The 102,317-nt window shown below is 64.6% G+C and carries 92 protein-coding genes, 2 tRNA genes and 1 pseudogene (1 of these 95 running past the window's edge); 47 read left to right on the top strand and 48 right to left on the bottom strand.

The genetic code is table 11. The features are described 5' to 3' along the window. Positions 1 to 419: 419 nt before the first annotated feature. The 4 genes from AB4118_RS03105 to AB4118_RS03090 all read right to left on the bottom strand — a co-directional run bounded on the left by AB4118_RS03105 (position 420) and on the right by AB4118_RS03090 (position 3,948). Entirely contained in the window at positions 420 to 611 is a 192-nt protein-coding gene (locus tag AB4118_RS03105) for a hypothetical protein (protein WP_441488325.1), read from the bottom strand. A 702-nt stretch (positions 612 to 1,313) separates the two neighbouring features. Then, the gene (locus AB4118_RS03100; protein WP_441488324.1) at positions 1,314 to 2,555 is read right to left on the bottom strand and encodes an acyltransferase family protein; all 1,242 of its coding nucleotides are present in this window, start codon (positions 2,553 to 2,555) and stop codon (positions 1,314 to 1,316) included. Positions 2,556 to 3,187: 632 nt separating this feature from the next. Beyond that, positions 3,188 to 3,559: a hypothetical protein gene (locus tag AB4118_RS03095; RefSeq protein ID WP_441488323.1), complete on the bottom strand. Its 372-nt coding sequence runs from the start codon at positions 3,557 to 3,559 to the stop codon at positions 3,188 to 3,190. Further along, on the bottom strand, positions 3,553 to 3,948 hold the full coding sequence (locus tag AB4118_RS03090; protein WP_441488322.1) for a hypothetical protein: 396 nt from the start codon (positions 3,946 to 3,948) through the stop codon (positions 3,553 to 3,555). The genes AB4118_RS03095 and AB4118_RS03090 overlap by 7 nt, the downstream gene beginning before the upstream one ends. A gap of 333 nt (positions 3,949 to 4,281) precedes the next feature. Between AB4118_RS03090 and gmd the strand changes: the two genes are divergently transcribed. Genes gmd through AB4118_RS03075 form a run of 3 tightly spaced genes read left to right on the top strand, consistent with a single transcriptional unit; the run spans position 4,282 to position 8,524 of the window. Beyond that, the gene (gene gmd / locus AB4118_RS03085; protein ID WP_441488321.1) at positions 4,282 to 5,361 is read left to right on the top strand and encodes a GDP-mannose 4,6-dehydratase; all 1,080 of its coding nucleotides are present in this window, start codon (positions 4,282 to 4,284) and stop codon (positions 5,359 to 5,361) included. Continuing rightward, positions 5,348 to 6,301: a GDP-L-fucose synthase gene (gene fcl / locus AB4118_RS03080; RefSeq protein ID WP_441488320.1), complete on the top strand. Its 954-nt coding sequence runs from the start codon at positions 5,348 to 5,350 to the stop codon at positions 6,299 to 6,301. The genes gmd and fcl overlap by 14 nt, the downstream gene beginning before the upstream one ends. Before the next feature lie 15 nt (positions 6,302 to 6,316). Beyond that, on the top strand, positions 6,317 to 8,524 hold the full coding sequence (locus tag AB4118_RS03075) for a glycosyltransferase (protein WP_441488319.1): 2,208 nt from the start codon (positions 6,317 to 6,319) through the stop codon (positions 8,522 to 8,524). 21 nt (positions 8,525 to 8,545) lie between these two features. On the opposite strand, the gene AB4118_RS03070 is transcribed toward AB4118_RS03075, so the two are convergent. Both AB4118_RS03070 and AB4118_RS03065 read right to left on the bottom strand, forming a co-directional pair. Next, on the bottom strand, positions 8,546 to 9,655 hold the full coding sequence (locus tag AB4118_RS03070) for a glycosyltransferase family 4 protein (protein ID WP_441488318.1): 1,110 nt from the start codon (positions 9,653 to 9,655) through the stop codon (positions 8,546 to 8,548). An 85-nt stretch (positions 9,656 to 9,740) separates the two neighbouring features. Further along, a pseudogene (locus AB4118_RS03065) lies at positions 9,741 to 10,298 on the bottom strand (transposase); the annotation flags it as partial. A gap of 249 nt (positions 10,299 to 10,547) precedes the next feature. Here AB4118_RS03065 and rfbA point away from each other — a divergent pair. Beyond that, positions 10,548 to 11,423 carry a glucose-1-phosphate thymidylyltransferase RfbA gene (gene rfbA, locus AB4118_RS03060; RefSeq protein ID WP_441488317.1) on the top strand — a complete coding sequence of 292 codons (876 nt, stop codon included), beginning with the start codon at positions 10,548 to 10,550 and terminating at the stop codon, positions 11,421 to 11,423. Positions 11,424 to 11,938: 515 nt separating this feature from the next. Here rfbA and AB4118_RS03055 read toward each other — a convergent pair. Both AB4118_RS03055 and AB4118_RS03050 read right to left on the bottom strand, forming a co-directional pair. Further along, the gene (locus tag AB4118_RS03055) at positions 11,939 to 12,655 is read right to left on the bottom strand and encodes a ribonuclease activity regulator RraA (RefSeq protein ID WP_441488316.1); all 717 of its coding nucleotides are present in this window, start codon (positions 12,653 to 12,655) and stop codon (positions 11,939 to 11,941) included. 121 nt (positions 12,656 to 12,776) lie between these two features. Further along, positions 12,777 to 13,745, bottom strand: coding sequence for a Bug family tripartite tricarboxylate transporter substrate binding protein (locus AB4118_RS03050; RefSeq protein WP_441488315.1), 969 nt, complete (start codon positions 13,743 to 13,745; stop codon positions 12,777 to 12,779). 219 nt (positions 13,746 to 13,964) lie between these two features. Here AB4118_RS03050 and AB4118_RS03045 point away from each other — a divergent pair, with 219 nt between their 5' ends. The 5 genes from AB4118_RS03045 (at position 13,965) to AB4118_RS03025 (ending at position 19,772) form a co-directional block, all read left to right on the top strand. Next, positions 13,965 to 14,669 carry a GntR family transcriptional regulator gene (locus AB4118_RS03045; RefSeq protein ID WP_441477023.1) on the top strand — a complete coding sequence of 235 codons (705 nt, stop codon included), beginning with the start codon at positions 13,965 to 13,967 and terminating at the stop codon, positions 14,667 to 14,669. Further along, positions 14,659 to 15,576 (top strand): dihydrodipicolinate synthase family protein, encoded by a 918-nt coding sequence (locus AB4118_RS03040; RefSeq protein WP_441488314.1) that lies wholly within the window; start codon positions 14,659 to 14,661, stop codon positions 15,574 to 15,576. The genes AB4118_RS03045 and AB4118_RS03040 overlap by 11 nt, the downstream gene beginning before the upstream one ends. Positions 15,577 to 15,688: 112 nt before the next feature. Continuing rightward, positions 15,689 to 17,419, top strand: coding sequence for an L-arabinonate dehydratase (gene araD / locus AB4118_RS03035; RefSeq protein ID WP_441488313.1), 1,731 nt, complete (start codon positions 15,689 to 15,691; stop codon positions 17,417 to 17,419). 134 nt (positions 17,420 to 17,553) lie between these two features. Continuing rightward, a complete protein-coding gene (locus AB4118_RS03030) occupies positions 17,554 to 18,303 on the top strand; it encodes an FkbM family methyltransferase (RefSeq protein WP_441488312.1) in 750 nt (249 codons plus the stop codon). 125 nt (positions 18,304 to 18,428) lie between these two features. Beyond that, a complete protein-coding gene (locus tag AB4118_RS03025) occupies positions 18,429 to 19,772 on the top strand; it encodes a nucleotide sugar dehydrogenase (RefSeq protein WP_441488311.1) in 1,344 nt (447 codons plus the stop codon). Positions 19,773 to 19,981: 209 nt separating this feature from the next. Here AB4118_RS03025 and AB4118_RS03020 read toward each other — a convergent pair whose 3' ends face one another. The 4 genes from AB4118_RS03020 to AB4118_RS03005 all read right to left on the bottom strand — a co-directional run bounded on the left by AB4118_RS03020 (position 19,982) and on the right by AB4118_RS03005 (position 25,677). Continuing rightward, positions 19,982 to 21,832 carry an ABC transporter ATP-binding protein gene (locus AB4118_RS03020; protein WP_441488310.1) on the bottom strand — a complete coding sequence of 617 codons (1,851 nt, stop codon included), beginning with the start codon at positions 21,830 to 21,832 and terminating at the stop codon, positions 19,982 to 19,984. Positions 21,833 to 21,853: 21 nt separating this feature from the next. After that, positions 21,854 to 22,795: an ABC transporter permease gene (locus tag AB4118_RS03015; protein WP_113510930.1), complete on the bottom strand. Its 942-nt coding sequence runs from the start codon at positions 22,793 to 22,795 to the stop codon at positions 21,854 to 21,856. Further along, positions 22,761 to 23,720 carry an ABC transporter permease gene (locus AB4118_RS03010; protein ID WP_113510931.1) on the bottom strand — a complete coding sequence of 320 codons (960 nt, stop codon included), beginning with the start codon at positions 23,718 to 23,720 and terminating at the stop codon, positions 22,761 to 22,763. The genes AB4118_RS03015 and AB4118_RS03010 overlap by 35 nt, the downstream gene beginning before the upstream one ends. 169 nt (positions 23,721 to 23,889) lie before the next feature. After that, positions 23,890 to 25,677 carry a peptide ABC transporter substrate-binding protein gene (locus tag AB4118_RS03005; RefSeq protein ID WP_441488309.1) on the bottom strand — a complete coding sequence of 596 codons (1,788 nt, stop codon included), beginning with the start codon at positions 25,675 to 25,677 and terminating at the stop codon, positions 23,890 to 23,892. Positions 25,678 to 25,878: 201 nt separating this feature from the next. On the opposite strand from AB4118_RS03005, the gene AB4118_RS03000 reads away from it, so the two are divergent. After that, positions 25,879 to 27,297, top strand: a complete 1,419-nt coding sequence (locus AB4118_RS03000) for a M20 family metallopeptidase (protein WP_441488308.1) — start codon at positions 25,879 to 25,881, stop codon at positions 27,295 to 27,297. Between the two features lie 90 nt (positions 27,298 to 27,387). Here the strand turns inward: AB4118_RS03000 and AB4118_RS02995 are convergent, their stop codons facing one another. From AB4118_RS02995 to AB4118_RS02970, 6 genes are read right to left on the bottom strand one after another with little or no spacing between them, the layout of a single operon-like run. Further along, positions 27,388 to 28,263: an alpha/beta hydrolase family protein gene (locus AB4118_RS02995; RefSeq protein ID WP_441488307.1), complete on the bottom strand. Its 876-nt coding sequence runs from the start codon at positions 28,261 to 28,263 to the stop codon at positions 27,388 to 27,390. Continuing rightward, entirely contained in the window at positions 28,260 to 29,267 is a 1,008-nt protein-coding gene (locus tag AB4118_RS02990; RefSeq protein ID WP_441488306.1) for an ABC transporter ATP-binding protein, read from the bottom strand. Before AB4118_RS02990 ends, AB4118_RS02995 begins: the two co-directional genes overlap by 4 nt. Then, positions 29,264 to 30,244, bottom strand: coding sequence for an ABC transporter ATP-binding protein (locus AB4118_RS02985; RefSeq protein WP_069879500.1), 981 nt, complete (start codon positions 30,242 to 30,244; stop codon positions 29,264 to 29,266). The genes AB4118_RS02990 and AB4118_RS02985 overlap by 4 nt, the downstream gene beginning before the upstream one ends. Continuing rightward, positions 30,241 to 31,149, bottom strand: a complete 909-nt coding sequence (locus AB4118_RS02980) for an ABC transporter permease (protein ID WP_069879499.1) — start codon at positions 31,147 to 31,149, stop codon at positions 30,241 to 30,243. The genes AB4118_RS02985 and AB4118_RS02980 overlap by 4 nt, the downstream gene beginning before the upstream one ends. Beyond that, positions 31,146 to 32,123 carry an ABC transporter permease gene (locus AB4118_RS02975; protein WP_441488305.1) on the bottom strand — a complete coding sequence of 326 codons (978 nt, stop codon included), beginning with the start codon at positions 32,121 to 32,123 and terminating at the stop codon, positions 31,146 to 31,148. Before AB4118_RS02975 ends, AB4118_RS02980 begins: the two co-directional genes overlap by 4 nt. 41 nt (positions 32,124 to 32,164) lie before the next feature. Next, the gene (locus tag AB4118_RS02970; protein WP_441488304.1) at positions 32,165 to 33,778 is read right to left on the bottom strand and encodes an ABC transporter substrate-binding protein; all 1,614 of its coding nucleotides are present in this window, start codon (positions 33,776 to 33,778) and stop codon (positions 32,165 to 32,167) included. Between the two features lie 95 nt (positions 33,779 to 33,873). Here AB4118_RS02970 and AB4118_RS02965 point away from each other — a divergent pair, with 95 nt between their 5' ends. Both AB4118_RS02965 and AB4118_RS02960 read left to right on the top strand, forming a co-directional pair. Next, complete coding sequence (locus AB4118_RS02965) at positions 33,874 to 34,746, top strand: MurR/RpiR family transcriptional regulator (protein ID WP_441488303.1); 873 nt, start codon at positions 33,874 to 33,876, stop codon at positions 34,744 to 34,746. Positions 34,747 to 35,192: 446 nt separating this feature from the next. After that, the gene (locus tag AB4118_RS02960) at positions 35,193 to 36,692 is read left to right on the top strand and encodes a sensor histidine kinase (RefSeq protein WP_441488302.1); all 1,500 of its coding nucleotides are present in this window, start codon (positions 35,193 to 35,195) and stop codon (positions 36,690 to 36,692) included. A 16-nt stretch (positions 36,693 to 36,708) separates the two neighbouring features. On the opposite strand, the gene AB4118_RS02955 is transcribed toward AB4118_RS02960, so the two are convergent. Continuing rightward, positions 36,709 to 37,383, bottom strand: a complete 675-nt coding sequence (locus tag AB4118_RS02955) for a response regulator (protein WP_441488301.1) — start codon at positions 37,381 to 37,383, stop codon at positions 36,709 to 36,711. A gap of 321 nt (positions 37,384 to 37,704) precedes the next feature. Between AB4118_RS02955 and AB4118_RS02950 the strand changes: the two genes are divergently transcribed. After that, complete coding sequence (locus tag AB4118_RS02950; RefSeq protein WP_441488300.1) at positions 37,705 to 39,087, top strand: aminotransferase-like domain-containing protein; 1,383 nt, start codon at positions 37,705 to 37,707, stop codon at positions 39,085 to 39,087. Between the two features lie 53 nt (positions 39,088 to 39,140). Here AB4118_RS02950 and AB4118_RS02945 read toward each other — a convergent pair whose 3' ends face one another. The 3 genes from AB4118_RS02945 to AB4118_RS02935 all read right to left on the bottom strand — a co-directional run bounded on the left by AB4118_RS02945 (position 39,141) and on the right by AB4118_RS02935 (position 43,479). Further along, entirely contained in the window at positions 39,141 to 39,539 is a 399-nt protein-coding gene (locus AB4118_RS02945) for a DUF983 domain-containing protein (protein ID WP_043238048.1), read from the bottom strand. Positions 39,540 to 39,856: 317 nt separating this feature from the next. Next, complete coding sequence (locus tag AB4118_RS02940; protein WP_441488299.1) at positions 39,857 to 42,547, bottom strand: bifunctional acetate--CoA ligase family protein/GNAT family N-acetyltransferase; 2,691 nt, start codon at positions 42,545 to 42,547, stop codon at positions 39,857 to 39,859. Between the two features lie 89 nt (positions 42,548 to 42,636). Beyond that, positions 42,637 to 43,479 carry a universal stress protein gene (locus AB4118_RS02935; protein ID WP_441488298.1) on the bottom strand — a complete coding sequence of 281 codons (843 nt, stop codon included), beginning with the start codon at positions 43,477 to 43,479 and terminating at the stop codon, positions 42,637 to 42,639. A gap of 138 nt (positions 43,480 to 43,617) precedes the next feature. On the opposite strand from AB4118_RS02935, the gene AB4118_RS02930 reads away from it, so the two are divergent. From AB4118_RS02930 to AB4118_RS02900, 7 genes are all read left to right on the top strand, one after another. Continuing rightward, positions 43,618 to 44,019 carry a hypothetical protein gene (locus AB4118_RS02930; RefSeq protein ID WP_441488297.1) on the top strand — a complete coding sequence of 134 codons (402 nt, stop codon included), beginning with the start codon at positions 43,618 to 43,620 and terminating at the stop codon, positions 44,017 to 44,019. A gap of 124 nt (positions 44,020 to 44,143) precedes the next feature. Then, the gene (locus AB4118_RS02925) at positions 44,144 to 44,986 is read left to right on the top strand and encodes a universal stress protein (RefSeq protein WP_441488296.1); all 843 of its coding nucleotides are present in this window, start codon (positions 44,144 to 44,146) and stop codon (positions 44,984 to 44,986) included. A 77-nt stretch (positions 44,987 to 45,063) separates the two neighbouring features. Beyond that, positions 45,064 to 46,956 (top strand): heavy metal translocating P-type ATPase, encoded by a 1,893-nt coding sequence (locus AB4118_RS02920; protein WP_441488295.1) that lies wholly within the window; start codon positions 45,064 to 45,066, stop codon positions 46,954 to 46,956. A 434-nt stretch (positions 46,957 to 47,390) separates the two neighbouring features. Further along, on the top strand, positions 47,391 to 47,651 hold the full coding sequence (locus tag AB4118_RS02915) for a DUF3302 domain-containing protein (protein ID WP_441488294.1): 261 nt from the start codon (positions 47,391 to 47,393) through the stop codon (positions 47,649 to 47,651). Continuing rightward, positions 47,648 to 48,589: an HlyD family secretion protein gene (locus AB4118_RS02910; RefSeq protein WP_441488293.1), complete on the top strand. Its 942-nt coding sequence runs from the start codon at positions 47,648 to 47,650 to the stop codon at positions 48,587 to 48,589. The genes AB4118_RS02915 and AB4118_RS02910 overlap by 4 nt, the downstream gene beginning before the upstream one ends. 261 nt (positions 48,590 to 48,850) lie before the next feature. Continuing rightward, the gene (locus AB4118_RS02905; protein ID WP_441488292.1) at positions 48,851 to 49,141 is read left to right on the top strand and encodes a hypothetical protein; all 291 of its coding nucleotides are present in this window, start codon (positions 48,851 to 48,853) and stop codon (positions 49,139 to 49,141) included. A gap of 78 nt (positions 49,142 to 49,219) precedes the next feature. Further along, a complete protein-coding gene (locus AB4118_RS02900) occupies positions 49,220 to 50,500 on the top strand; it encodes an alpha/beta hydrolase (protein WP_441488291.1) in 1,281 nt (426 codons plus the stop codon). Positions 50,501 to 50,592: 92 nt separating this feature from the next. Here AB4118_RS02900 and AB4118_RS02895 read toward each other — a convergent pair whose 3' ends face one another. Next, complete coding sequence (locus AB4118_RS02895; RefSeq protein ID WP_441488290.1) at positions 50,593 to 52,011, bottom strand: ATP-binding protein; 1,419 nt, start codon at positions 52,009 to 52,011, stop codon at positions 50,593 to 50,595. A 20-nt stretch (positions 52,012 to 52,031) separates the two neighbouring features. Next, positions 52,032 to 52,775 carry a response regulator gene (locus AB4118_RS02890; protein ID WP_441488289.1) on the bottom strand — a complete coding sequence of 248 codons (744 nt, stop codon included), beginning with the start codon at positions 52,773 to 52,775 and terminating at the stop codon, positions 52,032 to 52,034. 293 nt (positions 52,776 to 53,068) lie between these two features. Between AB4118_RS02890 and AB4118_RS02885 the strand changes: the two genes are divergently transcribed. Beyond that, on the top strand, positions 53,069 to 53,803 hold the full coding sequence (locus AB4118_RS02885) for a MipA/OmpV family protein (protein ID WP_441488288.1): 735 nt from the start codon (positions 53,069 to 53,071) through the stop codon (positions 53,801 to 53,803). 320 nt (positions 53,804 to 54,123) lie between these two features. Further along, positions 54,124 to 55,416, top strand: coding sequence for a TAXI family TRAP transporter solute-binding subunit (locus AB4118_RS02880; protein WP_441488287.1), 1,293 nt, complete (start codon positions 54,124 to 54,126; stop codon positions 55,414 to 55,416). Positions 55,417 to 55,594: 178 nt separating this feature from the next. Here AB4118_RS02880 and AB4118_RS02875 read toward each other — a convergent pair whose 3' ends face one another. Both AB4118_RS02875 and AB4118_RS02870 read right to left on the bottom strand, forming a co-directional pair. Next, positions 55,595 to 55,810: a DUF1059 domain-containing protein gene (locus AB4118_RS02875; protein WP_441488286.1), complete on the bottom strand. Its 216-nt coding sequence runs from the start codon at positions 55,808 to 55,810 to the stop codon at positions 55,595 to 55,597. Positions 55,811 to 56,110: 300 nt separating this feature from the next. Next, positions 56,111 to 56,185, bottom strand: a tRNA-Gln gene (locus AB4118_RS02870). Positions 56,186 to 56,366: 181 nt separating this feature from the next. Between AB4118_RS02870 and AB4118_RS02865 the strand changes: the two genes are divergently transcribed. Further along, positions 56,367 to 56,443, top strand: a tRNA-Pro gene (locus AB4118_RS02865). 539 nt (positions 56,444 to 56,982) lie between these two features. Here AB4118_RS02865 and AB4118_RS02860 read toward each other — a convergent pair. After that, a complete protein-coding gene (locus AB4118_RS02860; RefSeq protein ID WP_441488285.1) occupies positions 56,983 to 57,609 on the bottom strand; it encodes a biotin transporter BioY in 627 nt (208 codons plus the stop codon). A 158-nt stretch (positions 57,610 to 57,767) separates the two neighbouring features. Here AB4118_RS02860 and AB4118_RS02855 point away from each other — a divergent pair, with 158 nt between their 5' ends. Beyond that, entirely contained in the window at positions 57,768 to 58,688 is a 921-nt protein-coding gene (locus AB4118_RS02855; protein WP_441488284.1) for an MBL fold metallo-hydrolase, read from the top strand. Positions 58,689 to 58,736: 48 nt separating this feature from the next. Here the strand turns inward: AB4118_RS02855 and AB4118_RS02850 are convergent, their stop codons facing one another. Then, the gene (locus tag AB4118_RS02850; RefSeq protein ID WP_441488283.1) at positions 58,737 to 59,513 is read right to left on the bottom strand and encodes a DUF1499 domain-containing protein; all 777 of its coding nucleotides are present in this window, start codon (positions 59,511 to 59,513) and stop codon (positions 58,737 to 58,739) included. A gap of 45 nt (positions 59,514 to 59,558) precedes the next feature. Further along, a complete protein-coding gene (locus AB4118_RS02845; protein WP_441488282.1) occupies positions 59,559 to 61,190 on the bottom strand; it encodes a long-chain-fatty-acid--CoA ligase in 1,632 nt (543 codons plus the stop codon). A gap of 214 nt (positions 61,191 to 61,404) precedes the next feature. Between AB4118_RS02845 and AB4118_RS02840 the strand changes: the two genes are divergently transcribed. The 5 genes from AB4118_RS02840 (at position 61,405) to AB4118_RS02820 (ending at position 66,999) form a co-directional block, all read left to right on the top strand. Further along, on the top strand, positions 61,405 to 61,806 hold the full coding sequence (locus tag AB4118_RS02840; RefSeq protein WP_084652251.1) for a MarR family winged helix-turn-helix transcriptional regulator: 402 nt from the start codon (positions 61,405 to 61,407) through the stop codon (positions 61,804 to 61,806). Positions 61,807 to 61,813: 7 nt separating this feature from the next. After that, positions 61,814 to 62,665 (top strand): patatin-like phospholipase family protein, encoded by an 852-nt coding sequence (locus AB4118_RS02835; protein WP_441488281.1) that lies wholly within the window; start codon positions 61,814 to 61,816, stop codon positions 62,663 to 62,665. A 52-nt stretch (positions 62,666 to 62,717) separates the two neighbouring features. Beyond that, positions 62,718 to 64,187 (top strand): amidase family protein, encoded by a 1,470-nt coding sequence (locus tag AB4118_RS02830; RefSeq protein ID WP_441488280.1) that lies wholly within the window; start codon positions 62,718 to 62,720, stop codon positions 64,185 to 64,187. A 119-nt stretch (positions 64,188 to 64,306) separates the two neighbouring features. Next, a complete protein-coding gene (locus AB4118_RS02825; protein ID WP_441488279.1) occupies positions 64,307 to 65,686 on the top strand; it encodes an aspartate aminotransferase family protein in 1,380 nt (459 codons plus the stop codon). Positions 65,687 to 66,105: 419 nt separating this feature from the next. Beyond that, entirely contained in the window at positions 66,106 to 66,999 is an 894-nt protein-coding gene (locus AB4118_RS02820; RefSeq protein WP_441488278.1) for a metallophosphoesterase, read from the top strand. Positions 67,000 to 67,207: 208 nt separating this feature from the next. Here the strand turns inward: AB4118_RS02820 and AB4118_RS02815 are convergent, their stop codons facing one another. Then, entirely contained in the window at positions 67,208 to 67,804 is a 597-nt protein-coding gene (locus AB4118_RS02815) for a L,D-transpeptidase (protein ID WP_441488277.1), read from the bottom strand. Positions 67,805 to 68,047: 243 nt separating this feature from the next. On the opposite strand from AB4118_RS02815, the gene AB4118_RS02810 reads away from it, so the two are divergent. Beyond that, positions 68,048 to 68,977 (top strand): histone deacetylase family protein, encoded by a 930-nt coding sequence (locus AB4118_RS02810; RefSeq protein ID WP_441488276.1) that lies wholly within the window; start codon positions 68,048 to 68,050, stop codon positions 68,975 to 68,977. Positions 68,978 to 69,167: 190 nt separating this feature from the next. Here the strand turns inward: AB4118_RS02810 and ribB are convergent, their stop codons facing one another. Together ribB and aroC are read right to left on the bottom strand one after the other, a co-directional pair. Continuing rightward, positions 69,168 to 70,445, bottom strand: a complete 1,278-nt coding sequence (ribB, locus tag AB4118_RS02805; protein WP_441488275.1) for a 3,4-dihydroxy-2-butanone-4-phosphate synthase — start codon at positions 70,443 to 70,445, stop codon at positions 69,168 to 69,170. Between the two features lie 69 nt (positions 70,446 to 70,514). Beyond that, entirely contained in the window at positions 70,515 to 71,633 is a 1,119-nt protein-coding gene (aroC, locus tag AB4118_RS02800; protein WP_069879474.1) for a chorismate synthase, read from the bottom strand. A gap of 474 nt (positions 71,634 to 72,107) precedes the next feature. Between aroC and AB4118_RS02795 the strand changes: the two genes are divergently transcribed. Further along, positions 72,108 to 72,899, top strand: coding sequence for a pseudouridine synthase (locus AB4118_RS02795; protein WP_441488274.1), 792 nt, complete (start codon positions 72,108 to 72,110; stop codon positions 72,897 to 72,899). Between the two features lie 21 nt (positions 72,900 to 72,920). Here AB4118_RS02795 and AB4118_RS02790 read toward each other — a convergent pair whose 3' ends face one another. Together AB4118_RS02790 and AB4118_RS02785 are read right to left on the bottom strand one after the other, a co-directional pair. Continuing rightward, a complete protein-coding gene (locus AB4118_RS02790; RefSeq protein ID WP_441488273.1) occupies positions 72,921 to 76,931 on the bottom strand; it encodes a Pls/PosA family non-ribosomal peptide synthetase in 4,011 nt (1,336 codons plus the stop codon). Between the two features lie 227 nt (positions 76,932 to 77,158). Then, a complete protein-coding gene (locus AB4118_RS02785) occupies positions 77,159 to 77,767 on the bottom strand; it encodes a histidine phosphatase family protein (RefSeq protein WP_441488272.1) in 609 nt (202 codons plus the stop codon). A 137-nt stretch (positions 77,768 to 77,904) separates the two neighbouring features. On the opposite strand from AB4118_RS02785, the gene folP reads away from it, so the two are divergent. The 3 genes from folP to folK are packed head-to-tail and all read left to right on the top strand — an operon-like array spanning position 77,905 to position 79,611. Then, positions 77,905 to 78,735, top strand: coding sequence for a dihydropteroate synthase (folP, locus tag AB4118_RS02780; RefSeq protein WP_441488271.1), 831 nt, complete (start codon positions 77,905 to 77,907; stop codon positions 78,733 to 78,735). Continuing rightward, the gene (gene folB, locus AB4118_RS02775) at positions 78,732 to 79,106 is read left to right on the top strand and encodes a dihydroneopterin aldolase (protein ID WP_069879469.1); all 375 of its coding nucleotides are present in this window, start codon (positions 78,732 to 78,734) and stop codon (positions 79,104 to 79,106) included. Before folP ends, folB begins: the two co-directional genes overlap by 4 nt. Beyond that, on the top strand, positions 79,096 to 79,611 hold the full coding sequence (gene folK, locus AB4118_RS02770) for a 2-amino-4-hydroxy-6-hydroxymethyldihydropteridine diphosphokinase (protein ID WP_441488270.1): 516 nt from the start codon (positions 79,096 to 79,098) through the stop codon (positions 79,609 to 79,611). The genes folB and folK overlap by 11 nt, the downstream gene beginning before the upstream one ends. A 15-nt stretch (positions 79,612 to 79,626) precedes the next feature. Here the strand turns inward: folK and fabI are convergent, their stop codons facing one another. The 3 genes from fabI to AB4118_RS02755 all read right to left on the bottom strand — a co-directional run bounded on the left by fabI (position 79,627) and on the right by AB4118_RS02755 (position 82,072). Next, positions 79,627 to 80,466, bottom strand: a complete 840-nt coding sequence (fabI, locus tag AB4118_RS02765; RefSeq protein ID WP_441488269.1) for an enoyl-ACP reductase FabI — start codon at positions 80,464 to 80,466, stop codon at positions 79,627 to 79,629. Positions 80,467 to 80,542: 76 nt separating this feature from the next. Continuing rightward, positions 80,543 to 81,460: a DnaJ C-terminal domain-containing protein gene (locus tag AB4118_RS02760; RefSeq protein WP_069879466.1), complete on the bottom strand. Its 918-nt coding sequence runs from the start codon at positions 81,458 to 81,460 to the stop codon at positions 80,543 to 80,545. A gap of 147 nt (positions 81,461 to 81,607) precedes the next feature. Beyond that, on the bottom strand, positions 81,608 to 82,072 hold the full coding sequence (locus AB4118_RS02755; RefSeq protein ID WP_441488268.1) for an RT0821/Lpp0805 family surface protein: 465 nt from the start codon (positions 82,070 to 82,072) through the stop codon (positions 81,608 to 81,610). A 127-nt stretch (positions 82,073 to 82,199) separates the two neighbouring features. Between AB4118_RS02755 and pdxH the strand changes: the two genes are divergently transcribed. From pdxH to AB4118_RS02730, 5 genes are all read left to right on the top strand, one after another. Continuing rightward, a complete protein-coding gene (gene pdxH / locus AB4118_RS02750) occupies positions 82,200 to 82,814 on the top strand; it encodes a pyridoxamine 5'-phosphate oxidase (protein ID WP_441488267.1) in 615 nt (204 codons plus the stop codon). A 12-nt stretch (positions 82,815 to 82,826) separates the two neighbouring features. Then, positions 82,827 to 83,603, top strand: a complete 777-nt coding sequence (locus tag AB4118_RS02745; RefSeq protein ID WP_052514014.1) for an SDR family NAD(P)-dependent oxidoreductase — start codon at positions 82,827 to 82,829, stop codon at positions 83,601 to 83,603. Beyond that, on the top strand, positions 83,600 to 84,079 hold the full coding sequence (locus AB4118_RS02740) for an NUDIX hydrolase (protein ID WP_441488266.1): 480 nt from the start codon (positions 83,600 to 83,602) through the stop codon (positions 84,077 to 84,079). The genes AB4118_RS02745 and AB4118_RS02740 overlap by 4 nt, the downstream gene beginning before the upstream one ends. Further along, positions 84,076 to 84,516 carry a TIGR02301 family protein gene (locus AB4118_RS02735; protein WP_441488265.1) on the top strand — a complete coding sequence of 147 codons (441 nt, stop codon included), beginning with the start codon at positions 84,076 to 84,078 and terminating at the stop codon, positions 84,514 to 84,516. The genes AB4118_RS02740 and AB4118_RS02735 overlap by 4 nt, the downstream gene beginning before the upstream one ends. Positions 84,517 to 84,701: 185 nt before the next feature. Next, positions 84,702 to 84,971 (top strand): hypothetical protein, encoded by a 270-nt coding sequence (locus AB4118_RS02730; protein WP_441488264.1) that lies wholly within the window; start codon positions 84,702 to 84,704, stop codon positions 84,969 to 84,971. A 107-nt stretch (positions 84,972 to 85,078) separates the two neighbouring features. On the opposite strand, the gene AB4118_RS02725 is transcribed toward AB4118_RS02730, so the two are convergent. From AB4118_RS02725 to AB4118_RS02700, 6 genes are all read right to left on the bottom strand, one after another. After that, positions 85,079 to 86,347 carry an RNA polymerase sigma factor gene (locus tag AB4118_RS02725; RefSeq protein ID WP_441488263.1) on the bottom strand — a complete coding sequence of 423 codons (1,269 nt, stop codon included), beginning with the start codon at positions 86,345 to 86,347 and terminating at the stop codon, positions 85,079 to 85,081. A 54-nt stretch (positions 86,348 to 86,401) separates the two neighbouring features. Beyond that, positions 86,402 to 87,190 (bottom strand): alpha/beta fold hydrolase, encoded by a 789-nt coding sequence (locus AB4118_RS02720; protein ID WP_441488262.1) that lies wholly within the window; start codon positions 87,188 to 87,190, stop codon positions 86,402 to 86,404. A gap of 54 nt (positions 87,191 to 87,244) precedes the next feature. Continuing rightward, positions 87,245 to 87,664 carry a YciI family protein gene (locus AB4118_RS02715; protein ID WP_441488261.1) on the bottom strand — a complete coding sequence of 140 codons (420 nt, stop codon included), beginning with the start codon at positions 87,662 to 87,664 and terminating at the stop codon, positions 87,245 to 87,247. 97 nt (positions 87,665 to 87,761) lie between these two features. Then, positions 87,762 to 88,190: a YciI family protein gene (locus tag AB4118_RS02710; protein WP_441488260.1), complete on the bottom strand. Its 429-nt coding sequence runs from the start codon at positions 88,188 to 88,190 to the stop codon at positions 87,762 to 87,764. A 119-nt stretch (positions 88,191 to 88,309) separates the two neighbouring features. After that, positions 88,310 to 88,972 carry a dihydrofolate reductase family protein gene (locus AB4118_RS02705; protein ID WP_441488259.1) on the bottom strand — a complete coding sequence of 221 codons (663 nt, stop codon included), beginning with the start codon at positions 88,970 to 88,972 and terminating at the stop codon, positions 88,310 to 88,312. Between the two features lie 146 nt (positions 88,973 to 89,118). Next, positions 89,119 to 90,456, bottom strand: a complete 1,338-nt coding sequence (locus AB4118_RS02700) for a dihydroorotase (RefSeq protein WP_441488258.1) — start codon at positions 90,454 to 90,456, stop codon at positions 89,119 to 89,121. A gap of 97 nt (positions 90,457 to 90,553) precedes the next feature. On the opposite strand from AB4118_RS02700, the gene ygfZ reads away from it, so the two are divergent. The 3 genes from ygfZ to AB4118_RS02685 are packed head-to-tail and all read left to right on the top strand — an operon-like array spanning position 90,554 to position 92,657. Next, complete coding sequence (gene ygfZ, locus AB4118_RS02695; RefSeq protein ID WP_441488257.1) at positions 90,554 to 91,438, top strand: CAF17-like 4Fe-4S cluster assembly/insertion protein YgfZ; 885 nt, start codon at positions 90,554 to 90,556, stop codon at positions 91,436 to 91,438. After that, complete coding sequence (locus AB4118_RS02690; RefSeq protein ID WP_441488256.1) at positions 91,435 to 92,058, top strand: DNA-3-methyladenine glycosylase I; 624 nt, start codon at positions 91,435 to 91,437, stop codon at positions 92,056 to 92,058. Before ygfZ ends, AB4118_RS02690 begins: the two co-directional genes overlap by 4 nt. Before the next feature lie 2 nt (positions 92,059 to 92,060). Then, positions 92,061 to 92,657: a YfbR-like 5'-deoxynucleotidase gene (locus AB4118_RS02685; RefSeq protein ID WP_441488255.1), complete on the top strand. Its 597-nt coding sequence runs from the start codon at positions 92,061 to 92,063 to the stop codon at positions 92,655 to 92,657. A gap of 10 nt (positions 92,658 to 92,667) precedes the next feature. Here AB4118_RS02685 and AB4118_RS02680 read toward each other — a convergent pair whose 3' ends face one another. Beyond that, entirely contained in the window at positions 92,668 to 93,186 is a 519-nt protein-coding gene (locus AB4118_RS02680) for a GNAT family N-acetyltransferase (protein ID WP_441488254.1), read from the bottom strand. Between the two features lie 175 nt (positions 93,187 to 93,361). Between AB4118_RS02680 and aceB the strand changes: the two genes are divergently transcribed. Beyond that, positions 93,362 to 94,963: a malate synthase A gene (aceB, locus tag AB4118_RS02675; RefSeq protein WP_441488253.1), complete on the top strand. Its 1,602-nt coding sequence runs from the start codon at positions 93,362 to 93,364 to the stop codon at positions 94,961 to 94,963. A 60-nt stretch (positions 94,964 to 95,023) separates the two neighbouring features. Here aceB and AB4118_RS02670 read toward each other — a convergent pair whose 3' ends face one another. After that, a complete protein-coding gene (locus AB4118_RS02670) occupies positions 95,024 to 95,458 on the bottom strand; it encodes a DUF2721 domain-containing protein (protein WP_441488252.1) in 435 nt (144 codons plus the stop codon). A 242-nt stretch (positions 95,459 to 95,700) separates the two neighbouring features. Next, complete coding sequence (locus AB4118_RS02665; RefSeq protein ID WP_441488251.1) at positions 95,701 to 97,119, bottom strand: MFS transporter; 1,419 nt, start codon at positions 97,117 to 97,119, stop codon at positions 95,701 to 95,703. 142 nt (positions 97,120 to 97,261) lie between these two features. Between AB4118_RS02665 and AB4118_RS02660 the strand changes: the two genes are divergently transcribed. Beyond that, positions 97,262 to 98,242: a LysR family transcriptional regulator gene (locus AB4118_RS02660; protein WP_441488250.1), complete on the top strand. Its 981-nt coding sequence runs from the start codon at positions 97,262 to 97,264 to the stop codon at positions 98,240 to 98,242. A 28-nt stretch (positions 98,243 to 98,270) separates the two neighbouring features. On the opposite strand, the gene AB4118_RS02655 is transcribed toward AB4118_RS02660, so the two are convergent. Then, positions 98,271 to 98,930, bottom strand: coding sequence for a TetR/AcrR family transcriptional regulator (locus AB4118_RS02655; protein WP_441488351.1), 660 nt, complete (start codon positions 98,928 to 98,930; stop codon positions 98,271 to 98,273). 63 nt (positions 98,931 to 98,993) lie between these two features. Between AB4118_RS02655 and AB4118_RS02650 the strand changes: the two genes are divergently transcribed. Then, positions 98,994 to 99,377, top strand: a complete 384-nt coding sequence (locus AB4118_RS02650) for a hypothetical protein (protein WP_441488249.1) — start codon at positions 98,994 to 98,996, stop codon at positions 99,375 to 99,377. A gap of 13 nt (positions 99,378 to 99,390) precedes the next feature. Continuing rightward, entirely contained in the window at positions 99,391 to 100,164 is a 774-nt protein-coding gene (locus AB4118_RS02645; RefSeq protein WP_441488248.1) for an SDR family NAD(P)-dependent oxidoreductase, read from the top strand. Between the two features lie 137 nt (positions 100,165 to 100,301). On the opposite strand, the gene AB4118_RS02640 is transcribed toward AB4118_RS02645, so the two are convergent. Next, positions 100,302 to 101,543, bottom strand: coding sequence for a carboxylate-amine ligase (locus AB4118_RS02640; protein ID WP_441488247.1), 1,242 nt, complete (start codon positions 101,541 to 101,543; stop codon positions 100,302 to 100,304). Between the two features lie 449 nt (positions 101,544 to 101,992). On the opposite strand from AB4118_RS02640, the gene AB4118_RS02635 reads away from it, so the two are divergent. Next, a protein-coding gene (locus tag AB4118_RS02635; RefSeq protein ID WP_441488246.1) for a glutathione S-transferase family protein crosses the window boundary here: on the top strand, positions 101,993 to 102,317 show its 5' end (the start). Its footprint extends 404 nt past the window's final position; only the first 325 of its 729 coding nucleotides appear in the window; the start codon lies at positions 101,993 to 101,995; its stop codon lies off the right edge, out of view.

The following is a 102,317-nucleotide window of genomic DNA, read 5'->3' as shown; positions in this document are numbered from 1 at the left end:
CCCGCCTGTCATCGCGCCAATCGCGCTGAGCCTTGCCGCATCCGCCGTCTTGCGAACGAACCCGGTCACGTCGTGGCTCTGTTTCGGGCAATGGAAACGCTCGATGAGCCTCCTGCCCACCGCGGCTAGATCCTCGCGAACGCCTGCGGCGACGACTGGATAAGGGCCTTCACATCCGGGTTGGAATTCAGGAAGGCAACCAGCTTGTCGACCGGATCGGCCTGGGGGAGCGGGGCCGGGGGGGGGGGACATAGGCGGCCGGGGCGCCCCACACCAGCATCTCTGCCCAAAGTTCAGGGGTGTCGGCCTCGGAGATAAGAACCGCGGCGGCCTCCTCTGTCATGAGGATAGCCGCCGAATTATCCGTGTTGGCGTACGCCGCTGAAATGATCGTGTACGTCATCCCTTGATCTCCTCGATCACAAGCGTCGCGCGCTGAGCCCACCGAGAAGACGCTGAGCCGGCTGCCTGTTGAAAGCGATATTTCCGGAGTTCGCTCCGACCCGGATCGTGATGGTCTGCGCGGAGGTGGAACCGGGCGTGAACTCGTACTCAAGGGTCGCAGCATAGCCGAGCGCGACCAGCGCCCGCTGTATGGCGGTCGTGTCCATGACGTCTCCGGGAATGAAAAGCCGCCGGTCAGGGCGACCCTGGGGGTTGTCGATCTGGGCAAGCCGCGCGGGGGCTCCAGAGACTTTGACAGCAGCGACGCGACGGCGCCGCAGGACACATGCCGATGCCCAATCCGCTGACGAAAATTCTTCGCGATATCTGGGAGCTGCCCCTTTTAGCGCTTCAGTATTTCCGCTCGCCCAGGCCGCATCATGCGCAGTGGCATGAGTACGATCCCCTGCCCTTCAAAAAGATCGGGGACGCCAACGGCAAGGTCATGCGCGCCCATGAGACGGAACGCCGGTATCGGGACGGGAAATGGGAATACCGAGAGATAGTCGAGACCGATGAAGAAGCGGGCCAGCGCTGGACAGACCGCTGGTGGGCTAGACGACCACTAGACGGTCCTCAGCGCCTGCGGAGACAACTGAAGAAGCGCCCGTTCCTGGAGCGCAGGCAGAGAGCATCCGGCCTAGCGCTCGGACCTGTAAATCGCGCCATTGGCGAGCCATCTGCCCCCCGCAGTGCGTTATTGAGCCACCAATGTCCGATACCCCCAACAGACCATGAACACCGCCTCCTCGCCGCCGGAAGCCCAAAGACTAGCGAGTGAGTAGCTGAAAATGTCGACGCCAGTATTGTTGTAAATCCTTCTACCGACTGAGCGTGAGATTTCCAGTTCTCCAACTATGCGCGACGTTCTAGCTATCGACATGCTCTCGATCTACTCTTTCACTGGCAGGACGCCATTTTAGAGATGCATATACGCGTGATTCTAGCGGGCCCATTGTCCTTCCAATGTAATACGAAGCGCTTATCGCTCGTTGATCAATTTTATTAGTCAGCAGAATGGATGATAGATAAACAACAGAACCAGAGACGCCAACTGAAATGACAACGCAAAGCCAATAAGGGAATCCCAGAGAGTAACAATATATGCACGTCGCACTGCCAACTGTAAGAATGATTGGCAGATGCACAAGATAGAGTGCGAATGAGACGTGCCCCAGGAATTGTGGCACATCCGTACTCAGCAGACGCATGATATATTGGCTCTTTAACACACCCGCCAATATTAATACGGCTCCAATGCCGTGATAGAAAGAACCTACATTGTGTGGATAGGACGAGAAAGGTAAATTTTGCACCGGCGGTACAGGCCAATTTTGAACCCATGCCCCCGGCATGGTGCCAATAAAAAGCCCAAGCATTAACACCGCCGCACCAGTAAGCTGCTGTCCAACAATAAGCCGTGAGCGGGTTGCGTAATAGAGCAAGGCGCCAGCAGAGAACAATGACACGTACATTCTGGCAAAAATCGTTAAGAAAGCGAAGTGGAGGCCGATTTCGATCACCTTTCGCCGAGTATGATTTTTAGTGATAAGCTGGGACGCGAAGCAAACAACTATTATTAGCAACGAGCCCTGAAACTCTATCGGCATGGTCCATAGAACGCCGTTAATAGTGCTAGCATAGGAAAAGCCCCCTAATATTGCGCCAACGGTTCCCTCAAAAATGACAGCAGCAAGGCTCGGCACGCCGTTCGGGAGATTCAAGGTGGCACCGTACGATCGTGTAATCTTGGCTGCTTCCTGATGCACCTCACCGAAAATTATAAAAAGCGTGAATGCCAGCAAGCTAGTAATTAGGATCAGCGGCATAAGTCGAACGTAGCGCTTCGCCGATCCGGCCAATAACGATATGCGATTGTTGCTAAATGAGGCTGTTAGCACGAACCCGCTGAGGGAAAAGAAAAGGCAAACAGGGAGATCTGCCATTATATGCAACATGAATGGCAGTTTGGGGATCAACTGGTCAATCGCCAGGTGTGAAAAGCGCGGATCCCCTGTAATCATCCCAAAATCAAAGAACGCTACTAGGTGCACAACGACCACTTGGAAGGCCGCTACCCCCCGCAGACCGTCGAGAGCAGGGTACCGCATGTTTGCATTCTGCGTGGGCGATAAGGTTGGCGTCACCGTCACCTCTCCCAGCCGACGCACAAAGTCGGCTGCGTCACTGTACGATCACGCTAAACTATCGATCAAGGAGGAGGGAGTGCCGATCCGTGCTGTGTCATGTTCTAACGGTCTGACTCGTTCGTTCTGGCAACTTAAAGCGTCAATCCGACAACGCTTAAGATGCAACGTGGAAACGAGGGTAGACTTTCCTGCAACGCCCAAATACCGACCCACGCCACTAATGCCACCCAGCGCAAAGTCAGACGAGCCCGCCCCAATCTGAATTGCTACGGAACCAGTAGCACCAGCAACAACCTCAGCTTGCAGGCTGCAGTGGGTAAAGGAACTCCCGCCGGCAGTTGACGTCACTGTCGCAGCGACGGCGTTGGACGCGCCACCGACAAACGCGGCCAAGATAAGGTTATTCGCACCGGCTTGGGCAACCTAGCTTTCGCCGGCTTGAGCGCGGTCTTTATCGTCTTCGTTTATGGCCTTGCGTATGTCTTCACGGTCTATGTTGATGAACCGGCCACTCGCTTAGCGAGGTGGGTCAAGGCCAGAAAGCTGCGGCCTATCCAGCCTGGGGCCAACCCCGCTTGACCTAAGCGCCCGGTCTACTCGCCCGCATCATCCACTCCCGGCCAGTCCGGCTCAACTTTTCGAGCGGCATCAGCAGTCTTGGCCGCATCGATCGCCTGCTTGGCGCTGAGCCGCGCCGCTTCAATTAGGGCGCCGATCTGGATCCATTGCTGGTAGGCAGCCATGACCGCCTCGCCGACGTCCGCCAGTGTCGACGCCGTGATCCCGACTTCGGCGGAAAGCAGCGGATACCCCGCCGGATCGGGCGCCTGATCGTCCGCGAGGCGCCGCGCCTCATCGGCCTTGGGCTGATAGGTCATCGCCTGTCCGGCGCCGGGGGTGATGTATTTCAGCCGCTCGGCCTCGGCAGCGGCGTCGATGGCTGATTTCAGGCGGCGCTTCAGCACCGCCAAATCGACGATGATGCGGGTCGTCGCCTTGAGCGTCCCAGTGACGGCAAGCCAACGCAGGTTCGTGATGCGACCGGCCGCGGTCGAAACTGAATTGGCACAAAGCCGACGCCGGCTTTGTGCCCGTAACAGTTGCCGAAGGATTGGCCCCGCAGCCCGGCCGAGCCGCGAAAGAGCGCTTGCACAACCGTTGCGAAACCATCGCTATTCACATCGAACCCGTCGCTGAATGTCATCGTGTCCGAGTCGTAATAGACGTTGCCGTAGGGCGCCGGCGTCGCGTTAAAGGAAACGTAGCCCGACTTGTAGTCCGCGACACCAGCCCTGAACGTGGCGCCATTGTCGGTGGAAATCCGTATATTCGTGCCGCCGTGGATCGCCTTCATGAACGCAGTGATGCGCAGGACGTCTGATCGGGATTGGCGAGCGCAAGAGCGGGCAGCCGATGGCGCTGCGCCACGAAGCGATCGGCGACAAGCCACCGATCTCGTTGCAGAACTCCGGCGGCGCGGCCCGACAGCCGCGTGAAACACTCCGGAAACTCCCCCTCAGGCGACCCGACAAATGGGAACAGACCAGCGTCGATTGACCAACCCCACCATTGGCACGAATTCAAAGCAGCGCGGTGGAAGGCGGGATTTGCGAAACGGCGCCTATTCCGCTAGGCAGCGGAGGTTATCGCGGCGCTGGCTGCGGCGTGCGCTTTCGGGAATGAATTGATGACGACTGCAAGGGATGGGCGCAAGGTTGCCCTCGTTACCGGCGTGACCGGACAGGACGGCGCCTATCTGTCAGAGCTGTTGTTGGCGAAGGGCTACGAGGTCCATGGCGTCAAGCGCCGTTCGTCGTCGTTCAACACCCAGCGCATCGATCATCTCTACCAGGATCCACACAGCGGCGGCGTACGCTTCAACCTGCACTATGGCGACATGACGGATTCAACCAATCTGATCCGCCTGATGCAGGAGGTTCGGCCCACCGAGGTCTACAACCTCGCTGCCCAGAGCCATGTGGCGGTGAGCTTTGAAAGCCCGGAATACACGGCCAATGCAGACGGCATCGGGGTGCTGCGCCTGCTGGAAGCCATCCGCATCCTCGGCATGGAGAAAGAGACCCGCTTCTACCAGGCGTCCACCTCCGAGCTCTACGGTCTCGTGCAGGAGGTTCCGCAGCGCGAGAAGACACCGTTCTATCCCCGCTCCCCCTATGCGGTGGCGAAGCTCTACGGCTACTGGATCACGGTGAACTACCGCGAGGCCTACGGCATGTTTGCCTCCAACGGCATCCTGTTCAACCACGAAAGCCCGATCCGCGGCGAAACCTTCGTGACGCGCAAGATCACGCGTAGCGTGGCGCGGATCGAGGCTGGCATCGACGAGTGCCTCTATCTCGGCAATCTTGACGCCCAGCGTGACTGGGGTCATGCCAAGGACTATGTGCGCGGCATGTGGATGATCGTGCAGGCCGACGAGCCGGATGACTACGTGCTGGCGACGGGCGAAACCCGCACCGTGCGTGAGTTCGTCGAGCTTGCCTTTGCCGAACTCGGGCGCAAGATCGAGTGGCGCGGCAAGGGCGTCGACGAGCAGGGCGTTGACCGCCAGTCCGGCAAGACCGTCGTGCGGATCGACCCGCGCTACTTCCGGCCGACCGAGGTTGACCTGCTGATCGGCGACCCGTCAAAGGCGCGCCAGCAGCTTGGCTGGCAGCCGGAGATCAGCTTTGCCCAGATGGTGAGCGACATGGTGAAATCAGACCTAGCCGCCGCGCTAAAGGAGAGGGCCGATGCCCGAACCTGAATTCGAACTGGCTGGCAAGCGGGTCTATGTTCCCGGACATCGTGGCATGGTTGGCGGCGCGCTGGTGCGCCGCCTCGCCGGCGAACATTGCGATGTGTTGACGAGCAGCCGTTCGAATGTCGATCTGCGCAACCAGGCGCAGGTGGAGGCGTGGTTTGCAGCGAACCGCCCGCAGGCTGTGTTCCTCGCCGCCGCGAAGGTCGGCGGCATCCATGCCAACAACGTCTATCGGGCCGAGTTCATCTACGACAACCTCGCCATCGCGATGAACATCATCCACGCCGCGCACAAATACGACGTCGAGAAGCTGATGTTCCTCGGCTCCACCTGCATCTATCCGAAGCTCGCGCCGCAGCCGATGAACGAAGATCAACTGCTGCAAGGGCCGCTGGAGCAGACCAACGAGCCCTACGCCATCGCCAAGATCGCCGGCATCAAGCTGGCGGAAAGCTACCGCCGGCAGTATGGCGCGGACTTCATCAGTGTGATGCCGACCAACCTCTACGGTCCGGGCGACAACTACCACCCCGAAAACAGCCATGTCGCCGCCGCGCTGATCCGGCGATTCCATGAGGCGAAGGAGACCCGCGCGCCGTCCGTGACGGTCTGGGGCACAGGTACGCCGAGGCGCGAGTTCCTCTATGTCGACGATCTTGCCGACGCCTGCATCCATTTGATGAGGACCTATTCGGCCGAAGGCCTGATCAACATCGGATGTGGCGCCGACGTGACGATCCGCGAACTCGCGGAGACCATTGCGGCGACCGTCGGCTATACGGGCAAGCTTGAATTCGACTCGTCCCGACCGGACGGCACGCCGCGCAAGCTGGTCGATGTAGGGCGTCTGGGTGCGCTGGGCTGGCGCGCCAGTACGAGCCTGCATGATGGCCTGAAGCTGGCTTATGCCGACTTTCTGTCGCGACCGCGTCGCGCCGCGTAACCCGGAGAGCGATGCTTGGCCGGCCCCGACATTCCTTGGGCCAAGCGCCTGCAGCACCGGCTTCTTGCCGGGATCCTGCGCATCGTTGACGTCGCAGCGGGCCCGTTCAGCCCGCGCCTGCGTGGCGTGACCCGCTATCTTGCTGGGCTGGTTGACCAGGGGCGGCATGCCGAGGTCGACGTCCTGATGGCGCAGGGCGCGCGCAAGATCATGTCGCGCGTCCTGCCTGGGCGCGGTGACTGCCGTGCCCGCCGGCGCGACCGGATTGTTATTGATGCACGCTCGCAACGCTTCGACGCGGCAGGTGCGGTGATCGCCAAACCCGCACCCGCTGTGCAGCCCGCGCTGCTCGCCAGCATCGTCATTCCCTGCTTCAACTATGGCCGCTTTGTCGTGGAGGCCGTGCGCTCGGCACAGGCGCAGACGGTGGCGAGCATCGAGGTCATCGTGGTCGATGACGGTTCGACTGATCCATCGACCGTCGCCGTGCTCGACCGGCTCGCCGCCGATGGCGAGATTACGCTGATCCGCACCGTGAACCAGGGCCTGCCCGCGGCACGCAACAGCGGCATCGCCGCCGCGCGCGGCGAATACATCTGCTGCCTCGACGCCGATGACCTGATCGAGCCGGTCTATCTGGAGGCAACTATTGCGTTGATGCGGACCGACAGCTCAGTCGGGTTTGCTTTTTCGCATGTCCGCTTCTTCGGCGATGTCGAGGAGACATGGGAAACGCGCGATTTCGACATCGACGAGGCGCTGGTCAGCAACTTCACTGCCGTCAGCGCGGTCTTCCGGCGTGATGACTGGGAGGCGGCGGGGGGCTATGCGCCCATCATGCGCGGTGGCTTCGAGGATTGGGAGTTCTGGATCCGCCTCAGCGCGCTCGGCCGGCGCGGACGTGTCATCCGCCATCCCCTCTTCCTGCACAGGCGCCATGGCCGCACCATGACCCATGACGCCAAGGACATGCAGGAGGAGCTGCAGTCGCGTATCCGCACGCTGAACCCGGTGGTGTTTGGCGATGCCCGGCTGAGGGCACGCATCCGCGCAGTCGCCGGCCAGCCCGGCCCGGTTGAGGACAGGCTGGCGGATCTGACGCACGCCATCCGGCGGATGGACAAGCCCGGCCTGCTGGTGGTCGCGCCTTGGCTCCGGCGCGGCGGAGCCGAGGGCGTGTTGCTCTCCGCTCTGGCAGGGCTCGCCGCCAGCTGGCATGTGGTGCTCATCACGACCGAAGCCGACGATCATCTGATGACAGGGGCATTTCGGGCGGTCAGCCCCGAGATCTTCCATCTTGATGGCATACTCGACGAGGAGCACCGCGCCGCCTTCGTTGCCCATCTCGTCGCGAGCCGACGCGTGACGCATGTCCTGTCGTCTGGCTCGGCCTGGTTTCTTAAGAACCTGCCCGCGCTCGCGGCTCAAACACCGGGGGGCCTCAAGGCGGCGAACATCATCCACAACGAGGTCCCGGACTCGGTCTATCGCGCGGCGATCGCGGCTGGGTCGGCGCTTGGCATTCACATTGCCGTGTCCGGACCTGTCAAGCGTTCCCTGCGCGCAGCCGGCGTGGCGCCCGACAGGATCGTGCATATCGCCAACGGGATCGACGCCGTGCCCTTCGTCAGGGCGGCCAGTCGCCGCGCCACCTTGCGCGAAGCGATGGGCCTGTCGCCGGCCACGCGGCTGCTCGTCTGGATCGGCCGCATGGGGGTCGAGAAGCGCCCCGAAGCCTTTGTCGGCATCGTCGCGCGGCTTGCCCCGGACGGCGCGCTCCGCGCCGTGATGGCGGGTGACGGGCCGCTGGGGCCGGAGGTCGACCGGGCCATCCAGCGCCATGGCCTCGGCGACGTGATTGTCCGCCGCGGACATGTGAACCCCGCAGAGGTCGCCGAACTGCTGGCTGCTGCGGACATGCTGGTGCTGACCTCGGCTGTCGAAGGCGCGCCGCTGGTCGTTCTGGAAGCGTTGGCGACGGGTTGTCCCGTCGCGGTGACGCGGGTTGGCGATGTGCCGACGATCATCACCGACAACGAGAACGGGGTTCTCTGTGATCCGGTCGAGCCATTGGCGCTGGCGGATGCGATCGTTCGCGCGTTCACTCAGGGGCTTCATGCGGACCCATCGCGCGACCGCATCCAGATGCGTTTCATGGCTGGTGACCGCACGCAAGCGGCGATGGCTGCGCGCTACGAGGCCGTGTTGCGGGGTCTCACATAAGCGCTCAGTGAGGCTTGCCGTTCATTCGTGCCGCGGACGCTCCAGCGCAGCTAGAAGCGCCGCGACGAAGGCGTCGGGCGACCTGGCCTGTCGCTCGGCGACCACGTTCGACGCCAGCCGCCCGTGCAGGCCCGGCGTGTCCATCAGGGCGCGCAAGGCGGAGGCCAGCGCTGTGGCGGAGACGCTGGCGGCCACAAGGCCCGTAACGCCGTCGCGCACTTGCTCTGCCAGTCCGCCTACCGGCGTACTGACCACCGGTACACCGGCGCCCAGCGCCGAGGCGACCACGCCGGACTGGCTGGCCTCGACATGGGAGAGCACAACGGCATGATGTGAAGACAGGGCAGTTGCGATCTCGTCATCCCGCAGCCAGCGGTTGGTGACCTCCACCTTCAGCGCCGTGATTCTGTCGGCCACATCGTCCAGCGGACCCTCACCCATCACTGACAGCGTGACGTTGCGTCCTTCCGCCTTAAGCTGTCGAAGCGCCTCCAGCAGCAGCGGCAAACCCTTGTATGGCATGATCCGCCCGAGGAAGAGCAGCCGCCAGGGCTGGCCGCTTGAAGGGGCCGCCTGCACGGCAGTCGACTTGCTCCCCGTCAGCGGATGAAACAGCCGCGCGACCTGGGACGGGCGGATGAGGCTCCGGCGCAGGGCCATCTCGGCAACGGCATCGCTCAGCGTGAACACGGTTGTCGCCGCGTGCATGTCCTTGAGCAGCAAGGGCAGCATCCGTGCTGTGCCGTCGCCCGGATGCGGTTCGGCATCATGCAAGATGGTGTGATAGCCCGCGCCGGCGGCAGTGACGGCCCCGGATGCCAGGAAGGACCAGACATGCGGCATGAGCGTGATCACGTCACTGACGCCAGCCTCCTGGATAACCTGCGCCAACCGTGCGCGCAGGACCGGAATGCGCCACAGGCAGGCCGCACCGAGGCCGCTCGAGAAGGTATCGACGAGGACGAGCCGCTCGCCCAACGACGCGAAGATCGGCAGATCGGCATTGGCGCGCGACAGCGACAATAGGCATGGTGGACCGGAGTGCCTGTCAAGCGCTGCGACGATCTCCCCAACCAGCGTGTTGATGCCCCGCCTGCCCCAGTACAGGAGCATGATCTTCCGGCCAGTCATCCGTATGTTCCAGCAGATCGAACAGCAAATGGTTGACCTTGCTTACCTCGATAGCAACGGGGCGCCGAGGCGTCAACGTGGTGTGGTTGCCGCGCCAGGCTCCCTTAACGTCCATGCTGATCCTGATGCCGGCACCGATCAGCAGGCCGGCGCACCCGCGGCTGGTGAACTGCGAGCCCTGGTCCGTATTGAAGATCTCCGGCTTGCCGAAGCGAGCCAAGGCGCCCTCGACGGGCTCGATGCAGAAGGCGGTGTCCATCGTGATCAAGAGCCGCCAGGCCCAAACCTTGCGGCTGAACCCGTCGACGACAGTGGCCAGATAGACGAAGCCTCGCGCCATCGGGATATAGGCGACATCCATCGCCCAGACTTGGTTGGGATGCGTCACCGGCAGCTTGCGCAGCAGATAGGGGAAGATCGCATGCCCCGACGCTCGCTTCGAGGTGTTTGGCCGACGATAGAGCGCTTCGATCCCCATCCGCCTCATCAGCGTGGCGACGTGCAGTCGCCCTGCGACATGGCACTCGGCGTTGAGAAGACCCTGCAACATCCGGCTGCCGGCGAAGGGGTATTCCAGATGCAGGGCGTCGATCCGGCGCATCAGGGCCAGATCGGCGGCCGGGACCGTGCGCGGCAGATAATACCAACGGGCGCTGAGGCTGGCTCCCTAGGTCCTTTCGGCGGTCCGGTTCACTGATTCCATGGACGCGAATCCTCCTCGGGCACGTGGAATCAGGGAAACAAACCGCCGAGAAGCCCCCATGCGTCAAGCTCAGAGACCGTTGATCTGATATGCAGCGGCCTATCGGAGCGTCACGATCTCCGCTTGCCGCACTGGCGCAGCGCGTTGGCCGCCTGTACACCACGCCTTCAGCAGACTGGAGACTAGATCATGAAGGGCATTATCCTGGCTGGCGGCTCCGGAACGCGCCTGCACCCCATGACCCTTGCGATGTCGAAGCAGCTCCTGCCTGTCTACGACAAGCCCATGATCTACTATCCGCTGTCGACGTTGATGCTGGCGGGCATCCGCGAGATCCTCGTGATCTCGACGCCCCACGACCTTCCGCATTTCAAGCGCCTGCTCGGCGATGGTTCGATCTGGGGGATGTCGCTCAGCTACATCGAGCAACCGCACCCCGGCGGCCTCGCCCAAGCCTATCAGATCGGGGCCAGCTTCGTCGGCGATGGACCGTCGGCGCTCATCCTGGGCGACAATCTCTTCTACGGCCACTCGCTGCCTGAGATGATGTTGCGGGCCTGGGACCGCAAGACCGGCGCTACGGTCTTCGCATACCACGTTCGCGATCCGGAACGGTACGGCGTGGTCGAGTTCGATGCCAATGCCCGCGCGGTCTCGATCGAGGAAAAGCCGAAGCAGCCAAAGTCGAACTGGGCCGTCACCGGCCTCTACTTTTATGACGCGCAGGTTGTTGAGATTGCCCGCACCCTGAAACCGTCTCCCCGCGGCGAGCTCGAGATCACGGATGTGAACCGGATTTACCTCGAGCGTGGCGAGCTCTCGGTCGAGAGCATGGGCCGCGGTTTCGCCTGGCTCGACACCGGAACGCCGGACAGCCTCCTGGAAGCCGGCGAGTTCATCCGCACCCTCGAGGCGCGTCAGGGCCTGCGCGTGGCCTGCCCGGATGAGATCGCCGCCCGACAGGGCTGGATCAGCCCCGCGGAACTGGCAGCGCTCGGCGAGAAGCTCGCCAAGAGCGACTATGGCCAGTATCTCCTGCAAGTGGCGCGCAGCCTGAAGAGCTGACAGACCAGTGCGGGTCTCGCGTGACCAGGTCAGGGACTGATCTGGAGCGTTTTCGGCTCAGTCCGTCTCATATCCTGCGGCGGCGAAGAAGTTGTCGGCTTCCTGCGGCGTAACGTAAGCGGTGTCCTGGCCCCACCTTTCGAGACTGGGCGTGAACGATGATTTTCCGAGCCGAAGGGGCTTGGACGCATGACGATTTCAGAGCTGACGAGACCTGTGCGCGGGTGGGCGTAAACAATGACGATCTGCCTGTTTCGGGCGCGCAGATTGCTGTCTTCGGCAGCTGCGCGCTGATCCGGAATTTGCGCGATCAGACGTTTGCCCTGACGATCGATCGGGTGCGTTTGAGGTTGTAGGCGATAGCGGTGAGGTGAACCTGGGCGGTGGCTTTAGCGAGGCTCAGCCAGCTTCACATCGGACTAATAGCGGCACGATTAGGCCATCTCGCCCCGACTTCGCCTCTGCCTGTTCGACCCGCTTCTAGCATGCCCTGCGTTGGGCCGCGCGCCCCTGCCTCAGGCCCACCCCGTCCTCCAGACCGCGAACTTCGCCTTGGTCTCCGCATTGGCCGGATAAAGTCCGAAAATGGTCTCGCCCGCTCGGACACGCTCTTCGACGAAATCCTCATAGGCCGTCTGCTCATAGGCCTCCTCAGCGATCTCATTGGCGAGATGCGCCGGGATCACGCAGACTCCCTCACCGTCCCCGACCACAATGTCACCGGGGAATACCGGTACATCGCCACAGCCGATCGGGACATTGATATCGGCCGCGTGGTGGCGGATCAGATTGGTCGGAGCGCTCGGCCGGCTGTGAAAGGCCGGAAACGGCATCTGGGCGATGTCGGGCGAATCGCGGAAGCCGCCATCGGTGACGACGCCGGCAACGCCCCGCTGCATCAACCGCGAGACCAGGATGCCGCCTGCCGATGCCGCGCGCGCGTCCTTGCGGCTGTCGATCACCATGACATGGCCTGGCGGGCAGGCCTCGACCGCCTTGCGCTGCGGATGCTCGATATCGGCGAAGACGCCGAGATGGTCGAGATCCTCACGCGCCGGGATGTAGCGCAGCGTATAGGCCTCGCCGACCATCCGCGGCGCCGCGGTTCCCAGCGGCCGCACGTCCTGAATGAAGACATTGCGGAAGCCGCACTTAAACAGTGCGGTCGTCAATGTGGCGCTGGAGACGCGCTTCAGCTTTTCGCGATTTTCGGGGGTCAGCACGGACGTCATCGGAAGGTGATCCTCATTCGCTCAAAGGAGGCGGCATACGACGCTGATAGTCGCCGCCCCGGGGCTGCACCGCCGCGCAGCCTCGGAGTGACGCTTTTGCTCAGGACACGGCCATCGCGTTTCACTCGATCTTTACATTCGCCTTCTGCGCCACCTCGGCCCAACGCTTGGTTTCGGCGGCGATATGGGCGGTGAAATCGGCCTGGTTCGAGCCAACCGGGTCGACCCCAAGCTTCCTGAGCTGCTCGACGGTTGCCGGCTCGCGCATGATCGCCTGCACCTCGGCAGAAAGCTTGTCGACGATCGGTTTCGGCGTCGCGGCAGGCGCAAAGAAGCCGTGCCAGGAGGTCGCGGCATAGCCCGGAATGAACTCGGCCAGCGCCGGAAGGTCCTTGGCCACGGCGAGCCGTTCCGGCGTTGCGGTCGCGAGTGCCCTGATTTTGCCGGCTTCCACATGCGGCCAGGCAATGGTGATGTTGTCGAAGGAAAGCTGGATCTGCCCGGAAAGCAGATCCTGGGTCACCTGCCCGCTCGATCGGTAGGGAACATGGGCCATATCCGTGCCGGTCGCGACCTTGAACAACTCGGCAGCCATATGCGTCGAGGTGCCGGCGCCGGACGAGCCGAACGAGTATTTGCCCGGGTTCTTCTTCAGCAGTTCGATGAGTTCCGGTACCGACTTCGCCGGCAGGTCGAGATTGACCATCAGGATATTCGGCACGCTCGCCACCTGCGAGATCGGCGCAAAATCCTTGATGTGGTCAAAGGGCATCTTGCTGTAGACGGCCGGGTTGATCGCATGGGTCGAAACCGTGCCCATGGTCAGCGTGTAGCCGTCGGCCGGCGCCCTCGCGACGGCAGCGACACCGGTGTTGCCGCCCGCGCCCGCCCGATTCTCGACGATGAACTTGCCATTGAGCCGCACGGCCAGCCGCTCGGCCAGAATTCTGCCGAGAAGGTCGGTCGTGCCGCCGGCCGCGAAGGGCACCACGATGGTCACGACCTTCGAGGGATAATCCGACTGCGCCAGGGCAGCCGGGGCGATCATCAGGCAGGCGGCAGCCATCGCCGCGCGTCGCGTCAAACTCATCAGGTCTTCCTCCCTTGTTGCAGCGCCCGCGCAATTCGCGCCGGCTCGGCCCTTCCCGGGCTCCTTGCCGCAGGGCATAGCACAGCATTTCAGATTTGAAATCTGAAATTTCAGACTTGTTCGGACTTGATGTTTGTGATGTTTGATGCGGCGATGCAGGGCGGAACGCCGGAGCCCGATCGGGATTTCGGTGCCTCCCCCGCACATGCTGGGACTATGATGACCGAGACCACCACGATCGAACCCGTCGCCCCTCACCTGCTGCGCTCCTTGCGCGAGCATGTGCATGAGCGTCTGCGTCGCGCGATCGTGGCCGGCAGCTTCCAGAACGGGGAGAGGCTGAACGAGCGTCAGCTCGCCGAAATGCTCGGCGTCAGTACAACCCCGGTGAAGGACGCGATCCGTAAGCTCGAAAGCGAAGGGCTTGTCCGCACAGAGGCACGACGCGGCGTCTTCGTGCTCTTCTCCGCGCGCCAGGCTCTGGAGATGGCGCTTGGCCGCGCCGCAATCGAAAGCGTGATGGCCCATATCGCCGCCAATCGCATCAGCGACGCCGAGATCCGCGACATGTCGCGGCTGATCGACGACATGGCGCACGCGACCGAGCACAGTGCACTCGAGGACCTCGTCAATCTGAACGAGGCCTACCACGGCGCGATCCACCGGATCTCGGGCTGCGCCTATCTGGAGCGCCGGCTGGACGGACAGCGCATGTATGATCACGCCCAGCGCATCGCACTGCTCGGCGAGCAGGACGAACGCCGCCAGGGTTTTGTCGAACACCAGGGAATCTTCGAGGCGCTGGCTGGGCGCAAGCCGCAGCTCGCCGAGCAGCGAATGAGGAGCCACATCGTGCGCTCGGCCAAGAGCCATGTGCGCCAGGTGTTCGGCTCGGATGCGGAGGGATTGGCCTATGACGAATGACCGCTTGCGGACCGCATTACGCGGGATTTCCGGTGTGCATGTCACAGCCTGGAAGGGCGACGGCGAGGCCGATTGGGCCCTGACCGGCCAGATCGTCCGGCGCATTGCCGAGGCCGGCATCCACAATATCGTCTCGGCCGGAAATACCGGCGAATTCTACCCGATGACCACCGACGAGGTCGTCCGCAGCCATGCTGTCGCCGCCGAAGCTGCGGCCGGCAAGTCGCTGGTCACGGCCGGCATCGGCCGCTCCCTTCGCGAAGCGATTGCGACCGGCAAACTCGCAGTTGCGGCCGGTTGCGATGCGGTGATGGTGCATCACCCGCTCGATCCCTTTGCCGCGCCGCAATCGCAAGCCGATTACATTCTCGCCATTGCCGAGGCCCTGCCGATTCCGGTCGTCGCCTATATCCGCTCCGACGCGATCGGCGTGAAGGACCTCGCCCGCGTCGCGACCCACGCCAATGTCGCCGGCGTGAAGTTCGCGTCAAACAACATGATGCTGCTGGCCGAATGCGTGCGCGCGACCCAGGGCACCAGTGCGAACTGGATCTGTGGACTGGCCGAAGGCTGGGCCGCACCGTTCCACGCGCTCGGCGCCCGCGGCTTCACCTCCGGACTGGTCAACGTCGTGCCCGAACGCTCGCTGGCGATCTGGCGGGCGCTGGAAGGCAACGATTATGAACTCGCCCGACACCTCGTCGACGAGATCGCCGGTTTCGAGACGCTGCGTACCAAGTATGGCAACGGCGCCAATGTGACCGTGGTCAAGGAGGCGCTCGGCCTGCTGGGCACGCCGGTCGGCCCCGTCCGCCTGCCCGGCCTTCCCGAACTGAACGACAGCGAACGCGCCGAGCTGCGCCGTGTCGTCAGTGGCTGGGGCGCACGGCAAGCAGCAGCGGAATAGCCGCGAACGTCATCGCAGAGCACTGCGACAAGGCATGCAGCCCGCATCCCCGCCGGCGCACTGCGCGCAATGGCGGTCAGGACCACAAGCAAGAAACATCCGAGGAAACACCATGCCCCACCCCCGCAAGACGCCCGAGACGCTGCGCAGCAGGCGCTGGTTCGGCGCCAGCGACCTGCGTTCCTTCGGTCATCGCTCGCGGGCGCTGCAGATGGGCCTCAATCACGAGGAGTTCATGGGCAAGCCGGTCATCGGTATCCTCAACACCTGGTCCGAGATCAACCCCTGTCACACCCATCTGCGCGACCGGGCCGAGGCGGTGAAGCGCGCGGTCTGGGCCGCGGGCGGTTTCCCGGTCGAAATCCCGGTGATGTCGGCCTCCGAGCAGTATCAGAAGCCGACGACGATGCTCTACCGCAACTTCCTGGCGATGGAGGCGGAGGAATCGATCCGTTCCCATCCACTCGACGGCGCGGTGCTGCTTGGCGGCTGCGACAAGTCCACGCCCGCCCTCGTGATGGGCGCATGCAGCGCGGGCCTGCCCTTCATCTTCGTGCCGGCCGGCCCGATGCTGCGCGGCAACTGGGCCGGCAAGGTGCTGGGTTCCGGGGCCGATGTCTGGAAATACTGGGCCGAGAAGGAAGCCGGTAACATCACCGACGGCCAATGGCGCGAGATGGAAAGCGGTATCGCCCGCTCGCACGGCACCTGCATGGTGATGGGTACCGCGGCGACCATGATGAGCCATGCCGAGGTGCTCGGCCTCACCTTGCCCGGCGCCTCCGCGATTCCCGCCGCCGATGCCGCCCACCCCCGCATGGCCGCGGCTGCGGGAAAGCGCATCGTCGAAATGGTCTGGGAGGACCTGACCCCCGACCGCATCCTGACCCGCAAGAGCTTTGAGAACGCGCTCACTGTCCATATGGCGGTGGCGGGCTCGACCAATGCGATCATCCACCTGATCGCGATGGCGGGTCGGGCTGGCGTGCCGCTGACGCCGGAGGATTTCGATACCTTCTCGCGCACGGTGCCGGTGATCGCTAACCTGCGGCCGTCCGGCGATTTCCTGATGGAGGATTTCTTCTATGCCGGCGGTCTCCCCGCTCTGTTGAAACAGCTTGAGAGCAAGCTGCATACCGACGCCATGACAGTGACAGGAAAACCCCTTGCCGAGACGATCGCGCTCGCACAGGTCTATGATGACAACGTCATTCGTCCACTCGACAGGGCCGTCTCGACCGCCAACGGGCTTGCCGTCCTGAAGGGCAACCTTGCGCCCGATGGCTGTGTCATTAAGCCTTCCGCGGCCGAGCCTCGGCTGCTCCAACATCGCGGCCCGGCTCTGGTTTTCGAGGATTACGACGCGATGATGCGCGCTGTGAACGACGAGGACCTCGATGTCACCGCCGATCACGTCATGGTCCTGAAGAACTGCGGCCCGGTCGGCGGCCCGGGCATGCCGGAATGGGGCATGCTGCCCATTCCCAAAAAACTGCTGAAGCAGGGCGTGCGCGACATGCTGCGCATCTCGGACGCACGCATGTCCGGCACCAGCTACGGCGCCTGCGTGCTCCATGTCGCGCCGGAGGCTTATATCAAGGGGCCTCTCGCCGCGGTTCAGACCGGCGACATCATCGTTGTCGATGTCGAGGCTCGCAGTATCTCCGTCGAGCTTAGCGACGACGAAATCACCGGTCGCCTCGCCACTTGGTCACCACCCGACCGCAATTATGCTCGCGGCTATGGCCGCATGTCCGCCGCTCATATCCGCCAGGCCGACAAGGGCTGCGATTTCGACTACCTGGAGGGCACGGCCAAGGTGGCGGAACCGGAGATTCACTGAGCGACCTCAGAATGACCACGGCCGTGGAAGCAGCGAGCCTCACGACAGACCAAACCTGCCTTGGACTGGCCGAGAGCCCAGGGCATTATCGATGCGAGCGCCGAATTGGCGTGGCTAAGGCGATGGGGCAGTTGATGACGATGGGGTATAACGACACGCTCTCCTTCGACCCACGCCTTGCCTACGAGATGCCGACCAATTCACAGATCGAGCAGGAGCGCTGGGTCTTCGCCATGTGCAATGGCAGGCGTGGCGGCCGCTTCGCCGAGATCGGCGCCTTCGATGGCGTCCTCCACAGCAACAGCTACTTCCTCGAAACCGAACATGGCTGGACGGGTGTGGCGGTCGAGCCCAACCCCGAACTTTTTGCGAAGCTCCGGCAGAACCGCACGGCGATCTGCCTGGAAAAGGCTGTCTATCGCGAGTCCGGCAGGGTCCTTGACTTCGTTGCCTCCCAGGAGATCGGCACCCTCGAGGAGTTCGCCGACAGCGACGGTTATGCCAGGCATCGTCGCCAGGTCGTCGCGGAGAAGGGCCTGATCCAGGTCGAGACCATCACCTTCAACGAGATCGCTGCGATGGGTGATTTCGCGCTAAACGGCTTCGACTATGTCTCGCTCGATACGGAAGGTTCCGAACTCGACATTCTGCGCAGCATCGACTTGGCTCGCCACCGGATCCCGCTCTTCACCATCGAGCACAATTTCGTCGAGCCGCGCCGGGAGGAGATCAGGCTCCTTCTAGCCGAGGCCGGCTATGATCGGCTCAATGTCGGCTTCGACGACTGGTATTTTCACCAGCAGCTCCTCTGCGAACGAAATCACGGCGCCGCGGTCGATCTCGATGGCATCAACCGGTATTTCAAGAGCCTCTACAAGGATTAGCTGGCGTTCCGACAGGCCCATGGCGTGCCTCCTCCCAGCTTATGTTGACGCGTTTTCGCAAGTCTGGAACAAGCTCACGCACGAAACAGCCGCCCCACGGGTTCGGCGTAAAGCGCGAGTGCAATGTGAATTCGGAAGCCGCGCAGCGCTTCATCGAGCGCACCCATGATCGCTCCTTGACCATCGGCATCATTGGCCTGGGCTATGTGGGCCTTCCACTCGTATTGGCGGCGCTACGCAAGGGCTTCAGCGTCATCGGCTTCGACATCGATCGCGACCGCGTCGCGCTGATCAATTCCGGCCAGAGTGACATCAAGCACATCCCGTCCGAACCGATCGCAGAGGGCATCAGCAGCGGCCGGTTCGCCGCCACGACCGACTTCGATCGGCTGTCCGAGCCGAACGCCCTGCTCATCGCCGTGCCGACGCCGCTGACGCGGCACCGCGAGCCGGACATGTCCTATGTGGTCAAGACTGCAGAGGCGATCGCGCCCCGGTTGCAGCGCGGCCAACTGATCGTGCTGGAATCGACGACCTATCCCGGAACCACAGACCAGGTGATGCGTCCGATCCTGGAAGGCGTATCCGGGCTGGCAAGCGGCCAGGATTTCTTCCTGGCTTACTCGCCTGAACGCGAGGATCCGGGCAACCCCAGCTTCGGCACATCGGATATCCCCAAAGTGGTCGGGGGCGACGGGCCAGATGCCTTGGCAATGGCCGACGCGCTCTACAGCGCACTTGTGGTCAGAACGGTGCCTGTTTCATCAACCGCAACCGCGGAAGCCGTCAAGCTGACCGAAAATATCTTCCGAGCAGTCAATATCGCGCTCGTCAATGAGCTGAAGCAGGTCTACAGCGCGATGGACATCGACATCTGGGAGGTCATCGAGGCGGCGAAGACCAAGCCCTTCGGCTTCATGCCCTTCTATCCGGGCCCCGGCCTCGGTGGCCACTGCATCCCGATCGACCCCTTCTACCTGACGTGGAAGGCGCGCGAATACGACATCACGACGCGCTTCATCGAGCTCGCAGGCCAAGTCAACACCCATATGCCCTATCTGGTGGTCAACCGCCTGGCGGAGCTGGTCGATACGCAGCTCCGCAAGAATTTCAGCGATGCCCGTATCCTCGTCCTCGGCATCGCCTACAAGAAGAATATCGACGACATGCGGGAAAGCCCCGCGCTCAAACTGATCGAGCTGATCGAAAAGCGGGGCGCCCATGTCGCGTTCCACGACCCCCATGTGCCAGTGATCCGGCCGACGCGCGAATACCCGGAGCTGACCGGAAAGAAAGGGATCCCGGCGCTCGATGTGGAAGCTCTGGCTAGCTTCGATGCCGTTCTGATCGCGACGGATCACGACATCGTCGACTACCGGCTTGTGGTCGAGCACGCCCATCTGATCGTGGACACGCGCAACGCCTGTGCGCGACACGGACTAAGTGGCGCAAACGTATTCAAGGCGTAACAAGCCAGGCGGATCGGCGGCCGGTCGATCCGGCTCAACGACCCCGAGCAGTTCACAACTGCTTCCGCCAAATCGTGTGAGCGAAGGCCGGCTTCATATCAGCAGGGGGCCGGCACCCGGGACATAAAAAACCGCCGGGCCAGCGTCTGGCCCGGCGGTTATAAGCTATGTCTGGGAAGCAAAGGGCAAGGCCCTTCGCTTCGACGGCCTCACGCCACCTTCGCCACGACCGCTGGCTTCTCCCACTCCTCGCCCCAGATCATCACGGCATGGCCGGGTGAGACCTCGCGGAACTGGCGGACCGGCGGGACGTAGTCGGGCGCACGCACCGGGCTCTTGATCTCGTCGTTCGAGACCGGGCGCTTCTCGAGGCGCCGTGCCGGATCCGGCACCGGCACCGCCGCAAGCAGCCGCTTCGTATAGGGGTGCTGCGGATTGCCGAAGATCGCCTCGCGCGGGCCGATCTCGACGATTTCGCCGAGATACATCACCGCCACCCGGTGGCTGACGCGCTCGACCACCGCCATGTCATGCGAGATGAAGAGATAGCCGAGCTTCATGCGCTCCTGCAGCTCGAGCATCAGGTTGATCACCTGCGCCTTGACCGAGACGTCGAGCGCCGAAACCGATTCATCCGCCACGATCAGCCGCGGCTCGACCGCGAGTGCGCGTGCAATGCAGATGCGCTGGCGCTGGCCGCCTGAGAACTCATGCGGGAAGCGGCTCGCCATATCGGGCTGAAGCCCGACGCGGCGCAGCAGCTCGGCGACCTTGTCGCGGGCCTCCGAGCGGGTCGCGAGCTTGTTGATCAGCAGCGGCTCGGCAATCGCCGCGCCGACATTCATGCGCGGATCGAGGCTGGCGAAGGGGTCTTGGAAGATCATCTGCATGCGCTTGCGCCGGTCGCGCAGGGTCCGCTGGTCGAGCTTCAGAACATCCTCGCCGTCAAGCAGCACCGAGCCGGAGAGCGGCTCGATCAGCCGCATCACCGAACGCCCCGTCGTCGACTTGCCGCAACCGGATTCGCCGACCAGCGCCAGCGTCTCGCCCGCCTGCAGGCTGAAGGAGACGTTCTCGACCGCATGGACCCGGCCCTTGACGCCGCCGAGCAGCCCCGCGCGGATCTCGAAACGGGTGGTGAGCCCGCTGACCTCGAGCACCGGACGCTCGGCATGCGCCACAGTATCGGATGTCTCGGTCGGGACGTCCGACAGCCCCGTTGCGCGGTCGACCACCGGGAAGCGCATCGGCCGCTTGTGGCCAATCATCGAGCCCAGCTTCGGCACCGCTGAAAGCAACGACCGGGTATAGGGGTGCGTGGCGCGGGCGAAGATATCCTCGGTGGCGCCAGTCTCCACCGCCTGGCCGTTATACATCACCACCGTGCGGTCGGCGATTTCGGCGACCACGCCCATGTCGTGGGTGATGAAGAGGACGGACATGCCCTCCTCGTCCTGCAGGCTCTTGATGAGCTCGAGGATCTGCGCCTGGATCGTCACGTCGAGCGCTGTCGTCGGCTCGTCCGCGATCAGGAGCTTCGGCTTGCAGGCCAAGGCCATCGCGATCATCACGCGCTGGCGCATGCCGCCGGAGAAGCGGTGCGGGTACTCGTTGAAGCGCGACTTCGCCGCCGGGATACGGACCTTCTCGAGCAGCCGGATCGTCTCGGCCTCGGCCGCACTGCGCGACAGGCCGCGGTGCAGGATCAGCGCCTCGGCGATCTGGAAGCCGATGGTCAGCACCGGATTCAGGCTCGTCATCGGCTCCTGGAAGATCATCGCGACTTCGTTGCCGCGGATATGGCGCATATCGGCATCGGGCAAGGTCAGCAGTTCCTTGCCGCCGAGCTTGATCGAGCCTTCGATCTTGCTCGAGCCGGGCGGTGTCAGCCGCATGATCGAGAGCGCCGTCACGCTCTTGCCGGAGCCTGATTCACCAACGACGGCCACCGTTTCCTTCGGTCCGATATCGAAGGATACGTCGCGGACCACGGAGCGCCACTGCCCCTCGACACGGAACGAGGTGGTCAGATGCGAAACGGAGAGAATGGGAGAGGTCATGCTGAAGCTTTCCAGTCTTTCCTAGATCACGCGGCGCGGGTCGAGCGCGTCGCGCAAGCCATCGCCAATGAAGTTGATCGAGAGAACGGTGAGGAAGATCGCGGCACCGGGGAACAAGGCCCAGTGCGGGGCGACATCGAGATGATCCTTGGCGTCGAACAGGATCCGACCCCAGGTCGGGATGTCCGGCGGGAAGCCGAGACCAAGGAAGGACAGGGTCGATTCGGCGATGATCGCGGACGACACCTCGATGGTGCCGGCAACGATGACCGGTCCCATCGCGTTGGGCAGGATGTGGCTGACGACCTGCCGCCATTTCGTCGCGCCCGACGCACGCGCCGCCTCCACGAACTCCTTCTCGCGCAGCGAGAAGAACTGGGCCCGGACCAGGCGGGCGACAGGCATCCAGCGCAACCCACCGATGACGACGACGATCAGGACGAAGACGCCGCCCTCAAGCCCGAAAACGGCCTTGAGCTGTTCGCGGAACAGATAGATCACCAGCAGCAGCAGCGGCAGCTGCGGCAGCGACAGGAAGAGGTCGGTGACCCACATCAGGAAGGAGTCGACATAGCCGCGCGACATGCCGGCGATCGCCCCGACGACGACGCCGACGAACGTGGCGACCACCATGGCGGCAAGACCGACTGCGAGCGAGATGCGCCCGCCATAGATCATCCGCGCCAGAATATCCTGGCCGAGATCGTCGGTGCCGAACGGATGGCTCCAGGACGGCGTCTGCAGCTGTGCCGCGAAGTCGATATCGTTGATCGCCACAGGCCAGAGCCATGGGCCAATGACGACGCCGAGCACAAGCAGGCCGAGCACGATCGTGCTGATCATTGCCAGGCGGTGTCGGCGGAAGCGGCGCCAGGTCTCGCGCGCAGGCGAGACCGACACGCTCCGCGCCGGCGAGCCGGAAGTCGGCTCAGCGGAAGGAGATACGAGGGTCGAGCCAGCCATAAAGGAGATCCGCAATGAGGTTGAAGAAAACGACGAGGCAGGCGAAGACGAAGGTCACCGCCATGACGACAGGGGTGTCGTTGGCGAGAATCGCCGTGATCAGCAGCGAGCCGATGCCGGGCACACGGAAAATCTGTTCCGTGACGATAGCACCGCCGAAGACCGCCGGCATCTGCAGCGCGACCAGCGTGACGACCGGGATCAGCGCGTTGCGCGCCACATGCCGGATCGTCACCTTCGTCTCGCTGAGGCCCTTTGCCCGGGCGGTGGTGACGTAGTCGAGCCTGACGACGTCGAGCACGGCGGAGCGCACATAGCGCGTATAGGAGGCTGCCTGAAAGAGACCGAGCACCAGGATCGGCATCAGCGCCTGCCGCATCATCTCCCAGTACCAGCGCCAGCCTGTCGCCGCGATATCGGAGCGATAGACGAAGGGCAGCCAGTCCAGCTTGATCGAGAACAGCAGGATGAAGAGCAGGCCGGTGAAGAAGGTCGGCAGCGAGAAACCGACGAAGGCGAGCGTGTTGGCGATCTGGTCGAAGACCGAATAAGGCCGCGTCGCAGCATAGATGCCGACCGGCAGCGCGATCGCAAGCGCCAGCAGCTGCGAGCTGCCAACGACGAAGAGCGTCGTCGGGACCCGCTGCAGGATGAGATCGTCGACATTGATTCGGCTGGCGAAGGAAAAGCCCCAGTCGCCCTGCACCATGGCCGTCAGCCAGCGCACATAGCGCACCATGACCGGATCATCGATCCCGAACTTCGCGCGCAACGCCATTCGGACTTCGGGAGGCACATTGGGATTGGTCGCGAGCTCCTCGAACGGGTCGCCAGGCGCCAGCGCAAGAACCGTAAACAGGATCAGGCTGATGCCTAGAAGGCTCGGAATGGCGATGAGCAATCGCCTTATGAGGTAACTCGCCATGTACAGGTCTCTGTCAGCGTGCGGATCGGGACCGTAAACCGGAACCGAAGGATGCAGGGAGCGACGAAGACGCCCCTGCGATGATCCGGCTCCGGCCGGTCAATGAACGGTCGGTACTCACCCTTAGCGAGAGCGCATTGCGCTTTCGCTAAGGGATTGGCCGCTTCTACTAGCTGCGATACCAGCTCGCCAGTCGCCAGACGTCACTGTCCCAGCCGCTGTATTTCGGCACCAGGTTGTTGGCCGCCGCGGCGACGCGCGTACGCGACAGAAGCGGCAGGATGACGTTGGCCTCGCAGAAGGCCTCATCGACCTTGATCAGCAGCGCGGCGCGCTTGGCTGGGTCGAGCTCTTTCTGCGCAGCCTTGTAGGCGTCGTCCGCTTCCTTGCTGGCGTAGCGCGAGACGTTGCGACCGAGCCACTTGTTCTCCTTGTTGGCGATCTCCCAGGAGGTGAACTGGTTGAGGAAGCGCTCCGGATCAGGCTGCGGCTGCGTCGTGGTGTACATCTCCATGTCGCAGTAGAGCTTGGTGTAGGTGTCGGGGTTGGCGACGTCCGAGGAGAAGAACACGGACGCGGTCACCGACTTCAGCTCGAGATCGATGCCGGCGCGTTGGCAGGCCTGCTTGATGATCGCCTGGGTCTTCTGGCGCGGCGCGTTGATCGAGGTCTGGAAGACGTATTTCAGCTTCTTGCCATCCTTCTCGCGGATGCCGTCGGCGCCCTTCTTCCAGCCGGCGTCGTCGAGGATCTTGTTCGCCTTCTCGACGCTGAACTCATATTTCAGCTTCTTCGACTTGAACATCTTCGGCTCGTTGACGAAGCTCGCCGTCGCCGTGCCGCCGCGGCCATAGATGAATTTCTGGATCGAATCGCGGTCGATCAGCAGGTTGATCGCCTGGCGCACGGCCGGATCGCTGAGCGTCGGATGCTTGGTCTTGACGCTCGAACGCTCGCCATCGACCTCTGTCCACGGATCCGTCGTGTTGAGGATGATGAACTCGATATTGCCGCTAGGAACCGCCAGCACGCGCCCGCGCCCGCCGGTCTCCATGCGCTTGAGGATCTCGTCCTCGACCAGCATGTTCCAGGCATAGTCGAACTCGCCGGTCTGCAGCACGGCGCGCGCCGCCGAGACTGCGTCGCCGCCGCCCTTGACCTCGATCGTGTCGAAATGCGGCTGGTTCTTGACGTGATAATCGGGGTTGCGCTCGCCGGTGACGATGTCACCCGGCTTGAAGTCGACGAACTTGTAGGGACCGGTGCCAACGGGCTTCAGATTGGCCGGAGCCTCGCGCGACTTGGCCCCCTTGTACTCGCCGAAATGGTGCTTCGGGATGATCATGCCGGCGACGCCCACGAAGGCATCGGCCCAGAACGGCGTTGCCTCGGCGAAGATGACCTTGACGGTGTGGGAGTCGACCTTCTCGACCTTGATGTCCTTGTAGGAGCCGGTGGTGTAGGCGGCGGTGGCCGGATCGGCAGCATATTCCCAGTTGAAGACGACGTCATCGGCCGTGAACGGCTTGCCGTCATGCCATTTGACGCCCTGCTTCAGTTTCCACGTCACCGACTTGCCGTCGGCCGAGAGACCGCCATTCTCCTTGGAAGGGACTTCGGCAGCGAGGCACGGAATGAGATTGCCTTCGGCATCCCAGCCGGCGAGCGGTTCATAGAAGACGCGCGAGGCCTCCTGGTCCTTGGTGCCAGAGGCGAAATGCGGGTTCAGCAGGGTCGGCGCCTGCCAGAGCAGGATCTTCAGCGGCCCGCCGCCACCGGCCTTGGTCGGCTTGTAATCGTCGACCGGCTGCGCCATCGCGACGCCGTTCCAGGCCAGCATCTGGGTTGCGATCGGTGCGCTCAGTCCCAGCGCCACCATCTTCTGCACGAAGGAGCGCCGCGACAGGCCACCTTCCTTCACATCCGCGATCAAACCTCGCAGGCCGTGTTCGTTCATACATACCCTCCGCCAATCGGCAACCGACAAAACTCCGGAGGTCTTGCGCCCCCTGCTTTTCCCTCAAGCTGCTCCCAGCAAGGCATGTGCCAAAGAGCGCGTCAACCATGCAGCGCAGCGCCTTGCAGTCCCGCTTGGAACTGACTGGACGAGACTCTCCTGGCTTGCTCAAATGCGGAAACACTTAGAAGCGAGATAAAAATGGACAATCGAAACGACCTCTGGCGCCAGGTTGACGCAAGCAAGGAGCGCTTCATCGCGCTGAGCGAACGGGTCTGGGGCATGCCCGAGGTCTGCTATACCGAACAGCGCTCCGTGGCCGAACATGTCGCCGAGCTCCGCCACCAGGGCTTTCGAATCACCGAGAACGTCGCCGACATCCCGACGGCCGTCATCGGCGAGGCCGGAGAAGGCGGCCCGGTCATCGCCTTCCTCGGCGAATATGACGCACTCCCCGGCCTCAGCCAGGAGGCGGGTGTTGCCACGCACCAGCCGCTCGAGGATGGCGGCCATGGTCATGGCTGTGGGCATAACCTGCTCGGCTCCGCCGCACTGCTCGCCGCCACCGCGATGAAGAACTGGCTGGCCGAGAACAAGATCCCGGGGCGCGTACGCTACTATGGCTGCCCTGCTGAGGAAGGCGGCGCAGCCAAGGCCTTCATGGTCCGCTCGGGTGCCTTCGACGACGCCGATGTTGCGATTTCCTGGCACCCGTCGAGCTTCTGGGAGGTCACCCCTCCCCTCTCGCTCGCCAATACGCGTGCCGATTTCATCTTCACCGGCCGCGCCGCCCATGCTGCGGCCTCGCCGCATCTCGGCCGCAGCGCGCTCGACGCCGTCGAGTTGATGAGTGTCGGCGTCAACTATATGCGCGAGCACATGCCAAGCGACGCGCGCGTGCACTACGCGCTGCTGGATACGGGCGGCATCGCCCCCAACGTCGTGCAGGCGCATGCGCGCGTCCGCTACTCGATTCGCGCGCGCGATTTGCCCGGCATGCTCGAGCTCGTCGAACGCGTCCGCAAGATCGCCGAGGGCGCGGCATTGATGACCGAAACCAAGATGGAGATGCGCATCATCAGCGCCGTCTCGAACGTCGTCGGCAACACCCCGCTCGAGAAGGCGATGCACGACATTCTGGAGGAGCTCGGCGCTCCGCATTTCGACGAGACCGACCGCGCCTTCGCCCGCGATATCCGCTCGACGCTCTCGCCTCAGGAGATCGCTTCCTCCTGGCGCTCGATCGGCCTGCCTGAAACCGAGGCTCCGCTTGCCGATTTCGTTGTCCCGCTCGACGCGCCGCGCAATCCGATGATCGGCTCGACGGATGTCGGCGACGTCAGCTGGGTCGTGCCGACGGTTCAGGCTCACGCGCCAACCGTCGCGATCGGCACGCCTTTCCACACCTGGCAGGTGGTGGCGCAGGGCAAAAGCCCGGCCGCGCACAAGGCCATGGTCCAGGTTGCCAAGGCGATGGCAGCGACCGGAGCCGCCGTGCTCTCGGACCCTGCCCTGATGGCTGCGGCAAAGGCCGACCTGAAGACCCGCGTCGGCAAGGATGGCTATGTCTCGCCACTGCCGGGGGAAGTGCAGCCGCCGCTGAACATGTCGCGCGGCTGAGACATAAAACAATCCCCAGCCGCCACTGGCGGCTGGGGACAGCTTTCGGTTTCAAGTCGCCGCGGCAGCACGCCGCGACGAACGATGACCTCAGAGGACCGGAGCGGCCTGCTGGCCCAGTTCCTCGGCTGAGGGAATACGGCCGCCCTCGAACCAGTAGGCCGCTGCGGCACGCGACATCGCCGCGCCGTCATGGCCGATTCCGTTCACCGTGATCAGCTGCCAGTTGCAGGGCAGCCCGAGCCGGGCCGCCTCGCGCTTGGCGAAGTCGAGCATGAAGTGGGCCCGGCCGTAGCGATGCGGCCCCTGAGCCAGCGCCTCGGCCTGCGATGGCAGGTTCGGATCGGCGGTGGCGATGTCCTGGTCACCGGCGAAAATGATCATCGGATAGGCAAGCCAACGCGCCAGCGCCGCTTGATCCAGCCCGAGCTCACCGAGGCCTTCCGGGAAACTCCTGTCAAGGCAAGGCAATGTGTACCAGCCCGGATTGGAGGCCATCGCCGCCTCGAAGGGTTCCGAGCCTTGCGTCGCCAGCATCCGATGGACGAACTGACCGCCGGCCGAATGGCCGAAGATGCGGATCACCGGACGGTCGATGACGCCACCGGCACGCAGCGCCTCGAGCACACGCTGCGGCACGGAATAGAGCCAGGTGTCGCGTGCAGCGATCGCGCCGCCGGCCCCGAGAACGAGCCCGTTATTATAGCCTTCGGCCTGCGGATAATGCTCGTTGGAGAAGGTCGGGGCGACGATCAGGAGGCCGTGCTTCTCCGCAGCATCGATCCAGAAATCGCGGTACTCGTCGCCATTGCGCAGCATGCCGTGCTGCACGACCACTACCGGGTCGTTCGGCTTGTGGCCGGCGGGACGATAGATATTGACCTCGAGCGGCCTGTCGGGATGAAAGCGATCGACGAAAGGCAGAGTGCTGCGGCCGATGGCGGGCGTAAGCGAAGCGGTGGTCATGCGGTCTCCGGGGCCTTGTGCAAATGGCAGGCGGCGCTGCGGCCGGGCGCGATCTCGGTCAGTTTTGGCCGGACCTCACGGCAAACGGGCATCGCGAGCTCGCAGCGCGGGTGGAACGGGCAGCCTGGCGGCGGTGCGAGTGGCGACGGCAACTCGCCCTTCAATGGCTGGAAATCACGCTTGCGCCCGGCCGCCGACGGGATCGCCTTGATCAGGGCCGCGCTATAGGGATGCGCCGGCTCGGCGAAGATGGCAGTGGCAGATCCGATCTCGACGATCCGGCCGAGATACATGATCGCGACCCGGTCGCTGATATGGCGCACCAGCCCAAGATCATGGCTGACGAAGAGATAAGTCAGCCCGTGCCGCTCCCGCACATCCATGAACAGGTTGATGACCTGGGCCTGGATGGACACGTCGAGCGCCGACACCGGTTCGTCGCAGACCAGGAAATCCGGCTTCACCGCGAGCGCGCGGGCAATGCCGATACGCTGGCGCTGGCCGCCCGAGAACTGGTGCGGATAACGCTCCCGATAGGCGAGATCGAGCCCGACTTCGGTCAGCGCCTGATCGACAGCGGCCTCGATCTCAGCCTTCGGCAGCAGCTTATGGACGCTCAGCGCCTCGCCGACGATCCGGCTGACCTTCATGCGTGGATCGAGCGAGGCGTAGGGGTCCTGGAAGATCATCTGGACCTTGAGCAGGAACTCGAGCCGGTCCTTGCCCTTGAGCCCGGCCACCGGCTTCTGTTCGTAGATGACCTCGCCCGTGCTCGGCTTGAGGATGCCGGTGGCGACACGCGCCAGGGTCGACTTGCCGCAGCCGGACTCACCGACGAGCCCGAGGACTTCACCGCGCTTGACGCTGAGATCGACGCCGTCGACGGCTCGCAGCGCCGGCGGCGCCTTGCCGCGACCGGTCGCCATCAGGATGCGTTCCGCCAGGGTGGGGCTGCGGCGGAAGTGCTTGGTCACACCCTTCAGTTCGAAGACGGGCGCACTCATGCTGCCTCTCCCTGCGGAACCGGGTTATGGCAACGGAAGCTGCGTTCGGCGGTCCCGGTCGGCGTCGGATCCTGCTCCGCGCAGATCGGCTGGACCCGGTTGCAGCGGGGGCGGAATGGGCAGCCGCTCGGGCGCCCATCGATCCGCGGCGCGACGCCGTCGATCTGGTTCAGGCGCTCACCCGGCTCGACCATCGCGGCCGAGGAATTCAGCAGACCAAGCGTATAGGGATGCCGTGGCTGGTCGAGCACGGAGTCGACCGGACCGATCTCGACAACCCGGCCGGCATACATCACGGCGACCCGGTCCGCGAGCTCGGCGACGACCGCGAGATCATGGGTGATCCACAGCACCGCCGTACCGGTTTCACGGCTGAGCTTCTGGACCTCGAACAGGATCTGGCTCTGGATCGTGACGTCGAGCGCGGTGGTCGGCTCGTCGGCGATGATCAGGTCGGGTGCATTCAGCAGCGCGGTCGCGATCGCGACACGCTGGCGCATGCCGCCCGAGAACTCATGCGGGAATTGCTTGAGGCGTGCCTCCGGCGAGGAGATGCCGACACGTGCCAGTGCCTTGGCCGCCTCGCTCAGCGCTTCCGCGCGGCTGCACTGGCGATGCTCCAGGATCGCCTCGCTCATCTGCTCGCCGATGCTGAGCACCGGGTTCAGCGTCATCAGCGGATCCTGGAAGATCATGGCGATGCGATCGCCGCGCAGCTTGCGCAGCCGCTCTTCGGACGCCTCGCGAAGGTTCTCGCCGGCGAAGGTGATCTCGCCCGCAACGATCTCGCCCGGCGGATCGATGAGCTGGACCAGCGAGAAACCGGTCACCGACTTGCCGGAACCGGATTCTCCGACCAGCCCGAGCACCTCGCCGCGCGCGACGCTGAGATCGACGCCATCGACGGCCGGCCAGGCGCCATCGAGCGCGTGGAAGACGGTCCTGAGTCCCCGGACCTCGAGAAGCGGAGCACTCATGAGCGCACGTTGAAGCTGCGGCGCAGGCGGTCGCCGACAAGATTGAGCGACATGATGAGCAGCACCAGCGCGATGCCGGGGAATACCGCGATCCAGTATTCGCCGGAGAGGAGGAATTCGAAGCCGTTGGCGATCAGCAGTCCGAGCGAAGGCTGCGTCACGGGCACGCCGACGCCGAGGAAGGACAGGGTCGCCTCCAGCGTAATTGCGCTCGCAATGCTGATCGAGGCCACCACGAGCACCGAGCCGACCGAGTTCGGCAGGAGATGGGCCAGCATGATATGTCGGGTCGGCAGACCGAAATTCAGCGCCGCCTCGATATATTCCTTGCGACGCTCGACCAGGGCGGCGGCACGCATCAATCGTGCATATTGCGCCCATTGCACCAGCACGATCGCAAAGATCACCTTGTCGACGCCACGGCCGATCGAGGCGAGCAGCACGAGCGCGATCAGGATCGAGGGAAAGCCGAGCATGAAGTCGACGACGCGCATGATCACGGCATCGACCGCGCCGCCGAACTGAGCTGCGAGCAGGCCGGCGGTAATGCCGATGACGAGCGCGCCCGCGGTCGCCGTGAGACCAACCATCAGGCTGGTCCGAAGCCCGTAGAGGATCGCGCTCAGCATGTCGCGACCCTGGGCATCGCTACCAAGCCAGTAGGTGATGCCGGTCATGCCGCTGTCTCCCGGAGCCAGCCGGTTGTCCATCACGCTCAACGAGGCGAGGTCGTGCGGGTTCTGCGGCGCGATGACGGGAGCAAGTACGGCGAGCAGGACAAGGATACCGAGCAGGATCGCGGCGCCGCGCGTCGTCGGCCGGTTCCGGATCCGGCGCAACACCTTCTCGCGCAGGGGCGTATCGGCATAGGCCGGCACGACTGGAGCTTTCGCCGGCGCGCTCATGCCATGTCTCCGGTCAGCTTCACGCGCGGATCGAGCGCGGCATAGAGAATATCGACGAGGAAGTTCACCGTGACGAAGAGCAGCGTTGCCAGCAGCACATAGGCGACGACCACCGGCCGATCGAGCTGGTAGATCGAATCGATCAGGAGCTTGCCCATGCCGGGCCAGGCGAAGACCGTCTCAGTGATGGTGGAGAAGGCGACGAGGCTGCCGAACTCGATGCCGACCACCGTCACGACCGGGATCAGGATGTTGCGCAGCACGTGCCGACCGACGATCCGCTTGCGGCGCACGCCCTTGGCACGGGCATATTTCACATAGTCCTGCGTCATCGTCTCGGTCGTGCCGGCCGCGACGAGGCGGATCATCAGTGCCGTATTGGGGATGGCGAGGTTGAGCGCCGGCAGGATCAGATGCTGCAGCCCGTCCAGCGTGAGCAGGCTGGTCTGTACGCCGAGCACGGAGACGGTCTCGCCGCGGCCGGCCGTCGGCAGCCAGCCAAGCACGACCGCAAAGAGCAGGATCAGCATCATCCCCTTCCAGAAATTCGGAAGGGAATAGCCGAGCACGGTACTCGCCATGATGATCCGTGACGGCCGGCTGTCAGGATCGAGTCCCGCGAACAGCCCGAGTGGCACACCGACCGTGACGGCCAGCGTCATCGCCAGCAGCACCAGTTCGAAGGTCGCGGGCAGACGGGCGAGGATCAGTTCGATCGCGGGCACGCCATGTACGAAGGAGCGCCCGAGATCGCCCTTCAGGGCATTGCCCATGAAGGTGAAATATTGCTGCCAGACTGGCAGGTCGAGGCCGAGCCGCTTGATCAGGGCCGCGCGCTCGGCGGCACTGACCTGTGGCGAGACCAGGAGCTCGATCGGGTCTCCGATGCCATAGACGGCGAAGAAAACCACGACCGAGACCGCGAGCAGAACGATGACGCTCTGGATCAGCCGCTGCAAAACATAGGCGGTCATTGCGTTTGATCGACTCTGCTACGCTTACTGGATGACTGGACTTACTTGGCGACCGGCTTCACCGACATCGCCAGCATGAACTGGTCAGCGCGGCCGGTGACGTTCAGGTCGGACTTGAACGCCCAGATGCCGCTTTCGAAGTGCAGCGGGATGAACGCACCGTCTGCGAGCACCAGCTTGCCGGCTTCCTGCAGCAATTCGGCCCGCTTGGCATCGTCGAGCGTCGTCACGGCAGTGCGGATCACCTTGTCGAACGCGTCGTTCTTGTAACCGCCATAGTTCGAGCCGCCGAGGGTCTTCTCGTCGTTCGGGGTCGGCGGCCACTGACGCAGGAAGGACGCAGCCTCACCGGTGCCGGAACCCCAGCCGCCGAGCGCAACGCTGAATTCCTTCTTGGCGCGGCGCGGGAAATAGATCGCGCGCGTCATCGCATCGACCTCGGTCTTGATGCCGATCTGGGTCAGGTACTGCGCGACAGCCTGGGTGATCTGGCTGTCATTGATATAGCGGTCATTGGTCGAGGACAGCGTCAGCTGGAAGCCCTTGGCATAGCCTGCCTCGGCCATCAGCTTCTTGGCGGCAGCCGGGTCATAGGCCAGCTTCGGCGGGTTCGGCAGCGTGCCGAACATACCGGTCGGCAGGAACTGGTAGGCCGGCTCTGCCGCACCGTCCATGATCCGCTTGACGATCGCGTCACGATCGATGGCGAGCGACATCGCCTTCCGGACGCGGGGGTCCTTGAGCGGGTTCTTGCCGTCTTCGGACTTGACGAAGGGGCTCTGGTCGCGGGCCACGTCGAGCTGGAAATACATCACGCGGGTCGAGGGCGTGACGACATGGCCAAAGCGCTTGTCACCCTTGATGCGGCCAAGGTCGCGCGCCGCGGGATTCTCGATGACGTCGTAGTCACCGGCAAGCAGCCCGGCCAGGCGCGGACCGGCATTGGTCACCGGCAGCAGGCGCACGGTCGCCCAAGGCTCGGCCTTGCCCCAGTAGCTCGGGTTGCGCTCGAGCTCGATCGACGAACCGCGAACATAGGACTTCAGCTTGTAGGGGCCCGTGCCGATGGCGAGGCTGCCGTCATTGAAACCGCTCACGGCCGGCCAGGCGCCGGTCACGCCGCAGTTCTTGGGAACGTCATAGCTGATGGGGCCATGCTCGACGATCGAAGCCGAGAGAATGCTGAGGCTCGAAAGCAGGTTCGGCATCAGCGGTTCGGGGTTGATCGTGTTGATGATCAGCGTGTGGGCGTCGGGCGCCTCGACCGAGGCGAAGTTCCCGGTGATATCGGCGAAGGAATCGGAGACCTTGGTCTCGTTCTTCAGCGTGCGGCAGAACGTGAAGACCACGTCTTCCGCAGTGAAGGGCTTGCCGTTCGAGAAGGTGACGCCCTGGCGCAGCTTGAAGGTCCAGCGGTTCTTGCCGTCATTCTCCCAGGAATTGGCGAGGCTGGGATGGAGCTTCTGCTTCTCGTCCTGACGCACGAGCGAGTCGAAGATGTGCTGGGCCAGCGCATTGTTCGGCGTGAGATCATGGTAATGCGGATCGACAGCTGTCGGTTCCGAAGCCAGCGCGATGCGCAGGGTCTGGGCCCAGGCCGGCGCGGCGGCAAGGCAGGTTCCGGCCAAAGCCGCAACCATTAAGGATTTACGCATGGTCATCTCCGCTCCCAATGTGAACCATTTTGACAGCTTCATTTTCGTTGGGTAGCAAACATGAAAATATTCGAACGTCAATCGGGTGGAGACGCATGTCCCAAGGCTTGAAGCCGACGACCGATCTCTCGAACCGGATCGCCCGGGTCTACCCGTCCTTGAGCAACGGGCATCGGCGTGCGGCCGATTTCGTGCTGCAGCACCCACTCGACGTCGCCACCATGACGATCGAAGGACTGGCTGAAGGCAGCGGGACCTCCAACGCCACCGTCACGCGCTTCGTCCGCGCTCTTGGCTATGGAAACTATGCCGAATTCCGTGCAGCCCTCTCCTCGGCCCTGAAATTCGCGCTCGATCCGGTCGACAGTTTTGCAGGCGCACGCTCGGCCGCGGGCTCGACCTTCGCCACCTTCGTTGACGCCCTTTCCGACCAGTCGGCCAATCTGCAGGCCGCGCGGGACGCCCTCGACGAGGCGACCACGACACGGGCGATCGAGGCGCTGCTCAAGGCGCGCCGCGTCTTCATCGCCGCGTCGGGGGCGAGCCATCATGTCGCATCTTTCCTTGAGGACGGGCTCGCGCTCTATCTCGACGCCGACGTGACCTTCGCGTCCTCACGCGCTGGCCCTGAACGAGCCATTCGCCACATGCTCTCGGCCAGGCCGGACGACCTCGTCGTCGCGATCTCGGTGCCGCGCTATTCGCGCACGACGCTCGACCTCGCCTCCTTCGCGAAGAAGCGGGGGTCGACTTTGCTTGCGCTGACGGACGGCCCCACCTCCCCACTCGCCAACATCGCCGACATCACGCTCTTCGCCCCGGCCCGGAATCGGCTTCTGCCGAATTCGCCGACTGCGATCTTCGCGCTGGCGGACGCCCTGATTACGGCGATCGCCCGCGAGCGACCTGACGCAGTCGAAGCACTGAAGGGCTTGAGCGAAAGCCTGCTCTGGACATTTCACCACTGAGGTGAGCTTGCCATGCCCCCCGTCAACAGACGGGGTGTAGCAACAAACCCGTGTACCGGCGCCGATCATGGCGCTTCGCGCTACTGAAGGAGCATCGCAAGACGAATTCAACTGAAGCGAGAGCGATTCAGGCTCTTGCACAGCAGCGCGATGACAGTGCCCCCGCTCTATCGGGTTACGTCACGGCGTATCCGCCGACTTGTCGACAGGTAACCAAGGCAAGTGTCGAACCCGAAGAGGTCGTTCATGGCCCAGGATTTCTGCGCTATTTTGAAAACTATCTGATTCAAAATCTTAAAATTTACGAAGAATTCTCGTCTATCGGCAGAACATTGGCCTTGGCGCAAGAGTGCACAAATTGCTATTCTTCTAATCTGGAATACGCGGAAGACACGGCCTAGCACCGAGACGATCGCGCACTGGATCGATGCCACGATGGATTGTGGATGAACGACCGGGTGAATGACAAGTACGCAGGCGCTTCCCAGGCGCAGGGCGGAGGAACTGACACGACGGTTGGGGACGGAAAGAAGTGGCGCTGGCCCACCGCATTCCGCAACGCAATCCTGCAACGCTGGAACGCCCTGACCCTCGAACGCCAGTTCCTCCTCACCGCCGCCTTGGCCGTCGGCCTGTCCATGGCTGCTCTCGGCTATTGGGTCGAGAGCCGGATTCGCTCCGGCTGGATTCAAGGCATGGCGGAAACGGGAGCGCTCTATCTCGAGGGATTTCTGGCACCCCATGTGCAGGGGCTGGATGCCTCGAACACATTACCGCAGGAAAGCCGTGAGAAGATCGAGGCCCTGCTGGTTAATACCAGCCTCGGCCGCCACGTCGCGATCATCAAGTTATGGGACCTCAACGGGAACCTGATCTTCAGCACGAGCAAGGTCGAGTCTCACGGGAAGCTGCCGGCAGGCGACATCAAGCGGATCATGGCAGGCAACGTCGTCGTCGACACCGATCTCGACGATGACGGCGATGAGCTCAGGGCTCTGAAGTTAAAGCCAAAGCTGATCGAGATCTATGCGCCGATCTACAGGGAGAAGACCAGGGACATCATCGCGATCGGAGAATTCTACGAGTTCAGCCAGTTCATGAACCGAGAGATCTCCAGCGTCCGATACGCGACATGGTTCCTCATCGCGAATGTCGCCATCGTCATCGTCATCCTGCTACATGTCATCGTCAAACGCGCGAGCCGGATCATCAGTAGCCAGCAGGCTCTTCTCGAGCAGAACCTGGCGCGGGCTGAAGCCCTGGCGAAGCGGAACAATGCGCTCAGGCGGGCAGCGGACCGGGCCAGGCTCAACGCCACCGTTCTCAACGAGACCTATCTTGCCAGCATTGGCGCCGACATCCACGACGGGCCCATCCAACTCCTAAGCCTGATGATGCTGAAGCTGCCCTCTGCAGCAGATCGGGCGAGCGGGACCGTGGCGCCCGCAGCCCATGCTCACGGCGAGCTCGAACCCCTGATCCAGCAGGTCCTCTCGGATCTGCGCAACCTGTCGTCAGGGCTGGCACTGCCCGAGGCGGAGAATCTCTCTCTCGCTGAGACCATCCATCTGGCCATTACCCGCCATGAGCAGCAGACAGGCACACATGTGCTTCGCAACATCGCCGAACTGCCCGCGCAGGTTCCCGTCGCCATCCGCTTCTGTTCTTACCGGGTCGTGCAGGAGGCGTTGACCAACGCCTATAAACACGCCGGGGGGCGGGGGCAGAAGGTCGAAGCCCGCATTGGCGACGATAGGCTCGAGATCTGCGTGTCGGACAGTGGCAGCACCTTGCCCGTCCAGCACCGTGACACGACACTCGGTGGTGGCGGCCTCGGGGTGCGGGGCATGGACAGCCGCATCAAGGCATTGCGAGGCCAACTCACAGTGAGTCGGCTGCCTACCGGTGGAACCGAAGTGCGCGCCACGCTGCCCATGCGATCCTGACGGCGCGATCCCGCCCCTATCGAGGCCTCGCCGGATCACGCGTATCAGATGCCGGAGGAACGAGCCTTTGCGCCGCGATCACAACCTCGAGACGATTCCTGGCATTCAGCTTGTGCATGAGATTGGTCATATAGCCCTTGATCGTCTTCTCGCTCAGCGAGAGGGCCCGGGCGATCTCTCGATTCTGCTTCCCGCACAGGAGAAGCCTCACGATCTGGTCCTCCCGCACACTCAGCCTGGTGCTTTGCGCCGCCCTCTTCTCCAGCGCCTTGCTTTGCAGCGCACCGATCACCTTGGTGGCGAAAGCAGGCGTGATATAGATCTCGCCTCGCCGCGCCGCCTCAATCGCGTCGAAAAGATCATCGGCGGGACTGCCCTTGAGGACGTACCCGCTGGCGCCGGCGTCGAGCGCCTGAATGGCATGGTCGGTACTGGTCGATGCGGTGAACACCACCATTTTCATGTGAGGCGCAGCCTTGGATGCGTCCGAAATCGCCTGGAAGGCATCGCCCGCCATGTTCAGATCGACAATCATCGCGTCAGGCTGGTGAGTTTCCGTGATCGTGGTGATGTGATCAGCAGCGGAACCGGTCGCAACGAGCGAGAATCCACCTTTGCGTTGCAGCAGTGCAACGATCCCTTCGGTCAGAAGCGGGTGGTCGTCTACAACCGCAATCGATATGCCATCCATCGCTGACCTCCCCCAATTCTATGCCGCGACGCTGAGAGCATGCTGGCTCATTTACAGCCTCGTGTAAATGACTTGGTGAACGAAGGGTTAACTTATGTTGTCTTCGCGCCAAACGCTCGCCCAGGAACCGCCGTATGGCTAGATCTTGCACGAATACCTGGTGATTAATGTGACATAGGTCACAGATCGCACCGGGATTGCGTTGATCGTTCAGTCAAATGGATCAACCCCGCGCCTCGGCATTCCCATTGGCTTGCCGAGATCGTCTCGTGTATCGTATGCAGACATTATCATACAATGCATGGAATCCGGAGAGCCGGCATGGCGCGGAGCGACGAGACAATGCAGTGGATCCGCCAGCTCGATCCATCTGCAGGCCCGCGTTACCTCCAGATCGTCGAACTGATTGCCGAGGCCGTCGCGAACGGCACCCTGCGACCTGGCGACAGACTCCCACCTCAGCGGCAACTCGCCAAACTTGTTGACGTCGATCTGACGACGGTTACTCGCGCTTATGCAGAGGCAAGACATCGCAATCTGCTCGATGCGGTAACCGGGCGCGGCTCCTTCATCTCGACGCGGAAGGAACAATCGGGTCCGCTCATCGACCTTAGCATGAACATTCCCCCGCCCCCGAAAGGCATACGCCTTGCTGAATTGATGCAGCGCGGTCTCACAGAGGTCCTGTCGCGATCCAGTGCCGATTTGCTGATGACCTATCATGTCGGAGCGGGTTCGCTGGCGGACCGGGCGGCCGGCTGTGCCTGGCTTGAGCCCGTTCTCGGACGGATCGAACCCGCCAGATTGCTCGTCGCCCCCGGCGCGCAGCCGGCGCTCGTGGCACTGGCCAGCCTGCTCGCAAAACCGGGCGAGGCCATCCTGGTCGAGGCCCTCGCCTATCCCGGCCTGCTTGCAGCGGTGAGGCTGGCGGGGCTACGGCCTGTCCCCGTCGCGACGGACGAAGAGGGTCTTCTGCCGGGCGCCCTGGAGCGGGCCATTGATGAATCCGGCGCAAAACTGCTCTGCGTGACGCCGACGATCCAGAATCCGACCACGGCGACGATGCAGCCTGCACGACGCGATGAGATCGTGCGGATCGCGCAGGCAAAACACCTGAGGATCATCGAAGACGACCCTTACAGCCTGCTCGCCGGCGATGCTCCGCCACCGCTGGTCGCCCTCGCTCCGGAGCGGACCTATCATGTCGCGACCCTGTCGAAGGTCCTGACCCCGGGGCTGCGTACCGCCTTCGTCGTCCTGCCACCGGACGAGAACCGTGACGCGCTCGTCGCGATCCTGCGAAGCATTGCACTCATGCCGCCCCCGCTGATGACGGCTCTTGCAACCCATTGGATCCGGATCGGCGCCGCTGGCGACCTGCTCGACGGGGTGCGCCGCGAGGCTGCGGCCCGCCAGGAGCTGGCCCGCTCCATCCTGCCGGCTTCGGCCCGGCATCATCCGAACGGCCTGCATATCTGGCAGCCGCTGCCAGCGCATTGGGATCGTTACCGCCTGGTCGAGGCAGTCCGTCAGGAAGGCCTCGGGGTCACGCCATCGGATGCATTCAGCGTCGAAGGCGAGGCCCCGGACGCGGTCAGGATTTCTCTGGGCGGCGTGCCGGAACGCGGCCGCCTCGCCCATGCCCTGAAGGCGCTGGCCGCAATCATGGGCAATGAGCGCTCGCAGCATCAGGGGATCGTCTGACGAGACCAGGAGCGCTCAGGCACAGCCTCCTCAACGCGCTCCGTTCCTCCGGGTCAGGCCGGCGTCTTCTCACCCTTGGGGCGAGCCAGCCGACCTTCCTCAGCCTTGTGGAAGAACTGTGCTGCGACGAGCCAGCCCTTCAACGGCTGCAGCGGCGGGATGCAGGTTAGCAGGATCAACGGCAAGGTGGTGACGAGATGAACCCAGGCCGGCGGCTCATAGGCCATTTCGAGCCAGAGCGGGAACACCACGGCCGGAATGCAGACAAACATCATTACGAAGAAGGCCGGCCCGTCGGCAGGGTCAGCAAAGGAATAGTCGAGACCGCAGACCTCGCATTTCGGCCGCAGCTTCAGAAAGCCCTCGAACAGGTGCCCCTGTCCGCAACGCGGACACCGTCCGCGCAGGCCGGTCTGGGCAGGCGAGAGGGGTGGCCATTCTTGGTCGGACACGGGAACAACTCCTTGAAGCCAGCTCTGAGCGGCCAACGTCGCCCACTAAATGGCAACAGAGACGTACAATGTCAAGATTGTACGCATACACAGATGGAAAGCGACGGGCCAATCCTCGCGACAGACACATCGCGCCGCCAACAGGCTTCTGCCGCGCGATGGAGCAAGTCTAGAGGCGTTGAAGTCGCGGGTACGGCGCGAGATCGGGACTGACACTACAGCGTGCCTGGGCGGCGAGACGGGTGAGAAGCGAGCGCCGAACGGTTAGCCGCGCCGCGATGCCCCAGCCGGCTTGGCGATCGAAGCAAAATGCAGGTTCACGATTTCGGCTCCGGCACATCGAGCTTCAGCTCGACATGAACCGTATCGCCATCGGCATGCGTGACGCGGAAGCCCAGATCGCTCGCCATCTGTAGCATCGGAACATTATGCGCCAGCACTTCGCCGAAGAGCCGCTGGTAGCCCTGCTCCCGCGCATGCGTGATGATTTCGGTCATGAGGCGATAGCCGAGGCCCCGCCCCTTCATGTCGGAGCGGACGAGGATCGCATATTCCGCCGTCTTGCGCTCCGGGTCGCCCGAGATCCTGACGACGCCGAAGATCGGCCCCACCCCATAGGGCGCACCGGGCTCCCCAGCGACCAGGGCCATTTCCCTGTCATAGTCGATCTGTGACAGCCGGGCCGCCGTTGCATGCGGAAAGATCTTCACCGGTCCCAGGAAGCGCATCCGCAGATCGTCCGGCGTACACAACGCGACCATCTCGGCGAGAGCGCTCTCGTCCTCGGGCCGGATCGGGCGCAGATGGAGCTGCGTGCCGTCGCCGAGTGCGATCTCGCGCTCGAGCTGGTGCGGATAGGCGCTGACCGCCAGTCCAAGACGGCGCCCTTTCTTGCCGGCGATGACGATCCGGGCATCGAGCGCAATGCAGCCTTCGTAGTTGGCGAGAAGCGGGTTGATGTCGAGCTCGATGATCTCGGGCAGCTGCACGACCAGCTCCGACAGGCGAACGAGAATATCGACGACCGGTTCGAGCGGCACGGCGGGAACGTCGCGAAACCCCGCCAGTAACCGCGCAACCCGCGTGCGCGAGATCATGTCGCGCGCCAGGACCGAATTCAGCGGCGGCAACCCGATGGCGCGGTCCCCGATCACCTCCGTCGCGGTGCCGCCGCGTCCGAACAGGATCACGGGACCGAAGGTTTCATCCTGAGCAATGCCGAGGATCAGTTCGTGGGCCTTCGGTCGGGAGATCATGGGCTGGATCGCAAAGCCATCGATCCGCGCCGTGGGTCGAATCCGGCCCACGCGCTCCAGCATCTCGCGCGCCGCAGCCTCGACCTCCACCCTGCTCTTCAGGCCCAGGACGACGCCGCCGACATCGGATTTGTGGATGATGTCATGCGAGAGAATCTTCAGCGCCACCGGAACCGCGATCCCCTCGAAACATGCTCCGGCCTCCTCCGGGGTCGCCGCCAGTTTCGTCTCGACGGTGGGTATCCCGAACAGCTCAAGCAGTTGCTTCGATTCCGGTTCCGTCAGCGACGTGCGTTTCTCGCGCAGGGCTGCCCGGATGAGTTTGCGCGCCGCCTCGACCTGCCTGGGCGCAATCGCAACGCCAGCTGTCGGGGTTTCCAGCAGAAGCTCCTGGTTTCGCCGGAAGGCGGCGAGATGACTGAAGGCCCGGACCGCCTCTTCCGGTGTCGCAAAATTCGGAAGTCCGCCGTCACGCAGATGCGCCCTGGCGGCCTGCGCGAGCGTGCCGCCGAGCCAGCTCGTCATGACGGGAACATGCTTCTGCCGTGCGACAACCCGGGACACGGCACGTGCCGTCTCCGCGCCGTCGGCGACCGCGGACGGACAGTTGATGACCAGGACGGCATCGCTCTCGCGCTCTTCCAGCAGCGCTTCCAGCGCAGCCGCGTAACGATCTCCCGTTGCGTCACCCAGGACATCGACCGGGTTACCGCGCGACCAGCCTTCAGGCAGCACGCTTTCTAGCTTGGCGATCACCGCCGGGCTGAGGGTCGCGACGCGGTTTCCCCGCTCTCCTACGGCATCGACGGCGAGGATGCCGGCGCCGCCGCCATTGGTCAGAATGGTCAGCCGGTCGCCAGTGACGCGGACACCTTTTGCCAGGATCTCGGCCGCGGCGAAGAGCTCATCGAGTTCGGCCACCCGCAACAGGCCGGCGCGCCGAAAGGCAGCGTCATAGACTGCGTCCGCGCCCGCAAGTGCGCCGGTATGCGACAGCGCCGCCCGCGCTCCGGCGGCACTGCGCCCGGCCTTCACCACGATGACAGGCTTCATGCGCGCCAGCGCCCGGGCTGCCGACATGAACTTGCGGGCATGGGAGATGTTCTCGACATAGAGCAGCACTGAGCGCGCCGTCGGATCCGTGCCGAGGTAATCGAGCATGTCGCCCGCGTCGACATCGCTGGTGTCGCCGAGCGCAATCGCGTGCGAAAGGCCGATACTGCGCCGGTCAGCCCAGTCGAGCAGCGCAGACATGATGCCGCCGGACTGGCTGACGATGGCGATATGGCCTGGCCGCGGCGTCAGATGCGCAAAGCTCGCATTGATCGCGCGGGCGGAGGAAATCAGGCCGAGGCAGTTCGGCCCGACGATGCGCATCAGATGCGTCTTGGCCGCATCGAGCATCCGTTGCCGCAGCCCATCCGTGGCCGCACTGTCGCCAAAGCCGTTGCTGATCACGATTGCGGCGCGGCAACCACGTTGTCCGAGCTCCGATATCAGCTCGGGAACCGCCGCTGCCGGCGTCGCCAGGACGGCAAGGTCGGGCGTGACAGGGAGTTCTGTGACGGAGCGATAGCTCAACGCCGCGCGGATCGCCGTTTCATGCGGGTTGACCGCCATGATCGGCCCCTTGAACCCCGCGCCATAGAGATTGGCGGCAAGCGTCGCCCCGACCGAACCGGGCTGATTGCTGGCCCCGATCAGGGCGATCGCGCGAGGATTGAAGAGCGCGTCGAAATTCCGAATGCTCATGAGCGGAAACCGGGCTGAACGCGCCCGGTCTCAAGCCGGGAGTGGCTCAACCGCGCGTTTGCAGAGTTGAGCCATTTTCCCCGCAACGATCAATGGCACATGAAGAGCGGCACCTTGCTGTTCTTGAGCAGGGATTGCGTCACCCCGCCGAGCAGCCATTCGCGCAGGCGGGAATGGCGATAGCCACCCAACACGATGAAGCCGGCACCGAACTCGGCCGCCTCGTCCTGGAGTGCGGTCGCGACGTCGCGCCCCTTGCCGAGCGCCACCGTCTTGACCGTGACATCGACGCCATGACGCGCGAGATGAGGTGCCAGCTCGACGCCGGGCACCGCGTTGGACAGGTCCTTCTCGCCGGTGACCGAGACGATCTCGACAGCCTTGGCGGCTCGCAGAAACGGCAAGGCATCGGCAACCGCACGCGCCGCGCTCGCCCCGCCGTCCCAGGCGATGACGATGGTCTCTCCGGAGAAGCCGGGATGGCCGGGCGGAACCACCAGGACCGGCCGGCCGCTCTCGAACAGCGCCGTCTCGATCAGGCCGCGGTCGATGGCGAGCGTCGTCGGCTCCGCATCCAGGATTGAGAGGTCGTTGACGGGGGCATGGTCGAGAAAGCGCTGCAGCAGGCTGCTGTAGATCAGTTGAGGGCTCTCCACCGTGCTGACCACGCCGGCAAGATTGGCCGCGAACCGGGCGTCGGAGGCAAGCTTCTGCGCGAGACCGGCGATGCGCCGATTCTCCGACGCAACGATCGCACCGCTGAAATCATCGATCATCGAATAGGGCACGGAAAACCGGCTTGCCGCCGCCTGAACCGTAAGATGCGCATTCGTCTGCCGCGCCAACGAAAGCCCGTAGCCGACAGCAAGGTTCTCCTCGGTCTGCCCCTCCTCCGTCACCGCCACCAATATGCTCTTGATGCCTTCGATCATGTCATCCTCCAGTACGCGAAAGAACCTCCGCCAGTCCGGCCAAAACGTCCTTGCGCCAGATCAAACCGGACGCGCCCGAAATATGCGCGATTGATCGTGGCATGCATATCCAAGCGGCAGAAAGGACGGACGACCATCATGCTTTATGTCATCACCCTTCATCTCGCCCGGACGAGCGGCTATCCCGAGGGAAGCCCACGACATGGCTACGAGATCACCGCGCCGCTCGACCCTGACGGACATATCGATGCGGCCGCCTGGCAGGACCAGCGCGATCTCTGCCGCGTCAGGCGCTTCTCGGTGGGGGAGCCGGATCGTCACGGCTGGCTCCTGCGCCGGGCCGGAGGCGCCGGCGGCGCGACCTGGTTCATCGACTATGACGATTCCGGCAGCGATGACGACGAGGCCGGCTACCGGCTCGACCGGCACCGCTTCGTCGTCGGCGACTATGTCTCTATCCGCGACGGTGACGGCCACCTGCAGCCCTTCCAGATCATTGCCGTGAAACCGAGGGCCCCGGTCAAACCAGTCATCGCCTGAAGGCATCTACGGCATCTGCGCGGTGCCGGTGTGCAGGGGGGCGCCTTGCTCCATATCAATGCGTCCCTGCACACTGGGCTCGATCATAGATGCCACGGATGCGTCGAGATTTGGGGGACATGCAATGACAGCAACGGTGAAAGCGCAGGCGGGTTACGCCAGCATCATGGTGCCGCTGAACCTCGGCAGCGGGGCCGCCGATCGGGTCAAGCTGGCCGCGTCCCTGGCGGATCGTTTCGGCAGCCGGCTGATCGGCATCGCCGCAGAGGACTTCGTTCTCCCCTATGTCGGCGACGGCCTGGCGAGCGTCGACGCGCTCCTGATTGAGGAGAGCAAGCGCGCAGTCTCAGCAGAGCTTGCCCGCGCCGAAGCGATATTCCGCAAGGCCGCCGGCGACATGAAGCACCTCGTCTGGCGCAGCGCCATCGAGACACCGCGAAACTTCGTTCTCGACCAGGCCCGCGCAGCAGATCTCGTGGTGCTGGCGCGCCAAGCCCATCACGATCCCGTCCAGGGAGGGATGAGCCTCTCTCCGGGCGATCTGGTCATGTCGCTTGGCCGGCCGCTCCTCGTCGTACCGCCCGACGTCAGCTATCTCTCCGGCAAGCATATCCTGGTCGCCTGGAAGGATACGCGGGAAGCGCGGCGTGCCGTGCGGGATGCCCTGCCGCTTCTGATGCAGGCGGAATCCGTGACTGTCCTGTCGATCGGCCCGGATGCCGAAGATCAGGGCGCCGAAGACGTGCGCGACTATCTCACCTTGCACGGTGTGGCGGCAAAGGCAGTCCTGCAGACCGACAGTGCCAAGCATGCAGTCAACGAGTTGATCGACTTTGCGACCGAGCACGGCGCCGATCTCATCGTTTCCGGCGCCTATGGCCACAACCGCATGCGGGAATGGATGTTTGGCGGCATGACGCGCGATCTGCTGCAAGCTTCACCGGTCTGCTGCTTGATGTCACATTGAGGCTTTGCCGGCTTCGCAGGCGTCCACCGTCCGCATGACATCCCTGCTCCCATCCGGCTCGCATAGGAGGTTTCGGGGTGCCCCAGTCTCAGGCGGAGGCCCTGACACAGCCCGACAGTGAAAGCTGGGCGGCGCGGACCTCCCGGCTCTATCGCCAGCATCTTGACCTGATTCTGGTCGGCATTGCTTTGGCCGGGCTCATTGCCGGCGGCTGGTTCTGGTGGAGCGGCATGGCGAACTCAGCCAGTCGCGCCTGGACTGTTGCGACCATCCCGGTGCTGCTGGCGCTCATCATACAGATCGTCAGGTCGCTGCGGCGCGGCGATGTCGGTCTCGATATCGTCGCTGCCCTGTCGATGTCGGCGGCGCTGGCCTTCGGCGAAAGCCTGGCCGGCAATGTCGTCGCGCTGATGTATGCCGGCGGCCAGTTGCTCGAGAATTTTGCCCAGGGGCGTGCGCGCCGGGAGATGTCGGCCCTCCTCGGCCGGGTCGCCTTCAATGCCATGCGTTATCGCAGCGAGACACTCGAGGAAGTGCCGATTGCCGCGATCCGCCAGGGCGACCGCCTGCTGATGCGCACCGGGGAGGTGCTGCCGGTCGACGGCCATGTCGCAAGCGGCACCGCCGTGCTCGACCTTTCGGCTTTGACCGGAGAATCCGTGCCGAAGAGCCTGAGCCGCGGCGCCGAGGTGCTCAGCGGAGCAACGCTGCTCGGAGCCCCGTTCGATCTGATCGCGAGCCGGCCGGCGTCCGAGAGCACCTATGCCGGGATCGTCAAGCTGGTGGAACAGGCGCAGGCGAGCAAGGCGCCGATGGCTCGCCTGGCGGACCGTTACGCCATCGGTTTTCTCGTGCTGACCCTCGCGATCGCGGGGGCCGCCTGGCTGCTGAGCAGCGACCCGATCCGCGCCCTGGCAGTCCTCGTCGTGGCGACGCCCTGTCCCTTGATCCTCGCCGTGCCGGTCGCGATCATTTCAGGCATCTCGAAGACCGCGCGGGGCGGCGCACTGGTCAAGGATGGCAGCGTGCTCGAAGCCCTGGCGCGAGTGCGAACAGCCATTCTCGACAAAACCGGTACGCTCACCCAGGGGCGCCCGACGATTACCGAGATCCGCACCTGCAACGGCTTTGCCGCGACGGAGGTACTAACCCTCGCCGCGAGCCTCGATCAGGCCTCCGCCCATGTCGTGGCCATTTCACTGATTCGGGCCGCGTCCGATGCCGGACTGCCCCTTCTGCCCCCCTCGGATATCTCCGAAACGCCGGGAAAGGGCATCGAGGGACAGGTCGGCACCAGGCGCATCGCACTGGGCGGCGGTTCCTATGTGCGCAGCCGCAGCCGCGGCGGTGATCCGGACGCGCTGGTTGCGGACGCCCCCCCGGACGCTCTGACCGTGGCGGTGGCCGCGGACGGGCTGCTCGCCGGCGTCATTCTGCTTCGCGATCAACTGCGCGACGATGCGCGTTCGACGCTTCAATCGCTCCGCACCGCCGGAATCGAGCGGATCGTGCTGGCTTCCGGAGATCTTGACCAGATTGCCCGGACAGTGGGCGAGGATCTCGGCGTCGATCAGGTTTTGGGAGACCTGACGCCGGAGGGCAAGGTCGCCGTCGTGCGCCGCGAAGCCGAGAGCCGGGCGGTGATGATGGTGGGGGACGGCGTCAACGACGCGCCCGCACTTGCCGCCGCGGATGTTGGGGTCGCGATGGGCGCGCGCGGCGCCGCCGCGTCGTCGCAAGCAGCGGGCGTCGTCTTGCTGGTCGACGAACTGCAACCGCTGGCGAAGGCACTCGTGGTCGCCCGGCGCACGCGCGGCATCGCTCTGCAGAGCGTCTTCGTCGGCCTCGGGCTGTCCCTCGTCGGAATGCTTGTCGCTGCCCTCGGCTATCTTCCCCCGGTGCAGGGAGCCCTGTTCCAGGAAGCGATCGACATCGTGGTCATCCTGAACGCGCTCCGGGCCCTGCGCTGACGCGAAATGCACATCCGTTGAGCGGTTTCCTGGCCGGTGAGGTATTTGCGCGCGCCTCCGCTCCAGCTTCCACGCTGGCCGTCGCGCTCCCGCGCCAGCTGCCATCTGGTCATGAATGCCAGGTCTTCTGACGCTGCCCCTCGGAATTCAAAACCCAATCCGCCCCCCGCAGCCCCCTTCGTCCAAGACGTGACAGCAATGCTACCCTGGTGCGCTACGCAATCCGCGACTGGCTGCCGTGCTCTAGTCTGGTCCCTCGTAACGGCCGCCCGCCCCCGCCCCGAACTCACCCGGCAGGCAAACTTTTAGCCGGCTCTGCTCCAGGACCGGCAAACCAACATTCGAGCGCGACTTTCCGCGGGTTGTCAGTATCCTGCACGTTCGGTGTCATGGCCTACCGGCCGCCGGTGCAGGTCGAGAGAAGACGGAGGCCCATGAGCCCGCTTGATATATTCGCCTGGATTGTCCTCGTTGTGCTCGTGTGCAGCACGGTTTTCGTCATCGTCTTCATGGCCATGCTTCCGGGCATGATCGCCAAGCGACGCAATCATCCCTGGGCCCAGGCGGTGGCCGTCGGCGGCTGGGTGACGCTGTTCCTGGGATTCGTGCTGTGGCCTGCCGTCCTGATCTGGGCCTATGTCGACGTGCCCGCGCGTGTTGACGCGCCCGCGCGCCCGCAGGAGCTCGCCCGATGATCGTCGTCCTGCTCAATGTCTATCTCGCCCTGCTGTTCGTGCTGGTAAAACTCCGGATCGTGCCGTTCAACCTGTTCTGGAAGGTCTCGCCGGTCCTTGTCCTGCTCCTCTTGCTGATCGGCCTGTTCATCCCGATGAACTGGGGCGCGCCGCAAGGCGCGGCGCTGGCCATCCGGCAATCCGTCGCCATCGTCCCTGATGTCGCCGGCGAGGTGATCGACGTCCCTGTCGAGCCGAACACGCCGTTGAAGGCGGGCGCTGTGCTGTTCAAGATCGACCCCGTGCCCTACGAGGCCCAGGTCAAGGCGCTTGAAGCGCAGTTCCAATTGCAGCAGCAGCGCCTGGCTCAGATGACCCAGCTGCAGAGCACGGGGTCCGGCCGCAGCTTCGATGTCGAGCAACGCCAGGCCGAGGTCGACCAGCTCAAGGCGCAACTCGAGGGCGCCAGGTGGAACCTCGAGAAGACGGTGGTTCGAGCTCCGGCCGCCGGTTACGTCACCAATGTCGCGCTGCGGAAGGGCGCACGCGTCGCCAACCTGCCGCTTGCGCCGGTCATGGCCTTCGTCGACACCGCGGAGACGGTCATCGGCGTCGAGATCCAGCAGATCGATGCCCGCTACATTGCGGCCGGCCAGCCGGTCGAACTGACGTTCAAGTTCGCCCCGGGGCAGGTCTTTACCGGCAAGGTCGAGAGCGTGCTGCAGGCGATCTCGACCGGTCAGGTGCAGACATCCGGGGCGGCGGTGACGCCGAAATCCATCCAGGCAGCCCCCTTTGCCGTGCGCGTGAAACTCGACGACCAGGCCTTTGCCGACAAGCTCCCGGCGGGTGCTGCCGGCGATGCCGCCATCTTCACCGATCGCGTCACGGCCGCACATGTCATTCGCAAGGTGCTGCTGCGGCAGATCGCGATCACCAACTACATCAACCCCTTCTGATGCGAACGATCCGGCCCGCGGAGCTCGGCGCGCAACGGCCGCCAGCTCCCCGAGCCGGAGCGTCTCGGGATCACGAGCAACGAGTTGGCCCGATCGGATCGCCCGGCTCGGCTGATCGGTCGGGCGTTCGCCGTCCACATGATCTCGCGGCGGCGCGTTGACGCCGGCTGCTGCCGCCGGCTTTGATGCAGCGACACTATACGACCGGCATCGCCCGCTCACGCGGCGGCGGGTTGTTCATCCACACGAAGGGTTATCCAGATGCCTAGCGGCGGCTCCATCATCACAATCAGCGCCGCGAGGCCCCCCCTTCTCCGGGCCTCCGCGGCCCTCATCCTGCTCGCCGCTCTCGCCGGCTGTACGCAACGCGAGCCCATCGCGGCGAACGAGGGGCCAGGAATCCCGATCCGTACGCCGCAGGAGCGCAGCTATCTCGATCCCGGCCCTGCACCGAGCGAAGGCAGCGGGCCGGCTTATGTGCGCGAGAACCGCCGCTCGCCCAATTTCGGCGATCGTTTCGGGGGCGATGTCCTGTCCCGCGCGCCGTACTGACCCCAGCCATTGCTGAATGATGCGCAGAGCGGCCATAACCGCTCTGCTGCCTTGCCCTGCGACCTGGATGGCTTCTGCATGAGACGGCATGGGATGAGGATCGCTGCTGGGGCACTGGCGTTGTTGCTCGCCGGCTGCGCCGGCGACGTGCAGGGCGTGCTGGCGCCGGTTGCGCATGGCGCACCCGACGCCAGCAAAGTCACCATGCTCGTGGCAACGACGCGCTCGCCCGATCCGGATAACGGCATCCTGTTTTCCGGCGAGCGCGGCGCGAAATCGTCCTTCGCCGAGATCACCGTCTCGATCCCGCCCGCGCGCGCGCGGAAGGTTGGCGAGGTCCAATGGCCAAGCCGCCTTCCCGGCGACCCGGAACGCGAATTCGTGACACTGAAGGTCGACCGTCTCGACCAGCAGGCCGCCTTCGCCCGCTTGCACTCAGCAGCGTTGAAAGCCCCGAAGCGGCGCGTTCTCCTCTTCGTCCATGGCTTCAACAACCGGTTTGAGGATGCGGTCTATCGCTTCGCTCAGATCGTCCACGATTCCGATGCCAATGTCGTGCCGCTGCTCTTCACCTGGCCCTCGCGCGGTTCGCTCTTCGCCTATGGCTACGACCGCGAGAGCACGAATTATTCCCGCCATGCGCTCGAGGCCACGCTGCAGGCGCTGGCGCGGGATCCGGCCGTCGGCGAGGTCTCGATCCTGGCCCATTCCATGGGCAACTGGCTCACGCTCGAATCGCTGCGCCAGATGGCGATCCGCAACGGCCAGATCGCACCGAAGATCGCCAATATCATGCTCGCCTCGCCTGATGTCGATGTCGATGTCGATGTCTTCCGGACCCAGATCGCCGAGATCGGCAAGAGCCGCGCGAAATTCACCCTCTTCGTCTCGCAAGACGACCGGGCACTGGCGGTTTCCCGCCGAGTCTGGGGCAGCACGGCACGGCTGGGCGCGATCAACCCGGAAGCCGAGCCCTATCGCGACGAGCTGGCTGCCGAAGGCATCACCGTACTCGACCTGACGAAACTCAGATCGGACGACCGGCTCAACCATGGCAAATTCGCGGAGAGCCCCGAGGTCGTGCGGCTGATCGGGACCCGCCTCGTCGCGGGCCAGTCCATCACCGATTCACGCGTCGGCCTCGGCGACCGCCTGATGGCTGTCACCGCCGGTGCCGCGGCAACGGTTGGAACTGCGGCCGGTCTTGCGATTGCAGCACCGATCGCCATTGTCGACCCCCATACTCGCCGCAATTTCAATGGCCGCATCGAGCAACTCGGAGACTCGATCAGCGACGCGGCGAGCACGACCGGCGAAGTACTAACCACGCCGCTGGTGAACACGGGCCAGAAACAATAGCCGGATCGCGTGCACCAATCTCCAAGCCGCCGAACGCCAATTTCATGCGGTCGCCCGGGCAAGCTGCGACGGCAAGTGCCGCGGAGCACCTGTCAGATCACAGACGGCAACATCGTCGGTTTTGGCAAGTTCACGGTCACCCGCAGACCCGCCGGCTGGGCCGAAGCGAGGGTGACGTCCCCGCCATGCGCCCGGATGACGTCCCGGGCAATCGTGAGCCCGAGGCCGGTGCCACCGGTCGCACGGCTGCGCGATCCATCGAGGCGTTGAAACGGAGCGAAGGCACGCTCGATCTGGTCCGGCGCAATCCCTGGCCCGCCATCCCTGAGAACAATGACAAGCGCCTGAGCTTCGTCGCGCAGTTTAACGCTGACCCGCTCTCCATAGCGCAGGCCATTGTCGATGAGGTTTGACAGAGCACGGCGCATCGCCACGGGCTGACATGACAGCTGCGCATGATCGGGGCCGATATAGGTGACATGCCCCCCCATATCCGTGAAATTGTCGCAAAGGCTGATCAGCAGCGAGGCAATATCGACCACGCTGTGCGGCTCGCGCCGGGCATCGTCGCTCCCGAACGCGAGAGACGACTGGATCATGGTTTCCATCTCGGAAATATTGGACAGGACCTCCTGCCGCTGATCCTTGTCGCGCACATACTCCGCCATGAGCCGCAGCCGCGTGAGCGGCGTGCGCAGGTCATGCGATATGGCCGCGAGCATAGTGGTTCTCTCATCCACGAAATGCGTGAGGCGCGCCTGCATGTCGTTGAAGGCGTGGGCGATCGCGGCATATTCCGGCAGGTCCATGTCACCGATCGGAGTCAGCGCCCGCTCTCGGCCGAGCCGTTCGGCCGCTCCGGCAAGCTGCGTCAGCGGCTTGACCAGGCTGCGCGCCATCCAGATGGATAGCATGCCGACAAACAGCGCCCCGCCGATCAGGTCCGCCGCGTTCCGCACGTAGCGCGCGCTCGCCAAATCGCCGGCGCGCTGTCTCACGATCAGCCAGGACCGATCCGAGAGACGGACGCCGATCTCGATTTCCGATGCCACGAGCGGGTAGTGCTCGACAGAATCCGCGGCGACATTGGTCATGAGCGCCGGCAGGCCGGACAAGAGAACGACACCGGTCCTGACCTGACTGAGCAGGTTGCCGTAGGGCGTGATGTTGACAACGACAGCATCCGCGTCGACGCCCAGTTTCTTGCTGATCTGGGCCTGGAGCGTCGCGCTCGATGCAGGCGAAGGACCGCCCGGCGCTGCGGGTTGACCTTCACGGATGACGAAATCGAGCCACTCCTTCGATTTCAGCGAAGACAGCGCCAAATCACGCTGGCTGGCATCGGCCGCCGTCACGGTCCGTTGAGCATCGACTGTCGTATCGACAAGCCACTGCGTGTCGAACAACGCGAAATCCGAGGGTGGCACCAGCGCGCGAAGCGCTTCGCCGAGCAGTTGAGTCCCGATGAAGGTGAGGACCACAACAATGGCGATGCGGGGGGCAAAACCCACCCGCGACCACAGCCTTACCCTCATGGCGTCGCTTCGGGCGCATCGGCAACCACGTCCGCAGTCATGACATATCCCTCGCTCCGCACGGTCTTGATGAGCAGTGGTTCCTGCGGATTGATCTCGATCTTGCGGCGCAGCCGGCTGATCTGGACGTCGATGCTGCGATCGAAGATCTGGCTTGCCCTGCCATGGGCCAGATCGAGCAGCTGATCACGGCTGAGAACACGCTGCGGATGCTCGACGAATGCCAAAAGCAGATCGAACTCGCCGCTGGTCAGGTCGGTCAGCACATTGTCGGGAGACAGGAAGACGCGGCGTTTCGCATCCAGAGTCCATCCCGCAAACCGAAAGTTCGACCGCACGTGATCGCGCGCAGCGGCGGGAGAGACGCCGGTCCGGCGCAGAACAGCCCGCACCCGCGCCAGAAGCTCCCGCGGGTTGAAAGGCTTCGTCACGTAATCGTCGGCACCGAGTTCGAGCCCGACGACCCGATCCGTATCGGATGTCATCGCCGTCAGCAGGATGATCGGGATATTGCTCGTGGCACGGACGCGCCGGCAAAGGCTGAGCCCATCCTCTCCCGGCATCATGATATCGAGGACGATGAGGTCGAAGCGCCCTGCTTCCAGGGCTTCGAGCATCTGCGCCCCGGCCTGGGCCTGCGTCACACGCACCCCATGCTCACTCAGGAATCGCGCGAGGATCCTGAGTATCGTGGCGTCGTCATCGACGATGAGGAGATGAGGGCTGTTCGAGCGGGCCACGCGATGAAGCTCCGGCAGAGGAGTACCCTTGGCCTTCCACATGCCCTTTGGGCAAGCATCATTCTGTAACAGTCTGTTGCAAACCGAAATCCCGGAGACATCGCCCCGCGCCCCCACTGCCCTAGAGATGAGCGTCTCGCGAACGCGTTTTGCGCCATTGGGGTTGATGAATGACGTCGTTGGAGGCGCTTCGGCGCATTTTGTCCGGCCGCGTGGCCCTGGCCGCATCTGCCCTGGCGCTCATCTGCACGACAGGTCCTGGTGATGCCCATGCGCAGAGTCTTTTCGATCGCATGCCAACGATCCCCGGCGATTGGACCATCACCCTGGGTGCTCAGGGCAGGTTTCTCCCCGAATTCGAAGGCGCGAGCCGCTTCCGCTTCGAACCCCTGCCGATCGTCTCCGTCCGCCGGGCCGGCAAGGCTGCGCGCTTTCGCGCCCCTCTGGACGGTGCCGGTATTTCGCTGATCGACATCGGCGGCTTCCATGGCGGTCTTGTCGGCAAGTACAAGGGCGGGCGCGACGCTGGCGACTACCCCAGACATTTGCGCGGGCTCGGCGATGTCGACGCGACGATCGAAGCTGGCCTCTTCGCCGAGTTCTGGCCCCGGGATTGGTTCCGGACGCGAATCGAAACGCGCCGTGGTTTCGGCGGGCACAGGGGCTTCGTCGCCGACCTTTTCGCCGATGTCGTCGTTCCCATTGGCGAACGCTGGACGCTGTCCGGCGGGCCGCGCCTGTCGCTGGCCGACAACAAGGCGACCGCACCGTATTTCGGCGTCGACGCGGCCCAATCGCTGGCTTCCGGACTTCCCCTCTTCAATGCCAAGGGCGGGCTGCATTCGATCGGCGCCGGCCTGCAGGCGCGCTATCAACTGACGCCGCGATGGGAGGTCCGTGCCTATGTCGAATACGCCCGCCTCAGGGATGATGCGGCATCCAGCCCGCTGGTGACCCGCTATGGATCGCCGAACCAGACGACCGTCGGCCTCGGCTTGAGCTACTCGTTCGACGCCAAACTCTGGTGAGGGGATGCCCCTTGGACAGGCGTGGCGAGGGTGCGGCGTACGTGAGGCAGATGGAAGCGCCGGCTCCGGCCGCTAAAGCGTAACGGAGGAAAGGGCATTTACGTTTGCAACGGGCGCAGGGGGGCTGGCAATGATGATAGAGCTGGCGAGCGCGCGAGTGTCGTGCAAATCTCCGGGACCTTGCGATCATTCTGCCCCCATTGCAGGCATCTACCGTGCCGGTTCACGCTCCGAGACCAGACAAACCTAGTTTCGCGGGTCGGCGCAGGGGCGTTCTGCGCATTCTATTGCTGTTTGTTGCATCAGCAGCCATTGCAGGCTTGGCTCTCTCCTACAGCACGGTGCGCGACTACGGCTCCTTTCGAGCGTCGATACTGACCGGCGCGCCAGGCGGCGCCTATCATTCGCTCGCTTCAAATCTGGCGCAGCTGGCCAGGCGCGACCGAGGGCATCTCGAGGTTATCCCGACAGCGGGTTCGATCGAGAACGCCAAACGCCTGATGGCAGACCAGAAATCCTGCGCCGAGAAATTTGCCTTCGTTCAGGACGGCACTCCAGTGCCTGCCGAATCCGAACTGGAACTATTGGGGCGCCTGCCCGAACCGGAGTCGCTGCTCTTTCTGACCCGGCGCGATCGGTCCTTCGGTAGCTTCTCCGACCTACGGGGCGCCTCCATCGGAATAGGCCCCGAGAATTCGGGAACGGCCTATCTCGTGCTCCAGCTGCTCGGCGATCCCGACCTGAAGAAGCTCGACATTCGAACGTCCTATCGCGAGCTCGAGGAGCAAGCTCAGCTTGTGGCGCAGGGCAATCTCGATATTGCCGCCTATGTCATGCGAAATGATGCCGAGTTCCTGCGGACGATCATCGGCCGCTATGATCTGGAAATCATCGAACTCCGAGATTTAAGAGGTTTGACCGACCGCTTTCCATGGCTGACTCTTGGGCGCGTGCCGGCTGGCCGATACGACTTGATGCGCCTGGCCCCTGCGACCGACAAAATGGTGCCGCAGGTCAATACGCTGGTCCTGGCCAACGCGTGCGCGAAGAGAGCTGACCGCATTGAATTGCTGGTGCTCCTGGCGGCTGCGCTTCCGACTTTCGTGCGCAGCAACCCGCCGACCTCGACGAGTTCGGCGACCGCGGTGCCGCTATCGTCCGAAGCGAGGCAGTTCTTTCTGACTGGCGAGCCGGAGTTCGTAGACCGCTATTTTCCGTGGCTCGTGAACCTCATGTCGCCCGCCTATTGGATCTACCTCGTCATGGCCGTTACGGCCCTTTTCAACCTGCTGAAGGGCATCAGCCGCTTTCGTCTTTGGCGACTTGATTCCGCGCGCGAGAAGCTTGAGGCGGAAGCAAGGCTCGTGGCGGGGGAGGCCGTCAGCCATGCGCCAGCACTGCATCCCATCGCGAAGCCCGCCTTGCCGGATGCGGATGAACGTGAAGCGATCAGGGACATGCTGGAGCGCCTGGCCGGGCTGCGCGAGCGGTGTCAGCGATACGCCAACTCGTTCGCAACGCCGATGGGCGAGGAAATGTTCTATCGCTACCAGCAATTCCTGATCGACCGCACGACAGTCGAACTGAAGGCGCGTCTTGGAACGGGCTCATAACTCGTAGCTGCACCGATTCCCAACACATGCGCCGACTATCGCCCCGACACGGCCCAGCCTCTCTCGTCTGGTCGATGAGATGACACGGCGCCGCTCGTTACAGACGTGCTTGAGACCGTGCACAAAACCGGCAGCAGGCCAGTTGTTGGATCAGAGAATGGCGGCACCACGTGTTCGATCAGGCGGCGCGACTTGGTGCCTTCTCAGACGGCATGCCATCTTTGATGGCGGCTTTGATTTGGTTCCGCAGTTCAGGCGTATCTTGATGCCCATGCACGGCAACGGCGTGCTGCACCGAGGCCTCCACCAGTTCGCTCTCATTGTCGGCGATGATCGTGACTGAGCAATTCATCTCGCTCGGGAATTCACGGCAGTCGATGAACTTGCGTCCCATAACGTCCTCCCCGATTGGGAGATCAAGCAACCTTCCATCACGTCGAATGGAAGCCCCCTACTTCACCTACAGTACGCTTACGCCCGGGGCCTGGCAAAAAGATCCGGCGCCCGACGATCGGATGTAGCTGAGATAATCGAAGCCTGCTGATGCGGGAGAATGTCGTTCGCCCCTGTGGGTCTCGATCCTACCAACCCGTTCGCCACTTCAGGCTAGCAGCCAAGGGCGTCACGTCCGACTGCTATGGACAACGGTTACAGAAATCTTGGAAAATCGTTTAAAATCAATATTTTATGATAATGGCTGGGGCGCCAGGATTCGAACCTGGGAATGGCGGTACCAAAAACCGCTGCCTTACCACTTGGCGACGCCCCAACGCGCTGCTGCGTTCTAGTGTGCGTCGCGCCTCTGTGCAACCGTCGACAAGCGCTTCTCACAGGTGGCTGCATCCGACGCAACAGATCCTTCGGCGAGGCTCTGGAGAAATCCACACAAGAGGTGCTTAGCCCTGTTGCGCTGCGGCGCGACGCTGGCTATAAGCCGGCCACCAGTTGATCGGAGTGTAGCGCAGTCTGGTAGCGCACCACGTTCGGGACGTGGGGGTCGCAGGTTCAAATCCTGCCACTCCGACCAAAGTTTCCCGAGATATTTCAAGTAGTTACAAATCAAGCCCTTCGGGGCTTTTTTGTTGCCCGGACAGTTTCAGCGTGGCTTGATCCTCAGGTGGGCCTGTTTTGGCCCAATTAACGCATCCACGACTTCTCCCGGTACAGCGATGGTGTCGTGCGCGCCGCTCCTGTAGTCTCGCCCAAGGACAATGGGGCTCACTGTATGACGCGCTTTTCCCGAATCATCGGAATCATGAGCCTCGCCGTGCTGCTTTCCGGCTGCGACAAATGCGGGGAGCTGATGAAGCTCGATATCTTCGGCCAACCCGTGAAGACCTGCTCCGGCAATAATCCGCAAGGCTGAGCGCGGGCCCGTCTGCCTGACGCGAATCGGTGGACTATCGGGCCGGATCTTGTATGCGGCCCGATGCTTTCACCTTGTGCGGCTGCATCGGCCTTGCCGAAAACCGCAATCCACTTTTCGGGCCGACGCCTTCCCGGCTGGCGTCAAAGAAAAAGCCGGGGCAAGCCCCGGCTCGTTCGTCTCTACCGCTGCTGCGGATCTCAGCCACGGCGGCGCAGGAAGGACCAGCTTGCCCCGACAAGGCTCGCAGCCAGCCCCATCTTGAGTGCATCGCCGAGCAGGAAGGGCTGCACGCCGAAAGCGAAGGCCTTGGCGAAGCCGATACCCGTGGCACCGCTCGCCATCTGCGCGCCGAGCGCGAGCCACAGGCCGCCGAGGCCAAGAATCAGCGCTTCCGCGGTAATGAATCCCGCGATCAGGCGGAACACCGAGGCGCCACGCTCGGCCGCCCAGCCAGCGACAGCCGCCGCAAGCACGAAGCCGACGAGGAACCCGCCGGTCGGACCGGCAAGATAGAGCAGCCCGGCTGCAACCGGCGGCGTGTTGGTGAAGACCGGCAGCCCGGCAAGGCCATAGGCAATATAGAGTGCGACAGTCGCAGCGCCGAGGCGCGACCCATAGGCGGCCCCCAGGCCGAGCACCACCAGCGTCTGCAGGGTCATCGGCACCGGCCAGAACGGCACCTTGATCTTGGCCGCGAGGACGAGCAGCAGGCTGCCGGCCACGGCAAGGGCGACATTGCGCGCCAGCGCGGCGCGACGTCCGGAGACCTGGGGAAGGATCGCGTTGACCAGGGTCGGAGCGGAAAGGGGAAGCAGATCGGCCATGCGCTCTCATCCATTTTTCGAGGGCCGCGCTGCGCAGCCGGTTTTCCGTCTATAGAAAATGCTGCAATGCCCTACAAGGCGCGCGGCGGTGCGCGAAGCGGCAAGGCCGGGGCGCAACCTGCCCCCGTGACGCAACTGGACCAGGCGACGGAACCCGCATGAGCGAAGACATCGAATTCGATCGGAGCGCCACGGCTCCCTCCGGCGAGGTGGTTGAACTGTCGCCGCTCGTCCGGCGCATCATCGCCGGAAATGGCGGGCCGATGACCTTTACCGGCACCTGCACCTATATCATCGGCCGGGGCACTGTGGCGGTGCTCGATCCTGGCCCCGACGACCCGGCTCATGTCGCGCGCGTCCTTGCCGCACTCGCTGGCGAGAGCGTCAGCCATATCCTTGTCACACACACCCATCGCGATCATTCGCCTGCCGTGCCGGCACTGCAAGCGGCGACAGGCGCCATCGTCGCCGGCTGCCTGCCGCATCGCGCGACGCGCGAACTGGCGCTTGGCGAGATCAATCCGCTCGATGCCGCGGCCGACCGCGATTATGCCCCCGATCTGCCGATGCATGACCGTGACACGGTCACGGGCCCCGGCTGGACGCTCTCGGCCGTCGAAACGCCGGGGCACACCGCCAATCACCTCGCCTTCGCGCTCGCGGAAGAGACAAGCCTGTTTTCAGGCGACCATGTCATGGCCTGGTCGACGAGCATCGTTGCCCCGCCCGACGGCTCGATGGCGTCCTACATGGCTTCGATCGAAAAACTGCGCGCGATGGAGCACGCCATCTACTGGCCTGGCCATGGCGGGCCGGTGAACGAACCGCAGCGCTTCCTGCGCGCGCTCGTGCAGCACCGCCGGCTGCGCGAAGCCGCGATCCTCAACCGCCTCAGGGCTGGCGACGAGCGCATCGCAGAGATGGTGCCGCCCATCTATCAGGGCTTGCCGGTCGCATTGCATGGCGCGGCCTCGCTCTCGATCCTCGCCCAACTCGAGGATCTGGTCCTCAACGGCACTGTCATCTGCGACGAGGCACTGCCGATGCTGGCGAGCCGATACAAACTGGCCCGGACCTGATGCAGCGGCGTCGATTTCTTCGGATCGCATCACGCCGTCGCACATGACCTACCGTGCCTCGACCAGCAGCTCGACCTCGGCAGCAAAGGCGGCGATGCGGGCAGCATTTGCGCCGAGATCGTGGCTTCCGATCCGCGAAGCCGAGCGGATGTCGATGCGGCTGCCGTCGGCACGCGGTCGCACACGGATCGTGATGTCCTCGGCAAGGCGCAGGATTCGGGTGCGCGCCACCGCCTCGATCCGCCCTGCCCCGCTGCGTCCGCCGGGGCGCGACGCTTCGAGCACCTGCCAGCCCAGTGCAGTGGCGGCCCGGCGCGCGATCGTGAACGCCGTTTCGGCCGGGACCTCCAGCACGATCGGCAGCGTCTTCGGATAGGCTTGGCGCTGGATGCGCCGCTCTCCAGCCGGTACGTCGGGCGGCACCAGGCCGTGGCGTGCGGTCAAGGCGGCCTGCGAGCGGCTAAAGATCGGGGGATCATCGATATCGGTCGATATATCGCTCAATCGCGGCAGCGTCAGCCATTTGAAGCCACCATAGAGCAGTGGGGCAAGCATGATGAGCGCAAGCACGAAGGCCTGCGCCGCCATGCCGACCCCACGATGCCCCACCTGCCAGATCCGCATGAAGGCGAGCACGGCCAGCAGCAACGCCAGCAGAACGAAGCCATAGGCACCGGCGATCGGCGCGAGCCCCTGTGCCGAAGGCTCGCCGAGCCGGGCGACGAGAATGGCCAGCAGCAGCACCGCGACGGAAAACCAGGCCAGCCGCCGGCTCCAGCGTGCGGCGCGCGAGACAGGTTCCTCGAAGACGATGCGACGATGCATGATGATTACGTGGCGGGGTCTGGCACCGAAGGCAAGCCTCGCGGCTCAGCCTGTCGGCAGGCGATAGTCCTTGAACTGCTCGCGCAGCGCGGTCTTCTGGATCTTGCCCGTAGCGGTATGCGGTATCGCCTCGACCAGGACGACATCGTCCGGCAGCCACCATTTTGCGATCTTGCCGGTCATATAGGCCAGCATCTCGTCGCGGCTCGGTGAACGGCCGGGTTTTGGGACGATGACCAGCAGCGGCCTCTCGTCCCATTTGGAATGGGCGACGCCAATCACCGCGGCCTCCGCCACATCGGGATGGCCGACCGCGAGATTTTCGAGATCGATGGACGATATCCACTCGCCGCCCGACTTGATCACATCCTTGGAGCGGTCGGTGATCTGGAGATATCCCGCCGCATCCAGTGTCCCGACATCGCCCGTATCGAAGAAACCGTGCTCGTCGAGGATCGCTTCATCCTCACACCTGAAATAAGCGCCGGCGACGGATGGTCCGCGCACCTTCAGGCGCCCGAAGGTCTTGCCATCCCAAGGCAGGTCCTGGCCGGCATCGTCGGTGATGCGGAATTCGACGGTAAAGGGCGGATGCCCCTGCTTGACCTTGAGATCGTAGAGCGCATCGCCCTGCAGATGCCCATAGACCGGCTTGATCGAGCAGAACGAGCCGATCGGGCTCATTTCGGTCATACCCCAGGCATGTGCGACCGTGACGCCATATTTGCGCTCGAATGCCTCCGTCATCGCCCGCGGACAGGCTGAGCCACCGATCACCACACGTTTCAGCGTCGAGAGGCGGGCGTTGGTCGCTTCCAGATGCTGCAGCAGGCCAAGCCAGACCGTCGGCACCGCAGCGGTGCAGGTCACGCCCTCGCTTTCCAGCAATTCGAGCAGCGATGCACCGTCGAGCTTCGCACCCGGCATGACCAGCTTGGCTCCGGTCATCGGCGCGGAATAGGCCAGCGACCAGCTATTGGCATGGAAGAGCGGCACGACCGGCAGCACGCTGTCGCGCGAGGACAACCCGATATAATCCGGCGCCGAGCAGGCCATGGCATGCAGCACGTTCGAGCGGTGCGAATAGAGCACCCCCTTCGGACCGCCGGTGGTGCCGGAGGTGTAGCAGAGCCCGGCGGCGGTGTTCTCGTCGAACTGCTTCCAGGCGAAATCATCATCGGCTTCAGTGAGCCACTCCTCGAAGGCGGCTGCTCCCTTCAGGCTGGTTTGCGGCATATGTGCCGCATCGGTCAGCAAGATGTAGCGCTCGATGCTCGGCAGCCTGTCCTGGATCTGCTCGATCAGCGGCACGAAGGTCAGGTCGAGGAACAGCATCCTGTCCTCGGCATGGTTGATGATCCAGGCGATCTGCTCCGGGAACAGCCGCGGATTGACCGTATGCGTGATCGCGCCGATCCCGCTGATCCCGTACCAGAGTTCGAGATGCCGGTCGGTATTCCACGCCAGCGTCGCGACCCGGTCGCCGAGCCGCATCCCTTCCCGCTCGAGGCGCCTGGCCACGCGCAGGGCGCGGCGGCGGATATCAGCATAGGTCGTGCGCCGCAGCGAGCCGTCTTCCACCGCGCGGCTCACGACCTCGCGGGTGCCGTGCTGGACGGCGGCATGGTCGATGATCCGGTGCAGCAGCAGGGGCCAGTCCTGCATCAGGCCAAGCATAGCGTCTCTCCCCACGATCATTCTTGCTGTTGTTGGGAACAGCATAGACAGGCTGCTCCCCGGCAGGGAAGCAGGAGTTGAGCCGGAGCGGGAATGAAGGGCTCGCCTGGAGCCACGCGATAGTTTAGGGCAGAACTGATAGACCCTGAGAGTTGGAACCGTGTCAGCGCCCGACGCCCTACGCACCGATCCAGACCGCGTCTGGTTCCGCTTCATGCGGTTGCACCAGCGCATGCTCGGCCAGATGACGGCGCGCATCCGTACGCTCGGGCTCTCGATCCCTCAATTCGATCTGCTCTCCACGCTGACCGAGCGCGAAGGCATCAGCCAAAGCGAGCTGGCCGAGCGGCTCTACGTCACCAAGGGCAACGTCTCCGGGCTCGTCGATCGCCTGGTGCAGGCCGGCCTCGTCGAGCGCCGCGCCATCGCGGGCGACCGGCGTTCCTATGCGATGCATCTGACGCCCGAGGGGCGCAGGCTGGCGGAAGCCGGCATCGCGGCGCAACGCAGCTATGTCGCGACCACGCTCGGCAAGCTGCCGGCCGGCGATCTCGCAGATCTCGACCGGCTCGTCCTGGCCTGGCGCGACCTCGCTCGCGCCGCGGACGCCGAATAGCGCCTTTATGTTCGCCGGGCTCGCCTTCGCTGGCGGCGGCAATCGCTGCTACTGGCAGGGTGGCTTCCATGAAACCGTGGCGCCACGCCTCGCGTTGTCGCCGCGCCGGGTCGTCGGTGTCAGCGCCGGCGCCTTCGCGATGCTCTATACGGCACTCGGTCTCGGCCCGACCGTACGCGAGCAGGTCAGGCAAGCCTGTATCGACCGAACATCCGAAATGGATTGGGCGGCCTTTCGCCGGGGTGGGCGGCTCTTCCCGGTCGGCGAGCTCTCTCAGAGCCTCCTCACTCAGCTCTTCACGCCCGAGGCCCTCTCAACCCTGCGGCTGATGAGCGATTTCCGCATCGCGATCTCGCGCCCGCCACGCTTCTGGCCCCTGCCGATCGCCGCGATGCTGGGGATCGGCGCCTATCAGCTCGAAAAGCGCCTTCGCCGGCCGGTCCATCCCACCGCCGGGCGCCGCCTCGGTTTCGTGCCCGATCTTGTCCGGCTCGCCGACTGCGCAACCGCAGAGCAACTGGTCGCGGCCCTGATGGCGAGCGCTGCAGTGCCTCCCTTCATGCCGGCCGGGCTCGTCGGGCAGCGCGCTGCGCTCGACGGCGGGCTGGTCGACAGCGCCCCCGCCTGGGCGCTCGCCGATCTGGAACAGGCCGGCGAACGGACGCTGGTCCTGCTGACGCGCCCCTTCTCCGCGGTGCCGCAGGTGCCGGGCCGGACCTATGCGCGCCCGTCCCGGACCATTCCGGTCTCGCAATTCACGATCCGCGACTGGGAGGGGATCCGCTTCGCCTACGAACTCGGCATCAGTGACGGCGAGAGCTTCCTTCGGCGGATGGAAGTCGAAGCGCGAACCGGCTAGGCATGAGGCTGGTTCCTGCGAACTGGTTCTTGCCAACCGACCGGACGTACCGATGCCTGCGATCGATCTGACCGCCTCCGCGACCGACCTCCGCGAAGCCCTGCTCGCGCGCCGCTTCAGCGCAAGCGACCTGCTCGAGGCCAGCTTCGCCCGCATCGACTCGCTGAACCCATCGCTCAACGCCATCATTGCCCAGGACCGCGAGGCCGCGCGCGCCATGGCGGCAGAATCGGACAAGCGCCTCGCCGATGGCAGCGCCCGCCCGCTTGAAGGGCTGCCGATCACGATCAAGGACGCGTTCGACGTTGCCGGCCTGCCCTCCTCCGGCGGGCTACCCGCCTACAAGGACCGCATTCCTGCGGATGATGCCGCCCCGGTCGCTCGCCTGCGCGCTGCCGGCGCCGTCATTCTGGGCAAGAGCAACGTCCCGGTCTTCTCAGGCGATTTCCAGAGCTACAACCCCATTCACGGCGTCACCAACAACCCTTGGAATGCGGCCTTCTCGCCCGGCGGCTCGTCCGGCGGAGCGGCAACCGCGGTCGCGACCGGCATGTCTGCTTTCGAGCTCGGCTCCGATCTCGGTGGCTCGGCGCGCTGGCCGGCCCATGCCTGCGGCGTCTACGGCCTGAAGACGAGCTGGGGGTTGATCTCGACCTGGGGCCACCTGCCGCCGCCGCCCGAGCGCCGCACACCGCGTAATGCCGACCTCCTGGTCGCCGGACCGATCACGCGCGCGCCCGAGGATCTTGCGCTCATCCTTCCGGTGCTGGCCGGCCCGCGCGATTCCCGAGTCGCGGGCGCCACACTCACCGCTCCTAGGCTGGAAGAGCCCCGCGGCCTGCGTGTCGCACTCTGGGCCGACGATGCTTTCGCTCCGACCGACCGGGAGGTCGGCGCAGCCGTGCATCGGGCCGCGGATCTGCTTGCCGCGCAGGGCGCGATCATCGACGAGACTGCGCGCCCGGCGATCCGCTTCTCCGAAGCCTTCGAGGTCTATGCGCTGCTCAACCATGCCGTCGTCGCCTATGGTCTGCCGCCCAAGGTCAGGGCGCGTATCCAGGCCATGGCATCGCGCTTCAGCACCAACGATCTCTCGCATCAATCGCTGCAAGCGCGCGGCGCGCGCATGACGCCGGGGCTCTATCAGCAGATCTCGCAGCGGCGCATGGCTCTGAAACGGCAATGGGCCCGCTTCTTCCAGTCCTATGACGTCGTGCTCTGCCCACCCGCCCCCGTTGCCGCGATCCCGCATGACCACACGCCGGATATTCACGCGAGGCGCCTTGTCGTGAACGGCGAGCCTCGCCCCTATCTCGATTTCCTGCTCTGGGCCTCGCTCGCGACTGGCGCGGACCTGCCTGCGCTGGTTGCGCCGATCTCGCTGTCGGACGCTGGTCTGCCGCTCGGCGTGCAGATCATTGCGGCGGCCGGCGAAGACCTGACGGCAGTCGCCGTCGGCGGCATGCTGGCAAGGGCGGGCGCAGGATATCGCGTTCCCCCCGGCTCGGCCGGACAATCCTGAGCAGGCGCAACCCGATACGCGCCAGAGTCTGCGTCGATCTGCGTGAAAATCGCTCAGTGCTTGCGCTGATCCCGGTCTATGCTCGCATAAAGGCCGCATAAAAACCTGGAGATTGCGCCATGCTATCCAACCTCGCCGTCCGCGACATCGAGACCCTGGTCCACCCATACACGAACCTGGCGACGCATCGCGAGACCGGCCCGCTGGTGCTGGAAAGCGGCAAGGGCGTCTACGTCTATGACAGCGCCGGCAAGGAATACATCGAGGGCATGGCCGGGCTCTGGTGCACCGCGCTCGGCTACTCCAACCAGGAGCTGATCGACACGGCGACGGAGCAGATGAAGAAGCTGCCCTTCACGCATATCTTCGGCGGGCGCAGCCATGATCCGGCGATCGAGCTGGCGGAGAAGCTGAAGGAGATCGCCCCGGTTCCGATCTCGAAGGTGTTCTACGGCGCCTCCGGCTCCGACGCCAACGACACCCAGGTGAAAATCGTCTGGTACATGAACAATGCCCTTGGCCGGCCGCAGAAGAAGAAGATCATCTCGCGGCTGAAGGGCTATCACGGCGTCACCGTGGCCTCGGCCTCGCTCACCGGCCTGCCCAACAATCATATCGATTTCGACCTGCCGCTGCCGGGCATCCTGCACACCTCCTGCCCGCATCATTATCGCTTCGCCGAGCCTGGCGAGAGCGAGCAGGATTACTCCTCGCGCCTCGCAGCCGAACTGGAGGAGATGATCCTGCGCGAAGGGCCGGACACGGTCGCCGCCTTCATTGCCGAGCCGGTAATGGGCGCCGGCGGCGCGATCACCCCGCCGGATGGCTATTTCGAGAAGATCAACGCCGTTCTCGCCAAATACGACATCCTGTTCATCTCGGATGAGGTCATCACCGGCTTCGGCCGCACCGGCAACATGTTCGGCACCACGACCTATGGCATGAACGTCGACACGATCTCGCTCGCCAAGCAGATCACCTCGGCCTATTTCCCGCTCAGCGCCGTGTTGATGAACGACAAGGTCTACGAGGTCCTCGTCGACCAGAGCCGCAAGATCGGCACCTTCGGCCACGGCAACACCTATGCCGGCCATCCCGTCGGTTGCGCGATCGCGGTCAAGACGCTGGAAATCTATCAGCGCGACAAGATCGTCGAGCACACCCGCAAGGTCTCCCCGACCTTCCTGCGGCGGCTGGAGAAGCTTGCCGAGCATCCGCTGGTCGGCGAAGCGCGCGGCGTCGGTCTGATCGGGGGCGTCGAGATCGTCAAGGACAAGGTGACCAAAGCGCCGTTCGAGACCAAGAAGGGCGTCGGCCCGAAATCGGTCTTCTTCGCGCAGGAAGAGGGCCTGATCACCCGCGCCATGGGCGACCGTGTCGCCTTCTGCCCGCCGCTCGTGATCACCGAGGCCGAGATCGAGGAGATGTTCGACCGCTACGAGCGGGCCCTGAACAAGACGCTCGCCTGGGTCAAGGCCGAAGGCTTGCTCGCGGCCTGAGCCGGCATGCTTAAGGGGAGATTAACCGAAGCGGCGACATGATTGCGATCGAGGCCGAAAAGCCACGAAGAAATCACGATCACGCCGCTTCGTCGTCCCGATCGGACGTCACCTTCCCTGTGTCGACGGCCAGGAACCGCCGGCACCGTGCAACAAGTAAAGTCAGGACCGATGCCTTCCGCCAACAAGCGTCAGACGACGCAACGCAGCGCGAGCTTCCATGATGCCTCGGCCAGAGAGGCCTACGCATCGCACTTCCGCCCGATCGCATTTCGCGCGATCGCCGCGGGAACGAGACGTGCCTCGCCTGCGTCGGACAGGACGGCAGAGAGGAAACCGGCTCATCTTGTGCCGGCCGTTCTCCGCAACGGTTTTGACGATTGACTTGACGACTGCCAGACTGACTTTCGAGACCCTCCATGATTGACCGGCGCAGAGCTCTCCAAACTCTCGCCGGTCTTTTTTTGGCCGGCTTCGGCACTGGCGGCTATGCCTATGCTTGGGAGCCAACCCATCAGCGGGTGACGCACTACCGCTTCACGCCGAATGGCTGGCCCCAGTCAGGCCGCCTCAAACTCGCAATCATCTCGGATCTGCACATTGGCGGGCCGCATATGCCGGTATCGCGTGTGCGCGATATAGTCGCGATGACCAACGAGCTGAAACCGGATCTCGTCCTGCTGCTCGGGGATTTCGTTGCGAGCCGGACGCGCCGCGCCTCCGACCCTCCCTATGCCGAATGGGCTATGGCACTCGCCGCGCTCAAGGCGCCGAGCGGGGTCTACACCGTACTCGGCAATCACGACTGGTGGCAGGACGAACCGACACAAAGGAACCGCAGCGGGCCGACACAAGCGGGCCTTGCGCTCGAAGCGGCCGGGATCGCGGTTCTCGAGAATCGGGCACTGCGCCTGGAGACCGCTGCAGGTCCGCTCTGGCTTGCCGGCCTCGGCGACCAGATCGCCTTCGTCAAACGGTTGCGCGGACAGAAGAATGGCGTCGACGATCTGCCCGGCACCCTCGCTCAGATCGCTGATGATGGCGCGCCCGTCATCATGCTGGCGCATGAGCCGGATGTCTTCGCCCGGATGCCGGCGCGGGTTGGGCTGACACTGTCAGGCCATACCCATGGCGGACAGGTAAGGCTGTTCGGCTGGTCGCCGATCGTGCCGTCACGCTATGGCAATCGCTACGCCTATGGCCATGTCCGCGAGAACGGGCGCGATCTGGTGGTTTCTGCCGGCCTCGGCACCAGCAAACTGCCGCTCAGGTTCGGAATTCCGCCGGAGGTTGTGCTGGTGGAGCTAGGCTAGGGCATCGGACCGAAAAGTGGAATCCGGTTTTTGGAAAAATCCGATGCTTAAACAAAGAGCTAGATCGCCGCTCCTGCGTCCGAACGGACGCACGGCGATCTAGCGACTGCCGCCGCATGCTCGGATGCCCCGAGCGTCTTGCTCCGCTCGATCTGAAATGCTGTCAGACCCTGGCCGGGCGAGGCCCGACCAGAACCGGAGGGGGCCGTCAGACCACCACCACCTTGGTGCCGACCGTGACCCGATTATAGAGGTCGATCACGTCGATATTGCGCATCCGTATGCAGCCGGAAGACGCCGAACGGCCAATGGTCTCGGGCTCGTTCGTGCCATGGATGCGGTAGAGCGTGTCCTTGCCGTTCTGGTAGAGATACAGAGCGCGCGCACCGAGCGGGTTGTCCGGACCGCCCTCCATGCCACCGGCGCGGGGCGCCAGATGCGGCCAGCGCTTGATCATCTCGGCCGGTGGGGTCCAGCGCGGCCACTCGGCCTTGCGCTGCATCGTGGCTTCACCCGTCCAGCCGAAGGCCTCGTCGCCGGTCGCGACGGCGTAGCGAATCGCCTTCTTGTTCGGCAGCACGAAGTAGAGAAACTTCTCGACCGTATCGACCTTGATGCTGCCGGGGGGCAGACCGGTCGGGTCCGTGATCTCGTAGGGCAACTGCGTGACCTGATGCTCGAATTTCGGCACCAGCGCGATGTATTCTGCATCGCGCTCGGACAGTGCGGGAGCATTCACGCTCTTGTATTGGCACGCACCGAGAAGGGTCGACAGCGCCAGGGCAACGATTACGGTCTGTTTCATGCCTACCACCAGCGACGCCGCGAACGCGCCTTTATGATGAATGAAAAGTTAATATTCTATTCCCGCCCCGGGGGTTGGGGCGACGTCGAGACATGCCGCTGCTCTATGCGGCAAACTGACATGGCGCAATGAAGTTCCAGCCGTGATGCGTGTTTCGTCGACTTCGACTGCGACCGTGGTAATCGCGCAACGGCAGTGCAACATGACGCGCGGCGGCAGGCCCCGCAATGAGGGTGAGAACCAGTGACGACGCTTCTGATTACACACCCGGCGAGCCTCCGGCACCTGACTCCGCCCGGCCATCCCGAGCGCCCGGACCGCATCCGCGTCGTCGAGCAAACACTCGAAGATGAACGATTCGCCCATCTCGCCCGGGTCGAGGCTCCGCGCGCCGATCTCGAACTCGTCACGCTCTGCCACCCGCGTCACTTCGCGGAGGCACTGATCGCCGCCTCACCGGCAACGGGACTCGTCGAGATCGAAGCCGACACCACGATGTCGCCCGGCTCGCTGGAGGCTGCGCTGCGCGGCGTCGGCGCAGCCGCCCATGCCGTGGACGAAGTGATGCAGGGCAAGGCGAGAAATGCCTTCTGTGCCACGCGCCCGCCCGGCCACCACGCCGAGAGCGTCAAGGCGATGGGCTTCTGCTTCTTCAATCAGGCTGCCATCGCCGCCCGCCACGCCCAGAAGGCCTATGGCGCGGAGCGCGTCGCGATCATCGACTGGGACGTGCATCACGGCAATGGCACGCAGGAGATCTTCTGGAACGACCCGAGCGTGCTTTACGCCTCAACCCATGAGATGCCGCTCTATCCCGGCACCGGCGCCGCCTCGGAACGTGGCGAGCACGGCACGATCGTCAATGCCCCCCTGCGCGCGGGCGATGGTTCCGACACCTTCCGGGATGCGTTCGAGACTGCGGTATTGCCGCGCGTCGACGCCTTCCAGCCCGACCTCGTGATCATCTCGGCCGGCTTCGATGCGCATTGGCGCGACCCGCTCGCCAATATCAATCTGGTCGAAAGCGATTTCGCCTGGGCAACCCAGAAGCTGATGGCGATTGCGGACCGCCGCGCCGAGGGCCGTGTCGTCTCGATCCTGGAAGGGGGCTACGATCTCGAAGCCCTGTCGAAATCGACCGCAAGCCATGTCCTGGCACTGATGCGAGGCTAAAGCATCGGCCCGAAAAGTGGATTGCGGTTTTCGGGAAAGCCGATGCAAAGACAAAGGGTTAGATCATCGGACTGGATGCGATGTCCGGTCCGCTGATCTAGCCGCCCTTGCAAGTCGCCCAGCGGCGACCCAATCCGGGCAGGGCAGGCATCCCCGGGGCTGCGTTTCGTCGCGCTGATGGCGGAGCCGCTCACTCCAGCGGCTGCGTCTCCGCGATCTCGATGCCGAAGCCGCTCAGGCCCACGAAGGAGCGCGGCGAGGATGCGAGGTTGACGATCGAGGCGACCCCGAGATCGCGCAGGATCTGGGCGCCGAGGCCGACCTCGCGCCATTGCTGCGAGCGCTGGGCGTCGGAGCCCTCCTCGACGCTTTTGATCGGCACGCCGGCGGAACCGTCGCGCAGATAGATCAGCACGCCGCGACCATCCTGCTGGAAGCGCCGGAGCGCGCACTGGATCGACTTCGCGCCGCCGAGCACATCCGCCACGACATTCGCACGATGCAGCCGCGCCGGGACCTTCTCGCCGTCACCGACCTTCCCCATGACGAAGGCAAAATGCTGGGTGTCTTCGAAGGGCGTGACATAGACATGGCCGGTCATCTCGCCGAACTCGGTCTTGACCGGGAAGGAATGCACCCGCTCGACGAGCTTCTCGCGCGCCTGGCGATAAGCGATCAGCTCGGCGACCGTGATCTGCTGCAGCCCGTGCGTCTTGGCGAAGGCGGTGATCTGCGCACCCTTCATCACGGTGCCATCATCATTGGCGAGCTCGCAGATCACGCCGACCGGCGGCAGATTGGCGAGCTTGCAGAGATCCACCGCCGCTTCGGTATGGCCGGAGCGCATCAGAACGCCGCCATCCTTGGCGATCAACGGAAACACGTGACCGGGCCGCACGAAATCCGTGGCGCCCATATTGCCATTGGCCAGCGCCCGCACGGTATTGTTGCGCTGCTCGGCCGAAATACCGGTGGTCAGCCCGTGCTTGACGTCGACCGTCACCGTGAAGGCCGTGCCGAGTGGTGCGTCGTTTGACGAGACCATCGGGTCGAGCCGGAGCCGCCGCGCCTCGTCAGCCGTCAGCGGCGCGCAGACGATGCCGCAGGTATTGCGGATAATGAAGGCCATCTTCTCCGGCGTGCAGAGCGAGGCCGCGATGATCAGATCGCCCTCGTTCTCGCGGTCATCGTCATCGGTGACGATAACGATCTCGCCGCGGGCGAAGGCTTCGATGGCCTGAGTGACGTTCTGCTGCATGACAGCCTCCCGCGGCCCTTGCAGGCCCAGAAAATCATTGGGGGTGACGGCACCGTTCGTGGCGGCGGCGATGCGCTCGGCACTTTCGCGCGAGATCCAGGCACTCTGATCGTTGCAGAGCGCCGTCACGCTGGCCGGCGACAGGCCGACCTGCCGCGCGAAGGCGCTGCGAGCCATGCCATTCTGCCGGAGCCAAGTTTCGAGCTTCATGGCCGCAAGTTAATACACCCCCGCTTCACTTGCAATGAAGCGGGGAATTAATTTCAGTATTACTGAAATTCACCGAGCAAAGGGCCAGCGCGGCTCGACCACGCCGACCTGGGCGCGATGGCGCAGGAACTGGTCGGCCAGCACGCAGGCGACCATTGCCTCCCCGACCGGCACGGCTCGGATGCCGACGCAGGGGTCGTGGCGCCCCTTGGTGAACATATCCGCTTCCCCGCCGGTCCGCGTCACGGTCGCGCGCGTGGCGAGGATCGAGGATGTCGGCTTCACCGCGAAACGGGCGACAATCGGCTGCCCGGTCGAGATGCCACCCAGGATGCCGCCGGCATGGTTGGAGAGAAAGAGCGGCTTGCCGTCATTGCCGGCCCGCATCTCGTCGGCATTCTCTTCGCCCGAGAGTTCGGCCGCAGCGAACCCCTCACCGATTTCGACACCCTTGACGGCATTGATGCTCATCAGCGCCGAGGCCAGCTCGGCATCGAGCTTCCCGTAGATTGGCGCGCCCAGGCCGGCAGGAACGCCCTCGGCGACAATCTCCAGCACCGCGCCGATCGAGGATCCGGACTTGCGGATGCCATCGAGATATTCGGCGAAGAAGGCCGCCGCCTTGGCATCCGGGCAGAAGAACGGATTATTGCCGACCTCGTTCCAGTCCCAGTTGTTCCGGTCGATCTTGTGCGGCCCCATCTGCACCAGCGCACCGCGCACGATCATGCCTGGCACGACCTTGCGCGCAATCGCGCCGGCTGCGACCCGCATGGCCGTCTCGCGCGCCGAGGAACGCCCGCCACCGCGATAATCGCGAATGCCGTATTTCACGTCATAGGTGAAGTCGGCGTGGCCGGGCCGGTACTTGTCCTTGATGTCCGAGTAGTCCTTGGAACGCTGGTCGACATTGTCGATCATCAGCCCGATCGAGGTTCCCGTCGTCACCTGCTGGCCGCTCGCCTCATCGGGAAAGACACCGGAGACGATGCGGACCTGATCAGGCTCCTGGCGCTGCGTGGTGAAGCGCGACTGACCGGGCCGGCGGCGATCGAGCTCGAGCTGGATTTCGGCTTCGCTCAGCGGGATCAGAGGCGGGCAGCCATCGACGACGCAGCCGATCGCCGGCCCGTGGCTTTCCCCAAAGGTGGTGACGCGGAAGAGATGGCCGAAGGTGTTATGGGACATGGCAGCCTGACGGGTTTCGCTCCGGGCTCATAAGCCGGATCGCGCCCGCGCGAAACCCCGCTGCGCGCAAACCATGCCCCAACGCCCGCCGCGTCGCGTCCCGCGCTCCGCATCCCCGGCAATGCTGCGCGGCAGCGCAAGTCTTGACAGCCGCCCGATCCGGCGGCTTCTAGGCCCGATGAGACGCAGGCCTGTCACCCAGCCGCGCTCCTGGCGCCCCGGGAGTGTCATCATCGCGGGCGCCTAGCCCCGAACCTTCCGAAGAGGAGCGGGTTCGGGGGGAGTGGCCTCAGGTCGGCCACGACGCCTGCCACGGCGTGCCGTCTCGGACCTGGCACAGCAACCTATCCCGGACGAGGTTCGCGCAGACGGTTTCGCACCGCAAGGCGGCTTGTCCACGGTAGCCCGTCCCGCGCCTCGACATGATGGCCCCGGAGCCGGCGACCGGTCTTTCGCATTCGGAATGCCCAGACCATGTCGAGACAATCCGGCCCCGGCACGCCGGGGTCCGTCAGCCTCGCGCGCGCCCTTTCCAAGCTCGGCTATTGCTCACGCACCCAGGCCGAAGGCCTGATTCTCGGCAGGCGCGTCCGGGTCGATGGGCGTCTTGCCCTGAACCCGAGCCTGCGCCTGGATCTCGCGCGTGCCCGCATCATCGTCGATGGCGAAACGGTCTCGGCCGAACGCCGTGTCTATCTGATGGTCAACAAGCCCCGCGGCGCGCTCACGACCCGGACCGACCCCGAAGGCCGCGCCACCGTCTATTCCTGCCTGGACGGACTGGAGCTACCGTTCGTCGCCCCGGTCGGGCGGCTCGACAAGGCAAGTGAAGGGTTGCTGCTCATGAGCAACGACACGCGCTGGGCGCAGCGCATCCTGGACCCGGCCTCCGGCGTGGAGAAAACCTACCATGTCCAGATCGACACGGTGCCCGACACCGCCTTGATGGCGCGGCTGCGCGCCGGTGCCGTCGACGGCGACGAGGCGCTCTCGACCAAGGCGGCGACGCTCCTGCGCCATGGCCAAAGGAACGCCTGGATCGAAATGGTGATCGACGAGGGCCGCAACCGACAGATCCGGCGCATCGTCGAAGCGGCCGGCGCGCGGGTGCTGCGCCTGGTCCGTGTCGGCATCGGGGCCTTGCCGCTGGGCGACCTGCCAAAGGGCGCGGTCCGCGCATTGCAGCCTGACGAGATCGCACTACCGCTCGATAATGGCTGCGTCGGCGCTCCGCGACCTTCGGCCGAGGGCCGCCTCGACGGGTAGAACCGCCGGTCAGCTTTGGCCCTAGTGCGCCGCCGCCTTGGCCGGCACCGCCGGCGCCCCCTCCCAGCGCGTATTCGCCGGCAGGTTCTCGCCCTTCATGATCACGGTCAGCAGGCCGATCTGCGCGTAGTCGCCGACATGGGTGTCGTAGAGCACCGTCGCTGCCGCGCCCACACAAACGCCCTTGCCGAGATGCACGCGGCCGACCTTCATGACCCTGTCCTCATAGAGGTGGGTCTGCAGGGCCGAATGCGCGTTGACCGTGCAGTAGTCGCCGACCCTGATGCAGTCGAACTCGGTGATATCGGTCGAGTCGAGCCAGACGCCCTTGCCGTATTTCGCACCGAACAGCATCAGGAACCAGGGCAGGAAAGGCGTGCCGCGCAGATAGTCGAACAGCACCTTGCCGCCCAGTCCCCAATAGAGCACGGCGACCGCCTCGGTGCGCATCGCCCAGAACGACCACATCGGCTTCATCACCGGCTTGTAGACGCCCATCAGCAGCCATTTCATCGCGGCGCAGATCAGCGCCTGCGTCACCGCGATCAGGATGGACACGCCCATGAAGCTGAGCGCGAGCCCGCCCCAGTCGCGATCGAAGATCTTCTGCTGCAGCACGAGATCGACCGCGATGGTGCCGAAAGTGATGAACAGCATCGCCGGGAATGAGGTGTGCAGCGCCTCGAAGCCCGCCCGCGCCAGCCTCTTCCCCAGTGACGGCTTGTACGTCCAGTCCGCCCCAAGGTCGACCTTCTGCCGCGTCGGCAGGCGGATCGGCGGCGAGCCGAACCAGGTATCGCCCGGCTGCATCTTCTCATTGGCAGGCGGCTTCGACTTGATGCCGATCAGCACCCGGTCGGGGATCACGGCGCCTGGCGCCACGACCGCATCATTGCCGATGAAGACCTGATCGCCGGTCTTCGTCATGTCGAGACGCATATAGCCGCGGCGCATGTCCTCGTCGCCGAAGACGACCTCGTCGGCGATGAAGTTGCCGGCCCCGATCGCCGTCAGATCGTAGCGACCCGACAGATTGGTCGAGATCTCCGCGCCCTTGCCGATGCTGGCGCCCATCAACCGATACCAGAAGCGCATATAGATCGTCGCGAACAGCGAGGAGAGTGTCTCCAGCGTCACCTCGGTCGCCAGCGCCACCGTCCATTTGCGGGCATAGAAGCCGGAATGGATCGACCACGAGCCCGAGGTCACGCGCGGCAGGATCACCCAGCGCAGGCCGGCCATCAGCAGCACGGTGAAGGCGATGAGGCCCATCGCCGTCGGCCAGGTCAGGATCGGCAGATACCAGAGATAGCTGATATCGGACCATGTCGCGATCTGGTCGTCGATCCTGTCGAAGAGCCAGAAGGCCGGGAAGATCGGCAGCAAGCTGATCGGCGGCAGCACGATCAGCATGAACACGTAGAAAACCGTCATCGCGAAGCGACGGCGCATGCTCGCCTCGGCCTGCGGCGGCAACGCGTCGAGATCGACCATGCCGATCTTCCGGCCAGGCGTGCCGTCCCAGATTTCGGCCGCGCCGACCGTCGTACCGGACGGTATCGCCGTCAGATCGCCAATCTCGGCATGGTCGCCGGTGGTGCTGCCATGACCGAAGACCACGGAGGCGCCAGCGTTCACGTCCCGCCCGATCTTGATCCGGCCCAGGATCAGCTTGTCGCCGATGGCTTCGCCATTGGCGAAAGTGGTCTTCGAGCCGAAGGTCGTGTAGTCGCCGATCTCGATGAGATCGAGCGCACCGGCCTCGTAATCCGAGATGATGACGTCGCGGCCGACCTTGGCACCGAGCAGGCGCCAGTAGAAGCGCATCACCGGCGTACCCTGCAGCCATTTGATATGGACAAGGCCTGCAACGCGCGCGGCGAACCACCAGCGGAAATAATAGACACCCCAGAGCGGATAGACGCCGGGCTTGGTCCGGCCGAGCACGATCCATTTCAAGGCGATCGAGATCAGGCCGGTGACGATGGTGATCGCGACATAGACGCCGAGCAGGGTGAAGACCTGCGCCGGCAGCGACAGATCCTCGCCGGAAATCAGCAGATAGGTGACGAAAATTCCGAGCCACTGCGCCGTCGCCAGGCTGATGATGATCGGCAGCGCGGCGGCCTGCGCCAGCCCGCACAGGAAGCGGCGCCGAAAGGAGGGCGGAGTGAAAGACAGATCCTCCGCCTCCGCGATCCCGCGCCCATCGAGCACCGCCGCCATGCCACGCAACGTACGGGCACCATAGACGTCCTGCAGCGTGATGCCGGCATAGGCAGGGGTTTCGCGCACGATCGAGATGAAGCGCGCGGCCAGCAGCGAATGACCACCGAGATCGACGAAGAAATCGGCCTCGAACGGCAGGCTCGACGCACCCAGTACGCGCTTGGCCGCCTCGAGAAGGGCGGCCTCCGTCTCGTTGCGCGGCGGCTCCTGCTCGCCGGCTGCGGCCGGCGCCGTCAGCGGCGCGGCCCTCAGCATCTTGCGGTCGACCTTGCCCGAGACCATGCGCGGCAGCGAGCCGACAGCCTCGAAATGGGCGGGGACCATGTAGGGAGGCAGCTGTTCTCTCAGCGCAGCGCGCAGCACGCCCGCATCGACCGCGACGCCGGGCTCGCTGACCACGAAGGCGACGAGCCGTTCGATGCCGTCATCTTCGCGCAGCACGACCGCCGCCTGGTTCACCCCCGGCTCGTCTGCGAGCTTCGACTCGATCTCGCCGAGTTCGACCCGGAAGCCGCGGATCTTGATCTGGTCGTCGATACGGCCATGGAAGACGATGTTGCCGGCCGCATCGAGGCTGACCGCATCACCGGATCGGTAGAGAATGGGGTCGTCGATCCCGCCAAACGGATTGGCGATGAATTTCTCCGCCGTCAGTTCGGGGCGGCCGTGATAGCCCCGGGCGACGCCCGGGCCGCCGATCAGGAGTTCGCCCTGCTGGCCAGGCGGCAGCAATTGCAGCTCTTCGCTGACGACATAGGCGGTATAGTTGGGGATCGGCCGGCCGATGGTCACCACCTCGCCGGGTTTCACCTCGGTCGCGGTCGCCACCACGGTCGCCTCGGTCGGCCCGTAGGTGTTGAGGATGCGCCTTTCCGGCTTCGCCCATTTCTGCACGATCGAGGGCGGCAGCGCCTCGCCGCCGAGCAGGATGAGCCGCAGCGAAGGCACGTCGGAAGGCAGGATACCGAGCAGCGTCGGCACGGTGTCGATCACGGTGACGCCGGCACCGTTGAGGATTGCCGGCAGCTTCTCGGCATCGCCCATCATCTCGGGCGAAGCGACGAACAGCGTCGCGCCGACGAGATAGGGTGTCCAGATTTCCTCCATCGACAGGTCGAAGGCGACCGACGCGCCCTGGAAGACGATGTCGTCTGGCCCCATCCCGTAGAAGGCGTTTCCGGAGCGCAGGAAGTGGCAGATGTTGTGATGGCTGATGACGATCGCCTTCGGCGTCCCCGTCGAGCCCGAGGTATAGATCAGGTAGGCGGGATGATCCTTGCTCAGCCCGGCCGCGCGCGCCGGCAGGAGTGCGCCGTCGTCACGCGCCACGAGATCGGCGGGCGACCAGACCGGACGCCCGATCGCGGCCGCCTTGCCCTGCCAGGCGGCGCAGGTCACGAGCCCCTTGGCCTCGGCATCGTTCAGGCAGGTCGCGATGCGATCGACAGGCGCCTCGGCATCGAACGGCACCCAGGCGGCGCCGCTGAGCGTGATCGCGATCTGCGCGACAAGAAGGTCGATGCCGCGCGGCATCCACAGGCCGACCATGCTGCCGGGGCCGACGCCCGACAGGACAAGGCCGCGCGCCTGACTGCGCGCTGCTGCCCAGACCTCGTCATAGCTGAGCCGGCGTCCGGCATCCGTCAGAGCCGGGTGCGCGCCGCGCGCGGCCACTGTCGCAGCGAAGATCTCGCCCAGAACCTCATCGCGGATCAGGTCAGGCCGCTTCTCGCCCGCGATCATGGCGAGCGGGGTGGCGCTCCGGGCGGTCTCGTCCACCGACAGAATGCTGATGTCGTTCATGGTGCCCCGCTGCGGATCGGCCAGAGCAGCCCCGGCGGCACTCACCCCAAGGCGACCCTGCGGCGAACCGCACCTCTAAAACTGCCCCGGAAACCGTATCGTTCGATCCGGATTCCGGCTGCCTCCCCCCGGCCGAGCATGTCGCTGTTGTGTGCATCCCTGCTAGCACAACACTCCTTAAAGAGCACCCCTGAACCCACGATGAATGTCTGCGACCGAACCTCGCGCTAGACCCAGGAGACGCGTCCGTCCGAGACCATCAGGATCTTGCCCTGCCAGATATCGACCATGGCGGCTTCCCCCGGCGCGACCGCGCCGACAAGAGCGAGCACGGCGCGCGCCACGCCGCCATGGCTCACCATCACCGTCTCGCCCGTCAGCCCTTCCAGCACCGGCCTGATCCGCTCGGCCAGCATCCGGTAGCTCTCGCCTTCAGGGGGAACGAAGCCCCATTTGTCGCGCTCGCGTGCCAGCGCCAGCTCGCGCTCGGACTTGCGGACCTCGCGCCAGGTGAACCCTTCCCAGGCGCCGAAGGTCAGCTCGCGCAGGCGCTCATCGATGCGGTAGCCCTTGGGCGGCAACCCCAGCCGGTAGCGCAGGATTTCCATGGTCTCGCGCGCCCGCTCCATGGGAGAGGCCACGAAATCGAGCCCCTCATAGCCCTGCACCAGGTTGCGCAGGCGCCCGGCGGCTTCAGCCGCCTGCTCGCGCCCGAGTTCGTTCAGCGGGATGTCCTTCGAACCCTGGAGACGGCCCTCCCGGTTCCAGTCGGTTTCGCCGTGACGGACGAGGAAGAGGCGGTGAGAGATCGTGAGCGGCAGCATGCTCCGGCTCATGCACGCTCCGCGCCCGCAGGTCAAAGCGTCAGAGGGGCACAGGGGCATGCGTATTGGCCATGGCAACCTGTCATCGCTTTCTGATGGCAGAGCGCGAGTGCGCTGTGTATAGGCGGCTCTCCGCTTCGGATGGATCCATGTCCCCGGCTCTCACTTTGCCAGACGGTCGCAGGCTTGCCCTCGGCACGACGCCTCTGCTCATGGGCGTCGTCAATGTCACTCCCGATTCCTTCTCGGATGGCGGCATGCTGAAGAGCGCCGACGAGGCGATCGCTCATGCCGAAACGCTGATCGCGGAGGGCGCCGATATCGTCGATATCGGCGGCGAGTCGACCCGGCCAGGCCATGCAGAAGTCGATGCGGAGACCGAGCGTGCCCGAGTCATCCCGGTGATTTCGCGACTCGCCACCCGAACCCGCATCCCGATCTCGATCGACAGCTACAAGGCCGAGGTCGCCGAAGCCGCGCTCGGCGCCGGCGCAGCGATCGTCAATGACGTCTGGGGCTGCCAGCGCGAGCCGGCCATTGCCGATGTCGCTGCCCGCTTCGGCGCCCCGATGATCCTGATGCACAACCGCGACAGCATCGATCCCGCGCTTGATATCCTCGACGACGTTCTGCGCTACCTCGAACGCTCCATCGCCATCGCCATCGCAGCCGGCGTGCTACGCGAGCAGATCGTGGTCGACCCGGGAATCGGCTTCGGCAAGACGCCGGCGCAGAACCTCGCGATGATCCGCGACCTCCGCCAGCTCGAACAGCTTGGCTGCGCCATCCTGCTCGGCGCCTCACGCAAGTCGACCATCGGTCTGATCACCGGCCAGAAGGTTCCGGCCGAGCGACTGGCCGGCACGCTTGCAGCCCATCTCTACGGCGTCTCGCAGGGCGCCTCGATCATCCGCGCGCATGACATTCGTCCACATGCCGACGCCTTCAAGGTCTGGACCGCCATCGGAGACGCGCCATGAGCGAGACAGGCAGCATCCTGATCGAGAAGCTCGACATCTATGCCTATCACGGCTGCTTCTCCGAGGAGGAACGGCTCGGCCAGCGCTTCACGCTCGATATTGCGCTGGCGACCAATATCCACGCCTCGGCCATCAGCGACGACCTCGCGGATACGGTCGATTACGGCAAGGTCGTCGCTGTGGTGAAACAGACCTTCACCACCCGCCGCTACAATTTGCTGGAAGCGGCAGCGCGCGCCGTGGCGCAGGCCATCCTGGCCGAGTTCCCGCCGGTCAGCCGTGTCTGGATCACTCTGCGCAAGCCCGCGCCGCCGATTCCGGCAACGCTGGCAGCTGTCGGCATCCGCCTGGACTTCCGGCGTGAAGACTGAGGCCGCCCTCTGCTTCGGCGGTAATCTCGGCGATCCGATCATTGCCTTCGCCGCCGCGATCGAAGCCCTGGCGCGCCATCCTGCCGTGACCGTGCTGCGGATTTCCTCGGTCTATCGCACCGCGCCCTGGGGCAAGCTCGACCAGCCCGAATTCAAGAACATGGCCGTGATGATCGCAACCGATCTCGCGGCGGCCGACCTGCTCGCCTTCTGTCTGAGGATCGAGCGCGAGCAGGGCCGCGAGCGCAAGGAGCGCTGGGGGCCGCGCACGCTCGATATCGATATTCTGACTTATGGCGAGGCTATCATCGACGAGCCGGGTCTTCAGGTTCCGCACCCGCGCATCGCCGAGCGCGCCTTCGTCCTGGCACCGCTCGCGGAAATCGCGCCGGCGCTCGTCATCGGCGGCAGGAGTGCGTCCGAGCTGCGCGACGCTCTCGCGAGCGAGGAAGTCAGGCGCGACGATACGGAAACGGCGCGCCTGCGGAACGCCAGCGCCGGCTGAAACCGGCGCTCCGGATCACTCGCCCTTGTCGAGCGTGATATCGGGGGCAGACGGTACCTTCATGCCGACCACGTGGTAGCCGGCATCGACATGCATGATCTCGCCGGTGATGCCGCGCGACATGTCGGAGACTAGGAAGACCGCGGTCTCGCCGACTTCCTCGATCGTCACGGTGCGACGGAGCGGTGAATTGTACTCGTTCCAGCGCAGGATATAGCGGAAATCGCCGATACCAGAGGCGGCGAGCGTCTTGATCGGCCCAGCCGAGATCGCGTTGACGCGGATCTTCGAGGGACCGAGATCGGCGGCGAGATACTGCACGCTCGATTCCAGCGCCGCCTTCGCCACGCCCATGACGTTGTAATGCGGCATCCATTTCTCGGCGCCGTAATAGGTCAGCGTCAGCATCGAGCCGCCATTGGTCATCAGCTTCTCGGCGCGCTGCGTGACGGCGGTGAAGGAATAGCAGGAGATCAGGAGCGACTTGGTGAAATTCCCTTCAGTCGTCTCGACATAGCGGCCGGTCAGCTCGTCCTTGTCGGAGAAGGCGATGCAGTGAACGACGAAATCGAGCTTGCCCCAGAGCTTCTCGACCTCGGCGAAGACGGCATCGATCGTCGCCGAGTCGGTGACGTCGCAATGGCCGACAACGTGTCCGCCAAGTTCCTTCGCCAGGGGTTCGACGCGCTTCTTCAGCGCATCGCCCTGATAGGTGAAAGCCAGCTCCGCACCAGCATCGGCCGCAGCCTTGGCAATGCCCCAGGCAATCGAGCGATTGTTCGCGACGCCCATGATGAGGCCCCGCTTGCCCTTCAGGACATTGGCGGTGGAGGAGGCAGCGCTGGATTCGGGCATCGGGGACCTGCGAACTGGACGAAGCGGAAGGTCTCTTAGCCGAGCCAGCGCCTCAACGAAAGGCTCAGTTGCTCGCTTACTCGCTCCGCGCCTTCATCAGCGCCGTCAGTTCGGGATCCTTCTCCGGCATCTCGATGTCGATTGCGACGAAGAGATCGCCGTGATGACCCTTCTCGCCCTTCAGCCCTTTGCCGCGCAGGCGAAACTGCTTCGTCGTACCGGTTAGCGGCGGAATCTTCATCTCCACGGCTCCGGTGAGGGTCGGCACATGCAGCGGCCCGCCCAGCACGGCCGTCGCCAGCGGAACCGCCACGCGGGTACGCAGATCATGGCCCTCGATCGTGAAGCGCGGATCGGGCTTGACCTTGATCGTCATCAGCAGGTCGCCAGCCTCGCCCGAGAAGGGATCGGTCTGGCCAAGGCCGCGTAGCCGCATGACCTTGCCGTCCGCAACACCCTCGGGAATCGTGACCTCGACCTCGCGCCCATGCGGCAGCTTCACACGGCGGGTAGCGCCCGTGGCGGCCTCGGCAAGCGAGACGCTCAGGGAAAAGCTCTGCTCCGGCGGTTTCTGGGGCTCATGCCGAGCCCGGCCGCCGCCGCGGCGGGCCGCATCACCGAAAAGCGAACCGAAAATATCGGCCGGATCGAAGCCCTGATCGGCCCCGCCACGCCCGGACGCCGCGCCGCCGCCATGGCCGAAATTGAACTCGAACCCGCCGGCACGCCCGCCCCGACCGGCGCCCATGCCCTCGAAGCCCTGGAATTTCGGCTTGCCGTCGGCGTCGATCTCGCCGCGGTCGAACTGCTTGCGCTTGGTTTCGTCGCCCACGATCTCATAGGCGCTGTTGAGCTCCGAGAAGCGGTCCTGCGCCTTGGGATCATCCTGATTGCGGTCGGGATGCAGATCCTTGGCGCGACGGCGATAGGCTTTCTTGATTTCAGCTTCGCTGGCACCACGGGCGACGCCCAGGACCTGATACGGATCGCGCATGCATGAACCCCACTCTTCGACGAGACGCTGTTTCCCGCGCCCGATACGGCACGCCGGAACAGCTCCGCCCGCTATGTGGGGAGACTGTGGCGGGAATGCAACGTTTTCCTTCCCAGCGCGGCCGCAGGCCGGATCCGGCAGCCTATGCTAGCTCAACCCCTTCCAGGGTTGCGTTTCCTTGACTGCCCATTCTCCACCGGACGGACGGCAGGCCGTGCCCTGAAGCCGAACCGGGCTGGTCTGCGTCTGGACATTGGCGATGAAGGCACGACAAATCTCGTCCGAGCGCAGGAACGGCCCACCGACCGGCGTGAAAGATCCCTTCATGCCGCTCTGCGGATTATCCCAGTTGACCGCTGCGCCATTGCCCTGGGGGTCGAGGGCCAGCGCCATCGCCCCATCGGCACGGCGCAGATCCTCGGGGCCGAGTTCGGTGGAGAGGGCGCCAAGCACGCTCGGCTTCGTCGTGCCGCGCGCCGGCAGGGTCGAAGTGGTCGTCATCGCCACCTCGTCCTCGGACTTGCTCGACAGGCCGAGGATCGGAAAGGAGACCGAGCAGCCGGCGCTGGCAACGGCGAGCAGCAGCACGGCGGCGACCGCAGCCGGACGCATGGGCGCAGCGCGCCGATCGAGGCTTTGGTTCGCCGCCCGGGCTGGCCTATATAAACTCGCAGTCCAACACCAAATCACAGATTGCGCTCGCCCGACGCTTAACCAGAACTTGCCGAGGATTAGACACGTGGAACGGTTAACGCCGGGTGACTTCACCGAAGTCGATGAACCCTTCGCCCTGTTCGCGAGCTGGCTGGAGGAGGCCGCGCGCTCCGAGCCGAACGACCCCAACGGCATGGCACTCTCGACGGTCGATGCCGAGGGCCTGCCCAATGTCCGCATGGTCCTGCTGAAGGGGCACGATCGCGACGGCTTCGTCTTCTACACCAACACCCAAAGCCAGAAGGGCGAGGAGCTTCTCGGCCAGGGCAAGGCGGCCGCATTGTTCCACTGGAAGAGCCTGCGCCGGCAAGTCCGTATTCGCGGACCCGTGTCGATCGTCAGCGACGCCGAGGCCGATGCGTATTTCCAGTCTCGCCCGCGCGACAGCCGCATCGGAGCCTGGGCCTCGCAGCAGTCGCGCCCGCTCGAGAGCCGCTTCGCGCTCGAGAAGGCCGTGGCGAGCTATGCCGCGAAATTCGGTCTCAGCACGATCCCGCGCCCGCCGCATTGGACTGGATTCCGCATCGACCCGGTCTATATCGAGTTCTGGCGCGACGGCGCCTTCCGCCTGCACGATCGTGTGGTCTTCCGCCGTGCCTCGGCCGCCGAGCCGTGGACGCGAACCCGCCTTTACCCCTGAGGATCTGACCGCATGGCCATGCCGAAATTCGACTTCCCCAAGACCGAGGCAGGCAAGCGCCCGGTCATGCTCCTGACCGGAGCGAGCCGCGGGATCGGCCACGCCACGGTGATGCAGTTCGCCATGGCGGGCTGGCGCATCCTGTCCTGCTCGCGCCAGGCCTTCTCGGATAAATGCCCCTGGCCCTCAGGCGCCGACGATCATGTCCAGATCGATCTCGGCGACCCCGAGGACACGATGCGTGGCATAGCCGAGATCAAGAAGCGGCTGGCGGCCGAGGGCGGCAAGCTCAATGCGCTGGTCAACAATGCCGGCATTTCGCCGAAGGGGCCGAAGGGCATGCGCCTGGGCGCTGCCACGACCTCCTTCAATGACTGGCACCAGGTCTTCCAGGTCAACTTCTTCGCGCCGATCATGCTGGCGCGCGGCCTGCTGGACGAGCTGACCGCCGCCAGGGGCACGATCGTCAACGTCACCTCGATCGCCGGCTCCCGCGTCCACCCCTTCGCCGGTGCCGCCTATGCCACCTCGAAGGCTGCGCTCGCCAGCCTGACGCGCGAGATGGCCGCCGATTTCGGCCCGCTCGGCATCCGGGTGAACTCGATTTCGCCCGGCGAGATCGACACTGCCATCCTCTCGCCCGGCACCGAGAAGATCGTCGCGACGCTGCCGCTCGGCCGGCTCGGCAAGACGGAGGAAGTCGCGAAGGCGATCCATTTCCTCTGCACCGACGCCTCGTCCTATGTCACGGGCGCCGAGTTGCACATCAATGGCGGGCAGCACGTGTGAAGAGCCAAGGCGGCCAGGTCATCCGTTTTCCGACGCAGGCCAAGGCGGCGCGCCCAACGCTTGCCGCGTCCCTCGCGGTCTTCCGCGACGGCAAGGTGCTGCTCGCAACCCGCACCAAGCCGCCGGCCGACCAGCTCTGGTCACTCCCCGGCGGCAAGGTCGAAGCAGGCGAGACGCTTGAAGCGGCCGCACTGCGCGAGCTCGAGGAGGAGGTCGGGGTCAAGGCCGCCATTCTCGGCTTCAACCGGCATGTCGAGATTTTCGGACGTGATGCGGCAGGCTCGGTGACGCATCATTTCGTCATCGCCTCATTCGTCGGCGAATGGATTTCCGGCGAGCCGCAGCCCGGCCCTGAGGCAGGCGCCGTGATGTGGGCCGATCCGCTCAAACTCGGAGGCTTGGCGACGACGCGCGAACTCGGTGACGTGCTGCGGAACGCCCATGCCATCCTGCAGAACGGCGGGCAGCGGCCGTGACCTGCGCCCGCCTCGCGCTCCTGCTCGCCTGGACATTGGCGGTTGCGCCGTTCGGTCACGCCGTTGCACAGGGGCAACGCCAGCAATCGGCGCCGCAGCCGCCGACCCAGGCCACGCCGCCCCCCGAGGCGCCGCCTCCGCCTTACGAACCGCAACTGCTCGAACTCGCCGAGATCATGGGCTCGCTTGCCTATTTGCGGACCTTGTGCGGCGGCAAGGAAGCCGATGTCTGGCGTGAGCGCATGACTGCGCTGATCGAGGCCGAAGGACGCACGCCACAGCGGCGGGAACGGCTGATGAGTGCCTATAACGGCGGTTTCCGGGCTTATGCGGCGACCCACCGGAGCTGTTCTGGCGGCAGCCAGGAGGCCGCACGGCGACTCGCCGCCGAAGGCGACCGTCTGGCCCGGTCCCTCGCCGGCCGCTATGGCGGATAGGTCACATCGGGACGAAACTGTGTCTTTCTCAAAACTCGCGCGGTCAAATTAACCTTTCTTAAACACCGCGGTAGCGCCAGCCTTCCCTGATGCGTATGAATCTGAGGCAGTCGATCGCCCCGGCGCAGGCCTGATTCTCGGGTACGCGCCGGTCCTTTGTGACCAGCCGCAGAGTCCGTGCCTTCATGTCCATCCGTCCAGACGATCTGCAGCTCGATCCCATGCTCACCGACGAGCCGGGAGATGCACGCCGCGTCGCCTATGGCTATGTCGAGGACGCCTTCAACGAGGCGCAGCAGGACGGGCTCGACAGCGATGCGCTGGCTCACGCCGCTCTCTTCGCGGCCTTTCGCACGCTGGTCGAGACCTATGGCGAAGAAGCCACAGCTGTTTTCGCCGAAACCCTGGCGGAAAAGGTCCGCTGCGGCGCCTTCACGATGGGCACACGGCACTAGATCGCCATGCGTCCGACCGGACGTACTGTGGCGGCCCATCTCTTTGCCCCGCATCGGATTTCTCCGAAAAGTGGATCCCACTGTCCGGTCTGATGCTCTGGTCTTGCCTAGGCGCCGCTAGCGGCCCGGCGGGCATTCTCTGCGCGAGCGAGCAATAATGTTCGCTCCTGCACATTCCTCGTCATCGCCGCCGCGCGCTCGAACTCGGCCTGCGCCTCGCCATGCCGATCGAGCTTGCCGAGCAGATCGGCGCGTACGCTCGGCAGCAGATGGTAGTTCTTCAGCGAAGGTTCCAAGACCAGTCGTTCGACCGCGGCAAGCCCGGCTGCCGGCCCCTCGGCCATGCTGATCGCCACCGCCCGGTTGAGTTCGACGATCGGCGACGGGTGGATCGCGGCCAGCGCGCCATAAAGCACGGCGATGCGGACCCAATCCGTCTCTTCCGCGGTGCGCGCCCGCGCATGGCAGGCGGCTAGCTCGGCCTGGAGCAGATAGGGACCGATCGCGCCGCCGATCGCGCGGGCCCGCTCGATCGCGGCAAAGCCCCGGCGGATCAGAAGATGGTCCCAGCGAGCGCGTTTCTGGTCGAGCAGCAGGATCGGCTCGCCGCTCGGGCCGACCCTGGCCCTGAGGCGCGACGCCTGGATCTCCATCAGCGCTACGAGTCCATGGACCTCGGGCTCCTGCGGCGCGAGCTCGGCCAGGATGCGCCCCAGCCTGAGTGCTTCTTCGCACAGGGCCGGCCGGATCCAGTCCTCGCCGGCTGTTGCCGCATAGCCCTCGTTGAAGATCAGGTAGACGACCTCGAGCACCGACTCGAGTCTCTCGGCCAATTCCGCGCCATGCGGAACCTCGAAGGGCACTTTGGCATCGGCAAGCGTCTTCTTCGCCCGCACGATCCGCTGCGCCATGGTTGGCTCAGGCACCAGGAAGGCCCGCGCGATCTCTTCGGTGGTGAGTCCACCGAGCAGTCGCAGCGTCAGTGCAAGGCGCGCCTCCGTCGAGAGAACCGGATGGCAGGCCGTGAAGACAAGCCGCAGCAGATCGTCGCCGACATCGTCATCGAGCGCGGCGTCGAGATCGGGCGTCGTCTCGGTTTCGAGTTGGTGGCCAAGCTCCTGATGCTTGCGGGCGAGAAGCTTGTCGCGGCGAAAGCCGTCGAGGGCGCGGTGCTTGCCCGCCTGCATCAGCCAGGCGCCCGGATTGCGCGGTACGCCGTCTTGCGGCCACTGCTTCAGGGCTGCGACCAGCGCATCCTGCGCCAGTTCCTCGGCGCGCCCGACATCACGCGTGATGCGCGTCAGCCCGGCGATCAGCTTGGGAGCCTCGATTCGCCAGACCGTTTCAATGGTGCGGTGTGCATCGCTCGCCAACATGACGGACGATACACACCATTTCGGCCCTTGCTGCGCAAGCCGTCCGGTCTGTCGTCAGGCCGCGAGAAAGCGTTCCAGCTCCGGCGCCAACACCGGCAGCGAGACATTGTGCGTCTGCCCCTTCAGCACGGCGTGACTGGCTCCCGGAACGGAATCGGCCGCAGCCTGCGCCGCCATTCTCAGCGAGCGCGGGCTCTTCTCCCCTGCAAGCAACAGCGTCGGAACTGCGACCTTGGCGAGGCGCTCGGCCGGCACCGTGAAATCGCCCATGATCGTCGTGTCGTAGACCAGCGTATGGGCCACTGCCTTGAGCTTGGACCAGCCCGGCATCAGCCGCATCAGCCAGCCGACAAATGTCGGCATGCCGACGATATCGACCATGAAGAAGCGCACTGCGGCGCTGCGCCGGCCCGCGGCGATCAGCGCCCTGAGCTTGCCGGGGCAGTCCTGCGGCGGCTGCCGGCCCTCCTTGTCAGCGGCGAGATAAGGCGGTTCGTACAGCGCAAGCCGGCGAATCGGCACGCCTGCGGCGGCAGCTTCAAGCGCCAATGCGGCGCCGGATGAGAGGCCGACAGCCGCTGCCTCGCCGCCCGCCTCGGCGACGAGCGCAGCGATGTCCTCGATCTCGCGCTGCTTGGCATAGGTCGGCGAGTCGCCGCTATCGCCGCGCCCGCGGCGGTCATAGACGAAGACGGTGAAGCGCTCCGCCAGCAGCGGCGCAAGCTTCGGCATCGGCCCGAAGGCGCGGCTGCAGAGCGCGCCGTCGACGAGGATGACCGCCGGGCCGGAACCGAAGCGCTGATAGGCGATGGCGGTGCCATCCTTGGACAAGACCGTATTCATGAAAGCCTCCACAGACCGATGGCGCAAGACGCAGCGGCAGGTATCGTCCCGCCGTCACTCACCGCCGATGCCCATTTCCCGGAAGCGCTCGACCGATTCGAACTGCTCGAAATCCTCCAGCTCATAGAGTTCGCGGATCTCGATTTCGCACTCCTGACCCGGCTCGAAGGGCCTGGGAAAGCGCCGCGTCCATTCGAGCGCTTCCTCGCGGGACTTGGCCTTGATCACGGTGTAACCGGCGACCAGCTCCTTGGTCTCGGCGAAGGGGCCGTCAACGACGCGGTTCTTGCCGTCGGCCGAGTACTTGATCCTCCAGCCCTTCGAGCTCGGCTTCAGGCCGGAGCCGTCGAGCAGCATGCCGGCCTTGGCAAGCTCCTCGTGATAGGCCGCCATCGCCGCCATCAGACTGTCATCTTCCGGGAAGATGCTCGCTTCGCTGTCCTTGGTCGCCTTGACCATGATCATGTAACGCATGGATTTGCTCCTGGAGTCGGTGGTCCGAAGCCGGTCGGGGCCTTGTGCCCCGCCGCTCCTGAGGACACGTCGATCGACGCGTCGCGAAATCGACGCGTCAGCCGGACTTTTTCGCGGCCTCGGCGCGGATGCGCTCTTCCTGCTCGCGCAGCTCCGGGGTGAAGGCCTCTCCGAAATCCTCGGCCTCGAAGATCCGGCGGATCTCGATCTCGGAATCGCCTGTCATTGGATTCGGGCAGCGCTTGACCCATTCGACCGCCTCTTCCATCGACTTGCACTGCCAGATCCAGAAACCGGCGATCAGTTCCTTGGTCTCGGCGAAAGGTCCGTCGACGACGGCACGCTTGGCGCCTGAGAAGCGGATGCGTGCGCCCTTGGAGCTGGGATGCAGCCCGTCACCGGCGAGCATGATGCCGGCCTTTACCAGTTGCTCGTTATAGGCGCCCATGGCGGTCAGCAGTTCCTCGCTCGGCATGATGCCGGCTTCGGAATCCTGGGTCGCCTTGACGATGATCATGAAGCGCATCGGTCTTCTCCTGATGGGGTGGGTGGGTTCTGACTTTGGTTCGGAGAGCGGAGAATTCCCGCTCTCTGTCCTCACGTCGAACGGCGCGCTCCGGAATCGACAACGCGCCGAAACTTTTTTCAGGCTGCGCTGAGATTTTTCTCGCGGCGCGCGATCTCGTCCTCGCTCGGCGCCTCAAGCGCGAAGGAGCCGGTCGTAACCGCACCGGCTCGACGATAGGTCGCCATGATCACGCCCGTGCTCGAAACCCTGCTCTCGACCAGCGTGAAGGCAGCGGGCATGGTGCCCTCGCCGAACAGCCGCTTGCCTGCGCCGAGCACCACCGGGAAGATCAGCAGGTTGAACTCGTCGATCAGGTCCTTCGCCAGCAGCAGCTGGATCAGTTCGCTGCTGCCCTGGAGCAGGAGCTTGGGACCGTCCTGGCGCTTCAGCGCCGCCACCTCGGCGGCGATATCGCCACGTAGCGCGACCGAGTTCTGCCAGTTCAGCGTCTTCGGCGCAGAGGTCGCGACATATTTGATGCAGGCGTTGAACTTCATGGCGACCGGGTCGTCGCCGGCATGCGGCCAATGCGCCGCGAAGATGTCGTAGGTCTTGCGGCCGAGCAGCAGGTCGAATTCCTCGGCGAAGGCCTTTTCCATGACCTCGCCCATCGGCTCGTCCCAGTAGTGGAAGGTCCAGCCACCATGGCTGAAGCCACCTGAGCTATCCTCCTCGGGGCCGCCCGGCGCCTGCATCACGCCGTCTAGGGACAGGAATGTGGCGGCAACGACGTTTCGCATCTTCGGATCTCCCGTTGGGCGGGAGCCGTGCCCCCCGCGCGATTGTCAGGGGCTCCGGGGAAGCCGCAATGACCTGCGGCCTCCCCTGCTCCTCGCCAATACGTCGAACGGGGCAGCGCACGATCGACACGATCGCGCAAAAAAGATCAGCCGCGCGGCAGCGCCTCCAGGAAGCGCGCCGGCTCGCCCTGCGCAGGCGTCACCACTTCGCGCTCCCACATCACCTTCCGGCCGCGGACATAGGTGCCGACGGGCCAGCCGGTCACGGTGACGCCGTCATAGGGCGTCCAGCCGCAGCGCGAGGCGATCCAGTCATTGGTGATGGTCTCGCGGCGCTTCAGGTCGACAATGGTCAGGTCGGCATCATAGCCCGCCGCGATCCGCCCCTTGCCCTCGAGCCCGAAGATCCGCTGCGGGCCATGGCTGGTCAGATCGACGAACCGTTCCAGTGAAAGCCGCCCGGCATTGACATGGTCGAGCATGATCGGGACCAGCGTCTGCACACCCGGCATGCCGGAATGGCTCGCAGGGTAGGCATGATGCTTCTCCTCATGCGTATGCGGCGCATGGTCGGAGCCGAGCACGTCGACGATGCCCTGCTCCAGCCCCCACCAGATCGTCCGACGATGGCTGTCGTCGCGGATCGGCGGATTCATCTGGGCATAGGTGCCAAGCCGCTCGTAGCAGTCCGGCGCGACCAGCGTCAGATGGTTCGGCAGCACCTCGACGGTCGCGACGTCCTTGTGATCCCTGAGGAAGATCATCTCCTCGCCGGTCGAGATGTGCAGGATGTGAACGCGCGCGCCGGTCTCGCGTGCAATCCGCACCAGTCGCTTGGTGCAGGTCAGGGCGACCTCGGGCGAGCGCCAGACCGGATGGCTCGACGGATCCCCCTCGATGCGCAGGCCCATGCGCTCGCGCAGCATCATCTCGTCTTCGGAATGGAAGGCCGCGCGGCGGCGCGTGCGCTTCAGGATCTCACTGACGCCCTTGTCGTCCTCGACCAGCAGCGAGCCGGTGGAGGAACCCATGAAGACCTTGATGCCCGCCGCGCCCGGCAGGCGCTCCAGCTCCGGCACATCGGCAATGTTCTCATGCGTGCCACCGACCCAGAAGGCGAAATCGCAATGCATCCGGTGCCGACCGCGCCTGACCTTGTCGGCCAGAGACGCCTCGTCGGTGGTCTGCGGGATCGTATTCGGCATCTCGAAGACGGTCGTGACGCCGCCGAGCACAGCGGCGCGCGATCCAGTCTCCAGATCCTCCTTGTGGTCGAGCCCCGGCTCGCGGAAATGCACCTGGCTGTCGATGACGCCCGGCAGGATATGCAGGCCGCGGCAATCGACCGTCTCACCTGCGGAAGCCTGCGACAGATCGCCGAGCGCCAAGATCTTGCCGCCGGTAATCCCGAGGTCGCGCTGGACACGGCCATCGTGATTCACGACGGTGCCGCCCTTCAGAATGACATCATAGCTCTGCGGCATCGGAGGCGTCCTGCTGGTTGAGGATGAGGCTGAAGCGGCCTACCTATCGAACGGACCCGCGTCCAGCCCTTGGCAGCGATCAGAAACGAGCTTCACCATGCCTGCAACCCGATTGGTCGATCGCGGCGTCATTCGCGTCAGCGGCGAAGACGCGCGCGACTTCCTGCAGAACATCGTCACCAACGAGATGGACGCGGTGACACCGGACCATGCCGGCTATGGCGCGCTCCTGACACCGCAAGGCAAGATCATCAGCGATTTTCTCGTGGTCGCGGTGCCCGAGGAGGAACGCGGAGGTTTTCTCCTCGACGTGCCGCTGCTGCAGGTTCCCGATCTGATGAAGCGGCTGAAGCTCTACAAGTTGCGCGCCAAGGTCGCGCTCGACGATCTCACCGAGGTGGCCACCGTGGTCGCATCGAGCGGCGGTTTCTCGCTCCCCGACGATGCCGGCCTCGTCTATGCCGACCCGCGCCTGCCGGCGCTCGGCGAGCGCGCGATCACTGACCGCAACGACGTCGGCTCGCTCGCCAGCGCCGAACCCGATGCCTATCACGCCAGGCGCATCGCGCTCGGCATTCCCGATGGCGGCAGGGATTTCGCCTATGGCGACACCTTTCCGCATGAGGCGCTGCTCGACCAGCTTGGCGGCGTCTCCTTCAAGAAAGGCTGCTATATCGGCCAGGAGGTCGTGTCGCGCATGCAGCATCGCGGCACCGCCCGGACCCGCATCGTGCCGGTGGTTTTTACCGAGGGACTGGTTCCCGAGATGGGCGTCGAGGCGACCGCCGGTAGCAAGGTGCTCGGCCGCATCGGTTCCTGCGCCAAGGGGCGCGGCCTCGCCATGCTGCGGCTCGACCGTGTCGCCGACGCCATGGCCGCTGGCGAAGGACTCGAAGGCGGCGGCGTGGCCTTTACCCTGGAGAAGCCGGACTTTATCCGCTTCCCCTTCCCCGGCGAGCCCGGCTTTGGAGCAGCAGCATGAGCGGACGCGCAGCAGTCGAAGGCCCGGACGGCAAGTTCCGTTGCATCTGGCCGGGGACCGATCCGCTCTATCTCGCCTATCACGACACCGAATGGGGCGTGCCGGAATATGATTCGCGCGCGTTGTTCGAAAAGCTGATCCTCGACGGCTTTCAGGCTGGCCTCGCCTGGATCACCATTCTGCGCAAGCGCGACAGTTTTCGCTCGGCCTTCGCCGGTTTCGAGCCGGAGGCGATTGCTCGCTTCACCGAGACCGATGTCCAGCGGCTGCTCGGCGATGCCGGCATCGTCCGCCATCGCGGCAAGATCGAGGGCACGATCAAGAGCGCTCGCGCCTATCTCGAGATCAGCGAACGGCGCGAGTTCTCGGATTTCCTCTGGCGCCATCTCGACGGCCGCGTCCTCCAGAACGCTTTTCGGACTCATGAGGAGGTGCCGGCCGAGACGGCGGTCTCCAAGGCGATCTCCAAGGAGCTGAAGGCCGCCGGCTTCACCTTCTGCGGCCCGACCATCGTCTACGCCTTCATGCAGGCCTGCGGACTGGTCAACGACCATCTGACCGGCTGTTTCCGCTACGAGGAATGCGCCGTGCTCGCCCGCGACATCCGCGTTCCGGCCTGAGCATGGCCAAGGCGCCGCTTCCACCCCGCGCCTGGCAGCGCATGCTGTCGGGCCGGAGGCTCGATCTGCTCGACCCCTCCCCGCTCGATATAGAGATCGAGGATATCGCGCATGGTCTGGCTCGCGTCGCGCGCTGGAACGGCCAGACGCGTGGGGAGCATTCCTTCTCGGTGGCGCAGCACTGCCTGCTGGTCGAGGCGATCGCGAGCCACCTCAATCCGGACTGGTCAAAGCCCTGGCGGCTGATGGCGCTGCTGCACGACGCTCCGGAATATGTCATCGGCGACATGATCTCGCCCTTCAAGGTGGTGATGGGCGACGCCTATAAGAGCGTCGAGCTCCGCCTGCTTGCCGCGATCCATCTGCGCTTCGGCCTGCCGGCGGCGACGCCCGCCATGCTGGCGCGGAAGACCAAGGACGCCGACAAGATCTCGGCTTTCCTCGAGGCGACCGAACTCGCCGATTTCGACCGCGAGGAAGCTCTGATCTTCTTTGGCCGGCCGAAGCCGCTGCCGCGCGAGGTCACGGACTGGCTGAGGCCACTGTCGACCGAACTCGCGCAAGCGCGCTTCCTGGAGCGCTTTCAGGCCCTCGTTTAGCGATCTCGGCTCAATCCGCCCCGGCGACCGGGCGCATCATGAAACGCGCATCGCTGCCATAGCTCGCAAGCTTGGCCTCGAGCCGCGGGTCGACGACGACCGAAAAACCCTGCTTGCCCCAGAAGCCGACAGAGGCATTGACCGCGACGAGCGACAGGCTCGGCAGCCCGAACTTTTGAGCGAGCCTGAGTGCATCCGCGACCGCCAGGACAGCGGCGCCGGTGCCTCGCGCCTGCGGCAGCAGCGCGAGATCATGGATGTAGAAGGTCCCGGGAGCGGGCGGCAGCGCGCCGAGCGGCGCGTTCAGGGCTGGGGGCTCGAGCTCGCGCCAGGGATGGCTGAGCAGATAGGCGGCGATCCCGCTCCCCATGTCCAGGACCCGGCAGCCATCGCCAAACAGCTTCAGCCGCTCGGCGAAAATGGCGGCCTCCTCCGGAAAATCCGGATGAACCTCGGCCGCCACTGCGACGACAGCGTCGAGATCGGACACGGTCATGGTCCGCCAGTGAGATCCTGCTACCTTGGTCATCGTCGATCCGTCCTGCCTTTCCGCGCTCCGATGTTGCACGCAAGCGGACAGAGGGTGAATGCCGATTTATTCTATTTTGGCAAAAGTCATCAAGCATTCCCGCGGCTACAGGAGAAAGCGATTTCCTCCGATACTGCGCCTCACCTCATCCCTGCCGAATGCGAAGGAGACCGCCATGTCGGACACCAAGACCCTGCCGAAGGGTGTCGTCATCAAGGGCGCAATGGGTCCGCGCTTCGACGAGATCCTGAGCCATGATGCGCTCGCCTTCGTTGCCGACTTGCAGCGCCGCTTCAACGAGACGCGCAAGCGCCTGCTCGCCTTGCGCAAGGAGCGCCAGAAGCGCTTCGATACCGGCGAGACGCCCGATTTCCTGACCGAGACCAGGCATATCCGCGAAGGCGACTGGAGGGTGGCGCCGATTCCCGCCGATCTGCAGGATCGTCGTGTCGAGATCACCGGTCCTGTCGACCGCAAGATGATCATCAACGCGCTGAACTCCGGCGCCAAGGTGTTCATGGCCGATTTCGAGGATGCCTCCTCTCCGGTCTGGGCCAATATGGTCGAAGGCCAGATCAATCTCAGGGATCGCTGGGCCGGCCGGATCGACTTCACCGAGCCGACCACCGGCAAGGCCTACAAGCTCAAGGACAAGCCAGCCGTTCTGATCATCCGCCCGCGCGGCTGGCATCTGCCGGAACGCCATATCGAGATCGACGGTGAAATCGCCTCGGGCTCGCTGGTCGATTTCGGCCTCTATGTCTTCCACAATGCCAAGGCGGCGCTGGCTGCGGGCTCCGGCCCCTATTTCTATCTGCCGAAGCTCGAGAGCCATCTCGAGGCCAGGCTCTGGAACGATGTCTTTGTCGCCGCTCAGAACGCGCTTGGCCTCAAGACCGGCACGATCAAGGCCACCATCCTGATCGAGACCCTGCCCGCGGCCTTCGAAATGGACGAGATCCTCTATGAGCTGAAGGATCACATGGCCGGGCTGAACTGCGGCCGCTGGGACTACATCTTCTCCTTCATCAAGAAGCTCGCCCGCAACCCGGCCTTCGTCCTGCCCGATCGCTCGCAGGTGGTGATGACCAAGGCCTTCCTGCGGGCCTATTCGCTGCTGCTGATCAAGACCTGTCACCGCCGCGGCGCCTTCGCCATGGGCGGCATGGCGGCGCAGATCCCGGTCAGGAACGATCCGGCCGCCAACGAGGCCGCCTTCGCCAAGGTCCGGGCCGACAAGGAGCGTGAGGCCGGCGACGGCCATGACGGCACCTGGGTTGCCCATCCCGATCTCGTGCCGGTGGCGATGGAGGTCTTCAACCGGCTGATGCCGCAGCAGAACCAGCTCGACAAGAAGCGCGAGGACGTCTCCGTCGGCCGCGAGCAACTGCTCGAGGTCCATGAGGGCACGCGCACCGAGGCCGGCTTCCGCGAGAACATCCGCATCGGCGTGCAATATCTCGAAGCATGGCTGCGCGGCCGCGGCGCGGTGCCGATCTACAACATGATGGAGGATGCCGCGACGGCCGAGATCAGCCGTGCCCAGATCTGGCAGTTCATCCAGTACGGCGTCACCGTTGACGGAGGCACCATCGTCACCGCGGATCTCTTCAAGCGCTGCCTCACCGAGGAGATGGAGCGCGTGAAGGGCGAGGTCGGGCCTGAAAACTACGCAAAGGGCCGTTTCCCGGAGGCGATCGAGCTGTTCTCGACCCTCTCGCTCGCGCCTGAATTCGAGGAATTCCTTACCGTCCCGGCGTACGACAAGCTCGGTTGAGTCCAACGACCGGCGCCGCCTGGGCGGCGCCGGTCGTTGCCTATGCCCCGGCGATGCGGATCAAGCGATATGATCGCTCCGTCGCAAGGCGACGTTGATTTCGCGCAGGAACTGGACAAGCGAAGCGCCGAAGAGCCCAACAGCCACGATGAAGAGCACGGCCACACCCCGTTCATGGGCCGACCCGACGAACGCAAACATGAACGCGAGCATCATCAGCAGGATCGTCGAAACACCGCTCGAGATGGCAAGACGCATCGCGCTGTTGATCAGATGGGCGCGCCGCTCGAGGCGGGGGAGATCAGCCTTGAGTTCGTGAACGACAGGCCCCTCGCCCTGCAGGCTGCTCAACATGCGCGACCGGTCGAGAATTCGCTCTAGGCGACTGATCAGGACCGATATCAGGCCGACGACCGCGCCGAGCAGGAATGCTGGTGCGGCAGCCTGGCTGATGACCAATGAAAGCTGGTTCACGGACGGAAGCTCAGGAATCATGGTTTCTTCGCCTCGTCGCGAACGCCGTCGGCCGCCGAGCGAATTGACCAACCGGGTGCGATAGACAGCCCCCAATCCCATCCCGGGCCCAAGCGATCATGCGTGGTTAGAGCGTGGATTCATGAAACTCGCGGCCGACGCGCCTGTCTACGGCTATCCGCTGGTGACAATGGAAATGCCCCGACGGATCCTCATTCATGTCGCGGCACCAACCTCAGCCCGAGCGCAGCCGGATTCCATCCTCAAGCAGCGGGAGTGCCCGAGCGGCTCGCGATGGCAAGGGCCATGACGATCATTGCTCCAGCCAGGCCAAAGGTGACGTGCAATCCGGTCGCGACCATGTCCGGAGATGCGACCGCGCTGCCGTCCGTCCCCGCGGCGAGAGCGAACACCGCACCCATCACCGAAGCACCGGTGATCAGGCCGAGATTGCGGGCGAGGCCGAGCATCCCGGAGACAAACCCGCGCCCTTCCGGACCAGCCTCTCGCATCACGGCCGTGTTGTTGGCGGCCTGGAACAGCGCATAGCCTGGGGTGAGAACGATCAGGGGGACGGCATAGCCCGCAATCCCGATCTGCAGCGGCACGAGCGCGAAGAGAAGCGATCCGACGGCCATGGCGGCCAAGCCCACCAAGCTCATGCGTTGCGCGCCGAACCGATCGACCAAGCGGCCAGCCGGTACGCCCGAGAGCGCCGCGACAACCGGCCCGATCGCCATGACCAGGCCAGCGCCCGATGCATCGAGGCCGAGCGCCATGGTGAGATGGAAGGGGCCAACGACCAGTGTTGTCATCATCACCGCCGCGACCAGCGCGGTTGTGGCGAGGCCTTTCCGCAGCCCGGGCTCGCGCAGCATCGAGAGCCGGATCAGGGGCTCCGCGACCCGCGCTTGTACCAATACGAACAGGAGCGCGGCGACTGCTGCGGCTAGCAGGAGCCCGCCATTGAGCAAGCCGAATGCACCGCGGTTCCAGGTCATGGCGAGCGCATAGGCGACCAGCGCAGCGGCCAGCAGCAGCGTGCCGAGCATATCGAAGCGCGGCTTGTCTCCCCTCTTCTCGAGGCGATCGACCGGAAGGCTCCGCAAGGCGATCATGAAGGCAACGACGCCGAACGGGACAGTGACAAGGAATATCGCCCGCCATCCGAAGCCGTCGATGACAGCACCACCGAGCGAGGGGCCGAGTGCCGTGCCGACCGCCGACATGGTGCCGAGCAACCCCATGGCACTGCCGGTCCGGTCCCTCGGCAGGGCATCGCCGACAAGGGCCAGGCTCAGCGTCATCATGACTGCGGCGCCCGCCCCCTGCACCGCCCGCGCGGCGATCAAGCCGGCGAGGCCGGAAGCAAGGCCGCACCCCGCCGAGCCCGCTGTGAAGAGGGCTATGCCGGCCAGCAGAAGCGAGCGGCGTCCGACGAGATCGCCAAGTCGTCCGACCCCGACGCTCAACGTGGTGATGACAAGCAAATAGGCGAGGACCACCCACTGCACCTGCTGGAAGGAGGCTGCGAAGGCCTGCACCAGCGCCGGCAGGCCGACATTGGCAATGCTGGTGCCAAGCGAGGACAGCAACATGCAGAGGGACAGGCTGGCGAGAGCCAAACGAGGCGCGCCACGCTGGGCCGTCGTGGCTTCGGTGGGGAACGGCGGGTCAAGCATAGCCTTCATCATCGTGGGGGGCTCCGAAGCACGGTTCGAAGCAGGTAGCCACATATGACACCTGGCGGAAGACGCAGCATTTGCACTGATTCAGTGCATTTGACGCCATGTCATGCTGGCGAGCCGTGCTAGTCTTGCCAGCATGACGAGAGCCGACCTCAACTTGCTCATCACCCTCGATGTCCTTCTCACCGAAGGCAGCGTGGCCCGCGCTGCCCGGCGCCTGCGGCTAAGCCCGTCCGCGATGAGCCGAGCCCTGGCGCGGCTGCGCGAGACGATCGGCGACCCGCTGTTGGTAAGGGCGGGGCGCGGCCTTGTACCAACGCCGCGTGCAGTGGAATTGCGGGAGCGCGTCGGTCCGCTCGTTCAGGAAGCGGAGGCGATCCTGCGGCCGGCCGAGGCGCTCGATCTGCAACGGCTTGTCAGGACCTTCTCGGTTCGGGCGAGCGACGGCTTCGTCGAGGCCTTTGGGCCTGAACTCATCGCGCACATCCAGGCGGAAGCGCCCGGCATACGGCTCCGCTTCGTCCAGAAGCTGGACAAGGATAGTACGCTGCTTCGAGAAGGCAGTGTCGATCTCGAAACCGGTGTCATCGGGGCGGCGCAGAGTCCGGAAATCAGGACGCGGGCGCTGTTCTCGGATCACTTCGTCGGGGTCGTGCGGCGGGGACATCCATTGGCCACAGGCGAGATCACCGCCGATCGCTTTGCTGCTCGCCGGCACATCCTCGTCTCGCGGCGCGGTCTCGACAAGGGACCGATCGACGACGCGCTGGAGGCGATCGGACTGCGGCGAGACATCGCCACGATCGTCACCGGCTTCTCGCCTGCGCTCTCGCTCGCGCGTGGATCCGATCTCGTCGCCATTGTGCCCGAACGACACACTCGGACCCTGCGCGACGGCATGGTCACCTTTCCGCTGCCGGTTTCTGTGCCTGAGATCTCCGTGTCCCTGCTCTGGCATCCCAGGCTGGATGCCGATCCTGCGCACCGCTGGCTGCGCGAATGCGTCCGCCGGGTCTGCGGGATGCAGAATTCGCCCGATGATATGGGTGGGGTGCCGGCTGAAACAGGAAACAACCGAGGGCGCCGTCCGCAGGCTGATCTCCTGCCCGATTACTGACGTCCCGATGGCAGCAGCAGCCGCCCTGTCACAATCCGGCTGAGACACCGGGCCCCCGCGGCGACAGGTTCAGCGCGCCATCATTGCCCCGCAGAGCCTGGTCGCAAAGCGGTTGAAGCAGTGCGCATATGGCATCTGGTTCGCGCCCGCCGGACCGCAGCATGTGGAACACGGCAAAGCTGGTCAGCGCGAAGAGCAGGTCGACGGCATCGCGCTGCAGTTGCTCGTCGCGCCCACCTTGGCGGCGCACGAGCGCGGCCAGCGCCAGCCGACGGCGCTCATTGCGTTCTGCCAGGCTCTCCGTCAGTTCGGTGTCGCCGGCCGCTGTCGCGAACAGCCCAACCAGTCCGTCATCGGAACTCCAGAAGCCGCAGAACACCGTGACCAGCGCCGCCAAGGCCTCCTTCGGGTCAGAAATGGCCATTGCGTCTGCAAGATCAGCGATCCCGCCGGCAGCCGCCAGGGCGTCGAAGGTCGCCTCCAGCAGCCCACGTCGCGAGCCGAACTGATTGTAGACGGTCAGTCGAGTCACGCCCGCCGCGGCCGCCACGGCCTCTAGCGAGAGCGTCCTTCCAGCCGGCTCCCGAAGCAATGCCGCTGCCGCAGCGAGGAGCCGGCCGCGCGTTTCTGCGGTTTTGGCCTCTCGTTTGGCACTCGAATAGGGCCTTGACGTTCTCTCGTGACTCATGACTATACAGATTGTATATCCAATTTTGCCCATTCAAACGGGCGCTGTTTCGGAGCCTAGCCTATGGAACCCTTCCTGATCAGTATCATCGCCATGCACGTTCTCTCCTCGGTGTTCTGGGCCGGCACGACATTCGTGCTGGCCCGTACTGGTGCAAACGACGTCGCCCGCCTCTTCCGCCCGCAGTTCGGTGCCGCCGTCGTCGCGATGATCTCTGGCGCGCTCCTGTGGAGTTTCATCCATGCCGGGAACGTCGGAAACGCAGAAATGCTGCTTGCGCTCGGCGCCGGCACCGCGGTGGCGGCGTTGGTGATCCAGGCGCTCGGGGTGCTGCGCGGCTTGCGCAGGACCGGCCAAGCTGCGCCCTGGCTGGGTCTCCTCTACCGGATCTCAGCCGGGCTGCTGCTCGTAACCGTGATCTGCATGACGGTCGCACGCTATGTCTGAGCAACCGTCGACCGTGTCACACATCCCGACTTTCCCCGACCTCGCCGGCAAAACGGCGCTGGTCACTGGCGGCTCCGGCGGGATCGGCGCCGAAACCGCGCGTTGGCTGGCGCATAACGGGGTTTCCGTAACGGTTGCCGGCCGCGACCAACCCCGGCTCGACACGGTGCTGCGCTCCCTGGAGGCGATCTCCGACGGGCATGCCGCCGTCCGGATCGACTGCACCCGGCACGACGAGTTGGAGACCGCCCGTGCCGCGTTCGTTGCACGGCGCGGCAAGCTCGACATTCTTGCCGCCTTCGCCGGAGGTGGGACCAGCAGGCCCGTTGCGCTGGAGGATGTGACTGAGGCGGACTGGCACTCCAGCCTTGATCACAATCTGACCGCCACGTTCTTGACGCTCAAAACCTTCCTGCCAAGCCTCAAGCAGGGCCGCGGCGGCGCCGTCATCACCATGGCCTCGACAGCCGGCCGCGCGCCTTCGCAGGCGCCGCTCGGCTATGGGGTCGCCAAGGCCGGCGTCATCATGCTCACACAGCAAGCCGCACACGACCTCGGGCCATCCAGCGTGCGCGTGAACTGCATTTCACCATCGGCCGTATTGACCGACCGGACCGCAACACACATGCCTCCCGCCGTCAGGGCGCAGGTGGTCCTCGCTCATCCGGTCCGGCGGCTCGGCTCGCCGGCAGACGTGGCGGCGGCCACGCTGTTCCTCGCTTCGGAGAGTTCGGGCTGGTTGACCGGCGCAACCCTCGACATCGCCGGCGGACGGCTGATGCACTGATCACCGGCGCCAAAGCCGGCGAACCAGGCCAGTTGGACTGGCAAGCGATCGCCTCGCCCCCCTGCCCCGCCCAAGAAGGCCCTTGGACAAGGACTCGCATTGAGCCCGTTGGGGCGCTTCGGTCGCCTGTATGCGTCTCAGCTGTCCCTGTCGGGCGCGAACATGGTGCCTTGCTGGAGACAGTCGCAGAGATCGCGATAGACCGCGGCCAATCGCTCACGTGACGGGCGGCTGGCACCCACTGCATCCTCGATCCGGCGGGCAAGGCTGCCATGCTTCAGGATGGTTGCCCAGATTGGTGTCCAGCGCGCTGGATCAATACCCGAGCTGTCATCCATGTTCTCCAGAATGTGCCGCCAGAGATCGCCGGCGCGACAGGACTGACCGGAATAGTCGAACAGCCTGAGATAGGCCCCATCATCGATCATGGCGTCCTCGGCGGATATCACGCAGCTGTCGAATATCCGGGCCAGCTCCTCGGTGGCCATATCGCCGCTGAGGCGCTGGAGATCGCCGTAGAGGCGATGAACTGCTCCAACGACAGCGGCGGCAACTGCGAGATCGGCTTCGGGGCACTCCTGGGTATCGATGACCCGAATTTCGATTGTGTTTCGGTCGAAGCGGGGGATGCAGCCCCTGGCATTGAGCCAGGGGTGCCTGAGGATTCCGCCGGGATCTGCAGACGCCATGACGGCATAGATCGGCTCGAGAATCGTGTCTTCGTACGCGCGTTGACTGGAGACGGTGTCGGGAATGATCAGGCCGTTGATCAGGGGATAGGCCTTCGCATTGGCTCCGTAGGCCCTCATGCGGAAATCGCGGTAGGCGGTGCGCTGGCCGTCGGCAATGGGCGAGCTTGCAGCCAATGCTGGAATGATCGGCAGGACGCGACGGATCGCTTCGTGGAGCCGCGCAAATTGATCGTCGTCGGCAAAGGGGAGATTGAGATGGACGCTCTGCAGATTGGTCCACCCATGCGATCTGGTTTCGAAGATGCGCTGATAGGTGCGGTAGATTCCGTGGGGATCAATCGGCCACGGCTGAGCATCATATCGGGGATCCAGCCACGGATGCATTGCCGTCGGCATCAGGCGCGCTCCGTGGCCCAGAAGGGTCTTGTTCAATGCGATGACCTCGCGTTGCAGGGGCTGGGCGAGGTCTTCCAATCTGGCCGCTGGAGCGAGATTCTTCGCTTCCAGGACATGAAGCACGAACTCGTTGGACCAGCCGATCAAGCCTCGCTCCATAGCTACGGCGCCCGTGCCGGCGGCATGCGCCAGGACGATATCTGCAATGGAGCGGCATTCCAGATCGGCGGTTCCGACGATCGCGTATTCAATCTCGATTCCGAACCCTTCGAACGCATTGAGCGGCCTCATCCCATGGACTCCGAAGAGCGAGGCGTCATCTGACATGTGCGCGGGGCTTGAACGGGATCGAGTGTGGCAGACAGCATGGGAGGGCCTTCCTGGGAGCGACTCCCGGAGACCCTAGGCTTGCAATCACCAGCAATTGCTTTCGCTGAAGCAGAAAGAGGCGCGCAGGACAGGACCAGGCAGTGGCATTCCGTCCACGGGAGATCAAAGGACGAGCCGGGATTTCGAGAACGGCTGCTGCCGCTCGCACGAAGGAACTGGCGAACGCGATCGCAACAACGAGACGCCGGCGCCCCTGCGGTCCTCGAAGGCCAGCTCGCCAGATGATGAACCCAGCGCAGGCGAGCCGCTCGCTCAAAGTCTATGAGAGTAGACGCTGAGTCCACCATTGCCAATCTACAGGTCGGGCGTCCACATCGGCATATCCAGCGCATCGACGTTGGAGAAACGACATGAACCCGATATCTGAACCGATCCTCACCTCCGGCTTTCCGCTCGGCAGTTCCGCAGGGCTGGTGACCGCCTTCGAATGGCTCGGCCAGCCATATCGCCTCACCAGGGTGGATATGCTGGGAGAAATGCGCACCGACGCCTACAAGCGCCTGAACGGCCGCGTGGAGACGCCCGTGCTGATCACCGGCGAAGGCCGTGTCCTCACCGAGACGATGGCGATCGCCCTGTGGCTGGAGGCGCGCGACCTTGACCGCCGCATCAGCTTCGAACCCGGCACGCCGGAGGCCGACCGGCTGCATCAATACGTCGCCTTCCTCAATACCG

The organism is Allobosea sp. 2RAB26, assembly GCF_052115465.1.
Classification (GTDB): domain Bacteria; phylum Pseudomonadota; class Alphaproteobacteria; order Rhizobiales; family Beijerinckiaceae; genus Allobosea.
This window is presented reverse-complemented; position numbering and strand designations above follow the sequence as displayed.

Coding starts and splice junctions, on each gene's coding strand:
- araD (WP_441488313.1), top strand. CDS start 15,689: ATGCCCCACCCCCGCAAGACGCCCGAGACGCTGCGCAGCAGGCGCTGG.
- AB4118_RS02850 (WP_441488283.1), bottom strand. CDS start 59,513: ATGCATCGTCGCATCGTCTTCGAGGAACCTGTCTCGCGCGCCGCACGC.
- AB4118_RS02985 (WP_069879500.1), bottom strand. CDS start 30,244: ATGAGTGCTCCGCTTCTCGAGGTCCGGGGACTCAGGACCGTCTTCCAC.
- AB4118_RS03005 (WP_441488309.1), bottom strand. CDS start 25,677: ATGAACGAACACGGCCTGCGAGGTTTGATCGCGGATGTGAAGGAAGGT.
- AB4118_RS02845 (WP_441488282.1), bottom strand. CDS start 61,190: ATGCTTGGCCTGATGCAGGACTGGCCCCTGCTGCTGCACCGGATCATC.
- AB4118_RS02950 (WP_441488300.1), top strand. CDS start 37,705: ATGGCGCGGAGCGACGAGACAATGCAGTGGATCCGCCAGCTCGATCCA.
- AB4118_RS02700 (WP_441488258.1), bottom strand. CDS start 90,456: ATGCCGCAGAGCTATGATGTCATTCTGAAGGGCGGCACCGTCGTGAAT.
- AB4118_RS02930 (WP_441488297.1), top strand. CDS start 43,618: ATGCTTTATGTCATCACCCTTCATCTCGCCCGGACGAGCGGCTATCCC.
- AB4118_RS02860 (WP_441488285.1), bottom strand. CDS start 57,609: ATGGCCGATCTGCTTCCCCTTTCCGCTCCGACCCTGGTCAACGCGATC.
- AB4118_RS02975 (WP_441488305.1), bottom strand. CDS start 32,123: ATGACCGCCTATGTTTTGCAGCGGCTGATCCAGAGCGTCATCGTTCTG.
- ygfZ (WP_441488257.1), top strand. CDS start 90,554: ATGCCTGCAACCCGATTGGTCGATCGCGGCGTCATTCGCGTCAGCGGC.
- AB4118_RS02855 (WP_441488284.1), top strand. CDS start 57,768: ATGAGCGAAGACATCGAATTCGATCGGAGCGCCACGGCTCCCTCCGGC.
- AB4118_RS02980 (WP_069879499.1), bottom strand. CDS start 31,149: ATGAGCGCGCCGGCGAAAGCTCCAGTCGTGCCGGCCTATGCCGATACG.
- AB4118_RS02900 (WP_441488291.1), top strand. CDS start 49,220: ATGAGACGGCATGGGATGAGGATCGCTGCTGGGGCACTGGCGTTGTTG.
- AB4118_RS02820 (WP_441488278.1), top strand. CDS start 66,106: ATGATTGACCGGCGCAGAGCTCTCCAAACTCTCGCCGGTCTTTTTTTG.
- AB4118_RS02825 (WP_441488279.1), top strand. CDS start 64,307: ATGCTATCCAACCTCGCCGTCCGCGACATCGAGACCCTGGTCCACCCA.
- AB4118_RS02755 (WP_441488268.1), bottom strand. CDS start 82,072: ATGCGTCCGGCTGCGGTCGCCGCCGTGCTGCTGCTCGCCGTTGCCAGC.
- AB4118_RS03000 (WP_441488308.1), top strand. CDS start 25,879: ATGGACAATCGAAACGACCTCTGGCGCCAGGTTGACGCAAGCAAGGAG.
- folB (WP_069879469.1), top strand. CDS start 78,732: ATGAGCGAGACAGGCAGCATCCTGATCGAGAAGCTCGACATCTATGCC.
- AB4118_RS03045 (WP_441477023.1), top strand. CDS start 13,965: ATGACCGAGACCACCACGATCGAACCCGTCGCCCCTCACCTGCTGCGC.
- AB4118_RS03010 (WP_113510931.1), bottom strand. CDS start 23,720: ATGGCGAGTTACCTCATAAGGCGATTGCTCATCGCCATTCCGAGCCTT.
- AB4118_RS02940 (WP_441488299.1), bottom strand. CDS start 42,547: ATGAGCATTCGGAATTTCGACGCGCTCTTCAATCCTCGCGCGATCGCC.
- AB4118_RS03015 (WP_113510930.1), bottom strand. CDS start 22,795: ATGGCTGGCTCGACCCTCGTATCTCCTTCCGCTGAGCCGACTTCCGGC.
- AB4118_RS02760 (WP_069879466.1), bottom strand. CDS start 81,460: ATGCGCGATCCGTATCAGGTCCTGGGCGTCGCCCGTGGTGCCAGCGAA.
- gmd (WP_441488321.1), top strand. CDS start 4,282: ATGACGACTGCAAGGGATGGGCGCAAGGTTGCCCTCGTTACCGGCGTG.
- fabI (WP_441488269.1), bottom strand. CDS start 80,466: ATGCCCGAATCCAGCGCTGCCTCCTCCACCGCCAATGTCCTGAAGGGC.
- AB4118_RS02885 (WP_441488288.1), top strand. CDS start 53,069: ATGCCAACGATCCCCGGCGATTGGACCATCACCCTGGGTGCTCAGGGC.
- AB4118_RS02785 (WP_441488272.1), bottom strand. CDS start 77,767: ATGAGCCGGAGCATGCTGCCGCTCACGATCTCTCACCGCCTCTTCCTC.
- fcl (WP_441488320.1), top strand. CDS start 5,348: ATGCCCGAACCTGAATTCGAACTGGCTGGCAAGCGGGTCTATGTTCCC.
- AB4118_RS02835 (WP_441488281.1), top strand. CDS start 61,814: ATGTTCGCCGGGCTCGCCTTCGCTGGCGGCGGCAATCGCTGCTACTGG.
- ribB (WP_441488275.1), bottom strand. CDS start 70,445: ATGAAGCTCGAAACTTGGCTCCGGCAGAATGGCATGGCTCGCAGCGCC.
- AB4118_RS02680 (WP_441488254.1), bottom strand. CDS start 93,186: ATGACCAAGGTAGCAGGATCTCACTGGCGGACCATGACCGTGTCCGAT.
- AB4118_RS02970 (WP_441488304.1), bottom strand. CDS start 33,778: ATGCGTAAATCCTTAATGGTTGCGGCTTTGGCCGGAACCTGCCTTGCC.
- folP (WP_441488271.1), top strand. CDS start 77,905: ATGTCCCCGGCTCTCACTTTGCCAGACGGTCGCAGGCTTGCCCTCGGC.
- AB4118_RS03030 (WP_441488312.1), top strand. CDS start 17,554: ATGACGATGGGGTATAACGACACGCTCTCCTTCGACCCACGCCTTGCC.
- AB4118_RS02660 (WP_441488250.1), top strand. CDS start 97,262: ATGACGAGAGCCGACCTCAACTTGCTCATCACCCTCGATGTCCTTCTC.
- AB4118_RS02840 (WP_084652251.1), top strand. CDS start 61,405: ATGCGGTTGCACCAGCGCATGCTCGGCCAGATGACGGCGCGCATCCGT.
- AB4118_RS02745 (WP_052514014.1), top strand. CDS start 82,827: ATGGCCATGCCGAAATTCGACTTCCCCAAGACCGAGGCAGGCAAGCGC.
- AB4118_RS02710 (WP_441488260.1), bottom strand. CDS start 88,190: ATGCGCTTCATGATCATCGTCAAGGCGACCCAGGATTCCGAAGCCGGC.
- AB4118_RS02795 (WP_441488274.1), top strand. CDS start 72,108: ATGTCGAGACAATCCGGCCCCGGCACGCCGGGGTCCGTCAGCCTCGCG.
- AB4118_RS02965 (WP_441488303.1), top strand. CDS start 33,874: ATGTCCCAAGGCTTGAAGCCGACGACCGATCTCTCGAACCGGATCGCC.
- AB4118_RS02790 (WP_441488273.1), bottom strand. CDS start 76,931: ATGAACGACATCAGCATTCTGTCGGTGGACGAGACCGCCCGGAGCGCC.
- rfbA (WP_441488317.1), top strand. CDS start 10,548: ATGAAGGGCATTATCCTGGCTGGCGGCTCCGGAACGCGCCTGCACCCC.
- AB4118_RS02720 (WP_441488262.1), bottom strand. CDS start 87,190: ATGAATACGGTCTTGTCCAAGGATGGCACCGCCATCGCCTATCAGCGC.
- AB4118_RS02705 (WP_441488259.1), bottom strand. CDS start 88,972: ATGCGAAACGTCGTTGCCGCCACATTCCTGTCCCTAGACGGCGTGATG.
- AB4118_RS03040 (WP_441488314.1), top strand. CDS start 14,659: ATGACGAATGACCGCTTGCGGACCGCATTACGCGGGATTTCCGGTGTG.
- AB4118_RS02935 (WP_441488298.1), bottom strand. CDS start 43,479: ATGATCGAAGGCATCAAGAGCATATTGGTGGCGGTGACGGAGGAGGGG.
- AB4118_RS02905 (WP_441488292.1), top strand. CDS start 48,851: ATGCCTAGCGGCGGCTCCATCATCACAATCAGCGCCGCGAGGCCCCCC.
- AB4118_RS02910 (WP_441488293.1), top strand. CDS start 47,648: ATGATCGTCGTCCTGCTCAATGTCTATCTCGCCCTGCTGTTCGTGCTG.
- AB4118_RS02875 (WP_441488286.1), bottom strand. CDS start 55,810: ATGGGACGCAAGTTCATCGACTGCCGTGAATTCCCGAGCGAGATGAAT.
- AB4118_RS02960 (WP_441488302.1), top strand. CDS start 35,193: ATGAACGACCGGGTGAATGACAAGTACGCAGGCGCTTCCCAGGCGCAG.
- AB4118_RS02995 (WP_441488307.1), bottom strand. CDS start 28,263: ATGACCACCGCTTCGCTTACGCCCGCCATCGGCCGCAGCACTCTGCCT.
- AB4118_RS03050 (WP_441488315.1), bottom strand. CDS start 13,745: ATGAGTTTGACGCGACGCGCGGCGATGGCTGCCGCCTGCCTGATGATC.
- AB4118_RS03100 (WP_441488324.1), bottom strand. CDS start 2,555: ATGCGGTACCCTGCTCTCGACGGTCTGCGGGGGGTAGCGGCCTTCCAA.
- AB4118_RS02650 (WP_441488249.1), top strand. CDS start 98,994: ATGGAACCCTTCCTGATCAGTATCATCGCCATGCACGTTCTCTCCTCG.
- AB4118_RS02925 (WP_441488296.1), top strand. CDS start 44,144: ATGACAGCAACGGTGAAAGCGCAGGCGGGTTACGCCAGCATCATGGTG.
- AB4118_RS02665 (WP_441488251.1), bottom strand. CDS start 97,119: ATGCTTGACCCGCCGTTCCCCACCGAAGCCACGACGGCCCAGCGTGGC.
- AB4118_RS03105 (WP_441488325.1), bottom strand. CDS start 611: ATGGACACGACCGCCATACAGCGGGCGCTGGTCGCGCTCGGCTATGCT.
- AB4118_RS02990 (WP_441488306.1), bottom strand. CDS start 29,267: ATGAGTGCGCCCGTCTTCGAACTGAAGGGTGTGACCAAGCACTTCCGC.
- AB4118_RS02655 (WP_441488351.1), bottom strand. CDS start 98,930: ATGAGTCACGAGAGAACGTCAAGGCCCTATTCGAGTGCCAAACGAGAG.
- aceB (WP_441488253.1), top strand. CDS start 93,362: ATGTCGGACACCAAGACCCTGCCGAAGGGTGTCGTCATCAAGGGCGCA.
- AB4118_RS02815 (WP_441488277.1), bottom strand. CDS start 67,804: ATGAAACAGACCGTAATCGTTGCCCTGGCGCTGTCGACCCTTCTCGGT.
- AB4118_RS03090 (WP_441488322.1), bottom strand. CDS start 3,948: ATGAAGGCGATCCACGGCGGCACGAATATACGGATTTCCACCGACAAT.
- AB4118_RS02955 (WP_441488301.1), bottom strand. CDS start 37,383: ATGGATGGCATATCGATTGCGGTTGTAGACGACCACCCGCTTCTGACC.
- AB4118_RS03055 (WP_441488316.1), bottom strand. CDS start 12,655: ATGACGTCCGTGCTGACCCCCGAAAATCGCGAAAAGCTGAAGCGCGTC.
- AB4118_RS03020 (WP_441488310.1), bottom strand. CDS start 21,832: ATGACCTCTCCCATTCTCTCCGTTTCGCATCTGACCACCTCGTTCCGT.
- AB4118_RS02690 (WP_441488256.1), top strand. CDS start 91,435: ATGAGCGGACGCGCAGCAGTCGAAGGCCCGGACGGCAAGTTCCGTTGC.
- AB4118_RS02725 (WP_441488263.1), bottom strand. CDS start 86,347: ATGTTGGCGAGCGATGCACACCGCACCATTGAAACGGTCTGGCGAATC.
- AB4118_RS02640 (WP_441488247.1), bottom strand. CDS start 101,543: ATGAGGCCGCTCAATGCGTTCGAAGGGTTCGGAATCGAGATTGAATAC.
- AB4118_RS02670 (WP_441488252.1), bottom strand. CDS start 95,458: ATGATTCCTGAGCTTCCGTCCGTGAACCAGCTTTCATTGGTCATCAGC.
- AB4118_RS02685 (WP_441488255.1), top strand. CDS start 92,061: ATGGCCAAGGCGCCGCTTCCACCCCGCGCCTGGCAGCGCATGCTGTCG.
- AB4118_RS03070 (WP_441488318.1), bottom strand. CDS start 9,655: ATGACTGGCCGGAAGATCATGCTCCTGTACTGGGGCAGGCGGGGCATC.
- AB4118_RS02715 (WP_441488261.1), bottom strand. CDS start 87,664: ATGCGTTACATGATCATGGTCAAGGCGACCAAGGACAGCGAAGCGAGC.
- AB4118_RS02915 (WP_441488294.1), top strand. CDS start 47,391: ATGAGCCCGCTTGATATATTCGCCTGGATTGTCCTCGTTGTGCTCGTG.
- aroC (WP_069879474.1), bottom strand. CDS start 71,633: ATGTCCCATAACACCTTCGGCCATCTCTTCCGCGTCACCACCTTTGGG.
- AB4118_RS02730 (WP_441488264.1), top strand. CDS start 84,702: ATGTCCATCCGTCCAGACGATCTGCAGCTCGATCCCATGCTCACCGAC.
- AB4118_RS02830 (WP_441488280.1), top strand. CDS start 62,718: ATGCCTGCGATCGATCTGACCGCCTCCGCGACCGACCTCCGCGAAGCC.